We start from the raw sequence: 115,343 nt of genomic DNA on the forward strand, positions 1-115,343 counted from the left end.
CGCTAACTTTTGGGAGCAAGCTCCCGCAAGTTCGCTCGACTTGCATGTATTAGGCACGCCGCCAGCGTTCGTCCTGAGCCAGGATCAAACTCTCCAATAAATTGTGAGTTGATTAGCTCATTGAAGATAAGATAAACTTAGTAGTAAAACTAGTTCATTCTATCTTACTATAATAATAGATTTACGTTGACGTTTCTGTTTTGTTTAGTTTTCAAAGAACTACTTTTGACACAACTCTTATATCTTATCATCTCTTTAACTTGAAGTCAAACACTTTCTATTAATTTTTTTAAATTAATTTCGAAAGCATTTTTCACCAATTGAAATGAATTCCCCTAGAAGAAAAACCATTTATCTATCGGGACTTCCTATATTACTATTCTTATATAACGAAGTCAATAGCTTTTTAAAAATATTTTTCACATCTAATCTTCATCGCTATCAGTAATCTCTAGCGGGAATTAAAATATTACTATCTTTAAATAGAATAGTCAACACTTTTTAGAAGTTTTTTTGAGTTGTTATATAACTAGCTTTAATAGTTACTATTATACTTGTAAAATAGGACTTGTCCGTGCGCAAAATATTTCCCAGAGGAAGAAATAAAAAATGGGGACGATAAATATAATAAATAACCACTAGATTTCCTCATTATTTCTCTAGGACATAAGAAAGGCGGAATCATTTATGAATGCCTATGTACTATTAATCCTTGCAATTGTTAGTGAAGTGTTTGGCAGCTCGTTGCTTAAAGCTACAAACGGATTTAAGAGATTCCTTCCTTCTCTTGGCGTGATCATTGGATATGGGACTGCCTTTTATACCTTATCTTTAACGTTAAAAGCATTGCCATTAGGAATGGTATATGCAATTTGGGCCGGATTAGGGACAGCTCTTACTGCATGTGTAGGTTTGTTTTTGTATAAAGAAAGCTTTCATCTCAAAAAGTTTGTCGGATTGGTTCTTATTATAGGTGGAATTGTGCTTTTGAATTTCGCAAATGGCGTAGCTCTTTAATTATAAGGAGGAAGAAAAATGAAAAGTTATACGGCGTTAGCCTTCTCCATTATTAGTGAAGTGTTTGCAACCGTCATGCTCAAAATGTCAGTAGGATTTACTGTCTTGTTCCCCGCCATTGGTGTTATTGTTGGCTATGCGCTCTCCTTCTATTGTTTATCTTTATGCCTAAAGTCCATGCCATTGAGTTTAGCGTATGCGATTTGGTCGGGAGTCGGTACAGCTTTAACAGCGTTCATTGGTGTACTGATCTGGGGGGAGCTGTTCAACACTATGACATTATTTGGAGTTATTCTAATTATTGGCGGTGTCGTTCTCCTAAATTCATCCCATCATGAGAAAGCTGAGACAAGGGGACAGGACCCAATCCCAAATGACTAGCAAAGACACCCCTCCATCGTGTTCCGTTAACCCGACGATGGGGGCAAAGTAATGGATTGCATATGGCTCGATTGCAGTGCTTGCAAGGTTTCCTTTCCGAAAAACTCATTCATTTTTTGATCAATTTCATTTAGCATGGCATCATTTTCCCGCAGTGCCTCGCGAATATGATCAACAATCTCCAATGCATTCCTCCCGCTAATTTGTTTAGCGACCCGTTCCAGCAAAACTTTCGTATCATCGGAAAATCTCCGTGCAAAACTATGACATCTGACCATGTTATTTTGAAGAAAACTTGAATATTCAGGTGTAAAAGCACGGCGGATACAGCCTCTCATCCCTGCATAACCGTAAGAAACTTCTGAAGCTGCACGATAAAGCAAAATCATTCCATCCGCGCGGCTTGATTCTGGATGCAGTCTTAATTCCGTCATATACGAAACTAATCGTCTTACGACTACTGAGCCTCGCTCTGTTGCTTCCCACCAGGCTAATAGATGCTGTTGCTCCTCTTCACTCATTTGAACAGAAGTATTTTGAGACATTAACCTTCTCTCCTTTGCTCAGCGTGTTAAAGACGCGGAACGGCCTGAACATTTTGGACACGCTTCAGAATTTCGCTCCATTCCGCTCCGAAAAGAGCTTTACCTAACCTAATTGCCTCATTAATTCTTTCAGCTATTTGGTCGTTTAATATCCGGCTTTGCTCAATTAAATAGTAAGTATCTGATGACACTTGCTCTGCTACTAGTTCAAAATTAGGTCTTATCTGTTTTTCGCTTATTCGCAATGTGTCCAGATCAAGAACAATCATTTCTTTATCGAGTAAGATTGTTCCGCCGCTACGAATCCGTTCAATTGTTCCTCTTACCGCATCAAAACCGTAGCCAATGTCAGCCACTGTCGCATGGTACGGATTAAGCCCTGGTGCGTTCCGTAATGAAGGAATTGAACGAAAACCCGTCGTTATCGAGCAAACGACTTCCTTAGCAGCCATTCCTTTCTCTAGGGCAACATCGATCGCGTCAAGGTATCCGTTCCAATGACTGTTCCCCATTATCAAAAAACCCCTCCCTTTTGCATATGAAAAAGCCTTCAAACTAAAATATTCAATCCTACTCTGTCCTTATGATTAATTTTACAGCAACAGAAGAAAACCGTTTCAAGATTAAGCAGACGGATTGGTTTATCTTTTTTCATTAAAAGTCTAAAAATAAAGCTGCCTCCTTTCGCTTGGAGACAGCCTTATCTATTATAAACAGTGCATCATTCCTTCAGCTTCATCCCATTTTACCGAGAAGCCTTGTCCTTTTGCACAAAATATAGAAGTGGAACTAAAGTCAGGGTCAGCATTTTTATCATATCCAATACGTTCTATCACTTCTAGCTCGTTATGACAGCGATGATAGCCTGCAAAGGTTAAGCTGATACGGCCTTTTCCTTGTGTGAAGGAGGCAAGCACCGTACTGTAATCCATAAAGGTCGCGACAGGAACAATTCCCGTTAAGATCGCCTTTTCTCCCTCCGTAACCAGGGGGTCAAAGCTGCCATAGGCTGTTTGGATGTCCGACAAGACCCTTCCCATCTGATCCATTTCCACTTTAATCTTGAATTGATAATAGGGCTCAAGCAGAATGTTGCTGGCCTTTTCCAGTCCTTGCCTTAAGGCACGGTAAGTGGCTTCCCGAAAATCGCCGCCATGAGTGTGCTGATTGTGAGCCCTTCCAGTTAATAGCGTAAACTTTATATCTGTTAGCGGTGATCCAGTCAGCAAGCCGTGAAGCTCTCGTTCATAAACATGCTGGCCAACTAAATTTTGATATCCAATTGATAAATCATCTGTATGGCACTTGCTTTCAAAGGAAATTCCACTATTTCTCTTTCCAGGCTCTAGCTTAACATGAACTTCTGCATAATGACGAAGCGGCTCGAAGTGACCATACCCTATTACCTCTGTTTCTATGGTTTCCTTATAGAGAATCTCCGGCTTTTCAAAAGAAATCTTTAAACGAAACCGGTCCCGAACGACTTTCTCTAACACTTCCAGCTGAATCGCCCCCATCACATGAAGGTGGATTTCCTGCAAACGCGCTTCCCATGTGACATTCAGTGAGGGATCCTCCGCTTCAAGCATGCGAAAATACCGTAAAGCCTCTTTCACATTCACTTCAGGCTCAAACACCACTTTCGATCGGAGAGTTGGAATCATTTCATATACCGCTTTTTCCTTTAAGGCACCGACCCCATCACCGACTAAAGGCTTAGTAAGTCCGGTAACAGCAAAAAGCTCGCCAGCACAAACCTGATTCATTTGATCATATTGGCTTCCATTATAACGACGAATTTGTGTTACTTTTTCTGCTAATCCATCCCCATAGGAGATTTCATCCCGTACATTTAATGTGCCGCTAAGCGCCTTTATAAAAGTGACTCTCGTGCCACTTTCTTCATATCGGACTTTATAGACGCGACCAGCAAAAGGTTCACTAATTGGGAAATTAGTAACTGATAATAATTCAAGTTTTTCAAGAAAACTCTTCACTCCTACATCCTGAAGGGCCGAGCCACTTGCGGAAGGGAAAATTCCGGCTGACTGTATCATCCTTTGCATTTTTTGCAGCCAGAGTTGGGAATCATAGCCCTTTTCCATATAATAATCTAATAATTCTTCATCCCGCTCTGCAATGAATTCAATTAATTCATTCTTCATTATTCCATCTGTCAAGGACGCTGAAATATCGCAAACATCAGCCGATAAACTAGTGCGAATCTCATCTAAAACCCGGTCGACATTTGCACCAGTTCTATCAATTTTATTTATAAAGAAAAATGTTGGAATGCTATGCTTTTTTAACAGATTCCAAATTGTTTCTGTATGCCCTTCTACTCCCTCTACTGCACTGACGACAATAATGGCAACGTCCATCACTTGAATCGCCCGTTCCATTTCGGGAGAAAAATCAACATGCCCTGGAGTATCGATGAGATAGTAGGTCGAATCTCCAAATCCAAAGATTCCCTGATCAGCAAAAACAGTAATACCACGCTGCCTTTCAATCTCATGGCTGTCTAGAAAGGCGTTCTGATGATCAACCCGTCCTCGATTTTTAATACTTTTCGTATGGAAAAGCAACTGCTCCGAAAAAGTCGTTTTCCCCGCGTCTACATGTGCTAATATTCCAATCGTTTTATTCATTTCTATATTAACGCCCCTATTCTATCCTCGCTCTGTTCCAATTAATTATCATTATAACAAGTAGAAGGGATGTGGGAATAGTGACCATGAACAAGAAGGACAGGCCGATTGGTTTTATCTTTTTCAAAAGAGTTGGGCGGGGACCATGTCCCCTTTTTGCCTACTCACACACAATTATTTCGCGAGTAAATGCCCCTTTCACAACGACAGCCCGGTCCATAATAACAAATCCCGTATGAATGAGAATGTCATCGATTGGTTCAACGGTTACCACTACCACTTTTTTTGCAAACCTGCGCGCACTTTGGAGCATTTCTGACTTCTCTTCTAGCGTGATGACGGAACATAAATTATAGGGTAGATCAATAATGGCCACATCATATTTATTGGTGATGTCACGAATATCTGCTAATTTTACTTCTCCAGAAAACCCGAAATGGGCGATATTCTCTCTAGCTCCGCGAAGAACAAGCGGGTTCCTGTCGCTCCCCACTATATCAATCCCCATTGATAAAGCTTCCACAAGTACGGTTCCAATTCCACAGCAAGGGTCAATCGCCTTGATCCCATTTGGATTAGGGATGGCGATATTTACAACGGCTCTTGCCACGCGTGTATTAAGCGCGGTGGAATAACTATGCGGTTTCTGTTGATGCCGAAACCAAACGGGCTCACTTTCAACATAATCACCGAATATCCATTTTCCGTTTACCGCCATGACGCCAAACAATCGCTGTGGGTGATGAAGATCAGCTGTACCATTCATATGCAGTCCAATTTCCTTCTCGATCGCACGCCGTTTTTCAAATCCTGCCTTTTCAGTCTTTGAGGGACCGCCATTTTTGACATAGATGACTTTAAACGTTTCACCTGTTACATGTAAGGTTGCCACTTGCTTAAGAAGATCTTGAAAGCTATCCTCTTGAAAAATCACAGAAATTCTTTCCTTTATGAAGGGACTACGGCTTGGATCCATTTTTACATGGCTTTTCACAAGGCCCATTTGAGGATCACTCCCCAATAATGTCCGCAATTCCAAATCGCATAAGGAGCGTTCCTCCTCATAACAAGCGTAAGTATATAGATAGGTCGATTGTTTATTGTGTAAATTATCCAAAGATACCATCCTTTAATTGGTCAACGTTAGCATTACCTAAATGCTATCATAATAGAAACTAAAAGACCTTATCTAGTTATACTCCGTTTTACCGCAGCAAGTCTAAATAAGGTTTGTAAGCGTAGAAATAAATATAAAGGTTTATCCGGCTTATATATTTTCAATCAAATTTTAGGCGGGGGATTCCATTTGATTCTGTCCAACCAGCCGATTATATATCTGATCTATCTCCTCGCCGGTTAAATCGCCCTGTTTTAGCAGCTCCTCCGCAATGGCGTGGACAAAGCCAGCATTCTCCAGTACTAGCTTCTTTACTTTGTTCATTTCATCCTTAAGCAGCTCATTGATTTTAGAGCGGAGAGACTTAAGTGCTTCAATTTGATTTCCTACCGCGAGAAAACTGAAGAGATCATCGCCCATGCCTACTGCACCCAGGTAAGCGCCAGCTAACAGTGTAGCGTGCTTGAGGTCAGAAGTGACACCGTTTAATTTCTTGCCAAGGAATTCTTCTTCGACTGCCCGGGCTGCCAGACAGACTTGGATCTCAGCCAAAATCTCGCTATCACTTCGGTTATATCGTTCATGCCTTGGCTTGGTAGCTGCGAGACCGAGCGCTCCTCCCCGACGAATAATGGTTACCTTCCAAACCCGTTCATGCGGCTTTAGCAAGTACTGGGCAACCGCATGGCCTGCTTCATGATAAGCGACATTCCTCTTCTCGTCATCACTCATGGACCGGAGCGGCTGCTTGAGGCCCCACTCATACGTCTCCATGGCAGCACGGAAATCCTCGTAATTGGAAACCGGAGCGCCCCGCTGATGAGCAATGACAACCGTCTCGTTAACAATGTGTTTTATCTGAGCGGGACTATAACCGATCGTGTCGAGAGCAGCACGTTCAGGAGTGAGCCCTGCGTCACGCTTGATCCGCTTGAGGTAGTATTGGAAAACATCCACCCGACCATCATAGTCTGGGGAATCGACCCAGAGCTTCCTGTCAAAACGTCCGGGCCTGAGAAGTGCTTTATCGAGTACGTCAGGCAGGTTAGTCGCTCCGATTGTAAGCACTGGCAGCCGCTCCGCTTTCTTCTTCCTTAAGCCAAGTGAACGAAGCAACTTAGCAAACCAGTTATTGTCAATGTTCGGCGGGTCCATCTGTAAGAGCAGCTCGTTAAGAAGACCGGCGCCGCCCATCCCCATCATTCCTCCCATCATTCCTCCACCTCCCTGCCTGCTCATACCGATGGCGTCGATTTCGTCAATGAAGATGATGCAGGCACCATACACCCTTGCAAGCTTCCGGGCCTTCTTGTAGAGACCCATCACTTTTAAATTGCCGACGCCGAAGAACATGTTTTGAAAGCTAGGAGCAGACGCATACGCAAAAGGTACCTGTGCTTCATTGGCAATGACTTGAGCGAGATAGGACTTGCCGGTACCAGGAGGGCCACAGAGCAACAACCCCCGGACGGCCTCTCCCCCCATTTCCTTAAACTCTTTTACGCCCTTGAGCAGGGTGACAATCCGCTTGGCATTTTCAACTATCTCGGGGTTACCGCGATAATCATCCCAGGAAGATCCCGTTTCGCCAGGCAAAATCCAATACGTGCGTCCCCGCGCTAAAAACCAAAAAAGAGCAACGAACTGAACGATCATGAAACTCATCGCGAACAGCATCTGCATGGCAAAACTGAGAATCCTCAAAGCGATCCCCCAAGCTGTCGGTCCTCCTGCCCATAACAACATCCCGAGTGCAACGAGGACTGCCAACCAAAGAAGGAGTTTACGCCATTTAATCCACCGATATGCCCTCATGGACTCACTTCCTTTACAGTATTTTGCTATATTAAAAATTGTAAGATACGAAGTACTTAATACTTTAAGTAGAATTCTAAATGGCTACGTTTCCGAAGAGTTAAGACGAGGATTGATCTAATTAAAGTCCGAGGGTCAAAAAAAAGCATCTTTTAAGTATCAAAATGCTTTCCCTGAACATATAAATATTGTGATGTGTTAATGTTCCACCTTTGGTTAAACTCGACAGTTGAACACACCCTAGAAACACCATTAAATGATAATCTTTCACATTTTCATTTCGGTATTTTCCAATTTAGAACTGTACCATTTATTATCTAATCCACTTTTATTTAATAAAATTCCATCAAAAAAAGCCTAGGCCTTCCATTTATTCTTGATCTGTAATAAATAGTTAAATATGACACCAAGAGCACCAATATAGAAAAAGATTAAGAGGATCCATCCTGTAGGATCAATTGGCATAATGTTCATGAGAAATATCAGCGGGAACACATAATATAGAATGTCTTTTAGATATTCTAATATTATTTTGGGGGAGAACGATTTTGTTGCCAATGACCGGAAAAAACCAATAAGGAAATCAATTATCATAAGACCCAGAACAGCCCAAATCGCGTAAAGCATCCAACCTGCCATTTCATTCACCTCCCTTAAAAAAGTACTGTATTTTATGCAACAGGTAACCATTTTGCTTGTTCTTTTTAAGAGAGGAAAAATTATTTTTGTGATAAAGTGAAAAGCAAAAAAGAATAGGACATCCCTTCGATATCCTATTCCCGTAATTTTTCTAAAGATTCATTCCTGATCATTTTTATATTTAGGCATATAGATCATCGTCTTAAATAAATCTCCATCAATTTGGATAGTGAATTTACCCTTTTGTATATCTGTTAAACTTTCGGCAATAGATAGCCCCAATCCGCTGCCTTGGCTAGATCGGGATTCATCACCCCTTTTAAACCGCTCCATTAATTCGTTTGCGGAGATATTGAGCTCATAGGCTGAAATATTTTTAAAGGTGAGGAGGATTTCGTTGCCTACATCCTCAATATCGATATAGACTCTCGATCCTTTGAGCGCATATTTAAATATATTGGATAATACGTTTTCAATGGATCTCCATAGTAATTTTCCGTCTGCATGAATATAAACCTTTTCCGTAGGGTAATTGAACCTAAATTCTAAACCTTGCTCTTCAATTTTATCACTAACTTCCCCTAGACCCTGGTTGATTAACGATCCAATATCAATTCGCTCCAACTGAACCGGAATATTTCCGCTTGAGGCCTTAGCTGCTTCAAATAAATCATCAGTCAGTATTTTTAACCGCTGCGATTTTTGATCCAATACTTCGACATATTCCGCTACCTTCGCTGGGTCCTTTTCCGTTTTAAGTAAATCCACATAGGTAATAATAGAAGTTAGAGGTGTTCTTATATCATGGGAGACATTCGTGATTAGTTCTGTTTTTAACCGTTCACTTTTTAGTTCGTTATCAACCGCCTTTTTCAAACCATCGGTGATGCCGTTTATGTTTGCGGCTAGTTTACTAAACTCTCCTTTTCCGCCCACATCAATGCTATGATGAATATCCCCATCCATTATTCTCTCTACCCCTTCCTTTATGGCATTAAATGACTTGATTCTTCTTAAGGAAAACCAAGCGGCGAGACCTAAAGTGATAGGGAACATGAAAAATGTTAAAGCAATCAATATTGGATAGCCAATAACGATTAGAACCGTCTTTACCGCAATATTTCCGTTCTCATATATATCCCTTACAAACTTAAACAGCATCAAGAAGAATTTATAGATTAACGTATGCTTGAAAAACGTTCTACTTTTGATATGCCTTACTAGAGATAGAATCAGCGTGAACCCTGCTGCTGAAATCGGAATCGTGATCGGTATGACTGCTTTGTCCATATTTGTAAAACCCACAGAGTCCATCATGGCAACCCATATCACCGTAAGTCCCGAGAATAGGAAAATGTTAATATCAACATATAATTTATCTACTGCATGCAAGTGTACCTCTTGGTCCTTAAATGACTTTCTTCCGGTCACGATGATTAAGTATAAAAATAAAAGAATGAACCCTGTGAAAAATCCTATTAATTGATAATAGCCTTTTGTGGCACTCGCTTTATTTTCCTGCCATTCTTTTTCTTTGTTATTTAAAAATTTCTCTGTAAAAGCAACAAACACAGCCTGATCTTTCGGATCCAATTCTTCTGTATTTCCCCAATAGAAGTAATTATCTTTATCTATTTCTTTTGGGTAAATTTCTCTTGAATAGCCCTCAAATACCATGTAAGCGGGATACGTTTTAAACTGCCCCTTTTCCGTCTGCGTGCTGTTCTTATATACATTGACCCCATCAGTGGCATAATATAAAGGATCTTTCACCTCTTTTATCCTTTGCAATAATGAATGAAATTCTCTTAAGTCATCCTTAACCAGCCGATCTTTTGCCTGAGAAATCCTATCTCCATACTCTTCTTTAAACTTTTCATAGTTTTCCGCTTCACCTAAATTCGGATTATAACTCTTCGAATTTTCAGAGTAACTTAAGTATAAATCCTCTTCTTCGCTTCTTAATTCATCCTCACTGACCGTTCCTCCATTTAAAATATGTTCCTCGCTCTTATATTCCTTGATCAGTCTAGAGAGTCCGCTAACGAGCGCATCATTTTCCCAAAGAAATGACTGGCTATGAAGATAATTGTCTTCAAAAACGATTTCAAAATTATTATGGATATCTAACTTGACAGCTGCTTGGATGGCACCCGTAAAACATGTAATCATCATGAGAAAAACAATAATTTTTGTTGTGATTCCGTGACTATATTTTTTCAACTTTATATCCAACTCCCCACACCACCTTTAAATATCTGGGCTCTTTCGGATTGATTTCGATTTTTTCTCTAATTTTTCTAATATGGACGCTGACCGTATTTTCCGGACTGAAGGCTGTTTCATTCCATACTTTTTCATAAATTTCTTCGATGGAGAATACTCTGCCAGGGTTTGCGGTCAGAAGCTTTAATATTTTGTATTGAACCGGTGTTAGGTGAACTCCTTCTCCATCGACCGTTATCGTTTTGCTTTCATCGTCAATGACAAGGCCACCCGTTTTAAAAATGTGTTTCTTTTCTTCAAGCCCGCCTAGTGTTGTGTACCTTCTTAGCTGTGATTTCACTCTTGCGATCAGCTCTAAAGGATTAAAAGGTTTCGTTATGTAGTCATCTGCCCCAATATTTAATCCTAATATTTTGTCATAATCCTCCGATTTGGCGGAAAGCATGATCAATGGAATTTTATTATTTTCTCGAATCTTCATGGTCGCTTTCATTCCATCCATCTTAGGCATCATAATATCCATGATAATCAGGTGAATCTCCTGATCGTCGATGATTTCGATTGCCTCTATTCCGTTATAAGCTTTGAATATTTGATAGCCTTCATTTTCTAAGTAAATCCCAATCGCATCCACAATCGCCTGATCATCATCACATACTAATATGTTCATAAACATTCACTCCTGTATATGGCCGATCTCCCCTTTATTTTTGCTTCTAAGGAAATGATAGCCAATAAATCTTAACAAACTCTTTATGTAAATCTTAAGATTTTCTTATGATTAATAATAGAGAGACAAAATGAAATAAATCAGTAAATATTATGTTGGGACATTTCACACCGGAGCAAGTCCCACTTTTTGCCCTAATTTACAATCCTGTAGCAATTTCTAACAATCTCTTAATATGACAGTAACAAAAACTTTAAGTTCCCCGATTATGATGGCATTGTACAAATCATTCTTAATGGGGGTTGGAATCAAGTGAAAAAACATCTAGCATTCACACTAGCAGCTACACTACTATTTCCATCAGCTGCGGCAATTCAAGCTGCTCCGAAACAAGCTGAGGCACAAGCATATTCCTTTAATGGAATGGATGCGCCGAGAACCATTGAGGAAATGTCCAAAGCCTATACAAATGCGACAATTGACGTGAAATATAGTGATGGAACAACGAAGTCATTTCCGCTTCGATACGAAAAGCTTTTTAAATCGACAGATACTTTTGGTAAAAACGGTAAACAGATTCCGGCTGGAACGCCAATTGATGCAAAAGGCAACCCAATTATGGATCACAGTGTTCCAAATGATCCTGTTCCATTTATTTCAGACGCGCCAGATTCAAATAGTCTGCTAGAACCTCTTAATGGCACAAGCGGCAACCTTCATTTAGTTTCTCATTATGAGTATCACACCGTAGACCATTCTGGTTCAAGCGCTTATGGAAGAGTGCCCGCATCGATGTCTCTATCTACATTACAGCAGGATAAAAAAACGGGTAAACTCACTGTCGCTGGCGTGGAGAAAATTGATTTTTCTGAAACAAAGGGGCTTTGGATCCCATGCAATGGGTCACTTTCTCCATGGAACACTCACCTTGGATCTGAAGAGTACGAGCCAGATGCGCGAATCTTTGAAGAGGAACAAGGAACAGATAAAGACTCTACTAACGTGAAAGCATTCGCGAACTATTACTTTGGAGAAGAAGGGGCCAAGATGGCTAATCCATATTGGTATGGATTCGTTCCTGAAGTAATCGTTCATCCAAACGGCAAAGCAAAAGCTGTGAAACATTACAGCACTGGACGCTTCTCGAAAGAGTTAATGAAAATGATGCCAGACAGTAAAACGGCCTATTTTGGAGATGACGGTTCCTATACTATGATGTTTATGTATATCGCTGACAAAGCAAAGGATCTTTCAAGCGGAACTTTATATGCAGCTAAATTCAACCAAACTGGAACAGAAAATGGCGGATCCGGCGATCTTTCTTGGATCAAGCTAGGTCATGCGACAGATCAAGAAATAGAACAGTATATTGCTAGCGACATTACTTTTAGCGACATTTTCGAAACTTCATCAGAACCGAAAGCAGGGTTTACGGCTATCAAAACATATGCCAATAAACAAAAGGTTGAATACTTGAAAGTGAAGCCTGGCATGGAAAAAGCCGCAGCCTTTCTAGAAACTCGCCGCTATGCAGCAACATTGGGCGCAACAAGCGAATTTAATAAAATGGAAGGTCTTGCACTGAATACGGCAGATAAAAAGGCTTATATGGCCATTTCCGATCAAAGTAAAGGGATGGAAGTCAACCCCGATGACCCACAGGATGATATCCGCCTGCCAAAAATTAAATCTGGTGTAACGTATGAACTGGATTTGCAAGCTGGACAAACAGATCGCAATGGCCAAAAGATTAACAGCAGCTATGTAGCCGCTTCTATGAAGGGAATCGTTGTTGGCGAGGACATGGACAAAGCCGACGAATATGGGAATACCGCTCATCCTGAGAAAGTGGCAAACCCTGACAATCTATCTTATTCAGATGCGATGAAGACACTCTTTATTGGTGAAGACAGCGGCATGCATACGAACAATTACGTTTGGGCCTATGATACTGAAACGAAAAAGCTGTCCCGTATTCTTTCAGTACCAGCTGGAGCAGAAGCAACAGGGTTAATGGCAGCTGATAATCGCAACGGATTCTCTTATATAATGAGTAACTACCAGCACCCTGGAGATGAACTGGAAGGGAAAAGTATTACAGCTGTAGATAAAGCAAAATTAATAGAAACAATTGACCGAGAGATTGGTGTGAACAAATCGGGGGATGTAGGTTATATTTCAGGCCTTCCTTCCTTGGAAAACATATCAAAGCCTGCGAAAAAGTAAGTTTGTCATAAATATCAGTTAAGGGGATATCAGATAAGTCCCTAAAGTAAAGGAAGTGGAGGAAAACGACTCGTTTTTCTCCACTTCCTTTTGTATTTTTTTCAATTTTCCTCTGAAAGTAGCCGGCGGATGCCTGCTAGGGAGTATATTTAAATTATAGTTAAACAGACGTAGCTCCTTGACCACCATCTATTCTGTAATAAGATCCGCTAATAAATGATGCTTTTTCAGAAGATAAAAATACCATTAAATCTGCAATTTCTTCTGCAGTTGCATATCGATTCATAGGAACTGATGCCTCAAATGCTTTCCTAGCTTCTTCTGCCTGATCACCCATTGCATTCTTTTCGATTCTTCTCATCATTTCTGTATTTACACCTGATGGAGCAACAGCATTCACACGAACCCCGTATTCAGCCATTTCGAGTGCTGCTGATTTATTTAAACCAATTACCGCATGTTTAGATGCAACATATGCGCTCATTCCTGGAGCTCCTAATAGACCACCATTTGAAGCTGTATTCACAACTGCCCCGCTCTTTTGCTCTTTCATAATTTGCAGGACATATTTTAACCCAAAGAAGGCGCCCATCACATTTACTCCAAATACATTATTGAAGTTTTCCTCTGTTTGTTCGGTTATATTTTTAAATTCGCCATTAATACCAGCATTATTGATAAAAACATCAATCTGTCCATAATGTTCTTGCGTCTTTTGAACATACTCTTTCACTTCATTTTCAACTGAAACATTTGCGGTAAGTAATAATATATCTTTGGCATCCACAGTCGCAGCCGCTTTTTCTAGTGACTCCCTCTTCAAATCTACTAAAGCTAACTTTGCCCCTTCTTTTGCAAATGCTTTTGCGGCAGCAATACCAATACCGCCAGCAGCACCAGTTATTAATACGACTTTGTTTTCAAACAGCATAATGATACCCTCCTTAGTATAAATCAGTAGATGAACCGTATCCGCACTACTTAATATTTATAAGATTGTCCGCCATCGATTGGAATAACAACTGCGTTAATGAAATTGGCTTGATCAGATAGCAGGAATGCCACCAAATAACCCACTTCCTCTGGTTTACCAAAACGTTTCATTGGGTTTGGCTCAACAAACTGTTTCCCTACTTCTTCCCAGTTGACTGGATCTATTTGTTTTAATGAACCTTCGACCATTGGTGTCATAATTGCTCCTGGTGCAATGGCTTTAATGCTGATTCCGTATTGACCGTATTCAATTCCGGAGTTTCTTGTTAATCCAACCACACCATGTTTGCTAGCTGCATATCCGGATTGGTTTCCTACCCCACGAATACCACCAACAGAAGCAGTATTAACAATAGAGCCAAAACCTTGTTCTCTCATGACTTTCAATACTTGTTTCAAGCCATAAAACACACCATTTAAGTTAACATTCACTACTTTTTGGAACTCATCAATGCCAAAATCCTCTGTTAGGTTTTGTTTTCCTTCGATCCCTGCATTGTTAAAAAAACCATCGATTTTCCCAAATCTCTCAACTGTTTCATTTACATAGTTTTCAACGGCTTTTTCATCTGCGACATTCGCAGTGATAAGCAACACTTCTGCTGTTGGTGCAACTTCTAACACTTTCCCTTTTGTTTCTTCTAATGAAGCAGCGTTTAAATCAACGAGTGAAAGTTTTGATCCTTCTTTTGCTACCTGTAAAGCTGAAGCTTGACCTAAACCAGATCCTGCACCTGTAATTAATACCACTTTCCCATCAAAACGATTGCTCATGAAAACTTCCCCCTTTTTTATCGTTACGATAAATAATTTATATCCCCTTGAATTATCTCAATTTAAAATATCTCTAATTAAGTGTATATAGCAGTGTAAAGCCATCTTTTCCTGCTTAGTTCCAGATAGTACGAGTAATTCCCCAAAGCTAGAATCACAAAGACTCGTTGCCTAATTCAAAATTGAAGCAAAAATCCGTCCCCATGATAAATTATTGAGCTGTATATCCACCATCAACGATTAAACTATTACCAGTCATGAATGAAGAATCATCAGAAGCCATGAATAAAACGGCTTTTGCCATTTCTTCTGCTTGCCCAAGGCGTTTCATCGGTGTCGCTGCTGATAAAACTTGCTTGCTTTCTTCCGGTATAATTGGTGTATCAATAAAACCTGGGCATAATGCGTTAACGCGAATATTTTGTTCTGCGTATTCGAGGGCAAGTGAACGAGTTAAGTTAATCACGCCACCTTTTGCTGCATTATAGGCTGCTGAACCAGGTGATCCAACCCAACCGTACATAGATGCCGTATTAACAATCGTACCGCCGCCTGTTTTTAACATTTCACGGATGGATTCACGCGCTACTAAGAAAACACCATCTAAGTCAACATTTACAGTATTACGCCATTCTGAATACTCTAATTCATGTGAAGGATGAACACGGCCGATTCCCGCATTGTTGAATACAACATCCGCTTTACCAAACGCTTCTACAGTTTGTTTGAAGATATTAGCGACTTCCTCTTCACTCGTAATATTTGCTTTAATAAAAAGAGCTTTAGCGTTAAGCGCTTTCAATTCTGCTTCAAAAGCTTTCCCTTTTTCTTCATTTAAATCAACAAGAACCACTTTGGCCCCTTCTGAAACGAATAAACGTGCTGTTGCTGCACCAATCCCAGATGCTCCCCCGGTAATTATAGCTACTTTGTCTTGTAGTTTTCCCATGCTAGATCCCTCCCAGTAAAATTCCCCTATCACATTCTAGTGGAAAGTGCTAGATAGATTTCATATCTGTACTATTTTATCCACAATTTAATTGTACTACTTTGTTTACATGAAACAATCATTAAGATATCATTAATTGTTTACTAATTAGACACTTATGATAAATCTGTCTATTTTGAAGGAGGATTTTTCATGAATATTAATCAAAATTCGACATCAAGAAGACAAAATCGGACAAAAGAACATTTAAAACAAGCCTTGATTGAACTCATTAAAGAGAAGGGGTACCATTCCGCTACTGTAAAAGATATCGTTGATTATGCCGCTTATAATCGCAGTACCTTTTATATCCATTATCAAGACAAAATTGAATTAGCTGAAGATTTACTTGTTTCCATGTTTTTAGGGTTAGAAGCTTCAGTAGGCAAACCATATGTTCCCGGCCGCAAAGTTTATACTTCGACTCTGGATGCACCATCCTTTAATATCGTTTCTTATATTTATAACAACCGGAATTTTTTTGAACTGATTAATTATCATGACACGTTACCGGGATTATACACACGCTTCCCTCAAACAATCTTAAAAATTTATCAGGAACAATTTATTTTCGAAACCATCAACAAGATCCCAGTCAATATGGATTATTTTAAACGTTATACAGCCTATGGCTTTTACGGACTCCTTCATCATTGGATCCAAAATGGCTTCAAAGAAACCAAAGAGGAATTTATTCAAGAAGTGATTGATCTAACGAAAACACATATTTACTCACTTGAGTTTATTGGAAATAACTAATAGGTGTCTGCCATCTTTTAAAACAGGGGCGATCCGTACGTAATAATATTGTGCACATTTTAAGAAACAAAAAATAAAGGGGCCCAGAAATTCAGTTAATCTGACTTTTTGGACAGCCCTTTTTCTGTATTTTTCTATATAAAAACATCAAGAAATTCTAATTAACCGGTATCTTCATTTTCATATTATATGATTTCATATAATGCATGCCCTCTATTAGAAGATATTTTGGCTCTATCTTTGTATCAAATAGCAATGTGCGTTCCTTTATAACTTTACCGTCTTCTTGATGTGTATAGGTTTGATTGACAATTGTTCTTAAAGGAGTCATTTCCTTTTGTGTTTGGATGGATACACCGTCAAGCATGACATCATCATCGGTAGCAATCGTTATTTCTACTCCTTGAGAAGTTACTGACACTTTTTTAATCCATAATTCCTTCCCGCTTAACGGAATCGGACGGTTACTTGCGGATGCTAGGGAGATCTTTTCTTCTAGCTTTTGATAGCCAACAAATTTTTTCATGACTAATTCAAGTGAATCGAGCTGCTTTGGCAATGCATCATAGCGAATATCAAACTTGACCCCATTTAGGGAAGATGAACTGCCTCCGCCCATTAATTCGACCGGCTTTCCATTCGCAATTAGTTCAATTCCATCTAATGCAGAGTTGACTCGATCAAAGTTTTCGACATTTAGCCTCCCTTTTATGATTGTCATTGTTGGTGAGGCTGTAATGGAATGAAATCTAATGGTGCCCTTGTCGACTTTAAATGTCTTTTTGAGCGGCTTTTTCAGCTCGGTTGCCATTGCTTTGTTCGGATTATATGGAAAAGAAAGATTGCCTTCAATCATCTGGTCATTTTGTACAGGCTGCCAAAAGTATAAAGTTAATTTTTTTGCAAATGGATTAACTGGTTCGAAAGACATCGTACCTTTAATCTCCGTTTGCTCATCATTGATGATGTACATACCACCTTCAACATTCGAATTTGTTAAAAAGCCAGTAATTCTTGATAGTCTAAAATGATCACTTGTACTTTCCATAATCCCTTTTGGATTAGATAATGTGTAATACATAACCAATTGATTAGAATCCGAAATAATTCCGTTAATGATAAGTTCCGTTCCATCTTCAAGCCTTGTCTTCTTATCGACGGGTTGCCCCATGCCTTTTTCATTGAGTTCTTTTATAGTACCAGTAGTTATTTCGTCAAAACCGAGCAATTTCTTGCCATAAAAAGCAAAAGCATTGTATTGGGTCCCCATCATAATGATCAATAATAAGGCGATTGCCGCTGCCAAAAAGCTAAATACAGGCCGTTTCGTTTTTTGGGGGGCATGATTTAAAGCATTTCTTAATCTCATTTCTAATTCATCCGGTGCTTGGATGGAATCTATATGCTTTTTCTCCTCGGCTAATCGTTGCTTGATGTTATTCACCAAAATCACCCCTATAATGATCTCTTAGCTTTTTCAATCCTTGGAAAATCCTTGATTTTACCGTTCCAATCGAAACAGATGTCATATCAGCAATGGTCTGGTAATCGAGATCATGAAAATATTTCAATTGAATCGCTTCTTTTTGCTGCTCGTTTATATGGCTAAACATTTCTTGAATATCCATCTGTTGATCACTTTTTAAATAAGGATCCTTCATTTGTGCATGACGAGGCGATTCCTCAGGCCAATCATCTATGAACACTAGCTTCCTTTGCTTTCGAAGCATGGATTTACAACTATTCGCCAAAATGGTCTTACTCCAGCTGTAAAAAGCCTCTTCCTTCTTAAGCTGATCAATTTTTTCATATAGCCTAACAATCATGTCCTCCATGGCGTCCATCGCATCATGCGAATTCCCCATGTAAGTGAGAGCTAGCCGATAATACTCATCCTTCTGCGCCATAATTAATTGTAGCAGCGCCTCTTTGCTCCCCTTTTTCGCCTTTTTCACTAATCGAACAACATTCATGCCTTCACCTCACTCACTTATAAGAGTCATGATGGGGGGATTAAGTTCATTTTTTAGAAAAGAATTTTTTTAAATAAAAAAAGTGCTATTCTTGCAATAGCACCTTGGGCAAATAATAAATATTTTAATTATACACTGCTTCATAGACTCTCATTTTTACCACACAATCCTAATCCACTCATTTCACTCTTTCAATATCTATTGCTTGTCTAATGGATAGAAAAGTAGATTAACCGGTAAGTCACTTCCCGATGCTGGGATAAAATAAATTAAGACTTCTTCCGCTATATTTTTCGTTCGATAAAGGACTACACCTTCATTAGAAGATGAAAGAACCCCTTGGTCAGGAAGACGAATTACATTCTCATTTACAGCAATTGAGCCGGCATACGAACCGCCTCGGCCATTAAATACAATAGTTGTATTAGGGGCGACCTTTTTCAAATGAATTTTATAAAGCATCCCCCGGTTTCCGTAGTTGATCTCCTCTAGCCCCGTCATTTTATCCACACCTTGGATATAAGGATCAACTTCTCCATCACCAATTAAGAGGCGTTGCTTCTTCGCTCCAAGTTCTTCGCTTACGCTAATTTCACGGTTTCCAGTCGAAAATGTGCCCCGTGTGTGCTTGCCATCTCGTAAAATATCTTGTAAAGACGGATATACTTTATCTAGTAGACTCGATTCTTTAAGCGCAATAATTTCAAGACTCACTTCAGATGAAGCAAAAATGTCGGCGTACATGGTGATTACATCTTTTGGTCTTAAAACTTTGTCGCTCAATTCAGGAATTAGAACTTTTTTACTCCCAGCTGGAATACGAACTGATGGCATGTCTATGCCGCGATGGAAATTCGATAAATATTGTCCTACAGACTCTTTCCCCGTAAATGCTGTATATGGATTGGGACCTCCCAAACCAATATTTCTCAAGGTAACATAACTATCCGTATCCCCTTTATTTTCAGCTATGACATACATTTTGGCACCTTCTGAAAGGCTGTTTTGTTGATGAACTAAAATTCGTGCATCACCGTTAATCTTGTCCTTATAATAAATACCTTCTTGTGTAATCTGCTCGGGGCTGTTATTGCGAATTAATGTAAACTGTTTATCGTCAACGATGGGATTAACACTGTCAAAGTTTAAAACTTCTCTCCCATTGATCATCATGATGTTTCCGATACTAGGTTCGATATTAAAAATGACCTCTATCTTGTTTTCTGCAAGTTTAGGTGTAACAGTTGCTCCGAAATGTTCAGCGATCGTCCTTAAAGGAAGCATTGTTGTTTGCTTATCTAGAAACGGCATACCGATAGGGAAAGTTTTTTCTTTGTTATCAAATGAATATACTTTAGAATTTACTTTTAACCGAAGACTCTTTCCATCTTTTGTTAAGGTAACATTCTTTGTTTTCGAATCATACACAGTTGTTGCCCCGATTACATCACCTAATGCACGTAAGGGAACATACGTGACACCATGCTTAATTTGGATTGGCGCTTGGGCATAGGTAACCTTGTTGTCGCTATAAATTTGTCGGGTGTTAACCAATAATGTAATTTTTTTCGTTGTTTCTGCATGACTTATAATCGGATTATGTACGAGCAATGGAGTAGAAAATAGTAAAGATAGCATCAATATGTGAAATAACCGTCTTCGTTTCATTGGTATATAACTCCCCCTACTTCTAAGTTACATAGAATTATAGTGTAAAATTGTGTAAAACGAAAACACTTTGTAATTATATTGCATTTTTTACAATTACATATTTTCTAATGACTTGCAATTTTTAGATGAGAAGCGGAAAAAAGCCGTCCAGTTAGTCATGAAAAATGGCTTACCGGACAGCTCTAGCTTATTTTTTGCATTAAGTTTTTATATCTGACACTAAAAATTCAAAGAGATGGTTTAACCGTGTCTCCTGTCATGATTATCCCTTTTTCCACCCAGGATTCAATTTGTTCCTCAGTATAGCCCAAGTCACTAAGAATCTCTTCGGTATTTGCCCCGCAATTAGGACCTGCCCACTTTACCTCACCAGGTGTTTCACTAAGTTTCGGAACGATGCCGGGCATGACAATATCACCTATTCGTTCATCAGGTATAGTAAGGAACATATCTCGTTCTTGATAATGAGGATCGGCCAAAATATCCTCGATATTGTAGATAGGACCGGCTGGGATGGAACCAGCATTTAATTGATCCATCACTTCCGACAAATTAAATTGTTGTGTCCATATCCCGATTTCTTTATCTAAACGGTCTGCTTCTTTTACACGTCCTTTATTGTCCTGGAGTAGCGGATCTTGCGCCAAGTCCTCCCGCCCCATTACTTTTATCAAGCGGTTAAATAGCGAATCACTATTCGCACCGATGGCAACCCATTTTCCGTCTTTAGTTGGATAAACATTTGAAGGGGCTGTGGAAACATGCTGGTTACCTGTTCGCTCTCTAATTTTGCTCATATGAACGTACTCGGGAACCATCCCTTCTAGGAAACTAAATACGGATTCATATAGGGCAACATCCACAACCTGACCTGTCTTTCCATTTTTAGCATCCCGATAATATAAGGAAAATAGGGTTCCAATGACCGCATAGAGAGCTGCTATCGTGTCCCCGATTGGAAGACCTACCCTTACTGGCGGGCGATCAGGAAAACCTGTCACATAACGTATCCCTCCCATAGACTCTGCGATATTTCCAAAACCGGGCAAATTCCGATAAGGACCTGTTTGACCAAACCCTGAAATACTTGTGATAACCAGCTTCGGATTAATCGCTTTCATCTCTTCATGTGATAATCGCCATTTTGCAAGTGTACCTGGTTTAAAGTTTTCTAGGACGACATCCGCATCTGCGATTAACTCTCTAACAATATCTTGGCCTTCTATCGTACGCAAATTAACAGAGATGGATCGTTTATTCCTCGTTTGTACCATACTCCAATAAGAGTCTTGACCTGGAGCATGGAGTCCCCATTGCCGAAGTTGGTCCCCTTCAAGAGATTCCACTTTAATGACTTCAGCCCCAAACTCACCTAAAAGTCTTGAAGCAAATGGCCCAGCTACAAATGCACCTAATTCAATGACTCTAATTCCTTCCAATGGCTTTTTCAAAATAATTCCCTCCTATTTATTAATAACAAAGCAGTTTAGACTACCTTTTCCACTTTGTTTTCATTTATTACTTTTTAAGGATGCAAATTTCGTGCCAATAAGGAAACTTACGTCAAAGAACGAAAACCATTCACTATTAATATGTATTCGGCCTGTTAACTATAACCATTCTTTTCTATTTAACTTACAATCTATCCGGTTCTTGTTGCATGCAACATTAAGCAACTTTTATGCAACAAAAAACTCCTACAATTAGCAGGAGTGAGTCAGCTATCAGAATTAATTTTTTTCAATTTCCTCCATAGGGTAGAACGGTGGATTCCTAATCGATTGGCTGCCCGTCCGATATTTCCCTTTTCCTCTTCTAATATACGATTAATTCTCTCTTCCTCATTCTCTCCTTGCTCTATCATCAACGAAGCATTATCCGAGCTATATGTGACTTCAGTAGAAATCCATACATCTGGACTGAAAATATCTAACGGTTCACCTGCATCTAATAATACAAATGCCCTTTCCATAAGATTGCGGAGCTCTCGAACATTTCCGGGCCATGAATAGTTTTGCAGCTTACGAGTTTCTTCATCTGTAAAACGGTAATCATCTGCTTTCTTCCACTCTTTTAAAAAAGCTTCAATAAGATAAGGAATATCTTCAGCTCTTTTCCGTAAGGGCGGGATTCTTAAGACTAATACAGCCAGACGAAAATAAAGATCCTCCCTAAATAAGCCCTCATGCATTTGCTGAACTAAATCACGGTTGGTTGCTGCAAGAATTCTTACATCAACTGGTATCACTTTATTGCCGCCTACACGCATAACCTCACGTTCCTGTAAGACACGGAGCAATCTAGCTTGAAGAAGTATAGGCAATTCCCCGATTTCGTCTAAAAATATCGTCCCACGGTGAGCAAGCTCAAAAAGTCCGGGCTTCCCACCTTTTCTGGCGCCTGTAAATGCACCATCCTCATATCCGAATAATTCACTTTCTAACAGGGTTTCAGGTAAAGCGGCACAATTCAAAGCGACAAATGGACCATGCTTCCTACTACTCACCATATGAATCCCTTGTGCAAGCATCTCTTTACCAGTACCTGACTCACCTTGTAAAAGCAAAGTCGAATCAACAGCGGCATACTTTTTGGCAAGCTCAATAAGTCTTTGCATTACCTTTGATTTGGCAACGATGTTTTCAAGTGTCCATTTCGCTTTTAATCCTTGTTTATTTACTTGACGGCGGATTTTTTCTTCATATTGCTGTAACTCCGTAATATCTTGTACACTTGAAATCGCACCAATCAGATTGCCTTCATAGTAAATTGGGGACCGGTTGATGACCGCAGTTCTCTGCCCAACTTTACGCAGTTGATCATGCTGAACACTTTGCTCGGTTAGTACACGCGTGATCCCTGGCTGCTTTGGGTTAACATCCGTCACCATCTTTCCAAACGCCTCTTCAATTGGAACACCAAGGAAGTCCGCGGCAGCCTGATTGTAAATAATGATACGCCCTTCATTATCAATCCCGCATATACCCGAATGAGACAACTCAACTATTTTCCGATAAAATTGAATTTGTTTTTCTAGTTTTTCATCCATTATGATCCCTCTGAAATTAGAACCCAGTTATCTGAATAATACCAATATTAAGTATAGACTACTTTGCAGCTTACAGACAATAGTCCTCTCTTCGTAGTAGTTTGGATTTATTGAAAATAAAAAGCCCATCACAATAAAAATTGAGACAGGCTAGTTATTTACCTTGAATTTGTTTTTTTCCAACGAAGCAATCGCGACTCTAAGAGCATAAGGATACCATTTAAACTTATTGAAACAATCATTAAGATGACAAGAGCCGCAAATGTGCCAGCTGTATCGAAATTTCCAGCTGAATATTGAATTAAAAATCCGACTCCTTTATTGGACGCAGTAATCTCTCCAACTACCGCACCAATTAATGCATAAGGGACAGATAATTTTAAACCGACGAAAACCCAAGTGAGCGCAGAAGGAATGATCACCTTTGTCACAATCTGCTTTTCAGTAGCTCCCATTAAACGAATATTATCCAATAGATCTTCATCTACATCCTTGACACCGGCAAACGTATTAAAAAACACAAGAAAAAAGACAATCATCGCTGCAAAAAGAATTTTCATTTCTATTCCAATGCCAAACCACAATATAAATAAAGGGGCAAGGGCCACCTTTGGCAAACTATAAATGGCAGTAATGAAAGGATCCATGACTTTAGCCGCAAAAGACCAACGCCCCAAAATAAATCCTACGAAACAGCCTGCTAAAGCACCTATGAAAAATCCGATAAATGTTTCTTGTAACGTGATCCCAAGATGGAAAAATAAATCACCCGAAGTTGCCCACTTGTGTAAAGTACGAACAATATCACTTGGGGAACTGATCCAAAATTTATCAATTAATCTCCCTGCTGCTGACTCCCAAAGAATTAAAAAGCATAGGAGAAAAGCTATTCGAATGCCCTGTATTTTTACCTTTTGATTAAAATTAGGGGACGTTCGAAGGGGCTCCTCTGCATTTAATAAAGCTTGCACATTCTCCTTGCTAGTTGATGCATTTGATTGAGAAGTCATACTGCATTCACCTCTTCAACAAACTCTTCTCTTAAGGACTGCCAAAGATTCGCATGCACTTTCCTAAATTCGTCCGTCATACGCAGATTATAGACATCACGTTTTTTCGGCAATTTTACTTCCTCGACTTTTTTAATTGTTCCTGGACGCTTGCTGAATACAGCAACACGCTCACCTAATAAAACAGCTTCATCTAAATCATGAGTAACAAATATGATGGTTTTACCTGTTTCCTGCCAAATTTGGAGCAGCTTATCTTGGAGAATTAAACGCAGCTGTGCATCTAACGCGCCAAAAGGTTCATCTAGTAAAAGGGTTTCAGGATTATAGACGAGCATTTTGGCTAAACTGACTCGCCGTCTCATTCCGCCTGATAATTCTTGCGGATAATGGTTTTCAAATCCTTTTAATCCGACCATCTCAATAAATGAGGCGCTTTCTCTTTCACGCTCCTTTTTCCCAATCCCTCTTATTTCTAGTCCGATTTCAACATTTCCTCTGACTGTTCGCCAAGGTAAAAGATTATCCTTCTGCGTCATATAGCCCACACTTGTATTAATCCCATTTACAAGTTGTTTTTTATACTTTACTTCGCCAAAGCTTGGCTTCATCAATCCTGCACACATATTGAGAACGGTTGATTTCCCGCATCCGCTAGGACCAATAACAGTTAGGAATTCCCCTTGATTGATTTTTAGATTTATATCCTTTGCAGCAAGAACGCGTTTTCCATCCCGTTCAAAGTACTTCGAAACATTCGTAAACTCGATCATTTTGTGCCTCCTTGAACTTATTTCGCTTTATCTGCAAACTCATTGTCTATGACTTTATCAAAAGGAAGATCAATTCCTCCGAACTTAATATTTTTATTAAAACTTTCTTCTGTAATGACAGGGGATTTCGCAAATGCAGGATAATTATTTTCAAATGCAATATCGAATACTTCGGGATCGATGCCCTGAACATATTTCTTCAAAATTTCTCTCGTTTCTTCTCTTTCTGTTTCAATAAATTTACCTGCCTTCGCCATCGCATTAGCTACTTTTTGATAGAGCTCTTTATTCTTTTTCAAGTCATCTTCTTTTGCTACAAGGGTTAAATAAGCCAACCCCGCGTATTCTTCAACTTCTCCCTTACTGAAATTGAAAAGAATTATTCCATTAAGAGTTGTCGCCATATCAGTTGTCGGGGAAGCATAAACAAACGCATCAATTTCATTTTTTTGGAAAGCTGCAAGCTGGGCGTCTCCTTGTCCGAGAGGAATTAGTTCCGAATCCCGGTCAGGATTGATTCCTTCTGATTCTAACAACATGCGAATGATATGGTCTGAACCGCTCCCTGGTGAACTAATTCCAACTTTTAATCCCTTTAATGCCTTAATTTTATCTGCCATCGACGAATTTTCATTAATTCCATTTTTGGAGGCTATATCTTTATTCATCACAATATTTGTTCCCACCTGATTGAATAACGTACCAAATACTTTCACATTCTGACCGCTATCAATCGCTTTCATAATATCGACTAGGGCAACAGTTCCAATTTGTGCTCCGCCACCAATCACAGCTGACAGTGCCTTTGACCCCCCGCTGACTGAAACCTCCTCTACTTCCAATCCCTCTTCCTCAAAGAAGCCTTGCTCCTTAGCTACATAAATAGGTGTAAGCAGAAAGCCAGTATTTCCCTCAGCAATGATCACTTTTTCCTTCCCGTTTTTCCCCAAGGATGTTTTCGTCTCCTCACTACTACATGCTGTTGCAAGTATGACAGACAATAATAAAACTAAAGAAAAAAGTAATCTTTTCACCAACCCTAACCTCCTCCAATTTTCAAAGCATAATTTGATAAGCATATTCAATCGAGACACCTAACGGTAGTTTAACTAATTTAAATATTCTGCATTTTAATTTCAGAGCCTTCTATTAAAACTTTTTTAGCATAAGTTAAATTTATGGACATTTGCACATATTTATCTCGCAGGCTGCCATTCGTTTGAGTGGAGATCAGAGCTTTTTCCCGCCTTCATTATCTGTCCCGGAAGAGTTTTTTCTAGCTTTCCTTCCAGCTCCTTGGCTAAAGTAATTAATTTATCGATATTCATTTCGGTTTCATATCCCATCAATTCCAGCATATGCACAATATCTTCTGTACAAATATTCCCCGAAGCTCCTGGGGCAAACGGGCAACCTCCAATGCCAGCAAGTGAACTATCAAATCGTGTGACTCCCGCCTCCAAGCCAGCCATTACATTGGCCGCTCCCATTCCTCTCGTATTATGCAGGTGCAGGTGAAGTGTTAAATTAGGGAATTGTTTAAGGACCTGCTGACACGTTTCTTTTACCTGTAAAGGGTGAGCCATCCCTGTTGTATCCGCTAATATAATTGAGTTTATTCCCCAATCCGTTAACCGCTCGATTAAAGGAATCACCCGCTCCGGTTTATAAATCCCTTCGAATGGGCAGCCGAAGCTCGTAGCGATGCCTACATTGATCGGTATTTTTTCTTCTTCTGCTCTTCTGATTAAAAACCGGATATTATCCAAACTTTCCGATACGGACCGGCGACTATTTTTACGATTATGTGTCTCGCTTACTGAAAAAGTAAAATTGATTTCATCCGTACCTGCAGCAATTGCTCTTTCTACCCCTTTCTCATTTAACGCCAGTGTACAAAAGGTCACATCATTCGGGCGATCAGACAATCCACACATGACAGCTTCCGCATCCTTCATCTGTGGGACATATATTGGATGAACAAATGAAGTCACTTCAAGTCGCTTTACACCTGCCTCTATTAATCTTCTAATAAGTGAAATTTTATATTCTGTCTCAATAAAACCAGGTTCAATTTGAAAACCATCCCTTGTCACTACTTCTGTCATCGTAACTTGCTTCCTCATCAAGTTGCACCCTCCTTAAAAATAAAAATTGTACCCAATCCTATAAATTTATCCTTGCAATATTTGTGCCAAATCAAATTCCCGATTAAATGGCCCTTTTTAAGCCTAGCCTGAGGTTTCTTCCAAATTTAATGTTTGATTTCGTTGCAAATCCGTTTTCAAAATGTCTTGTGCAACCAAATTGCAACAAACTTAAGACATGCGAATTTAAGCTCGTCCAATCTCCAAAATATATATTGAATATTCTCTAGTAGGGAGATGATAAAACAAGAAAGCGTAGTGTGGAAGGTAGTTTTCATTACTGGGCAGGAGAGGTTCGAAGCAGTTTTTTTGCAAAAACAGGACTAATCTATATATCTTTTTACAATTTTTACTTTAATTAATTTTCTATTCAAAAATCCCCCTTCTCTGTCATGTATTACACTGCCTTGGCGAAATAAATTAAACGGCCACAAATGCGGCCGTTTAGTCTCGTTGTTTAGTGTTCTTACACCATATTCATTTTGTATTCATCATATACGTTCAATGCCGCCTGTAAGCTTTCGCCTTTATTCACATGAAAGCCTTTGCGGATAAGAGTTGCTTCTAATGCGGAAAGAACATGAAGGATATTTTTCTTGCGTGAGCTATATCCCATTGTCCCGATCCGCCAAATCTTACCTTGAAGAGGGCCAAAGGAACTGGCAATTTCTACTTCAAAATCTTCTAGCATCATGGAACGTACCTCTTCACCATCAATACCCGCCGGAATCTCAATAGCAGTCACGACAGGCAGCTTGTTCTTTTCATCACCAAATAACTCCAAGCCCATCGCTTTAATTCCTGCCACTAATGCATTTTCATTTAATTTATGGCGGGCGAAGCGGTTTTCAAGTCCTTCTTCAAGAATAATACGAAGTCCTTCTCTTAAAGCATATTGCATACTCGTCGCTTCCGTATGATGATTTAGGCGGACTGGACTCCAATAATCTTGGAGCTGTGCTAAATCAAAATAATTGCTGGTAATTCGATTATGAGAGGGCTCACTCTGGAATTTTCTTAAGCCCAATTCAATACTTTTTCTTTTATTGATCACTTCTTCAATTCGATCGTTATAAGTAATCGGAGCCAATCCGGATGGAACAGATAAGCATTTTTGCGTGCCTCCAATAACAGCATCAAGCTTAAGCTCATCTACTTTGATGTCGACTCCGCCCAATGAGGCGACAGCATCGACAACTAACAGCACATCTGCATTACGGCAAGCTTCCCCAATTTCCTTTAACGGCTGCATGCAAGCAGTTGATGTTTCGGCATGAACAATGGCAACTATTTTTGGTGAAACCTCATGAATCTTATTAATGACTTCTTCCGGATCAAACACCTCTCCCCAAGGAACCTCCATTGTCGTCACCTCTGCCCCGTAGCGCTGGCAGATTTCAGTTAACAGATAGCCAAACCGGCCGTATATCGGAACAAGCACTTTATCTCCGGGTTCAATGATGCTGCAAAGAACCGCTTCGATCCCCGCTCGGGAAGTCCCGTCAATTGGAAATGCCCATTGATTATCTGTTTGAAATAAATCCCGAAGCATGTCCATCGTTTCATTCATAATATTCGTAAAGGCAGGATCAAATTGTCCTAAGATCGGAGTAGCCATCGCCCTCAATACTCTTGGATCAACTTCAACCGGCCCAGGTGTCATTATAGTTCTGAGTGGAATGTTTAAGTCAGTGTACTTGGTCATAGTATCAACTCCTGCTGTGAATATTTTTGAATAATAATGAATAATTATAAATTCGATTTTAACAGGGTAAAGCCTTCGAATCAACAGACAATTCAAAAAGTTCGCTAGTAATATAGTTCCAATTTACAGAAAGTTACTCTTTTCTTCATATAATTAAATTACCTTGAAATTTGTCCGTCATGAGGAATATGAACACTCCAGGGAACACTTTTCCCAAGTTCACCATCCAAAACGCTTCTCATGAACTCCCTATTGACCTTATCGGGCACCCCTTTTTTCCATTATCCCCGCTTAGAAACAGTATTTTAAAAATTTAAGTATTATTATTTGACAAAAGGCAAACTCTATATGATAATAAGTGTTGTATTAGAATTATTATAATTAACGAATGATAATTAATATCGATACAAAGTTATTTTTCGTTAATTAAAGTTTTGGCTTTATGTCAAAACTAATAGTTGTTGTTTATCATTTACTAACCATACTAGGAGGAAAATTTATTATGTCTCTAATCGGAAAAGAAATTCTACCATTTAAAGCACAAGCTTACGATGCTGGTAACGGCGAGTTTATCGAGGTTACTGAACAAAGCATGAAAGGACAATGGAGTGTTGTTTGCTTCTATCCTGCAGATTTTACATTCGTGTGCCCGACTGAGCTTGAGGACCTTCAAAACCAATATGCTGAACTTCAAGGTCTTGGAGTTGAAGTGTTCTCAGTTTCAACAGATACACACTTTACACATAAAGCATGGCATGACCATTCAGAAGCGATTGGCAAAATCAAATATGTAATGATTGGTGATCCTTCTCACCAAATTTCTCGCAACTTTGATGTATTAATTGAAGAAGATGGTGTTGCAGATCGCGGAACGTTCATCATCGATCCAGATGGTGTTGTTCAAGCAGTTGAAATTAACGCAGGCGGCATCGGCCGTGATGCAAGCATCCTTGTTAGCAAAATTAAAGCTGCACAATATGTTCGCAACAACCCAGGTGAAGTTTGCCCAGCAAAATGGCAAGAAGGTGCATCAACACTTAAGCCAAGCCTTGATCTTGTAGGCAAAATTTAAGGAGTGCAATCAAATGATACTTGATGCAGACATAAAAGCACAATTAGCCCAATATCTTCAAATGTTGGAGGGCGATGTGCTGCTCAAAGTTAGCGCAGGTTCCGATGAAGTTTCTCGCGACATGCTAGCTCTAGTCGATGAATTAGCTACAATGTCACCTAGAATTAAAGTAGAGAACGCGGAATTACAGAGAACACCGAGCTTTAGTGTGAATCGTATTGGCGAAGACACTGGGGTCATTTTTGCTGGTGTCCCTCTTGGACATGAATTTACTTCATTAGTGTTAGCTTTGTTGCAGGTGAGTGGGAGAGCTCCGAAAGTCGATCAGAAAGTCATTGATCAAGTGAAAAGCATTAAGGGCGAGTATCACTTTGAATCTTACGTCAGCTTAAGCTGCCACAACTGTCCAGATGTTGTACAAGCACTGAATGTGATGAGTGTCCTAAACCCTAATATTTCACACACGATGATTGATGGGGCGGCGTTTAAGGAAGAAGTAGAAAGCAAGAACATTATGGCTGTACCGACGGTTTTCCTTAATGGAGAAGAGTTCGGCGGCGGCCGTATGTCACTTGAGGAAATCCTTGCGAAAATGGGCAGTGCTCCAGACGCATCGGAATTTGCTAATAAAGAGCCATTCGATGTACTTGTTGTTGGAGGCGGCCCTGCGGGGGCGAGTGCGGCCATCTATACCGCACGTAAAGGCATTCGTACAGGTATTATTGCTGAGCGCTTCGGCGGACAGATTATGGACACAATGAGCATCGAGAATTTTATTAGCGTCAAGTCCACTGAAGGTCCGAAGCTTGCCGCAAGCCTTGAAGAGCATGTGAAAGATTATGACATTGATGTGATGAACTTACAGCGTGCCAAACGTTTAGAAAAGAAAGACCTCATTGAAATTGAGCTGGAAAACGGCGCTGTTCTAAAAAGTAAAGCAGTTATCCTTTCAACAGGTGCGCGCTGGCGTAATGTCGGTGTTCCTGGCGAGGCTGAATTTAAGAATAAAGGTGTGGCGTACTGCCCTCACTGCGATGGTCCATTATTTGCAGGGAAAAAAGTAGCCGTTATTGGCGGCGGTAACTCCGGCATCGAGGCTGCCATCGACCTTGCAGGAATTGTTGAACACGTAACCGTTCTTGAATTTAATCCAGAGCTAAAAGCGGATTCAGTACTCCAAGATCGTCTTTACAGTTTGCCGAATGTCACAGTCCTTATGAATGTTCAAACGAAAGAAATTACTGGTACCGATAAGGTAAACGGAATTACTTACGTTGAGCGTGACACTGAGGAAGAGAAGCATATTGAACTGGCAGGAGTATTTGTTCAGATTGGTCTTGTGCCAAATACGGATTGGTTAGGTGAAACCGTTGAACGCACAAGAATGGGTGAAATCGTTGTCGACAATCGTGGCGCAACGAACATCCCAGGCCTGTTTGCGGCTGGAGACTGCACAAACACACCATATAAGCAGATCATTATTTCCATGGGATCAGGCGCAAATGCAGCCTTAGGGGCATTTGATTATCTGATTCGAAATTAATCATTTTTTGAAAGTCACTTTGCTACTTACTTGTAGTAAAGTGGCTTTTTTATTTTGTTCCCCTTTTATGTGCTAATACTCATTTCTTAAAATATATATGATACTAGACTTTTCACCCAAAAATTGTATTTGCCGTATAGTCTATTTTAAAAAATGACTGGGGAGAGGGTTTTGGCGAAATCAAAAGTGCTGGAAGGGAAATATTTCATATTAGCATTATTATTTGCTGGCTGGTCTTTGGGGAATTTAGATCGTTTTGTCATGAACTATGCGGTTATTTCCATTTCGAAGGATTTACAGCTTAGTGCTACTTCCACAGGATTTTTGCTAAGCAGTTTTTTCGCAGGGTATGCGCTCATGCAAATTCCTGGAGGCTGGTTAGCCGATCGGTATGGTTCAAGAAAAGTCTTGATAACCGCGATTATTATGTGGTCCATCTTTACCGCCTTAACAGGGGCAGCTTGGTCATTTGCTTCCATATTAATCATTCGTTTTTTCTTTGGGGTCGGAGAAGGGGGCTATGTGCCAGCTGGATCCAAGCTGATTGCCCAAACCTTTCCGCTTTCGGAACGAGGAAGAGCCATGTCCATTGTGCTTTCATCAGGAGCCTTTTTAGGGATTATTACCCCCATTTTTGCAACGACGATGATGGCGACCATTGGATGGAGAATGATGTTTTGGATCATAGGCGGAATCGGCGTTCTGTTAGCAGCACTATTTTGGCTTTACATAAAGGATCCTAAAGAAGCAGTTGAAGATGTCAGAGAAGAAGGCAATAGCCAACAGCCAACATCCTTACTTCAACTTTTAAAATACCCTTTCGTTTGGAGCTTATTTATTGCTTCATTGAGTGTAAATGCAATTAACTGGGGACTTTTATCGTGGATGCCGACCTACCTAGTAAATGTTCGCGGATTAGAGCTGTTTGAATTAGGCTGGATTGCAGCCATTCCAGGATTGTCAGCTATTATTGGCACATTCGGAGCCGGCTATTTATTAGATAAATTACCAAAGGGAAAAGATTATTTTTACGGGATCATTAGTGCGGCTTTTGTCGGCATTTTGCTTTATTTGATGTTTAATGCAGGCAGTGTTACTGAATTCATGACGTATCAAACGATTATCATGATTTTCGGTGCCTTTATCATCATTTTCCTGCCAACGAATGTCCTAAAGACTGTACCCTCACAAATTGTCGGTTCCGCCATGGGATTTGTTAGCTTCGGCGGACAGCTTGCAGGCTTCATCACCCCCATTGCCATTGGATTTATCGTTGAATTGTCCGACGGCTCATTTGATGCTGCCTTTTGGCTCTTAATTGGATTTGCTATTGTTTGTATGTTGTCTTTTATTACTTTGGCGGGGATAAAGCGGACTGTTTAAAGATAAAGTCAAGCATTACCCAATTGTAGACGAAACGGTTTGTTTGTATAGTTTAGCCAGGGAATTATTGTTAAAGGAAAAATCATTGGAGAAAGCAGGGAGAAAAATGCTAACTGGATTAGTAGTATTGGTAGCTCTACTTGCTCTAGGATTTATATATGAACTAGTATCACGGCATAAAGATGTGAGGCGCCCCCCTTTAGGGGAAATGATTGATGTTGGCGGCTATCGTGTCCACCTCACGGATGCCGGCCAAGGCGGGCCCACGGTCGTCATCATTCATGGCGCCGGTGATTGCTCTTATTCATGGATGCATATTAGCAAAGAATTATCTAAGTTTACTAGAGTTATTACATATGACCGTGCAGGTTTGGGCTCAAGTGATCCCGGCCTCGCGCCAACTCCCGAACATACCCTCAACGAGCTTAACAACCTGCTAGGTATAAGTGGAGTCCCTGGGCCGTATGTACTTGTGGGTCATTCCTTAGGAGGACTGATTGCTCGAATCTATGCTTTAAAATATCCTAATCAAGTAGCTGGGCTAGTGTTTCTTGATTCGACACATGAGTTTCTCAAAGATGATGCTAAGTTCAAGCAGAGCTTTGTCTTTTTCAGTTTTATGCTGAAGGTTCTAAGACTCCTTTCTTTATTCGGTTTTTCGCGATTCCTTGGTAACGTTTTAGGGATTATTCCGATGTTTAGTAGCGAACACTCCTATTACAAAAAGCAGCTTGATGCCGAAGAATACATGCAATGGAAAGGGATGCTTTACAATACTGTTGCCGGTAAGACAGCTGAAGCGGAATTCAAAGGCGCCTGGGCACATCTTGAGACGGCTGCGAATCAATTAAATAGCAGTCTGGAAAAACCACAGTTTGGTGACCTTCCGATTGCAGTTGTAAATAACCCGGGATTTGGTATCCAATGGACCAATATGCAAAAAGAACTGGCTTCTAGGTCAACGAATCATATCCATAAGACGAGTGATCGTAAGGGCCACAGTCTGCAAATGCCGCGACCCGAATATGTTTTTGCAGCCGTCCATTTTGTCGTTGAACAAGCACAGGATCGCAATGGCCGAACTCTCGCTGAATCTTATCAGAAAGATAACTTGAATTAGGTTCATTCGTTCCCATTTAAAAATCCCTTTTCTAGGGGTTACTTTTATATTAATGATGTGACAAAAATAAGGGAAACCTAATCTATAGGTCACCTCATCATGTTAAGCTAGTGCTAATACAAAGTTAGCCGGCTTTTACTTTGGATAATTATCGCAGCGCACTATATACAAACTGAATAGATTTTGCTACATACCCTCTTTTATTAAAATCCCCGACAATGTAAACATCCTAGATGCCCCTAAACATTATGTTTCTTGGTGAATAGACCATTCTCGCTTTCATTAATCCGTATCCGTAAGCAGAAAGTAGAAAAAAGATATTGTTGTCTTCGTGTCTGTTGCAGCGGAAAGTATGTAAATTAATAAATAACGGTCGCCATGAAATATACATGACGACCGTTTTGTACCAATTCCTCTTATAAACTATATTCACTTCAAAAAGAATTAACTATAAGCCAATTCTTTTTCCTTTAGCCCAAGCGCCTCTGCTGTTGAAGTATGAATTTCACGCAGAAGCTCTGGGTTTTCCATTAGTGATTCGCCATAAGAAGGAATCATTTTTTTAATTTTCCATTCCCACTCTTCGATATGTTGCGGGAAGCATTTTTTGATGACCTCAAGCATAACGTGAACAGCAGTTGAAGCACCCGGAGACGCACCTAGTAATGCGGCAATTGAGCCATCAGCGGCACTAATCACTTCGGTACCAAATTGAAGCGTTCCTTTTCCACCTTCAACGGTATCTTTGATAACTTGTACACGTTGTCCAGCTACTACTAAATCCCAATCCTCACTCTTAGCGTTCGGGATAAACTCTCGTAACTCTTCCATGCGCTGTTCTTTCGATAACATGACTTGCTGAATCAAGTATTTTGTCAATGACATCTCTTTTGCGCCTGCTGCCAACATCGTTAAAACATTATTCGGTTTTACGGAAGTGATTAAATCCATATTTGAACCTGTTTTTAAAAACTTCGGTGAGAAGCCAGCAAATGGCCCAAATAGCAATGATTTTTGATTGTCGATGTAACGTGTGTCAAGATGCGGTACAGACATTGGCGGAGCACCCACCTTGGCTTTTCCATAGACTTTTGCATGGTGTTGCTTAACCACTTCTGGATTATTACATGACAAGAAAATTCCACTTACTGGGAATCCGCCAATATGTTTGCTTTCAGGAATGCCTGTTTTTTGCAGTAAATGCAGGCTGCCGCCCCCGCCTCCAATAAAGACGAATTTGGCCGTATGGCGTTCGATGTTACCAGTTTCCTTGTTCCAAATTTTTAATTCCCATAAGCCATCTTCTGTCCGTTTAATATCTTCCACTTGATGTTTGTATTTTATTTCAACGTCTTGATTTTTTAAATGGTCAAACAACATGCGCGTTAAAGCACCGAAGTTGACGTCCGTTCCAGAATCGATTTTTGTCGCTGCGATCGGTTCATTCGATGTACGGCCTTCCATAATAAGCGGAATCCATTCCTTTAGCTTTTTAGGCTCATTGGAAAATTCCATCCCTTGGAATAGAGGATTTTCTGAAAGCGCTTCAAAACGTTTCTTTAAAAACGTGACATTTTCTTCCCCTTGTACCATACTCATATGAGGCAACGGCATGATAAAATCTTGCGGATTGCTGATCAGATTGCGGTTTATTAGGTAAGACCAAAACTGCATTGACACTTGGAATTGCTCATTAATTTTTATCGCCTTACTAATATCTATAGATCCGTCCGTTTTTTCGGATGTATAGTTAAGCTCGCACAGTGCTGCATGCCCCGTTCCCGCATTATTCCATTCGTTAGAGCTTTCCTCTCCCGCATTTTCGAGCTTTTCAAACATTTTAATTTTCCATTCCGGCACTAATTCTTTCAAGATTGTTCCCAAAGTCGCACTCATGATACCGGCACCAATTAAGATAACATCTGTTTTAGTTTCCTTGTTGCTCATGTTTACCATCCCTTATACTTTAAATTTGCAGAAAGGATGTGGGAGCTCCTGCTTAGGTGTCACACCAAGCGAAGGCGCGACCTAGGAACACACCTTTTCTGTATCAATAATAAACGTATCACAGTGTATCACATTTCCAATGAGTATATCACATTTAATAATAGTATAACACAATTAATTATAGATTCATATATCTCTATTATATGATAATTATAAGTTATTTAAAAGGTGGTATAAAAGTGGTAATTCCGTCCGTAGGCACAATAAAGGGAACCTGCTGCCTCTATCAGTGGAACTGTTGTAAATTACTTAGTTGAATTAACTAAAATAGCACCCCTTGGTTTACTGCACAATCAAACTCTGAAATAACACATATCTTAGAGCAACACACAAAAGGAGATGATAATATGGTACAAGTTCTTGATTATCAAGCAACTGAGCCTCTAAGCATGTTTAATCCAGCGAAAGGTTTTATCATTCCACAGGCTCCATTTAGAGTTATTTTGGCCTCGATTCGATTAAACATCCCGGCCAATGCTTCAAGAAATAATAAAGTTGAGCTAGTTTCAACCGTGGGTGTGGAAGGAATTACAAATATTTCCCAAGTAGTATTTAGAATCTTTCGCAATGGGAGAGAAATCTTTAATACTCAAACTGGAGTAGAATCAGCTGGTTCAGAAATAAATTACAACTTTACATTCCAAGCCATTGATTTCAATGTAAATGCTGGCGCCAACTTCTATCAGCTTACCGTTGAGAATATTACACCTAACACTCAGGCAAACGTTGTTGGACCGATTTCATTTAGTGGACTAGCAATAAAAAATACCAAATAATAGCTCTTCCTATGCTTAGATCCACATTTGAATCAAAATAAACAAGGAGAGTACCCATTAGGGCACTCTCCTCCTTCATGATATTACACAATTACAATAAAACCAATTCTAAAAAAAGTACAAAAAATGGCCCGAAGGAAATTGTCCTCCAGGCCATTTTTATTTAAACTTTTTAGATTGATAACTTAAAAGAATAATTAATAAGAAATAAATAAAACCAAAGGTAACAAGCGAAGTTGTTACAGAAAAGCCATATCGAGTGTTAAGAAGATAGACAGTGTACGTGCCAAATAGCATCATCGTATTATTGACAAAGTTTTGAACGGCGATTGTTTTACCAACCCCAAGCGTTCCACTACCTTCTTCTTGAAGCGTAGCGTTCAATGGAATAATGAATAAACCAGCGAATATTCCTAGACCGAGCAATAGTATACAGACGAAAATTTGCGCAACTACATGGTGACCGTAAATAAGCGGGAAAATAATCGCTAGCCCGGCTACAACAAAACCATATATATTTGCTCGATAAAACTTCTCAATCGATGTATATTTTTTCGCTAATAATGAGCCAATGACAATCCCGATTGCAGTCATACCAATAATTAAAGATAGAGGAAAACCGCTTTTAATCCCAAGGTGCAGCGGGATCCAAAGAAACAAGGCATTTTTTATAACAACAGAGATCATCCAGAAGGCACCACCCCCGACAAGGGTAAAACTTAGCCGAGGATTTTGAAAAGCAAATTTTACATCTTGAAAAAATTGCAATGCTTCCTTTTGATAATTTAATTGCTTGTTCCCCTCTTTGGCAGGAATTTTTAATGCCAATAAAACAGATAAAATATAGATGCCTAAACAAAAGAATTTTCCAAATCCGGAATAAGAAGATAAAATCCCGCCAACAACCGTCCCTAAAATAATGGCCAAAATCGTGAAACCTTCTAACTTTCCATTCGCATCTAGTAGTTCTTTATTCCCTTTTGTTAATTCTTTTAAAATACCATATTTCGCAGGGCCATAGATTGCCGCTCCAAGACCGATGACCCCATAGCTTAATGCGGAATTGAACCCCAAAATTAACAATAAGATCCCAATGACCTTCACCGTATTTCCTGTAAAAAGTACCTTCGATTTCGCATTTCGATCAGCAAACGTACCTACAAATGGGGCAAATAATACATAGGAAAACAAGAAAAATGTTTCTACTAGAAAAATATAAGGATTATGATCATCGTTCGTTCCAAGCGATTCCTTCAACATAAAAGCAATAATAATGATAATGACACTATCAGCAAAAGCCGATAAAAACTGTGTAATGTTCAACGAATTTATTGGTTTTTGAATGAGCACTTTTTCACCCCCTTTTAAATATATGTAAGAAACTCGTTCTCTAATATATTTTGTTTGCAACTCTATTCAAAATATAACAAATTATTCAAGGATTAAAAGCCTTTTACTATAAGTTTTTATTAACTAACAACATCTTTGCAGACAAAGATGACCAATCTCCTATTTATGATATTATAGTATAGTTAGTTTTGAGCACCGAGGGAGGTTTAATAAATGAAATTAAATAAAGGGATTTTATTTGTATTACTAGGTGCTGGATGTTTTGGTTTTACACCGATATTTGCTAAATTAGGGTTCGGCTACGGCTACTCACTTGGCCAAATTAATATCGTTCAAATGATCATTTCATCATTTTTATTATGGTCTTTCACTCTAATGAAACGCTCTAGTTTTAAAGGGCTTACGAAAAAGAACATTCCTCAAATTATGATCACCGGCTGTTTTATCGGATTAACAAGTATTTTTTATTACGGTGCGATGCAATATTTACCTGCCTCTTTGGCCATCATTTTAATGTTTCAATTCGTTTGGATCGGAATTATGTTAGAGTGGATTTTTAGCAAAATAAAACCAGCCCCTGTAACTGTTTTGTCCATCATTTTCATTTTGATTGGAGTCTTTTTTGCTTCAAATATATTAATTGGCAATATACAGGGCTTGCCTTTTAAAGGTTTCCTTTTTGGGATTTTATCCGCATTCACTTATGCCGGATTTATTTTTTTCAGTGGAAAGGTCGCTGTAAATGTCGATCCATGGACGCGGACCTCTTTGATGGCAACTGGATCAACCATTTTAGTACTAATCGTATTTATGCGTGACATTCCATCTGTCCTGCCATTAGAGGCAAACTTATTAACGTCTGCCATTGGTGTTTCATTATTCGGAGCCGTCCTTCCCCCACTATTTTTCGCTGTAGGTTCCCCTTTAATTTCAGGCGGAGTGGCCAATATATTAACATCCATTGAATTACCGATCGCCATCCTATCAGCAAGCATTATTTTGTCAGAAGCGGTCACGCCGCTACAGTGGTTAGGTACTGCGATTATACTAGCAGCGATTGCGTTGAATGAACTTGGAGGTAGTCTTTTAAGGGTTAGGAGTCAGATTAAGGGGTAATTTTTATGGATGCTTTCGTAATAATTTTTGCTTAAAACTTGTTAAATAATTCTTCAATATAATGGATTAAAAAACCTAGCGCTAGGATTGGACAATTGCGCTAGGTTTCTTTTATATATGGGACTAAACAGGTATTAGAAGGATTTAGAAACGTTCAAAATTGCTTTTCGGTTTTCGCATTGTTCAGCCTCCGGAACGATAGAAAGCGTATCCTAGAAGTTAGTCAATCTCATTTGTTACATTAAAACATGCCATTCTCGTTAGGGGAATTCTCTGGTATAGGTTGACCTATATCCCATAATTCAACAATTTGATTATCCTGGAATCGAAAGATATGGACCACGGCTCCTCCAAGGTCCTCAGGATTCTGTCTCACATGGGAGTGAACCGTAACCATCTCTCCCTCTTCGATCGCATGTTTAACCTCAAGGGTCTTGTTAGGATTCTGGACTGCACTCTCTTTCATCGCGAGCATGAGCGAATCTGCATCGCCACGGAAATAGGGATTGTGATGGCAAAAGCCCGGGCCTATGTATTTTTGGTATGCTTCTTCTACTTTTCCCGATGCTACAAGTTGCAGGAACGACACCGCTTGGTCTTTATGGGAGAGATTTGCCTTCATCCGTTGCTCCATTTTCACAAACATCCTTTCATATAAGTAGTTTACTGTTTTAGAATTAATACCATGCTATGGAAGATATGGATCTTTGTCAATATTTAGGTATAAGGGATGGTTTTTTCGGAATTCTGAAAAAAATAAATAAGAGCGCTTGACTTACTATTCAGATAAGGTTACTATCAGAATATTAATTTTAATAGAAATTCTCTTATTAAGAGAGGCAGAGGGACTGGCCCTACGAAGCCCGGCAACCATTCATATTTCTTTTAAATATGAACAGGTGCTAAATCCTGCAAAATACTTTGTATTTTGATAGATAAGAGAGGTAATACTTATTCAAGTATATCTATGCCTCTCTTTAGGAGAGGCTTTTTTTATTGCTATGAAAATTGAGAGGAGGATGCTTTATGAAGGTAATTCTGTTCTCTATAAGATCAAGGCTGCCATTCATAAGGTAGAAAAAATAAGTTCAATAGCTAATGAATGTTAAACAACAATAAAAATATCATCAAGAAAAGAGGAAATTCACATGAAAAAATGGTTATTAGCTAGTGCAGCTGTATTACTTATTTCGATCCTTTCAGCTTGCGGAAGGAATGATTCAAGTGTGTCTAAGACAGAAGAAGAAAAAGGTTTACTTAGTGATGGTAAATTAGTAGTTGGAGTCACAGCAGGACCACATGAGAAAATAACAGAAAAAGTAAAGGAACTCGCAGCAAAAGAAGGATTAGACATTGAGATAAAAGTATTCACAGACTATGTCATGCCTAACGTTGCTTTAGATGAAAAAGAGATTGACATGAACAGTTTCCAAACAGAGCCTTTCTTTGATGCTATGAAGAAGGACCGAAATCTAGACCTTATAAAAGTGGGAGAAACCGTTACTTTTCCAATGGGCATTTACTCATTAACGGTTAAAGATATTAAAGATCTGAAAGATGGCGCTAAAATTGGTTTACCAAGCGACCCAACAAATAGTGGACGTGCTCTTCTATTGTTCGAAAAAGCTGGATTACTTAAATTAAAAGAAGGTAATGGTCTTAATTCAACAGTGAGAGATATTGTTGAAAACAGCCATAATTACAAATTCATAGAGCTCGATTCAGCACAAATTGCTCGCCAGCTGGAAGAGCTTGACGCAGCAGCCATTAACACAAACTTTGCCATGGAAGCAGGATTCACGCCTTCAAAGGATGCTATTTTTATAGAATCAAAGGATTCACCTTTTGTTAATCTTGTGGCTGTCAGAACGGAAAATAAAGATGATGAAGTCATTCAGAAATTTTTAGATTTATACCATTCAGTAGAAGTTAAGAGCTATATTGAAGAAATATTCGAAGGTTCGATTATCCCGTCTTGGTAATAAACTAACACCTAAAAGTGGAGCGATTTATTAGAAGTCGCTCCACTTCATGCTGATTTAGCTTAAATTAGGAGTTCAAAAAGGAGGACAAAAAGAGCCGAGAAGTTCAAGGAAGCGTAGCTTCGAGCACCGGAACGTATGCTTTTAATACGTGAGGAGCGGAGAAGCAAGCTGACGCCGAAATTCGACAGCTATTTTTCCCGGACTTTTTGAACATCCTCTTAACGAAAGGAGCTTACTGCAAATGATTGAACTCGTAGGAATCTCGAAAAGCTTTACAGGAAAAAAAGGGTCGATTCACGCATTAAAAAATGTTTCCATTTCGGTAAAAAAAGGAGAAATATATGGCGTAATTGGCTATAGCGGTGCCGGTAAAAGCACGCTCATACGTTGTGTAAACTTATTAGAAAAGCCTGATTCGGGATCGGTCATTGTTAATAATGTGGATTTGACAAAGTTATCGCCCGGAAAACTTCGTGTAGCTCGAGGAAAAATCGGAATGATCTTCCAGGGTTTTAATTTATTAAAAACAGCTACAGTATATGAAAACATTGCCCTCCCACTAAAATTAACAGGTTTAAGTAAACAGGAAGTGGAAGAGAAAGTAACGAGATATTTGAAGATCGTAGGACTTGAGAACAAGCATCACTCCTACCCTTCTGAGCTATCGGGAGGACAAAAGCAAAGAGTGGCGATTGCGCGTGCGCTCGCTCATGAACCAGAGATCTTGCTAAGCGACGAGGCTACAAGTGCTTTGGATCCCGATACAACCGAAGCGATTCTTGAATTATTATTAAAAATAAATCGCGAACTGGGCATTACGATTTTACTCATTACCCATGAAATGAATGTCATTCAAAAAATTTGTGACCGTGTAGCCGTCATGGAAAACGGTGAAGTGATTGAAGAAGGAAAAACTAAAGATATTTTCACATCTCCAAAGCATGCTACGACGAAGCGATTTGTTAATAGTCTATTTTCACATAATCTTCCTGATGAAATCCTTTCAACCTTAAAAGAAACAGGGCATGTTGTGTCCCTATCCTTCTTTGGAAAAGCATCAGGAGAACCTGCTCTTGCCTTAGTAAGCAAGAAGTTTGATGTTTATCCAAACATCCTATCGGGCAGTATTACCCAATTAAAAGACGAATCATTTGGTCAGCTTTTGATTCATTTAAAAGGGGATTTCACGGAAATTCAAAAAGCTGTATCATTCTTAAAACAACAACAGGTGCTGGTAGAAGGAGTGGATATCGATGAAGGAAAAAATCAACGAGTTTCTTGAGCTTTGGGGCAGTGACCTTTGGGAATCTACACTCCAAACATTTCAAATGGTTGGGATTTCTCTAGCTTTTTCTATATTAATCGGATTACCGCTAGGGATTTTGCTTGTCCTAACTCGTCCGGGAAAAGCTTTAGGCAATAAATATATTTATCAAATATTAAATGTCATTATTAATATTGTTCGTTCCGTTCCATTCATTATTTTATTGTTCTTTATACTCCCTTTTACAAAGTTGATAGTCGGCACATCAATCGGTGTGAAAGGCGTGATTGTTCCATTAGTTGTGTACACAGCTCCTTATATTGCAAGATTAATGGAAACGGCTTTATTAGAAGTGGATCGTGGTGTCATCGAAGCATATGAAGCAATGGGAATTAAAACAAGACATATCATTTGGCATGTTCTGGTGAGAGAGTCCCGTTCATCCATTGTTCTCGGATTAACCATTGCTACCATCGGATTAATTGGCGCAACCGCTATGGCTGGATTAGTTGGCGGAGGAGGGCTTGGCGACCTCGCCTATCGTTATGGACATCTTCGCTATGAAGTGGATGTCATGTATATTACGGTGATCCTTTTAATTATCCTTGTCCAAGGGCTTCAATCAGCCGGAAACCGTCTGGCAGCTCGATTAAAAAAGGATTAAACATAGCGCTAGTCTTGTATAGAGATAACGCTACGGAGGCATGAGGCTGAGGCTTCATAGAACGCATTTTGATTGAACATCATCGAAAACGTGCACCATGAACGGTTCATAGAACGCATTTTGATTGAGCACCATCGAAAACGTGCACCATGAACGGTTCATAGAGTGCATTTTGATTAAACATCATCAAAAACGTGCACCATGAATGGTTCATAGAGCGCATTTTACTTGAACATCACCGAAAACGTGCAACATAAACGGTTCATAGAGCGCATTTTGATTGAACATCATCGAAAACGTGCACCATGAATGGTTCATAGAGCGCATTTTGATTGAACATCATCGAAAACGTGCAACATGAACGGTTCATAGAACGCATTTTGATTGAGCACCACCGAAAACGTGCACCATGAATGGTTCATAGAGCGCATTTTGATTGAACACCTTCGAAAACGTGCACCATGAATGGTTCATAGAACGCATTTTCCTTGAGCACCATCGAAAACGGGCACCATGAACGGTTCATAGAATGCATTTTGATTGAGCACCATCGAAAACGTGCAGCATGAACGGTTCATAGAGTGCGTTTTGATTGAGCACCATCGAAAACGTGCACCATGAATGGTTCATAGATCACGTTTTGCTTAACCACCACCGAAAACGTGCACCATGAACGGTTCATAGAACGCATTTTGATTGAGCATCATCGAAAACGTGCACCATGAATGGTTCATAGAGCGCATTTTCCTTGAGCACCATCGAAAACGTGCACCATGAATGGTTCATAGAGCGCATTTTCCTTGAGCACCATCGAAAACGTGCACCATGAACGGTTCATAGAGCGCATTTTGCTTGCAGCTATCCTCAATACGCAACCAATCCTCAAACTGTTGAACAGATATGGAAGTTAAGCAACGCGCTCATCGAAAAATACCCGCAAAATTAGGTAACTATCATTTACGCAAAAAACTAAAAGACTAGCAACAGCTGATGTGTCGCTAGTCTATATCTAATTGTATTTAGTTCATCGGATGTTTTTCGAGCTGATGTTTTTGGATAAAATCTTTTAAAATATCGCTTAAATTTGGACTGCCGATTTCATTTAAATCATAGTGTACACGTGTACATGGCTTATTGATCGAAATGACGCGTGATAAATCGATTGGTGTCCCAATAATCACTGCATCACAGTCAGCCTTATTAATCGTTTCTTCAAGATCTTTCAGTTGCTGTTCGCCGTATCCCATCGCAGGCAAGACGTTTTCAACATGCTTATACTTGTTAAACGTCTCAGCGAGCGTACCTACCGCAAATGGTCGTGGGTCAACGATTTCCTTTACACCCAAACGTTCAGCTGCAACTGTACCTGCGCCAAGTTTCATCTCTCCATGTGTCAAAGTCGGACCATCTTCAACAACTAACACACGCTTTCCAACAATACTTTCCGGTTGATCAACTGTAATCGTTGATTCCGCTTTAATAATCGTGCTATTTGGATTGGCGAATTTAATATTATTTTCTACGATTTGAACAGCTTCCTCTGCAGCACTATCCACTTTGTTAATGATAGCCACATCTGTCGTTCGTAAGCATACTTCGCCAGGATAGTATTTCAGCTCATGACCTGGGCGATGCGGGTCTAGGACAGTTACAGCTAAATCAGGCTCGAAGAAAGAGAAATCATTATTTCCCCCGTCCCATAAAATTACGTCACAGCCATCTGGATCATTTTCAGCCGCTGCCAAAATATCAGCATAATCCACGCCAGCATAGACAATATTTCCACGTGCCACATGTGGTTCATATTCTTCCATTTCTTCGATTGTACAATTATGCGCCTTTAAATCCTCAACTGTCGCAAAGCGCTGAACACGCTGTGCATTTAAATCGCCGTAAGGCATTGGATGTCTCACTGCAATGACTTTCAAATCGTGCTCAAGCAACGTTTCGATAATTTTACGCGATGTTTGGCTTTTTCCTGTTCCCGTTCTTACAGCGCAAACAGAGATGACAGGCTTATTGCTTTTTAACATCGTGCCTTTTGGACCTAACAATGTAAAGTTCGCACCAGCTGCATTGACGATTGCACCCACACCCATCACATCTTCATAACTAACATCACTATAGGCAAAAACACATTCATCCACTTGCAAGTCTTTAATCAGCTCTGGTAATTGATCTTGCGAATAAATAGGAATCCCTTCTGGATATAGTTCGCCCGCTAATTCACTTGGATATTTACGTCCATCGATATCTGGAATTTGTGTTGCTGTAAAAGCAACAACATTATATGCTTCATTATCGCGATAATACGTATTAAAATTGTGGAAATCCCTTCCTGCCGCACCGATAATAATAATATTTTTTTTACTCATAGCACTCTCTCCCTGTTATGACAATAGTTATTATAATTATAACCTGGAATGTATATTAATACAATAAAGTTTTTGAAAATCATAGATAATTAGAAAAAATCATAAAAAAAATCAGTGCCTACGCCCTGATTAATTTTTATACGTCTGTTAAATTTTTGTCAGTACAATCCCGATTAATGCGGAAATAACCCCGATGACCTGATACATTTTAAGCCTTTCTTTATATAGCCAACAGCTACTGAGAACGACAACTAGACAACTTAAACTAACGATTGGGAATACAATACTGGCTACTCCAGTGTTAAGTGCAAAAAAATAGCAGCTATAACCGACGACACTAATACATCCAACCATGGCACCCAATTTAAACTCTGTACGCTGCCATTTTTCCTTCATAATAAAGCTATTAATTAGTAAATAAGCCGCACCGCCACCATACATACAAACAAGCGTATTGATGGAATCAATATGTAAATGCGAAGACGTCTTCATAAGTACCCCGAGTACACCGAACGATCCAACTGATAATAAAACACGATACATCCACGGCTTATAATCCATTTTAACGCCACTCCCCGGTACATATTGGATGACCATTGCAGAAGCAAGCATGACAATAATACCCATCCACTGAATGAGTGTAATGTGCTCTTGAAAAATAAGCGCTGCACTTAGTATGGGAATCACCGTATTTGTACTAATAAGCGGCGATGTTAAACTCGCTGGTCCTTTCTCAAATGCCTTAGACATTTGAATATTCCCATTTGCATTCAATATTCCTATACCCGCACCTAGTACGATGGTTAATCCATTAAATGCGGCAAACCCTACGACGGTTCCATAGCCAAACATTAAGAAAAACGCAATCAGATAAAAGAAAAACTGCATATGCACCTTTGATAGTCCTTTGCCTGACGTGATCTTAATAATCATATTATTGATTCCAAAGCAAAACATCGTCAGAACGGCTGCTACAATCCACATTAAAGATCCTTCTCTCCCGTTGATAGAATCATTTTAATATAGATTTCTAGCAATTCAAATAGTTTTTATCATTCTGATGCTGTTTTTTTCTGCTGAGTAAATTAGAGCTTCTAGAATGTGGTGTCTTCCTAAAATAGATTACATGATTCCATTTAATTGAATTCTTCGAAACTACACCATCTAAGCAACTAAATCGGCCCAAAATGAACTTGTCATTTTGAACCGGATTATATAATCTTCAGCTATTTCTCCACAGGCAAATCGAATGTAACAGTTTTCTCTTTAAATAGTTTGGAAAAAAGCGGAACAAAGGGCCCGATGAACATCACCGCTTACTTTAGTCCATTTGACTTATTTTTCTAAGATTATCGATTCGCATATTCTAAAACGATAAGAGATGGAGTATATTTATACGTTAAATCCATTTACAAAGTTGGTGATTGTTTCCCTTTCATCTTCTGTCAGTTCCCTTTTTACGTGTTTTTCATATTCCTCAATGATTCTTTGTTGATCGCCGCTACAAATATCTGTATATTTCGCAATCGTTCTAAGCTTAGCAACTTCCTGCTTAAATTCCTCTTTTGAAATCGGCTTTTGATGCGAAGGGATATATGTATCTGCATCAAATGCTTCTAATTCATCTAATAGCTGCAGTGTTGTGTTGATTGTATAGTTTTCTTTTTTGGAAAAAATATCAGGATAAATGCAGTCCCCTAGGAAAAGAATCTTATCTTCTTGGATATACACGATACTTGAGTCAGGAGCATGATCCCCGCCAACGTGTTGTACGATACAGGTTACCCCGCCAAGATCAATTTCCACTCGTTTTTCAATCGTTACATCCGGCAAGACAATCTTGATATCCCGATGGTCCGTAAATTCATTCTTAATCGCTTTCGCACAAAATTCAATTTCCGTTCCTTCTTTTACCCGTGCATCTATTGCCTCATCTGACCATGAAAGCGGAATGAGCTTCTCCATTTCCTTTTTCGTTTCTTTGGAAGCAATAGAAACAGTATGAGGCAACGCTGGAAGACCAAAGATATGATCCCAATGCCAATGTGTCAGAACAACAATATCAGGATTTGGGACCTCTCTTTTTGAAAGTTCTTTCAGAAAATAATTAGTATGGGCTTCTGAGTTGCCCGCATCAATCATTAATGTCTTGTTGTTGCCAACTACCATCCCAAGAATGGGCCGGTCAGTCTCCGATATTGGGGTGATATACCAAAAACTTTTACCAATTTTATTAATTGAGTGCATAAAAGACTCCACCTTTCTTTTATCATATTTTAAGTCGAATAATAGTTATTTACTCTTTAGTGGGGATTATTTAAAAAACGCTAATAATTATAGTACTATTAAGCGCGTTTGATAAGGGAAATAAATAAAAAAAATGCCCACACACAATGTGAAGAGCATAAACTCATCATGATCCTGGTCTAACTAAATGTGATTGGTGCCGTTATCAACATGATTTGTTCAAATCATTCAACGGTAGAATGAATAAAACATTGCTTATGGGAACCCCAATTGACAGTAGATATATTTCTTAATCTAATGGGATGGTTGTTTTTTATTTTTCATCGCATCGTAAACAATGAAAATCACAAGAATTGCTGCTAAAACGATTGAAGAACCAATCGTACCTAAGTTAAAGCCACCTTTTTCATACGGTTTTGTTAGTAGGTCTCCAAAGGTTGCTCCAAAAGGACGAGTTAAGACAAACGCAACCCAGAATAAAAATACACGAGAAACTTTCGTAAAATAAAAGGCAAGAACGATAATCGCTAATAAACTTCCTATTAATACGGCCCCACCTATATAGCCAAGACCTGAAGTATCAGCCAAAAAATCACCTAGCGCTGTACCCAAAGTATTAGAGAATAAGATGGCAATCCAATAAAGTATTTCGACTTTACGTGTTTTAATATTATTGATATTTAACGATTTCTCACTAAAATACCAATAAGCAAATATTGCCAGGAGTATGACAACTAATATCAGGGATCCTTTCATATAACCTAAGGCTAAAGTACGATCCATAAAATCGGAAATTGCTGTACCAGCAATACTTGTTGAAAGAATAACACTCCAATAAAGAACGGGGATATACTTTGTTACCGATAGTTGCCCTATAAGTGTAATCAAAAAAATGACCAAAAATATGATGGCACTCATTGCATACCCAAATCCCAATGTCATTGACAATAAGTCACCTGCTGTTTCACCTAGTGTCGTAGCAGAAATCTTCATTATCCAAAAGATAATAGTGACCTTAGCAATTTTACTCATTGTCGATTCCTGATTCATTCGTAATTCTTCGCTCATAGATGGTTCCTCACTGATCAGTAATAATTTCTAAAAAATTCTTCTCCCCTTAATATGTTCAATTGTTCAAATGACTATTCTCATGCCTAATATGAGGTCTATTTCGCTTTGATATACTCAAATCGAGTGATGAATTACAGGGTTTTACAAGAGGATTATAAAATGAGGAGTGAATAGGGCAATAAGGTAGCCCAGGTGAAGAAACAACGGTGACGATCCGCTTTCCATCTAAGAATTAGTAAAACATAGACAAAATGAGATTTCTAGCTCCATATTGAATCAAAAATGTCTTCCGTCCATCTACTTGATTTTTTGTAAAAGCGGGAAAGGCTTCCCGCTCCTGACCTTTAATAGAAGAAAATTTCGACGCGCATTTTTAATTTTTTATGTTCACTTTTTTATCAACAAACTATAGTTTCAAAAATATTGCCTACTCTTTAGGCGCGTCAAGTGCTTGGTAGGCTAACTGATACTTTCCGCCATCAGCAACTTCAGAATGGTACAAAGCTTTAAGGGCAAAGTTTTTCTCCAGTTCGTGTTTTTCCATTAATTCTTTTAAGCCCTTTTGTAATTCTTTATTGTTTTTGATCAGCTGTTTCATTTGTGATTTCATGTACCTCATAGATATTTAGCTCCTTCCAGGTCCTTTTCTATCCACCAAGTATAGCATTAATCATTGCGTCTAAATAAATAAACATCCATACATTGCAGCACCTAGTAATGATAAAAACATTCCCACATCTTCTACTGTTGACGAGATCTCTTTTGCTTTGAGTTAAAAGGGTTTATTAAAAAATACTTTGTCTACATTGAAACGATTTCCGCGAAAATAAAAAGCACTTGTAAATGAGGCAGCACTTAAGTTATTCTAAGCATACAATTATCACTTAAGGCTGTGATTAGAATGCGTATTAATAAATTTATTAGTGAATCCGGAAAAACATCTAGACGCGGTGCAGACAAATTAATTAGTGAAGGAAGAGTCACTATTAATGGAAAAGTAGCAAAGATAGGTAGCCAAGTTGAACCTGGAGATGATGTTCGAGTTAGCGGAGATCCTATCCGAATGGCGAGAAATTATGTCTATATCGCCTTAAATAAACCCGTTGGCATCACCAGTACAACTGAAAAAAATGTAAAGGGGAATATTGTCGATTTAGTCAATCACCCATTACGAATTTATAATATTGGGCGACTGGATAAAGATTCCGAAGGATTAATCCTTCTTACGAACGATGGCGATATTGTAAACGAAATTTTGCGTGCTGAAAATAAGCATGAAAAAGAATACATTGTTTCAGTAGATAAACCGATCACGCCTGATTTCTTAACGAAAATGGCATCGGGAGTAAAAATCTTAGGAACAACAACACTGCCATGTGAAGTGAGGCAGCTATCAAAGTTTGATTTTCAAATCATTTTAAAACAGGGTTTGAATCGTCAAATTCGCCGTATGTGTGCAGAGTTAGGCTATGAAGTTTACAGACTGCAAAGAGTCCGAATCATGAACATTCATTTAGGCACCCTTCCCCCCGGACAATGGAGAGACCTGTCAAAGAAGGAACGCACTCAATTGTTTAGAGAACTAGACTATGAACCAAAGGAATGGTAAAGAAACAGAGGTTCGTCAAAAAGTAACTTACATTCCTACAGTTTCTACTGCTAACGAAGAAATCAAAAAGCAATAAGTGCAGTCTATCTAGACTGCACTTATTGCTTTTTATTAATAGAGTTTACCTAAAAAATACTTTATCCACATTGTACTTTGCCTTGAGCTCATTAATAATATATGTTTCATAAATTTCTCTATCGACTGGGTTTTCAATTGTACAAACTTCAATCTTAGTTACTTCATCTCGATGCATTTTGATTGGAGATACGGTATCCTCAAAATGCTTTTTAATTCTTGGTCTTAACTTCCTTGCTTTACCGACGAACAATAACTCTCCATTGCCGTTATAAAACATAAAAATCCCTCCCTTATCTCTAGGGATTAGATGGAAATCAGTAAATCCATAAATATTACTTAGCTTCGGATTATCTTGTTTTGTAATGGTAACATTTGGTGTCGGAATTGTTATCTTTATCACGTAAGCTCACTTCCTCTTTTTAAAAGACTGTTGTAAATACTATCATAAATCGAAATGTAATGCTATTTCTGTTACTATAATTGAAAAATTGTTACATAGGGGTATCCAATAAGTCAATTTTTCGACTATTGGATGCCCTATTTATGTTCAAGAAGGATGCTAACACTTAAAGACTACTTTATTTGCCCATTTCCCTGAATGATATATTTAGTTGATGTTAGAGCCTTTAACCCCATTGGTCCACGAGCATGGAGCTTTTGTGTACTGATTCCTATTTCAGCACCAAAGCCAAATTCAAATCCATCAGTAAATCGAGTAGAGGCGTTGTGATAGACGGCTGCAGCATCAATTTCAATGAAAAATTGCTCTACATTCTCTATTGTAGAAGAAATAATCGCCTCCGAATGTTTTGTTCCGTACCGATTAATATGAGTAATGGCATCCTCAACGTTATCAACCACTTTTAACGCCAATTCTAGCTCTAAATACTCGGTTCCCCAATCTTCCTCGCTCGCAGGAATGACATCCACTCCCACTTGCTGCAACGTTTCATCCCCATGGATACGCACTTCTTTCTCACGTAAAGCGGTACATAAATCGATTAAATGCTTGGATGCCCATTTCCGATGAACTAGAATGGTTTCACATGCATTACATACAGATGGACGTTGTGTCTTGGCATTCATGGCGATATCAATCGCCATTTTCAGATCAGCTGTTTCGTCAATATATACGTGACAGTTCCCTGCACCCGTTTCCAATACAGGAACGGTCGCGTTTTGGACAACCGATTGAATCAGCTTTGCCCCACCACGTGGGATTAATACATCGAGATATTGATTCAATTTGAACATTTCAGATGCAGTTTTCCGGCTTGTATCTTCAATTAATTGCACAGACTCAATAGGTAGTCCACTCAATTCAAGAGCATGTTGAATAACCTTTACAATGGCCTTATTGGAATGGATCGCTGTTGAACTCCCTCGAAGCAATACCGCATTCCCTGTTTTTAAACAAAGACTTGATGCATCCACCGTCACATTAGGCCTAGCCTCATAAATCATGCCAATGACTCCAAGCGGGACGCGGATTTGTGAGATCATAAGTCCGTTCGGACGGTCCCATTCCTCTAACAATTCCCCAATTGGGTCTTCCAGTTTTGTTAACTGAATGAGAGCAGCTGCCATATCCCGTAGACGCGGTTCATTTAATTGTAAGCGATCAAGTAAAGCAGCGGTCATTCCATTTTCTTTTCCAGCTATTATATCTTTTTCGTTTTCAGCTAAAATAAATGCTTGTTCTATGATTAGCTGTTCTGCCATATTTTCAAGGGCTTTATTTTTTTGTTCCGTCGTCGTTTTTGCTAATAAGGAAGCAGCTATTTTGGCCTTTTGAGCTTTTTGGATTAACTCACTACTCTGGTCTTCTTGAAAGTTTTCTCTCATCCTACATTCCCCTTTCCTTTTGACTTACCCAATTATCCCTGTGAATGACTACTCTGTGATGACTATTAGCTATGATCATAGCTTCTGCACTCGATAATCCTTTAATTTCTAATAATTGCTCGGAAGAAAAATTCACTTTCCCTCTTCCGATAATATCTCCCTTTATATTGACTACCTCAACGACATCGTCGACACTAAAGTGGCCATAAATGTTTGTCACTCCCGCAGGAAGAAGACTTTTCCCTTGCCTTAAAATAGCACCTACAGCCCCCTGATCAACTTCGATTTTCCCACGAGGAATGGAATGTAATGCTAACCACTGCTTCGACGATTTCACACTAGCTTGAGAGAGGCTGCCGATATAAGTTCCATCCCCTTTTCCAGCAAGTATATCAACCAATTTTTCATTACCAGAACCAGATCCAATAAATACTTTCACACCTAAATCAAGTGCCGTCCGTGCTGCCTCTACCTTTGATTTCATCCCACCAGTACCTACCTTCGTACCCGCTCCAGAAGCGCCACTTAATAATTCATCATTAATCTCATGAAGAAAGTTATACTTTTTCGCATTTGGATTTGTTCGTGGATTTTGATCATAGATTCCATTGATATCCGTTAAAATCATTAAAAAATCGGCATGAACGAGGCCACTCACTAGCGCCGATAACATGTCATTATCTCCGAACGTTAACTCTTCTACTGACACAGAATCATTTTCATTTATAATCGGCAGGACATTGCGTTGTAAAAGCTCAGATAATGTGGCATATGCATTGTGATATTGATCTTTATTAAAGAAGTTTTGCCTTGTTAACAACAGTTGTGCTGCTACAATGCCATGTCTTTTTTTGAATTCTTCCGTATACCCTCTTATTAATAATCCTTGTCCAACAGCTGCAGCTGCCTGCTTGCCAGCAATCGTTGTAGGACGAGAGGTATAGCCAAGACCCGCAAAGCCAGCTGCAACCGCTCCGGATGAAATGAGAATGACTTCATGCCCCAATTTCTTTAATCGTGCAAGGGCATCCACATGCTCACACAGCTTCTCACTACTAAGTCCGCCATTTATATTCGTCAAGGAACTACTTCCTATTTTGACAACAATTCTTTTCTTCTTCACTTTGCATTCACCACCCTATTTTGATAAGAAAAGCGCAAGCGCCTTGGTCAGCCCCGACAAGCATAAGACAAGTCCTTGCAAAAGGTGCAGTTTCCTTTTGAAAGGACTTGGCTTATGACCTCGAGGTCGGCAAAAAGCGCGACGTCCTGTCGCATTGCCGACACTAGTACATCCTGTACGTCGGGGCTAGGCGCTGGAGCTAGACAATAAAAAAAGCCCTTCCATCCCCATAAAAAGGACGGAAGAGCTTTGTCTCCGTGGTACCACCTTCATTGATATTAGATTCATTCTAATATCCACTCAAAATTCCTTTAACGCAGGAAAAATCGGTTAGGTTTTGCCTAACAGTTCAAGGGATAGGTTCAATAGCAGAGCAGGTTTGTAAAATCTTTCAGCCGCTGAATTTTACTCTCTTTTACCTGATAACTACTTACTAGTTCCTGTCATTACTTTTTTATATAAACGTAATTACTTAATAATTTGCCTTTAATAAATATTAGAAATATTATGGACGGGATTTTGGTTTGTGTCAATACTTTTAAATTTTATCCATTAACAGATATGTTTTATTCCCAGTTAGTCTAATTCATAATAACTGCAAACAACTTGTCCGACAGCTTTCGCAGCTACGAGGAGTGCATCTTCATCGATATACATTTTAACGAAAATGGGGGAAGTAGAATTAATATCTACTTCCCCGTCATGTATTTACCATTCCATATGGCTTTGTTCCTCTAATCCATTAAAGCATGGCACCACTATAGAAAGAACTAGATAGCTGGTTGAAGTCATGATCCTCCAGTTCTTCTAAAGTAATATTGGCGTGCGCACCTTCATGAACCATCAGATTGCTGTTCTCGCCCAAATGCACTAAAATAACCGGCTTATCTGTCGCATAAGCATACCCAAGCTCCCAAGCTGTTCCACTATCTGAATAGTTGCCATGATAAATTCCTACAACAATTTCCGCCCACTTTATATGTTTAATATCATTCGTAAATGTTTCAATTGACCATTGACGGGAACCAACTTCAGCATCCGCTGAGTGTCTCATCGGAGAGAAGACTTGCAACCCTTTCTCCTCCAGAATCGCCTCGACCTGTTTCACATGATTAATCTCTTTCTCATTAAAAAATGGACTCGCTAAATATACTCTTTTCATGTTCTTTTGACTCTCCTTGATGATCTCCAAATTTTTTTGCATGTATATTATACAAAATAAGAGAGGTGCCCTTATCCTTGATCCTTTTAACTTTAGGTATGGATAAAGGATGTTAAAGAGACTCTATCATAAATAGCCTCTTCATTAAAAGCTGGATTAGGAAAGCCATCAGAAAAGGTGCCTCAATATATTAACGTATAAAATATTGGAAGACGGGCTCTTTTTTAAGTCGTCCCTGCCGAAGAAGCAGCTGCTTGGTCAGCCTTTACACAATCAATGGCGACAACGAGTGCAATAATGATGGCTTCCATCTCTTCATTCAATATTTGGACCTTGTAGCTATCGCCCCAAGTAAACCACTCCTTGCTCACTTTACCGACGACTTCGCCATGCTGTAATACCTGGAAATCCATATCCAACCAATTACCATGTACTTCAATGCCTGCCGCATCGATCGTATAGCGTGCTTTAAAGAAAGAAAACTCCTTCTTAATCGTTAGCACCTCTCGACCATTCACCTCAACAAAAAACTTCGGTAAAAAGCTGAACACCTTTTTCGTAATGAGCGCAACTTCATCCCTTGTTGTATTCATAATGGAGAAAGTCTTTGGAATCTGCATAAAACTGCCCTCCACATAATAAACATCCTTCTCCTGCTGATCCTTTACTGTAAACTTGCCACTTAGACTGAATACCTTCTGCTTTATATAAAGTAGCTTCATACTACGCCTCCTTCGATATAGCATATTTCTTTCATAAACCCTTTCCCTTAATCTACAATTAATTTTAAACTTTTATTTTTTACGCTGCTTTTTTCCTCATTTGTTTACTTTTTATATCCGAAATCAAGAAGATGCTACTTAAAATAACAAAAAGACCAGCAACCATTCCGATAGTAATTTGTTCATTAAGAAAAACAACACCCCATATCATACCGAACAGCGGAATCATGAACGTCACACTTAATGTTTTAGTGGGGCCTACACTTGTAATTAAGTAAAAATACAAGAGATACCCAACGGCGGTACATAAAAGCGCTACTCCCATGACGGACAATGCGACGATAGGTGTAATAACTGATGTTGATTTTGGCAAATTGAATAGGGTAAATGGAATAAGAAGTAAAGTTGCTCCCATTTGTTGTCCGAAAGCGACTGACAAAGGTGGTGCGCCATCAAAAGCCTTTTTAGCATAAACACCAGCAAATCCATAAGATACAGTTGAAAATATAGAGAGGACAATAGCAATAATCACTTCTGACGTAAATGGTATAGGACTCCATCCAACCAAGATGCTAACTCCAATGATGCCAACGAAAATGCCAACCCACTTTTGCGTGCTTAACTTTTCTTTCATCCACCCCCAAACAACAAGGGCAGTGAAAAGCGGTGTCAAAGAATTAATTATTGCCAACATCGAAGCGTTTAAGTAAAGAGATGCTATAGCAATCAGTGTAAAGGGAAGCGCAGCATTTAGCGCACCGATAATCAAATATTGTTTCCAAAGTTGCCACCATCCAGTTGATTGCCTGATCACAAAAATATAAATCAATAATGCAACTGCTGCTATAGTTACACGCCCTTGGACGGTTAGAAACGGACCGATTGCAGGAGAAGCAATTCGAATAAATAAAAATGACGCTCCCCATAAAGCAGCTAACCCAAACAATGCTGCTGTATCTTTCGCTTTCATCAATCTTCTCTCCTTTAAGAGTTCGTTTTGTCGAAACTCCCTAAAATCTAAGGGTTACAAATTCGGTTGTTCCCGATTGTAACCCTTCTACTTTTGAAAAAATGTCTTAGAATGTCACAAGCTCTCGATGAGCTTTTTCCTGCAATATAAATGATTTTTCCAGAAATCTATTTTAGTGTTTTTGAAAATCAAAAAACCTCAATCATTTTTCATAAAGTTCTGCTTCTCCAAGTAATTCAGCACTGTCTGTGAAAACTCGATGTGAGATTCTTGCGTATATTTGGCAATGGTATAGACTTGAGCTAGATTCTTTAATCCCAATCGTTCTGTCATTTCCTTAAGCTTAGGAATGTCCATGTAGCGTTTCCATCCCTTTTCATTTCTTTCTTTGTAGATTTCTAGAATTTCCTCATCTGAATAATCATGATACTGATCATAGTGAACAATTCCTTGCCTTGGCAATCGATCACGCGGGGCAGGGTTTTCAGCAGGATATCCTAATGAATAACCCACAACTGGTACGACATTTGGTGGCAAGTTTAGCAGTTCACCAATTTGATCACAATTTGCAAGCGTTGAGCCCATATAACAAATGCCCAGCCCAGCATTCTCCGCTGCTAAAGCACAGTTCTGTGCTACCAAAGTAGCATCAATAGCCCCAATCATAAAGCTCATGAAATTATCAAAATGTACAGGTGCATCATTGAGCGAAAGCCATTTTCTCATTCTATTAAAATCAGCACAAAAAGTTAATAGTATAGGTGCATCAACAACCATCGATTGTTCCATATGCGGGGTGTAAAGTTTTCGCTTAAGCTCTTTGTCTCTTGTGACGATAATCGAATAAGTTTGCATATTTCCACTTGAAGAGGCACGAATGCCTGCATCTAATATTTGCTCTAGCAGTTCTTGACTTACTTCCCTATCTTCATATTCTCGTATGGATCTGTGCCCGAATATAACATCATTGAATTCCAAAGCAATCACTCCTTATCAATCGCATATGTAAGAGTTTGAACAATTTTTTGCATAAAAAAAGTTTAATCTATTCATTTGGTTAATACCTTATGATTGACGTCCTTTTTCCTACTCTTGATATAGAGAAATGAATAGACTCTGACTGCTATTATAACATGAGTTCTAAATTGTCTGATAAATGTTAAATAAAGATGTTTACTTTATACACTTTTAAACAGTTCTTAACCTCTTTAACTCCGCCCTTACTTTTAAAAAATAAATCCATATTATAAGCAAGAAACCTATATTCCCTTTTTTAAGGAGGCATATTATGTTTTTAAAGAAATTTGTAGATCCTTTACCCATTCCTCCTGTCTTAAAGGCAAAAAGAAAGCGTCATGGGATCCCATACTATGAGGTAACGATGAAGCAAGTCAAGCAAAAATTACATCGGGATTTGCCACCGACTACTGTTTGGGGTTACAACGGTATGTATCCTGGCCCGACATTCGAAACACAGAGAAATCATCCTATTGAAGTCAAGTGGAAAAATAAATTGCCTTTTGAACACCTGTTGCCTGTTGATCGAACCGTTCATGGTGCAGAACCAGATAAACCTTCTGTAAGGACAGTTGTCCATTTGCATGAAGGGCGGACTAATCCGGAAAGTGACGGATATCCAGACGCATGGTTTACACAGAATTTTGAAAATGTCGGACCAAAATTTGCACATGAAGTCTACTCTTATCCAAATTGCCAACGGCCTGCAACACTGTGGTATCATGATCACGCCGTTGGGATCACTCGTTTGAATGTTTATGCAGGGCTGGCAGGGTTTTACCTCCTCAGAGACAAAGATGAGGAAGATTTGAACCTACCAAAGGGAAAATTTGAAATTCCGCTGGTCATCCAAGATCGTTCGTTTTATCCTAATGGTGAACTCTTCTATCCAACCCAGCCAGGCCATGAGCCACCTCTAAAACTACAGTCCCCTCAACCATTAGATCCTAATTTACCAAACCCATCAGTTGTCCCGGAATTTTTCGGCAATACCATCTTAGTCAATGGAAAAGTGTGGCCCTATCTGGAGGTCGAACCACGAAAATATCGGTTCCGCATCCTTAATGGCTCCAATTCTCGTTTTTACCGTATACGTCTAAGTTCCAGTTTAGACTTTGTCCAAATTGGAACAGATGGAGGACTTTTGGAAAAGCCGATTATAGTATCCCAAATCATCCTTGCCCCGGCTGAACGTGTAGATGTCATTATCGATTTTTCTAACCATAAAGGTCAAAGTATCATCTTAACGAATGACGCAGAAACCCCATTTCCTAACGGCCAAAAGCCTTCCGTTGACCTCGGACAGATCATGCAATTCCGTGTCAAACAAAAACAATCTAAACATGACAAAAGTAAAGTTCCTACAAAACTAAGTTGTTTGGAAAAACTTGACCCGAAAGATGCTGTAATCGTACGAAAACACACCTTAGTTGAAGCCACCGATGGTTTTGGGCGCCAAAAACTATTATTAAATAACATGATGTGGGACCAACCGCATCTTACAGAAACCCCATTAAATGGATCCATAGAGATTTGGGAGCTTTACAATACTACTCCAGACACACACCCTATTCACTTGCACCTTGTTAATTTTCAAATTTTGAATCGTGCGGCGTTTACTGGTAATCCAAATGGTCATAATCTTTCATTCGGTCCACCACAACCACCAGATTCAAGTGAAATGGGGTGGAAAGATACGGTTCGTGCCAATCCTGGGGAGGTTACCCGGATCATTGCGCGTTTTGGACCATTTACAGGTATTTACCCATGGCACTGCCACATCCTAGAGCACGAAGATCATGAGATGATGAGAATGTATGAAGTTCTTGAAAATCAGAATTTTAACCCGTGTGAACCCTTTGCTGGTGAGTGTCATAATGATTCATTCTCTCAGTGTTTTAACTCGGGTAAACACTCCAAACATAAGTAGTTAAATTCTAGAACAAAAAGCTGACACCTTTATTTCCTTTAGGTGTCAGCTTTTTAATTTCATCATAGTTTACAGTCTAATTGCTGTTACATATCCCCCTCATTCATTGTTTTAAATGTTCATTTAAAATACTTTCTTCCAAAATGCCAGATGGATCGCCATATACTTTCGTAATATGCTTTTCTCCCCAAGTGCAAAGCGAATTTAAGATGCCTTCTAAACTCCTGCCATATTCACTAAGCTCATACTCTACTTTTGGAGGAACTTGATTATAAACAATTCGATTAATGACTCCATCTTCCTCTAATTCGCGTAATTGTTGGGTCAACATCTTCTGTGTAATATTTGGCATGAGACGCTTTAATTCACTTGTTCGTTTCTTCCCGCGTGTCAAATGACAGAGAATGACACATTTCCACTTTCCCCCTATCACTTCCAGCGTCGCTTCAACTGAAATATTGTATTTCTTATCCTTCATCCTTTGTTCCTCCTCATCTATAGGAACCTAAAAGTATCTATAGTACTTTTAAGTACGTACTTCTCCATTTATTTGATATGTATCATAATATCATCTATCGGTTGAGTTTGAATGTAATTATTTTTTAGTTTACTAAAAACAAGATCGATCATACATTTCCAAATGATTAAGGAGGAGAAAAATGTCTTTAGATAAAAAACAAAGTACATTCGCACTGCTAGCCCTCGCTATAAGTGCATTTGCCATAGGAACAACAGAATTTATCAGTGTAGGTCTATTACCATTAATAGCGAATGATTTACAAATACCTGTTACGGCAGCAGGCTTAACTGTTTCTTTATATGCCTTAGGAGTAACATTTGGGGCACCGATTCTAACGTCCATTACTTCTAATATGTCACGAAAATCATTACTACTTTGGATTATGGTTACTTTTATTATAGGCAATAGTATTGCTGCTAGTGCGACAAGCATTGGTGTGTTACTTGTTGCTCGTGTCATTTCTGCCTTTTCGCATGGAGTGTTTATGTCCATTGGCTCTACCATCGCTGCAGATTTAGTACCAGAAAATCGAAGAGCTAGTGCCATATCCATGATGTTTTCTGGACTGACGGTAGCCACTGTAACAGGTGTACCATTGGGAACATTTATTGGACAACAATTTGGTTGGAGAATGGCCTTTATCATTATTATCGGCGTCGGAGTGGTCGCCCTTATCGCGAATAGTATGCTTATTCCCGCTCATTTGCGCAAAGGTACTCGCACAACAATTCGTGAACAGCTCCAATTAGTAACAAATGGTCGCTTATTACTATTATTCACCATAACGGCTTTTGGTTATGGAGGAACATTTGTGGTCTTTACTTATCTATCTCCCATCTTACAGGAAATAACGGGATATAAAGAAGGAGCAATTGCCATTATCCTTCTTCTCTATGGGATTGCCATCGCAATCGGCAACATCGCGGGCGGAAAGCTATCGAATCACAACCCGATTAAAGCCTTATTTTACATGCTTATTGCACAAGCAGTCATACTATTTATTCTCATGCTTACAGCACCTTTTAAAATAGCAGGCTTGATTACGATTTTCTTAATGGGGATTCTTGCTTTTATGAATGTACCGGGATTACAAGTGTATGTGGTCATGCTAGCAGAACGCTTTGTACCAACTGGAGTAGATGTGGCGTCGGCCATCAATATTGCTGCATTTAACGCTGGAATTGCAATTGGCTCCTACTTAGGCGGGATTATCACAGACTCTATTGGACTGATTCACACCTCTTGGGTAGGAGCACTTATGGTACTAATAGCTGCCATCCTTACAGGTTGGAGTGCATCGCTTGAAAGAAAAGACCAAAAAGGGGATAAATTTAAGGAAGTAGTTTCCTAAGTAATAAATAAAAAATTGGAGGTTTATTTATAATGATTAAAAACTTACAAGATACAACTACTTTGCATAATGGTGTAAAAATGCCTTGGTTTGGAATTGGAGTGTTTAAAGTAGAGGAAGGGCCTGAACTGGTTAATGCCGTTAAATTTGCAATTAAACATGGGTACCGTAGTATTGATACAGCAGCCATTTATGAGAATGAAGAAGGCGTTTGTCAAGCTATCCAGGAAGGGATAAAAGAAGCAGGAATCTTTAGAGAAGAACTATTTATCACATCGAAAGTTTGGAATTCTGACTTAGGTTACGAATCAACTATAGCAGCTTATGAAACAAGTCTAAAGAAACTTGATCTTGAGTATTTAGATCTCTATCTTATTCACTGGCCTGTAGAAGGTAAATATAAGGAAGCTTGGCGTGCATTAGAGACTCTTTATAAAGAAGGAAGAGTAAAGGCTATTGGAGTAAGCAACTTCCAAGTTCACCATCTTGAAGACTTAATGAAAGATGCCGAAATTAAACCGATGATCAATCAAGTAGAATACCACCCACGTTTAACTCAGGAAGAAATTCAAGCCTTTTGTCAACAACAAGGGATTCAGTTAGAAGCCTGGTCCCCTTTAATGCAAGGCCAACTATTAGATAATCTAGTCTTACAAGAAATTGCAAATAAGTATAACAAGACTATTGCCCAAGTTATTTTACGATGGGATTTACAAAATGGCGTTGTAACCATTCCAAAATCCACGAAGGAACATCGAATTATTGAGAACTCAACTGTATTCGACTTCGAACTAACGAAAGAAGAGATGCAGCGAATTAACGAGCTAAATCAAAATCATCGAGTCGGACCAGATCCTGACAACTTTGATTTTTAAATTAATTCTTTAGTGTCAAAGTGAACGTCTAATGCACTCCGTTCACTTTGACTTAAAAAACCTCATTTAGTTATGGTACGGTTTCCCCGTATTGTAACTAAATGAGGTTTTCAGTTTGATATCTACTAATGTGACTAACATAAAAAGTCCAGTTATGTCTTATTACCCCTAGTTGCTGCCAACACTAACTTTTCACTTCTGTTTAGCTTCATGTACTTTCAGTAGCTTACCTTTTATTGTTGTGTTCTTCATCCTTTTCAACACAATCGGACCTTTATCATTTAATATTTCAACATAAGAAACAGTATCTAATATTGTAATGATACCAATATCCTCCACTGATACTCCGTCAATTTTTGCAATCGTTCCAACAAAATCTACTGCTCTAAGCTTCTTTTTCTTACCACCATTAAAGTACAACTTCATGATTTTCTTGTTTAATTTTTCACTTTTTGCTTGTTTAATCGTTGGCTCAACATTCATTTTTGCTTCAAAGACAGGTTTCTTATCTGAAACTTCTTCTTTTGAAGGAGCGGCCATTTTCGGAATCTCAAAACCAATGTATTCTTCAATTTCACTTAAAAACCGATCTTCAAATGGTGTAACAAAAGTGATGGCTTTCCCCTTTTGACCCGCCCGTCCTGTTCTTCCCGTACGATGGACATAGCTTTCTTTCTCTAATGGAAGATCATAGTTGATGACATGTGTAATATTATCAATATCAATCCCTCTAGCGGCTACATCCGTAGCAATCAAATAGCGAAATTCTCCTCTTCTAAAGTCATTCATCACGTCAAGCCGATCCTCTTGTATCATACCGCCGTGGATTTTATCACAGCTATAACCTAAATCCACTAACTGATCACACACAGTATCTACTCGATCTTTTGTTCGACAGAAGATTATGCAACTATCTGGATTTTCAACAATCGTTACATCTTTAAGCATAGAAAATTTGTCGTCTTCTGCTACTTCAAAAAGAGAATGATCAATTTTATCAGTCGTGAGTCCAGTCGCCTTAATTTCAATATCGATAGGTGTTTTCATATAGTTAAGTGATAGGCTTTTAACAGCTTCTGGTAAAGTAGCTGAAAATAACATTGTCACTCGTTTTCGAGGTAACTTCTTGATGATGGCTTCTACTTGTTCAATAAACCCCATGTTTAACATCTCGTCAGCTTCATCAATAACAAGATAGTGAATCTGTTCTAAGGCCAGAGTCCCTCTTTCAATATGGTCTAACACACGGCCCGGAGTACCGACTACTACATGTGTTTTTTGCTTTAATTCTGTTTTTTGGATGGCAAAAGGTTGTTTTCCAAAAATAGCTGTTGCTTTTATCCGTTTAAATCTGCCTATGTTTATGAAATCCTCTTTCACTTGCACAGCAAGTTCTCTCGTTGGTGTCAAAATTAACGCTTGAGGTTTATTTTCCTTCCAATCAATTAATTCACAAATTGGAATCCCGTATGAAGCAGTCTTCCCACTTCCTGTTTGTGATTTCACGACAAGATCCATTTTCTCTAACACAAGAGGAATAACCTTACTTTGAACAGCTGTTGGATTTACATATTCTAAACTATCCAACGCGTTTACTATTTCATTACTTAATTTATAATCTTTAAAACTTTCTTTGCACATAACTAAGCCTCTTTTATTTTGAATTATTTATCTTATTATTACCGTAAAAATCATTACCTTATACAAACTACCATTATACGCGAACTTCGCCTTGCAGATGAATTAGTGTGTGAAATAATAAAAAAATGACCTGCCTTTTGGGCAAGTCAAGTGCTTGGTATTCCAGCTGATGCTTTCAGCTTTAAGTGTGGTAAATTGCGCCATTTGAAATATGATTTTATCAGAGCTAAATTGTATTACTTTCAAATTAATAGGATTTGTTTTCCGATGTTCGTTCATTTAAATCCCTTCTTTATATATTCCGCCTTTAGGCCCTATTGTATTATTCTTTGATGGAAAGCGAATAGTAACCGTAGTACCTTCACCTTTCGAACTTTGGATATCTATTGTTCCTTTATATTTTGCTGCAATATTGTAGCAAATCATCATACCTAATCCCGTCCCTTTACTTTTTAAAGAGTAAAAAGGAGTACCTAAAGACCCTACTTCTGCTTCTGACATTCCTTGTCCATAATCGATTACTTTAATCTCAACAAAATCATTCTTCATATTAGCCGTTATCTCAACCGAATCACCTATTTCGGAGGCCTCAATTGCGTTTTTAATTATATTTATTAATAATTGTTTAAATTCTATGGGATTTGCGACGATAATACAATCTTCTATTACATTTAATTCAATATTATTCTCATGTAAAAGTCCATATGAATGAAGTAAATCTGTTACAGTCTGAAGAACATTCTTTACATTCACTGATTCCGTTTCTTGATCATTATTTGGCTTTGCAACAGATAATAATTGAGAAATCACGTGCTCAGCAGCATTCAATTCACCAATCATCAAAGTATAGTGTCTCTTTATATCATCACTAACTGAAGGATCATTTTCGTTTAGCTGCAAAAATCCTTTAACAACTGTCAAAGGATTTCTGATTTCATGAGCAACAGCGGCTGCTAGTTGGCCAGATATCTTCAAACGCTCTGTCTGTTTTATTTGTTCATAATATAATTGCTGTTTTTTAACTCGTCCATACGATAAATAAAATACACAATAGATAATCACTTGACTACCTATAAAGTTTATAACATTTCCTGTTAAATCTTGTTTTATAAAGTAGAATTGATTGCCTTGATCAATTAATATAATATAACTAAAAGTAAACATTATTGAAATACTGTTTAATAGTAAAGAAAAGTAAAAGAGCTTTGCATCAAAAAACACGATAGAGATTATTGGAATCAAACATAGAAAGATAAAGTCGGACCCAGTCTCTGGATACAAAAAGAAAAGCGTATAAAAGTAAACGGACGCTACTATTATGATTATTATTCTAAAAACATGGGTTACATATCTAGGATAAAGTAATAAACAGACAGATAGAATAACCACAAGTGTAACATGTAAGATAAAGCCGCCCCCATGCTCACCCATACGTGGATTACCAATAATTAACCCCATTATCATAATGGTTATTAAGATTAACATTGTAATATAGTATACTTTTTTATTTATTTGAGTAAAAAAGTCCTTCATATATACCTCTTTTTTGATAGTTTATTAGAAATTCCTTATTTTACTTTAATAATATGGTTTAAATTTCCCATGTATATATTATCATACTACTTTAGAAAACAATTACATCTTAATTTGAAAATGGAGAAATAGTTGAGCTAGGTTGGATAAAGCAATATCTTTAGTTGTAAGGGAGGAGGGGGGGGTAAGCGTTAAGGCAAAAAGCAGATCCCTAACGTTTCCTAAAATAATATTTTCTCTGAAAAATGCATCATAGCGAATGCCTGAATCTTTTTTATTTTATCTTCTCCTAATGTTTATTGGACCCATTTTAACAAGTAATCTACCTCCATTTCGTCCTCATTTTTACTCTTATGGTCTGCCTTTGAGATGAAAAAAAGAGAAGCAATATGCTTCTCTTCTAAAGTCATTTTTACTATTTCTAACACCAACATAGCTTATCATTTTATGGTCTTAATAAAATTTTCCCCGTGCTTTTGCGGCTTTCTAGAAAATGATGCGCTTTTCGGCCATCTTGTAGTGCAAATACCGTAGGCTCAGATACCGTTATTTTCCCCTCTTCTATCCAGCGGAACAACTCGGCTGAACGAGCTGCCCGTTCCTCACGGGAAGTAAGGACATTCCAAAGATCCCCACCAGTCAAAGTCTTTGACGTATCCATCAACATCCTTGGGTCAACTGGAGCAGGGTCTCCCCCTGCCATTCCAAAAAATACGACCGTTCCCCCAATGCGAGTTGCTGCAAAACTATCTTCGAGCGTGGAGCCTACTGAGTCATAGACAACATCCACACCTTTTCCGTCTGTTTCCTCTAAAACTTTTCGCTTCCAATCATCCGAGTACAAGAAAACCTGATTCACTCCAGCTTTCTTAACTGCGGACGCCTTCTCCATAGAGGAGGTTAAACCAATAACCCTTCCACCGAGGAGCTTTGCAATTTGGACGAGCAGCTGTCCAACGCCCCCTGCTGCCGCATGAACTAGAATTACATCATTCTCCTTAACCGCATAACTATCTTTTGTTAAATAGTGGGCAGTCAAGCCTTGCAGTAAAACAGAAGCCGCCTTTTCAAATGAAATGGTCTCTGGAAGAGGAATTGCCTTTTCCATCGGAACAGCCACTTGTTCCGCGTTAGCATGTGGGACATCGGCAAATGCAACAGGGTCGCCAACGCTGATTCCTTGGACATTAGCTCCCGTCTTTTCAACGACTCCCGCCCCTTCATAACCTAAAATAAACGGGGAATTGCCAGTAAGATGATAGTTCCCTTTTCTTCTATAAATATCTGCAAAATTCAATCCAATTGCTTTCATCCTTACTAATATTTCATCAGGCCCGATAACCGGATCCGAAATTTCAAGATATTCTAGTACTTCCGGTCCTCCGAATGTATTAAATACAAGTGCTTTCAAATGAACGACCTCCTCTTATATATTTTTCGATACATTTTAATTTATTTAAATTACGATTGGAAATGCAATCAATTTCTCTCCTTTTGGAGGATAGGGTGATTGATAAAACTCACTTACTTATGGTACGGTTCCCCGTGACTCATCTAAATGAGGTTTTTTTCATAAAATCTCTATCTTCTGACCAAAGTTAACCTTAATCTCTAAGTATTCAATAAAAAATGAACAATTATACTGAAATACCAAAACTCAATTTTGGGCCTCTTATTTAAGTGTCTTCGAAAACCGGGTTATATTTGGAATTAGATCTAATAAGTTCTAATCCCACTGGCTAATTCCTAATTTATATTGTCTACATTAAAGTTCGAGACGCACAAGCACTTATTTCATTCTTCAAGAACAATCGCCTCTTTAAACATCTTGCTTTGTAGATACGATAATTTTTTCGCCATCACTTCAGGAGAATCTTTGAAATCCTGCTGAATCCAATACATAAAGAAGCCGAGGCTTCCATATGTTAAGAAATAGTTTAATGCAGGAATTTCAATTTCAGTTGCCTCACCTAGTCTTAGCTCTGTGCTAGATACTTGTACTAGACTTTCACAAAATTGATTTTGCGATCCTGGGACAACTTCTCCTTTTAAAATGAGGGAAAAAACAAATTGATTTTGATATATAAATTCAAAAAGAGGGCGATGTCGGTGCTCATCATCTGACGAAAAGCGCTCTAAATTTTGATAGCCTTTACGAAAGTAAGTAATTAAATCATTTAAATAATCATCAAATATCGCAGCTAATAAAGCGTGTAAATCCCTATAATGCGAATAAAAGGTGACGCGGTTACATTGAGCATATTGAGCTACCTCCGTAATGGAGAGATCATTTAACTCCTTTTCTTTCAATAATTCCAATAACGCATGCTTTAATTTTTTTTGCGTCCTCTTGGTGCGGCGGTCTTCGTTTTTTGTCATAGGTAATGGTTATCCCCCCTATTATTTATTAAAAAATAGACATATTAATTATGACATCAATCTTTTTATTGGACAACTCTCGTATTTTCTGTTAATTTACAAATGTAGTTTATTTTTATTATATAACCATAGTATTTATAGGAGGAATATAACATGGCTCGTTTAGACGGAAAAATTGCAATTATCACTGGTGCTGCTCAAGGGATGGGTGCATCACATGCACGGAAATTTATCGAAGAGGGCGCGAAAGTCGTTTTAACAGACTTAAATGATGAAAAAGGAAATGCCCTTGCAGCAGAACTTGGCGAAAACGCTTTGTTCGTCAAACACAATGTCACAAGCGCTGATGATTGGGCAATGGTCGTAACTGAAACAGAAAAAGCCTTTGGTCCGGTAAATGTTTTAGTCAACAACGCTGGGATTACTATGGCAAAATCAATATTAGAGGTAACGGAAGAAGAATACCGTCGCATCGTCGACATTAACCAAGTTTCCGTATTTTTAGGAATGAAGTCCGTTATCCCGTCCATGCAAAAAGCCAACGGCGGTTCCATCGTCAATATTTCATCAATCAATGGAATTGTTGCCGGTGCTATCGGTTATACAGATACAAAATTCGCGGTTCGTGGTATGACAAAAGCAGCTGCAATCGAAGGTGCTCATTACGGAATTCGTGTAAACTCTGTTCACCCGGGAGTTATTGCAACCCCAATGGTTGTTCAAGAAGATACAAAAGCGGCAGTAGAAGAATTCTCTAAACATATTCCTTTAAAACGTGTTGCACAATCAGAAGAAGTTTCAAGCTTAGTGGTTTACTTAGCCTCTGATGAGTCAAGCTATTCAACAGGAGCTGAATTCATCGTTGATGGCGGCTTAACAGCCATGTAATGCAAGATAATTTAAAGAACTCCCTACCGTTTCAAACTGGAAGGGAGTTCTTTATTTAGCTTCTGACGAATCCAAATTTGTTACTGGAATTGAATTAATCATCGACGGCGGCTCAATAATGCTTCACTAATATTGTAGGAAAACTTTTCTGGCAAAAAAGGATTTTTAACACAAAGATACTGTAATCAAAAAGCGAGGGGAATTGGATACATCCAATTCCCTTTTCGGATTTTTTATAATGTTTATGCTGCTTCACCTAGATTTGAAACCTCATTTAGATATATTTTTTAATTATGAATAGAATCTGGCTTGGGATTTACGGATGATTTAATGAAGTGATGATAGTTTCCGCATGAGTTATCGTTCTACCTTTTTTGAATGTGAAATTGTTCAAAGCCATGATCGAAATTGTTCAATTTATTTGTCGATCCCTTATGGTGAACTGAACATAAGTAAATGAAGGTCTGATTTCTTATGTCCCCTTTTAAAGAATAATGTAGTGATGTAAATTAACTAAGCTAATCTTCTTTATTTATTGAAGGTTTGTATATTTTTCTTTCCCCAATCGTACATCATTATTAGTATGGGTATTAGACTTTTTCCTAGTTCTGTTAATGAATATTCTACTCTTGGAGGAACCTCGGGAAATACTTCCCTACGAACAATACCATCTTCCTCTAGTTCTCTAATTTGGGTCGTTAGCACCTTATGTGAAATTTTTGGAAACAATCTCTTAATTTCGCTAAATCTTAATGTTGCATTCATCCCTAAATAGTAAATAATTGTGATTTTCCACTTGCCGCTAATAAGTGACATGGTCAATTCCTTTTCACAATTGAATTCACCCATTTCAATTTTCCTTCTTACCACTCTTCGTAAATCATCCATCACAGGCTCCCCCTTCTCTATAGTTCTTAATAGTAACCTTTTAGTAACTATCTTACAATAAAGTGCGTTCTTACGGAAAAAGGTATCACATATTACAATACTCTTATACTAATATAAGAGTTAAAAGCTTAATTGACTTTGTAGGTTTTTAGATCTGACCTGGTAATCAAAAGGAGGTTCATTTAATATGAACAAAATCAATTTAGAAATTGCAAAAGAAATTATCGCTGGTGCGGAAGAAGAGGCAAAAGGAATTGGAGTCTCCATGGTCATTTCGGTAGTAGATGAGGGTGGCAATCTGATTGCAGTACACCGAATGGATGATGCATGGTTAGCTAGCATTGATATTGCCCAAAATAAGGCTTGGACATCTGTTGCCTTAAAAATGCCAACATCCAATTTAGCTGATGCAACAGTGCCTGCTGCTGAACTTTATGGCTTAAATACAACAAACAATGGACGTCTAGTTGTATTTGGCGGAGGAATTCCTCTTGTCCAAGACGGAAAAGTTATAGGGGCGGTAGGAGTAAGCGGCAGCACAGTTCCACATGATGTGCAAGTTGCAGAGGCAGCTGTAAAGGTATTTAATAATAAATATTCTCTCTAATTACCATCAATTAAGTAGAGATTTCTATTTCCTTTACAAACTACATGCAATTTGAAATAGGAGAGTCAGTCCTAAAGGAACTGATTCTCCTTCATTTAGTTCATACTCTTAGGTCTACTTTTTACATATTAATTAATGTTCCATTAATTATATTAATAGAACCTCATTTACTTATGGTACGGTTCACCGTAATCACTCTAAATGAGGTTTCTAATCCATATAGGACACAGTGACAGGTCGAGACCACTTGTCCTTTCACTTTATCTGAATTTATTGCGGTCATAGTAGATGCATTTGATCGAATCAAGTAGAATTTGCTCTGTGGCTGTAATTTTTACTTTTTCCATGAATTCAGGTCGAATGAGATGTATTAGTGGCTGATTAACCTCATAAAAGTGTTGTATAGCTTCAATTACCTTCTGATCCCATTCCTCTGAATAATACAGAAGATCATCAGGGTAAACTTCCTCTTTCTTTGTTCCATATTTTGGAATACTTTTAAATGATTCATCAATATTTAATGTTCCATAATCATCCGTTAATTGCTCCCCTGAATAAATGTCCCGGACTGCCACTTCAAATTCATAGGCTGTTCCCAAACAATTAGCATGAAAACTGTGGTTCACATATCTACCTAGATCCCAACAAAGAATATATTTACCTTCTTGATTACGATAGGAGTATTTCTTAAGATGCTCGGCTCTTACTTGCTGATAAATGTTTCTCTGCAAACTGTATGTATACGGTAACACCTCCCCTTATTACACACCGAGAAAGAATCAGATTTCTCAGTAATGCAGATTCTTTAGCAGCTCTACAACTGCTTGCCTCTTACTATAAAATAGCAATATTACCACTTTATGTCATATAGATTAAAAAAATAACAATTATCTCGAATTTTGCAATAAATGAAAACGTTCTGTTTTCTAATTGCCCCTTCCAACGTAATTTTGAATTGTGCTTTTAGAGATCCCATCTGCATTTCTATCTGTCTTTCTTCTTTACTAAATACCTGTATAACACTGTCAATTTCCTTTACAAATAAGACAGGAATGAAAAGAATATTTCTTTAATTAAGAAAAGTTAACAGTTCATTTAGGAGAGAATGAATATTTGGATAATTGTTAGTTATTTCAAATAGGCATATTTATATTGGCTTAGATTTGAGGAAAGAGGCTTAAAAATCCTTTAATTAATTCTCAGCATCAATACTTTTTTAATCATCCAATCGCAGCCAATATCTTTAGATTCTTTTGTTCTTTTGAAATGATTTTGAGTTAATTAGTTGCGTTCAAAATGTTTATTGATAAATAGGCTAATAGCGGTAATATGAATAAATTAGTATTTATACCCAAATCAATAATTTTCAGAAAACATAATATGTACAAGGTGAAGTCATAAAGGGGGATTTCATCAATGCGGAGATTGAGCAGGTTATAAAAGAAGGGAAACTAAAATGTTGAATAAAAGGAATTACTTTTACCAATAAGGGAGTGAGTATTTGTGCGTGAATTAACCCTTGAGAAGATCTCAAAAGCCATGGGGTGCAAAATTTTAAGTTGGCAGACCAATCAAACGATTAAAGGGTTTACAAATAATCATAAAAACCCTTCTCCTTTTAGTCTAGTTTTCTTATTTCGTCACAATTTGGAAGAGGATAAACTGATTCAAAGGTTAATTAAGGGGCAAGCCACAGGGATTGTCATTAGCAGAAAACACAATTTCCAAATCGATAAATTCGCCCAAGCAGGAATTGGCGTTCTTGAGGCAGGAAAGGTAAAACAAGCATATCGCAATATGGCCAAGCTATACCGGACGCAATTGTCTATTCCGATTACGCAGGTTATTGGAAGTTCAGGCAAAACAACTACGAAGGAATTAATCGGCAGCATTCTTAAACAAAAATATTCCACTTTAGTAGGTGCAGCCAATTTCAATGCTCCTGAAGGGGTCGTGTATAACCTATCTAAAATAGAAGAAAAACATGAAGCGGCTGTTCTAGAAGTTGGAATGAAGTCGTTAGGTATCATTAGAATATCCAGCCGAATGATTAAACCTCAAATTGGAGTGGTTACATGCATTCACCGGGCTCATTTAACTAGACTTGGTACAATTGAAAATATTATTAAAGCTAAGGCAGAAATGATTGAGCATTTATCTCCAAAAGGTACCCTTGTCATAAATGGAGATGATCCTAACTGCGTGGAATATCTAAAAAAAATAAAGTATCCTGGGAAAATTATTACTTTTGGTTTTTCTGAAGGAAATACCATTCGAGCAAAAAATGTCCATTATAAAAATTTCCAAAGCTTCTTTACTGTAAAAGGAAAAGGCTTTGAGTTTGACTGTATGATGAATACCTTTGGAAGCTATAATATCACGAATGCATTAGCAGCTATTGCGGTTGGTATAGAGCTTCAAGTACCGCATAAGAAGATTCAACAAGGGATTACTGAATTTTCTCCTGTAAAGGGCCGGTTGCAGGTCCTTTCTCGCCCAAATAATATTACAATCATCCATGATAATTTCAATGCGAATCCAGATTCAACTAGCCTGTTATTAAGCCAAATCCCAAACTTGCCTAAGAGACCCATTATACTGGTTCTAGGAGACATGGAGAACCCTCGAACAAAAGAAGCATACGCCAAAAATGTGCATTATCAAATAGGTGAAAAAATCGGCGGCTTATCAATTGATAAATTGGTAGCGATAGGAAAATGGGCCGGAGAATATTGTCAAGGGGCTAAGGCGATGGGTATTTCCCCGAATAAACTCTATTACTATAAACATGTTGATGAAGCTAAAAAGGAATTGCCCCAGCTTGTTCCACCTAATTCGATCGTTATCCTTAAAGCCTCTGTTGCTTATATTGACTTAAAACCGCTCATTCATTTTATTTAGAAGGACTTAAGGACAAGGGGAGGGGTGAGGTTCTTTATCCCACTGGCAAGCAGACTCTTTTCACTTTAAGAAAAGATTAGAAATAATAGGGACAACATTATTTATTATGTTTGCCAGTCACTTGTAATACGGTTCAGCGTGATACATCTAAATGCGGTATTATCTATTATTTAATTTTATTGTATGTGCCTTCTAATAAATCTGTCGTCACCGAAATAACGACTTTGATATAGCAAAAACATTCAAAGTATTGAATCGTTACTCTTTTATCAAACACTAAATAGCTATCGAAAAATAGCTCCTTCATTATAAGGATAGATATGTGCCATTCTGTATAAACTATTTTCGCCTCCTCTTTTCAATTAATTTTAAAAAACATCTTAATTTTTCGACAAAATTTTTGGTAATTCGACAAAACCGATTGACCTTTAAGAAATAAAGATATAGAATTTTTACATATTTTCAAAAAGAATGAGGGTTCAGTATGAAAAATGTATTATTCAGAAGAAAAAATCTCGGGGAGTTACTTAAGAAAAAGGGAGATATCCAGCTCCAGCAATCGTTAGGAGCATTTGATTTAATAATGCTTGGAGTTGGCGCCATTGTAGGAACAGGTATATTTATTCTTCCTGGAACAGTGGCTGCTAATCATTCTGGGCCAGCTATTATTTTTTCATTTATTATCGCTGCTATTGTCTGTGCGTTGGCAGGTATGTGTTATTCAGAATTTTCTTCATCCGTACCAGTAACAGGCAGTGCCTACTCGTATGCATATATTGTATTTGGAGAATTAATTGCTTGGTTAGTTGGTTGGGCTTTAGTGCTAGAATATGGTTTGGCAGTTGCTACAGTCTCAACTGGTTGGTCTTCCTATTTATCTGCTTTGTTAGAAGGATTTCATATCACTATTCCAAAGGCAATCTCAGGTCCATTTGTTCCCGCAGACGAAACTTATGTAAATATCCCAGCTATTGCTATAGTATTAGCCACTGCTTTCTTGTTAACGCGCGGGATTAATGAATCTGCAAAACTGAGGAACAGGAAAAAATGGCCAGATTCCTTAAAAAAATTGATTATAAAATCCAACTTCTACAAGGAAAAGTCGACTTGCTGAAAGAACAGAAAAAAGGATACATTCAGAGGATATTTAGTCAGAAGTTAAGATTTAAAAATGATTGTGGAGATTCTTTTCCTAATTGGGAAGAAAAATATTTGAATGAACTAAGTGATGTAAGAGATGGTACGCATGATTCTCCAAAATACTATCCTTCAGAATATCCCTTAATTACGTCTAAAAACTTAAATTCTAATGGCACTTTGAATAATAATGATCTAAATTACATTAATAAAGAAGATTTTGAAAAGGTCAATAAACGGTCACTGGTTGAAGATAATGATATTTTATTTGCATGGTTGGTACAATCGGAAACCCAGTCAAGGTTTCCCATCCTATTTTTGCTATAAAAAATGTTGCTCTTATAAAAGATAATGCCGATAAATTTAATAACTTTTTAATTCACTTCTTAAATAGCTCTCATATACAAAAACAATTTAAACTTTTATTAGCCGGTGGTACACAAGAGTTTATAGGGTTAAATGATATTAGACATTTAAAAGTATTAGTTCCTTGTAAAGATGAGCAGGTACAAATTGCTCAATTTTTGTCTCTACTGGATAAAAAAATTCCTTTACAAGCAGCAAAAAAATGCCTTCGTACAACAAATGTCCATCTAACTAAAGTAGCACCTTTCCTACTACAGGATTGGTGCTGTTACTTTTTTCAATAAAAACCTCATTTACTTATGGTACGGTTCCCCCCTATTAATCCTAAACCCCCGATACACCTGCTCCACCAACACCAATCTCATCAACTGATGTGGAAACGTCATCCTCGAGAAACTCAATTTCTCATCCGCTCTCTTTAACACTTCCTCACTCAATCCAAGCGATCCACCAATGACAAATGCCACTTTACTTTTTCCATATGTAGCGAGCTTGTCCAACGTATCCGCCAGCTCCTCCGAAGACTTCATTTTCCCTTCAATGGCGAGGGCAATCACATAAGCATCCGGGTTAATTTTGGCCAAAATCCGCTCGCCTTCTTTTTGCTTAACTTGCCGCATCTCAGTCTCGCTTAACTCTTCTGGAGCTTTTTCATCCGAAACTTCGATGATCTCGACTTTAGCGTAGGCTGTTAATCGTTTTAAATATTCATCAATTCCTTGCTTTAAATATTTTTCTTTTAGTTTTCCAACTGTGACAATTGAGATATTCACAAGCCATCCTCACTTTACAAACAAGATATCCACAGAAGTTATCCACATATCCACATTTTCTATCCACATCTTGTGTGAGATCATTCGTTCGCCACAAGATATACTGCCTGATTCCGACAATATTCACAGGTTGTTGATAACTTTTCCTCCTCTGAAATTTTCGATAATAATGGGAAGGTTTCATGCTCGTCAACGATCGTATCTATTGCTATATCAATGTGTTCCTCACAACTATAGATGATTTGTTTATTTGCTTCCATTTCAAAAATCCACCTTACTTCTTAATTTGATTTGTGGATAATCGTTCATCCACTCTATATAAAAACTTATCCACATTACATCTTAACAAAACAAAAATAAAAGTAAAACCTCACATATAGCTTTCCACTAACAAAGCAAAAAAAGTTATTCACAGACTAAAGTATTCATTCAAGTCAAAAAAACAGGAAAGCCATATCCGACTTTCCTGCTCTAACCCTATTCATCTTTAAAAAGTTTCTCCACTCAGCTTTACAGTTGTTTCTTGAAGCTTTCCATCTCGATAAAATTTCACTCTCATTTGGTCGCCAATTTTCTTTTTATTATAAAGATGCTTCCTTAGGTCAACGACGTCATTGATTCTTTCTCCATCCATTTCAACAATAACATCCAGCTCTTGCAGTCCTGCTTGGGCTGCTGGTGAGTTCGGAACCACTTGTCTTAACGCAACCCCATAGTTCACATCTCCTGGCAGCTTCAATGCTTCCTGCTGATAATAGGAAGGAATTTCATTGACTGATTTTAAATCGACACCCAAATATGGTCTTTTAACATCACCGAATTTTTCAAGATCATTAATAATCGGCAATGCAGAGTTGATTGGGATGGCTAAGCCAATTCCTTCAACCGCTTGCTGGGCAATTTTCATCGAGTTGATTCCAATAACCTGCCCTTTAATATTCACTAAAGCTCCGCCGCTGTTACCCGGGTTAATCGCAGCATCTGTCTGCAATACTTCTGCATTCCAGTCAATGACGCCATCTTTATTAATGTCCACTGGGATTGTCCGTTCTAAGCCAGAAATAATCCCCTCTGTAACGGATCCTGAAAAAGTTGGGCCAAGTGGGTTTCCAATGGCAATCACGGGTTCACCTGTTTTCAATGCATCTGAGTTGCCAAATTCAGCAACTGTTTTTACGTCCTTTGCGTCAATTTCAAGTACAGCCAAGTCTGTCCAAATGTCGCTGCCTCGAAGCTCTGCCGGAATTTTCGTTCCATCTGATAAAGTAACCTCTAGCTTGCTGGCATCTTCTACGACATGATGATTTGTCACAACAAAGGCTTTATTCCCAGCCTTTTTATAAATGACGCCTGATCCTGTACCAGCAGGCTCCTCAACGCCTCCATTTCCGCCTCTCCCCCAGAAGCTAGTTGTCTGGATATTGGTCACCCCTACCACTGCGCCACTCGCTTTATCCACTGCTTTTGTTACATCAGAAACTACATTCAGTGTGACATTCTGAGTAGGCATATTGGCGTTATGATTGATTGCACTTTCTTCTACTTGTTCGTTTGGCCAAAATCCAGCAATCTTCGGGAAGGCAATCATCACAAGAACGGCACCTATAATTGCCCCGGCAAGGCCTGCTAAGAAATAGCCGCCCCTATTTCCCTTTTGCCGCTTATATCGATTGTCATAATCTTGATCATAATAACCCACACTGGACCATTCCTTTCTTACTTTTGTGAAAAAAATTTAATTGTTGTCGGATTCGTTGAGTAAACCCTGGTGGATGGCGCAAAGAAATATAGCCGAGGATATTTTACATACTAGATTGTAGGAAATACCCATGATCTTTCTTATTTAAACAATTAGATGAAGTAAAACATAAATACTATCTTCTATTCTTCCACCTTATGTCTGATTATACTCCCACCAATTGAAGAATCTATTGATAAGCTGGCCACGAAAACAATCTTACTACTTTGTTCATAATTTTGAAAAACTCCATTAAAAAAAGGAATGAAGTCTGCCAAAAAGCGCCTTTCATTCCTTTTAAAAATCAAATAGCCGTCAATACAGTCGGTGTCTTTGGATCTGTATCGTAGAGCTCAAACTGCTCGCCGACAATTATGCCTCTGCTTTCGAGCGTTTGTGAAACCGACATTCTGGCAAGCTCCTTCATATTATTATCCTGACTTAAATGAGCTAAATAAATGCGCTTTGTCCGGTCTCCCGCTACCTCACTCATCGCAATGGCCGCATCCTCATTCGACACATGCCCAACATCACTCAATATCCGTCTTTTAATGCTCCATGGGTAACGCCCCATCCGCAGCATTTGCACATCATGATTGCTTTCGAACACATAAGCATCCGCATTGGAGATGAGCCCCTTCATCCGGTCGCTGACATAGCCGGTATCGGTAATTAAGACAAGCTTCTTCTCGTTCTGATGAAAGACATAGAACATCGGGTCAGCTGCATCATGTGATACACCAAATGATTCAATTTCCAGTGATCCAAAGGACTTTACCGTCTCCATCGAAAAAGTAAACTTCTGCTCAACAGGAACTTGTCCAATGAGACTATCCATCGCACTCCACGTTTTTTCATTTGCATAAACAGGCAATTTGTATTTCCGTGCAAGCACCCCGACACCTTTAATATGATCACTATGCTCATGTGTGACTAAGATGCCGGAGAGATTCCCCATATCCCGGTCAATCTTTTGGAATAACGCCTCCATTTGCTTCCCGCTTAAGCCTGCATCCACGAGGAAGGAATGGTCCTCTGTCTCAACAAAGATGGCATTCCCCGTACTTCCACTTGCGAGAACGCTAAATTGCATTTTCTCTCACTCCACTATAGTTTTCTCTTCAGTTGGTAACTCGATAATTTGCCCCTCAAAGGCATGAACATATAAATCTTCCTTATCATTAATAACGAAACGCCATGCAGGGATCAGCACCTGTGCCGTACTTGCTTCTCCTACAAAGTTAAAATACCCAAGCTCCACCTTTGTAATTTTGCTCTTTGGCTTCAAGGAGCCCTTTTCATAAAGGGTTTCAAGCGCCTTTAACGGCTGAATAATCTTTTCCTCTTCTGATAATTCTTCAATATTCGTGAGCATCGTTTGCACATAGGAAACAATATTATTCTCATCATTAAGGTAAATCGTTAATTCAGCGCTACTATTTTGATAGAAAGTCTTATCCTTGAATTGCTGGTAATACGTTATAATATTGTCTTCCTTTTTCCAATAACGATATTGATCCCCATATAGAACATTATTTTTAACGAATGAATTAATCTCTGCCTTGTCATATTTCTCACTGAGCTCATAAGGCTTATCTAAAACAGAATTAAGCACGGTACTAGAGTTAACCTGCACCTTTTGCCCTTTCAGCTTCGTTTTCTCAACTGATTCAGTCACTTCATTACTAAAGTCTATCGGCTCTGCACTTAAGTACATATCTTTAATAAAGTTTTTTGGAAGCTCCACATATTCAATCTCGTCTGCCTTGAGTCGCTTCTCAAGGGGAACTTCCGTACTATACTCATACTGACTAGCATCATTCAGCTTAAAAAACTCATACATTAAATAAATATCCAACACAAGAAACGTCAAAATGAAAATTGTTTTGATTCTATTCCAATCCATGATTAGCCTCGCCTCTCGTTTCATCCTTGGTTAATTGATACCAAGAACCGTTATATCGATAAAACCAGGAAGGCTCTAAATACACTAACTTTGTATCCTTTTCCATCGCATAGCCAAGCGCCATATCCTGCAGTCCAGCCATGTCCAGCCCTTTCGATTCAAGAAGCTGAATCGCCTCTTGACCTGAAGGCAGGGTCGTTTCCGTTGGATCCATCCGGAGTCCTTTTAAGAAGTTGCTCCTTATATATTTATAAATTTCACTTTGGCCCCATATTTCGTTAATTTCAGAAATGCCGCTGCCTATACTAAAAATCGGATACCCTTTATCATCATAAAGACGGAATAATACTTGATGTGTCATTTCATCCATTTCAACAAAGCGGTAACTATCCGTCCAGCCACCGTGTTCATTCACAAAATCAATGCTTCTTTTCAAAAGACCTTTCGATGATAGCAGGCTTTCACTACTTCTAGCCGGATTCACATAGGAAAGGGTGTTGCGGTCATAATTCACGCGCAATGAGCTTGAACCATTTGTGTATTCCTCACCTGATGGCTGATAATTCTTCCGCACGACGCTAGGGACTTTAAATAATGCGTTCTTATATTTTTCCGAATCTAATCGCGTGAATAGATATTGAAACTGCAGCATTTTCGTTTCATCCTGAGGCAAATATAATACTCGGCCGCTTGTTGTTTTATACGGGAAATACTTTATATAACGAAGATTGTACTCTGCATTATTAAAAAAGCCATTCGTAAAGTTTTGCACGTAAGATGCCGATACTTGGCTCCGGTAAGCCTGATCCCTCTCAGATGAAACAAAATAAACAAATGCCTGGTCTTTCTGAATCCCTTCGGTGTCGATGACAATTTGATCAAAATAAAAATTAGGGATCTTTTTCTCCTTCATTTCGATAATCGTCCGGTAAAAATCAATCGGTATCGAATCCGGAAACTGAATCGTGGCATTTCCCGGATTATTAGCGAAAGTAGAATAGTTTTTTATATCATCCGAAACATTAACAAACTCGGCAAAATTCCATCGGCTTATTTCCGAAATCACTTTATTAATTTCATCTATATCTGTTGTTCCTAATTGTTTATCCTTTGAATAGTGGTAAATAATCCGGTCTGGCTTAACGATTTCTTCCGCATCTTTTTTCTTACTGATCGCTACTTCTTGAACGGTTTTTGCTTTTTCCATCGTTTCTAAATTAGGCTGATAGGTCCAGATGCTCCACGTTAAAAGCACGCTGAAGCATACTAAAATGACTAATATGAGTGATTTAATATTTTCATATGTCATGCCCAATCATCCTCTTCCGTTCGATCGTATGGCAGGCTGAAAGAAATCGTCGTGCCCTTCCCTTCTTGACTCGTTGCCCAAATTTCTCCTCCGTGGGCTTCCACCATTTCCTTGGCGATAGCAAGGCCGAGACCTGTGCCTCCAAGTTTTCGCGTTCTTGCTTTATCCACTCGATAAAACCGTTCAAAAATCTTATTAATATTCTCTTTCGGTATGCCGACCCCTTCGTCAGACACACTAATATTAACAAAGTCATTCTGTTCCTCTAGCCTGAAGGTGACTTTCCCGCCTTCTGGGGAGTATTTAAGTGCATTCGAAATAATATTATCAATAACTTGAGTAAGCTTGTCCCCATCGATTTCGACAAAAGCGGAATGATCGGGCAGCTTTCTTTCGAACGTCACGTTTTGCTCCTTCGATAGCTCAAAACGGTCAATAATGCGGTTAAAGAAGGAAACGACGTTGATCCATTCCTTCGTCAAATTGTAATCCTTGCTGTCCATTTTTGAAAGCTGTAGCAAATCATTTACAAGGCGAATCATCCGCTCTGTTTCCGTCTGAGTCACATCTAAAAATTTCGGAGCAATTTCTTTATCCTGCCAGGCCCCTTCTGCTAAAGCTTCCACATAGCTTCTCATCGTCGTCAATGGCGTCCTTAGCTCATGCGACACATTCGCGACAAACTCGCGGCGTTCCATATCAATTTTCTCTTGCTCCGTAATATCGTGAAGAACCGCAATTAGTCCATTCACAAATCCTGTCTCCTTTTGAATAACGGAGACATTCGCCCGCAAGATTAGTGTCCTAGAGGGCTTAGAGTAATCTAAAATGACTGAATCCCGTTCGGAAAGTAACTCTTCAAACGTATAATCATCCTCAAGACCAAGAAGTGAAACAATCGAAGTCGCTAAAACTGTTTCACGTGAAACATTCAGCATTTCGGCAGCCGGCTCGTTGATGAGAATGACTCTGCCCTTTCGATCGGTCGCAATCACTCCATCTGTCATATACGATAGAACAGAAGAAAGCTTGCGGCGTTCCCCCTCTGTTGTCGCTTGCGCTTCCTGCAGCCTCTTCGTTAAATTATTGAACGTCATCGCTAACTGGCCAATTTCATCGTTGCCGTATATTTTAACTTTGCGGGAGAAGTTCCCCTTCGCCATCGCAAGAGCCTGTCTCTTCATTTCTGACATCGGGCGGGTGATCGTTTGGGCAAGCAGGACGCCTAAAATCGCGGTAATCCCTAGAGCTATAGCGGTGCCTGAAATAAAGATTTGATTAATTTGTCTCATTTGGTCAAACACATTTTCAATTTTTCCAACGAGATAAATCGCGCCGATGACTTCCCCGTTATGTTTAATGGGTGTCACTAACACCCAGATTCGATTGCCCGTATGGTTGTCAATGAGCTCTTCACTTGCTTGTTTGGCAGTGGCAATGGTCATTCTTACTAATGTATCTATCGATCTCCGCCCTACTACTCCCTGATTATCAGTTTCAGAGGTGCCAAGAATTTTCAATGTATCCCCTTCAATAACCTGGACTTCAGTAATGTCCTCTGAATTATAGTCCCTTAATAAGCGAAACACATCTTCCTCTAAAGACGGCCCATCTTCATCCGGCAACCGTTCCTTCGTCATCTGCTCCTCTAAATAATAAGCAAGCAAACTTACACGATCCTGAATGGTTGATTTGAAATTATCTTTCAGCGTAAATTCCAATTGTCTAACGAAATAAACCCCGATAATTTGCATCGCAATTAAGATGAGCAATACATAAATGATGACAAACTTAAGATGTATTGAACGAAAAAAACCAACCTTTTTCATTGATTGTCTTTACTCCTGTTCAGGATTCCGCAAATAATACCCAACTCCCCTTCGAGTGACGATCCAAGTAGGATGGCTTGGGTTATCTTCAATTTTCTCACGCAGTCTTCGAACCGTTACATCGACTGTGCGCACATCTCCGTAATAATCATAGCCCCAAACGGTCTGAAGAAGATGCTCCCTGGTCATGACTTGTCCAATATGCTTTGCCAAATAGTGAAGGAGCTCAAATTCACGGTGAGTGAGTTCAATCGTTTCACCGCGTTTGGACACAATATAAGCATCTGGGTGAATGATTAACGTACCGACTGTAATTTCATTCGTCTCCTCTTCTTCAGTCGCGTTGGCTGCCATTTGTTGATGGCGGCGTAAGTTAGCTTTAATTCGCGCAATCAGCTCTCTCGTACTGAAAGGCTTCGTCACATAATCATCCGCTCCAAGCTCAAGACCAATGACTTTATCAATTTCTGAATCCTTAGCTGTAAGCATAATAATCGGCATATCATATTTCTTTCTTACTTCACGGCAAACTTCAATCCCGTCTCTTAGCGGGAGCATAATATCAAGCAGAATCAGATCTGGTTTAATTTCCTCGACCTTTTCAAGCGCATCATTTCCATCATACGAGCAAAAGACTTCAAAGCCTTCCTTTTTCAAATTAAATTGCAATATATCAGCAATCGGTTTCTCATCGTCTACTACAAGAATTTTTCTCTCCATTTATATCTCCTTCTTATTGCGTATTTATCTCAACGTTTTTAAGCTCTATTCATTTTTGTTTATATGTGTTCAATTTTACTTTAACATGTTGTAAATGTGAATTCATCTATTAAGGACGGGTCATACGAAAGGTTTTCAAGGAAAGGCTGGATAGAACATGGTAAATTTCCTTAATCTAGTGAAGCAGATTTTAAAAGAATAAAAGTCTCTAGTAAGAGTACTAGAGACTTGAAAAATTAACGAATATAGTCTAATGGATTTTGGAGGTTGCCATTTTTATAAAGTTCAAAGTGTAAATGAACACCCGTTGAATCTCCAGTAGACCCCATGACACCAATTTTCGATCCCTTAGAAACGACTTGCCCCGCGCTCACACTGATCGATGAAAGGTGGGCATAAATCGTACGATAGCCATTTTGATGGTCAATCACAATTTTATTTCCGAAGCTTTTTTCATAGCCTGCTGAAACGATTACACCATTATCTGCAGCTTTAATTGTCCGGTCGCTTGGTCTCGCAATATCAATTCCTTTATGCATTCTTCCCCAGCGATAGCCGACATGACTGGAAATATAGCCCCCAACTGTTGGCCAGATAAAGCTTCCCTCTCCACGGGAAGGGATGACCTTCGTTCCTTTGACAACAATATGTTTAACCGGCTGTTCAAGAATTTCTTCTTTTGTCACTTCCTTTGAAATGACTTGGCCGTTTTGGACAGAAATTCGGTAAGTGGTAGCACGTTTCCCGTCTTTCCCTTCCTGCTTCACTTTTGTATCGCCTTTAAACATAGTAGCGTCTTCCACTACTTCTTTTTCAAAAGGAATGACTTCCTTCGCGAAATATTCCCTTTCAATAATTACGTGAACAAATGGCTTTAAAATTGTTACGTTCAATTCCTGGCCAATTTGGAGAAGTGAGTCTTCTGTTAATCCAGGATTAATTGCCATCAGCTCGCTCGTTTTAAGGTTGTGAGTATGAGCGATTCCACCAAGCACATCGCCCTCTTTTACTTGATACTTTGCTTCTTCTAATGTGCCTTTTTCGAGAAGCTTGACAGCATCTTCAACCGATAAAATTTGGTTCGGTTCAATTTTTTCCGCTGCAACGTTCACTTCATTCGATAGTTTAACGTCTAAAATGCGTGTTTCTTTATCTTGTAATGACGGCAAAGTGCTTTGATCAGCAGCTTTTCGAGCCTCAACAGCCTGTAACTCTTCTTCTGACACATATTTGAGCTTAAGCTTTTTAATCACTTCTTTTGCTTCTTCTGCATTTTGCACATACACAGCAGGCTTGCCATCTATGATCAAAGCAGATGCATCAGCTTGTAACTGAATTTCTCCCGACACTTTTTCCGCAACTTCAGAATCATTGACTTCAGAGCTTTCTCGGAAAACTTGCTCTGGAACATAGGTAAGGTCAGAGTTAAATGAGAGCTTTAAGTCTTTACTCGCAGCTTGCACCTCTTGCAATTTTGTTGCGACGACGCCTTCAATTTTCTCTTTATTAGAGACTGTTCCGATATACTGCTTGTCTAAGTAAACATGATGGACAGTAGTAAGGTTCTCTGTGTTGGCATGTACTGAAATACCAGCGGCAAAAGTAATCGCAGCAACTGTAAAAGCAGTGATCGCCGCTTTTTTTATGGCGTTTTTCAATTTTTTATATGTATTTTTTTTAACGGTCGTATTTGTATTTGTCGAATCTTGCATTGTTATATCCTCCTAGACTACGGCAACAAAAACACTTCCAATTAGTGCTATTTAACTATAATTATAGTGAGCCTAATTTTTTCAACTCCTATACTTTACCATAAAATCCATCTAATAGACTACTTGACTTCATAATGTAACATAATTGTATAATGATTGACAATTTACTACCAATCAAATTGAAGGAAAAACGAGTATTTTGTCGAAGAAGCAAGGAAAAATAGGTAGTGAATACTAGATTTAACAGGACTTAATGTTATTTTGGCGGGATTTAAATATTGAGGTAGGATATTACAGAGATGTGACAAAAAAAAAAACAGAGCATGATGAGGATCATACTCTGCTGTGATGGCTCAGGACGGAATCGAACCGCCGACACAAGGATTTTCAGTCCTTTGCTCTACCGACTGAGCTACTGAGCCGTATTAATTTTTGGTTCACTAAATATGTATAATGGCATCCAGCAAGGAGGCTGTGCTTGACAGCCGCTTACCAGATACCATTCGCCATGACCCGTACGGGATTCGAACCCGTGTTACCGCCGTGAAAGGGCGGTGTCTTAACCGCTTGACCAACGGGCCTAAAAATGGTGAGCCATGAAGGACTCGAACCTTCGACCCTCTGATTAAAAGTCAGATGCTCTACCAACTGAGCTAATGGCTCGTTATTTGTTTCTTAACGACGTTTATTATAATATCATAATACTGAAGCAATTTGCAACAACTTTTTTTAAAAAATTTTTAACTATAACTTCTCTTCGTAATTGATAACAAATAGGCATTCGTCCTATACCTCTTTAAATATGGACACATACACTATAATTGTAACAATTTGAGGAGGGATATAAAAAATGGAGAGACAAATGATTGGGTTTCCTGGAGCTGGCATAGGAGGATACCCAGGGGTTGGTGCGTACCCAGTTTATCCTGGTTACGGTTATGGCGCATATCCTGGATATGGTTTGGGTCATTATCCTTACCACGGTTACCATGGTTATCATGGTTATCACTATGATGGCCATTACGGACATCATGGGTACGGATATAGTGGTTATCCGCATGGCCATTATGGATATGGCTGTCACCAATAAACTTTTATTCAAAAAATTTCATGACTTTGCAATCTCAACTTAGTATGTAAATATCTTTAGCTTCATTTCAAAATAGAGCAATTAGAACTTTCCTAATTGCTCTTACTATTTCCCTACAATTATTAGATTCATAGTTTACCCATTCTAAGCACCAGGCGGAACGGATGAATCATCAAATCGTCTCTCTATGTTTACGAATTTATTATACTCTTTGACAAATGCTAGCTGAACGGTGCCAGTAGGACCATTACGCTGTTTAGCGATGATGATCTCAATGATATTTTTATTCTCTGATTCCTTGTCATAATAATCATCACGGTAAAGGAATGCGACGATATCCGCATCCTGCTCGATACTCCCTGATTCACGGATATCAGACATCATTGGTCTTTTATCTTGACGCTGCTCCACTCCACGGGAAAGCTGAGATAGAGCAATAACAGGCACTTGTAATTCACGGGCTAACCCTTTCAATGACCGGGAAATTTCCGAAACTTCTTGCTGGCGGTTTTCCCCAGAGCGTCCGCTACCGAGAATGAGCTGCAAGTAATCAATTAAGATCATCCCAAGGCCATGCTCCTGCTTCAGACGGCGGCATTTGGAACGAATATCTGTAATCCGCACACCAGGTGTATCATCGATAAATATCCCTGCATTCGACAAGCTTCCCATCGCCATCGTCAGCTTGCCCCAGTCTTCATCCGTCAAGGAACCTGTACGCAGTCTTTGTGCGTCAATATTTCCCTCTGCACAGAGCATACGCATGGCGAGCTGCTCGGCACCCATCTCAAGGCTAAAAATCGCTATATTTTCCCCTGTTTTCGTTGCTACATTTTGCGCAACATTTAAGGCAAATGCCGTTTTCCCAACGGAAGGACGTGCCCCAACGATAATCAAATCGTTGCGCTGAAATCCAGCCGTCATTTTATCAAGCTCGGCAAAACCAGTCTCAAGCCCTGTAATGTCGCCCTTTCGGTTATGCATAACTTCAATATTATCGTACGTGCGAACAAGAACATCCTTAATATTATGAAAGGCACCTGCATTTTTCCTTTGTGCCACTTCAAGAATATTCTTTTCCGCTTCCCCTAATAGAACCTCTACCTCGTCCTCGCGAGCATACCCATCCTGAGCAATTCCAGTAGCTGTACGAATGAGCCTGCGAAGCAATGATTTTTCCTCAACAATCTTCGCGTAGTATTCTATATTAGCGGCAGTTGGCACAGACCCGGCAAGCTCACTTAAATAGCTGACTCCGCCTGTATCCTCAAGAAGCTTAGCTGCTCCAAGCTCTGCCGTCACGGTAATTAGATCGACCGCATTTCCTTGATCGTTCAGCTTTAACATCACATTGAAAATCTTTTGATGAGCTGCACGGTAAAAGTCCTCAGGAATCAAAATTTCGGAAGCTAAGGTGAGGGCAGATGGCTCAAGAAAAATAGCACCTAAAACCGCCTGCTCCGCTTCAATATTTTGCGGCGGAAGACGATCAGCAATTACATCACTCATCTATTCAAACCCCCTATGATTCTGTGTACAAAAAATAGATTGTCGGTCGCTAGCCGCTGGAGCTAGACGAGTTAATTGACCGACATTTTCAAACCTGGTTGAAATATATTATTGACCAGAGGAATATGTGTATGGAATCTATTAAAAGTAATTGAATGCATTAAAAATAGTTTTAAACTTAGAAAAAATGTGACCAGCAGGAACCGATCACATTTTTTTCAACTCTTCTATTTTATCATGTTTATGGGGAAATGGAACTTCCAAATTTAGTTTGCTTCTTTTACATGGACATTAATGGTTGATGTCACTTCAGCGTGGAGCTTCACAGGAACCTTCGTGTAGCCTAATGAACGGATTGCATCAGGAAGCTCAATTTTGCGTTTATCAATTTTAATCTTATGCGTTTTTTGCAGTTCTTCCGCAATTTGCTTGCTCGTAATTGAACCGAATAAACGGCCACCTTCACCAGCTTTTGTTGTGAACTCTAGTGTCAGTTTGTCCATTGTTTCTTTCAGCTTTTTTGCTTCAGCCAGCTCTTCTGCCGCAATCTTTTCTTCTTTTTTCTGTTGCGCATTTAATGTGCTGACATTCGTTTGGTTCGCTTCAACCGCTAACCCTTGCTTAATCAGGAAGTTTTGTGCGTATCCGTCAGCCACGTTTTTAACTTCCCCTTTTTTTCCCTTACCTTTAACATCCTTTAAAAAAATGACTTTCATTCTGCATTTCTCCCTTCTAAATATTCATCAATGGCCGCATGCAAACGTTCTTCAACCTCATCCAAAGATTGATCTGTCAGCTGAGTTGCTGCATTCGTTAAATGCCCGCCGCCTTCAAGGCTTTCCATAATGACCTGTACATTGATATCTCCGAGCGATCTTGCACTAATTCCAACCGTGTTTTCAGATCGCTTCGAAATAACAAAGGAAGCAAGGACGCCATTCATCGTCAACAATGTATCGGCCGTCTGCGCGATTAACACTTGATGAATCTCCTCATCAGGCTGCCCCTTTGCAATGGCAACCCCTTCTCGATAAAAATACACATTTTCAATTAATTTTGCACGTTTAATGAACGTATGAACATCTTCCTTCAAGAATTTCTGGACGAGAACAGTGTCAGCCCCTTGTGAACGTAGATAAGAGGCTGCATCAAAAGTGCGAGAGCCCGTTCTTAAGCTGAAGCTTTTCGTGTCCACAGTAATTCCGGCTAATAAGGCAGTCGCCTCAAGCATTTCAATTTTTCCGTATTTCGGCTGATATTCAAGCAGTTCTGTGACAAGCTCAGCAGTCGAGGAGGCGTATGGCTCCATATAAACAAGTAGCGGATTATGAATAAACTCTTCTGCACGACGGTGGTGATCAATCACGACAACATGGGCTATTTTATTTATCAGCTTTTCCTCAATAACCATGGAAGGTTTATGTGTATCGACAATGACTAATAGCGTATCCTCTGTAGCCATTTCCAACGCCTGTGCCGGAGTAATAAACCTTGAAAACAGCGCCTCATTTTTCTGGATTTCCGTCATCATCCTTTGAATGCTTGTATCAATATCTTGCGGATTAATGACAATGTATCCTTCTCGCTGATTCATCTGGGCAATTTTGCGAATTCCAATCGAAGCTCCAATGGCGTCCATATCCGGATTTTTATGCCCCATGATAATGACCTGATCACTTTCGGAAATCAATTCTTTTAGTGCATGGGCAATAACACGAGCACGGACTCTAGTCCGCTTTTCGACTGGGTTTGTTTTTCCGCCGAAAAACTTAACTTTTCCGTTCGTTTGCTTAATAACTACTTGATCACCGCCCCGTCCAAGGGCTAAATCAAGACTCGATTGCGCGAGAACGCCAAGCTCTGGCAAGGACGAGAGACCCGTTCCTACACCAATACTTAACGTTAATGGCAAGTTTCTCTTCGCTGTAATTTCTCGAATATCATCTAAAATGGAGAATTTCCCTTTTTCTAAATATCGAAGAATGTGTTCATTAAAAACGGCAATAAATCTGTCTGATGAAACCCTCTTAAAAAAGATTCCATTATCGGTCGCCCATTTATTCAAAATAGAGGTGACAATATTGTTCAGACTGCTCCGCGCTTGGTCATCCATCCCTTGTGTTAATTCATCATAATTATCTAAAAAGATAATCGAAATGACGGTGCGTTCTTCCTGATACAATTTTTCAATCTCAGTCTGTTCGGTCACATCAAAAAAGTAAAGCAGGCGCTCTTCATGCTTCAAAATAACACGGAATTTCCGTTCATGAAGCGTAATTACTTCCGTTTCGACATCCTGCTTGATTAATGGGATGAGCGATTCCGCTACATCATAAAGCGATCTTCCTACTAACGTATCTTCATCAAAGCAAGAGGCTAAAAAGGGATTCGTCCATTCAATGTAAAAATCATCATTAATGAGCATAATCCCAATGGGCATCTCCATTAATGCCTCTTCACCGACTTTTTTTACCCGGTAGGATAAAGTAGAGATGTAATCTTCTGTTTCCTTTCTCTTTAGAGAATTAATTTTAAACAGATAATAAAAAGGGAAAACAGCAAGAAGAATCCCTATCAGGCTAATTATCCAGTGAAAATACGCCAAAATTCCAAGAAGCACCACTGTCAAGCCCATCAACCAATAGATTGGATAGCGAATGGAGCGCTTTTCTAAATAAGATGGCATGTTTTCAGCTCCTAAACAGCAGTGTTTAGATAATGTTCATCAATGGATTGAATTCTCCTATTTGAACATCTAGTTAATCTTTCTTTTCAAGTCTCTTTCTTAAATCAAATCCTAAATCAATTATACCTAATATCCTCACAATAGAAAGGAAAATTGGCATGAAGAATGTCAGAACCGTTGCAATAATCGGGACAGACTTCGACATCCCCTTCTTATGAGTAAAATAGAAAATAAATGAAATTCCTTGGAAAACCATAAGCATTTGAAGAATAAAACTGATATTAACTAAAGCCGTAAACCAGTAGCTTCCTTCTTCAGGGTTTATCGCAAATGAAGCAAGCATCGTTAATAAATAATACCAAAGAATACTTTTCGGCAGGACAATCTCTCTGAATGGCTTCCAGCTGGCCATTTTTACTCCAAATCGCTTTACAATTGGCAATGAGACCAATTCAATGAGAATGACGCCAAAAAGCGCGATTAACACAAATAAGCTCGGTGTTAAAGTCTCGAATAATTGTATAGAGGCTTCTAATTGCTCGACCACTTTTCCACTGGAATCCTGTCCTAACGCCTCGATCAATCCGCGTGACTGATTAAGAGACTCTTTCATCACGTTCATAGCTTCTTGAATAAAATTAAAATTAAAAAAGGCGATGGCAGCCGCATATTGAATTAAAACGGCCGCAAGGAATACAAGAGTGGCAGCGATAAAAGTACTTGTTCGGCCTTTCTCCTCTTTAATTAATAGTCCCATAACAATTCCGGTCAGTCCATATGTAAGTGTCAGGGGGATCGCGAGGAGTGTCCCAACAATTAATGAAATCAACACAGCAGCAATGAAAAACACAACTGCGTTCATCCGTGAATTCTTCGCCCCAAAAAGAATAAACGGAATCGCTAAAAATAAATTACTGACAACGCCAAGAACAGGGACATACATCGTAATCAAAATTAATACAGCAAAAGCAGCTAATAAAACGGCCCCTTCTGTCAGCTTATGTACATTTCTCATTTTTACACCTCTTTTAGTGAAACACCATAAAGTCTATTTTATCTAGTATTATAGCCTTGTTCAACTAAGAAGAGCATTCTTGTCCAAATGCGATTGAGGTTCTTGATTATATAGAGAGATTATCTTCTATTTTCTAGTGATCATTTTGGATGGTTAGATTGAAAAATGAGTGCCATGAGTGTTCATGGGGCCTGTTTTGAAGGGTGACCTCGAAAAACCCGTGCTAAGACCGTCTTTACTAATTTTACGGCTGAGAGAGAAAGGTATTAGTTAACCGTTCATTATCGCAGGTAACTAAGTTGAATATGAAAAGCTGCCGAAGTTGGCAGCCTCTGTTAATTAATTGGTAGGTAAATTTGTACCTCTTCCTCTTCATCCTCCATCGGGTGATATGTCTCCACAATATAAGAATCCAAGTTTCTTGTATAACCTTGCTCAATTTCCCATTCCAATAAACCTAAATGAAGGTTGCCGAGATTAGATATTTTCCCTCTAGTTGTGACAAAATGTTGAGTTACTTCAAGATAATCCATTCCTAAAGGAACTTCATTTAAAGTATCATTTACAATTAAACCTGCATAATAATCCCCTTCAAGATGGTTACTATCCCTTTTAGGTTCAAATAGAGCAATTTCGATACCTGAATGATTGGGTATTTCGTTAGAGCGATTTAATAATTGCTTTGCAAGTGCAGGGACTTCCGTACCATAATTAACAAAGGCTCCGCTGCCTTTTATACCTACCACTTTAAAGTCTTTCGTCACCCTTATAAATTCCATCTTGTCTCCTCCATTTACCTAAAAATTTTTCTCTTACCTATTAATTTCTCTTTAAGTATATTGAAAACCTTTTTTTGATTTTTAAACACCAAACCTGCTTACGTTAGTAAAAATGCGTCTCCACTTATAGTAAAAAACGACTGTTCTTTGATCAATAGCCTTTATCCGTTGTAAACTTTACTCAATAGAGTTTTTAAAATAAATTAGATTGTCTGTCCATTCTCCGAATTCGAATATAAACCCTTTTCTTGTACATTCATACTCCATTCCAACGCTCTCTGCTAAATTAATCGAAGCTGAATTATCAATGTTAATATGAGCTTCAATACGATGGAAATTCAAGTATTTGAAAGCTATTTTAAGTGCTTCATTTACTGCTTCTTTGCCGTAGCCTTTTCTCCAATACTGATTATGGATGGTGTAGCCTATTCTTCCCCACTGGAAATCATCTCTTGCTAAAGTCGAAAAATCAACCATCCCTAAATGTTTGCCATCTTCCTTTCTAAATACACCAAATACGTAAAAGACAATACCTGCATTTTAATATGATTTAGTTTGGATGCCATAAAACATCAACCATTAAGTTAAATATAATAATGTTATTTATAAAAATTAATGAATCATAGTTAGACTTTTATTTATATTTGTCTTTTATACCTCAAAGAAGAATAGCCATCTGCATCTTCTTCGCATTGGAACTTGAAACCTTTGGCTTCATAAAAAGGGATTCCTCATATATTTCATAAAGGCTACCACAGCCAATCAAAAGGTGTGCTTTAAATTAATTCAACAAAAATAGTAATACCCCTTTAAATATTAGGGGAACATCAATTTATATGCGTTTTCTAGTTTGCCTGTCAGGGGAATTAATAAAGAATAATTAGTGGGGAAAATAAGGAATAAATGTAATATGAGATGAATGTTAATGATTAAACAATACTTAATCTTGTTAGGCTTTAACTTATTTTTTTTACTCCAATGCAATCTGTTAGTGCAGAAGCTGTTCCAAAGGCAGACGATTCATATGTCACAATAGAAGACATTGTATCAGACCTTATATTTCTAGCTATTGATAAAGCAGTTATTAAAAAGTATGGGGGCGAACCTTTATTTCGCTGGGAGTGGAATTAGAATTATAGGTATAAATTTCAATGACAATCATTAAGGAAAAGGTCGCATTAATATGCAAAAAAAGCAGCCTGGAGAACTAATCCCCAAACTGCTTTTATATAACTATTATTCACCTGAAACGTATGGCAGTAATGCCATTTGGCGTGAACGCTTAATCGCAACAGTTAATTTACGTTGGTATTTAGCGTTAGTACCAGTTACACGACGAGGTAAGATTTTACCGCGCTCAGAAATGAACTTTTTAAGAAGATCTACATCTTTGTAATCGATGTGAGTGATGCCGTTTGCTGTAAAGAAGCAAACTTTACGACGCTTTGCACGTCCGCCTCTACGTCCTCCCATAGCCATGGTCATTTCCCTCCTTTAGTGTTTTATTATAAACGTTAAAAAATCAAGTTAGAATGGCAGATCATCATCAGAAATGTCGATTTGACCACCGTCATTTGCAAATGGATCGTTATCTACCCTTGTATAACCTTGATTATTTCTGTTGTTTTGAGGTTGATTCTGATTGTTGTTATTTCCAAATGGGAAATCCTGATCTCTAGGAGCGCCATAATTTGCACCTTCGCCTCTGGAGCTATTCCGAGGCTCAAGGAATTGAACACTTTCAGCCAAAACCTCTGTTACATATACACGCTTTCCATCCTGACCATCAAAGCTGCGCGTTTGAATCCTTCCATCTACACCGGCAAGACTGCCCTTTTTCAAGAAGTTCGCCACATTTTCAGCAGGTTTTCTCCAAACAACACAGTTAATGAAATCCGCTTCCCGCTCACCTTGTTGATTCGTAAACGCTCGGTTTACAGCAAGTGTGAATGAAGCAACCGCTACACCATTTGGGGTGTATCGTAAATCAGGATCCTTTGTCAAACGTCCAACAAGAACAACGCGGTTCATCATCAGAATCAACTCCTTTCTTCCAGAATGTTTCACATGAAACATTTGGAGGTTACAAAAATTTATATATTACTTCTCATCTTTAACAACGATATAACGGATGATGTCTTCGCTGATTTTCGCTAAACGAGTGAACTCGTCAACAGCTGGAGCTTCAGCGTTAACATGGATTAATTGGTAGTAGCCATCGCGGAAATCATTGATTTCGTAAGCTAAACGGCGCTTACCCCAATCCTTTGATTCAGTTAATTCCGCACCATTTTCAGTTAAGATTGAGTTAAAACGCTCAACTAAAGCTTTTTTAGCCTCATCTTCAATATTTGGGCGGATGATGTACATAATTTCGTACTTTCTCATCACTTTTACACCTCCTTTTGGTCTAAGCGGCCCCATAAAAGGGCAAGGAGCAATTGTTCATTACTCACAAGATGAAAGTATAGCACAAAGTATCGATTTTTGCAATAAATGCTTCGAAAAGAATCCCGAAGTAAAAAAGCTCCGCAGAATGAAATCTGCAGAGTTCTCTTTGGCCTTGAGGCCGATTTATACGTTAAAACGGAAGTGGATTACATCTCCGTCTTTGACAATATATTCTTTTCCTTCTAAACGAACCTTCCCTGCTTCACGGGCAGCTACCATGTTGCCACCTTCCAATAGGTCATCATAAGATACAGTTTCCGCACGGATAAAGCCTTTTTCAAAATCAGAATGAATGATTCCAGCACATTCTGGCGCTTTCATTCCTTTTTTGAAAGTCCAAGCACGAACTTCCTGAACTCCAGCTGTGAAATAAGTAGCTAAGCCTAGTAAATGATAAGCAGAACGAATTAATTGATCAAGGCCAGATTCTTCAATTCCGAGCTCTTGAAGGAACATTTCCTTCTCTTCCCCTTCAAGCTCAGCAATTTCTGATTCAATTTTTGCACAAACAACAATAACTTCAGCGTTATCATTATTGGCAAATTCCTTCACTTGCTGCACATATTCGTTTGAAGTTGGATCTGCTACATCATCTTCGCCAACGTTAGCAACATAAAGGACAGGTTTAATCGTTAGGAGATGAAGTCCTTTAGCAACCTTCATTTGCTCTTCTGTAAATTCTACTGTACGCGCAGGCTTGTCCGACTCAAAAGCTTCCTTCAATTTTTCAAGAATTTCAAGCTCGAACATTGATTCTTTATCTTTTTGGCGCGCCATTTTTCCAACGCGTGCAATGCGCTTTTCAACAGATTCAAGATCCGCCAAAATCAATTCAAGATTAATGGTTTCAATATCTGAAATCGGATCTACTTTTCCTGCAACATGGGTAATATTATCATCTGCAAAACAGCGAACTACTTGACAGATGGCATCTACTTCGCGGATATGGGAAAGGAACTTATTCCCTAGCCCTTCACCTTTGCTTGCCCCTTTTACAATTCCAGCAATGTCCGTAAATTCAAATGTTGTTGGAACGGTTTTCTTAGGTTGAACAAGCTCTGTTAATTTATTTAAACGGTCATCTGGGACTTCTACAATCCCAACATTCGGATCAATCGTACAAAACGGGTAGTTCGCAGACTCTGCTCCAGCCTGGGTAATCGCATTAAATAACGTCGATTTCCCCACATTCGGCAACCCTACAATACCAGCTGTTAAAGCCATCCAAGTCACTCCTCAATATTGAATAAAAATCTATCGAAATTAACGTCCATTCATTACATGAAGTCCTTCACAATTATAGAGAGTTATAACAAAATGCGCAAGCGCCTTGGTCGCCCCAGACAAGCACAAGCCAAGCCTCCCGGAAAGGTGCTCTTTTCCTTTCTGGAGGCTTGGCTTTGTTACCTCGAGGTCGACAAGAACGCGAAGTCCTGTACGCCGGGGGGTAGGGCGCTGGAGCTAGATAATAAAGAAAGGCGCAAGGACACTCCTGTTATTACTCCTCATGCTTCACAAGGATTTTCTTCATTTTCCGAGCAAATTCCCGTCTCGGAATTAATACACTATGGGCACAGCCTTCACATTTAATTCGGATGTCAGCTCCCATACGGATAATTTTCCAGCGATTCGTTCCACATGGGTGCTGTTTTTTCATTTCCACAATATCATTTAGATTAAATTCTTTCACTTCCATCATTAAACACCCCATTCACTTTTTTCCTTCTTGAGCTCCGCATCATTTCGGGAATACATAACCAATCGAGGAAACGGCACATCAATTCCATTCACCTCTAAACATTGCTTAATTTCCTTTCTTAACTGCCTTGCAATATAAAAATGCCTCATCGGCAATGTTTCTGAGATGACCCGAATAGTTAGATTGGAAACATCTAATGTTTGCACACCAAGAATTTCCGGCTCTTTGACCATATCCTCATACTTGTCGGGCAGCGTAATTAAAAGCTCCCTGAGAACCCTCTCAGCTTTATTTATATCACTTTCATACGCAATATTCACATCGACAAACGCGATGCTATTATTTAAAGAAAAGTTGGTTACTTGATTAATACTGCCATTTGGTAATATATGCACTTCACCAGTCCAGCTTTTAATTTTCGTTGTTCTTAGGCCAATCTCCTCCACAGTCCCCATGAACTGGTCAATCTGTATATAATCGCCTACCGAAAATTGATCCTCAAAAATAATAAAAAAACCAGTAATGATATCTCGAACAAGATTTTGCGCGCCAAACCCAACAGCTAAGCCAATAATTCCCGCTCCTGCTAATAAAGCTTTCACATCAATCGTCATCGCTTCCAAAATCATCATTAATGCAAAAAAGAATGCCACATATGTAAGAATATTGGCTAAAAGCTTCATTAACGTAGCTTCACGGCGTTCTGAAATCCGAATCAGCGTGCTTTGATTTCTTAATTTAAAAATCTTATGAATTATGACCTTTCCTACTTTTATAAAAATACTTGTAAAAATAATAATAAAAATGATTTTAAGAGCTGCTTCCCCAATAACCATCCACGTTTCTTCATTTGAATAATCTTCAAGCTTTTTTTGAATAAATGTCTTAATTTGATTCATTATTTCACTCTTTTCGTAAAAGACATTCATGATTTCCCATCCACAAACATTGAAATAGATTACTGCTATCTAAATAAAGGTATAAGTATATTAATTTTAGCAATATATCCCCTCGATTTGAACCCCTTAGGTGAGCGATTTAACATGAACGAATCATTATGTATAGATTAGTAAATTTTTCCGTATACTGTTAATACTAAGAAAAGCGGAAGCAAAGTATGGACTGGATTTCCCCAACGGCTTAGTACAAAAGGAGTGGAAGAAATGAACTTTAAACCTCAGCTGTTTGAGAAAAAAGATTATGCCACAAGGATTATGCATGATGACTCCAACGCAGCCCATCAGTTGGCCATGCAAATTAATCAATTATTGCCCGCGAGTATGAGTAACCGGCCAATTGTGTTTGTCTGCATCGGAACCGACCGTTCAACAGGGGACTCATTAGGCCCACTCGTTGGAACACTCCTTGAGGAAAAAAAGCTATCCTCCTTTTATGTGTACGGGACATTAGAGAATCCTATTCATGCCGTTAATATGACGGAAAAACTAGTGGAAATCCAAAAAAAGCATTCTAATCCTTTTATTATTGGTATCGATGCTTGTTTAGGACGTTTAAAAAGTGTAGGCGTGGTTCAAGTTGGCGAAGGACCTGTGAAGCCTGGTGCTGGTGTAAATAAAGAGCTTCCAGAGGTTGGCCACATGCATATTACGGGGATTGTTAATGTAAGCGGGTTTATGGAGTTTTTTGTCCTCCAAAATACTAGACTCCATCTCGTGATGAGTATGGCAAAGACGATTGCGGACGGAATTTATCATGCAAGCTTGGCCTATCAGCCAAAACGAATGTTTTCAAGATTGGAACTTGATGCTGAAAAGGCATAAGGAACGACCTCATAAGCACCATTGATATTTTGATAGCAACGAAGGAGAGGACACCATTTCCCCTCCTTTTTTATTTAAAAATATAATTGATAAAAGTAAATAATTGTAACGATTACTCCGACTACAGCAATACCAGGCAGCAAATTGGCTACACGAATTTTTATCAAGCCAGTCAAATTTAGGCCGATTGCAAAAATCATGATGCCTCCAGTCGCCGTCATTTCTTTAATAAAGTTCTCCATCAGGATCGACGGCACAAATTGATCAATCTGAGTGGCGAATAAAGCAATGAGCCCTTGATAAATCACGACAGGAATGGCCGAAAAAACCACGCCGATTCCAAGTGTCGTTGTTAATATTAATGCGGTAAACCCGTCGATAATGGACTTCGTATAAAGCACATCATGATCGCCTCTTATTCCACTATCTAGTGCGCCAATAATCGCCATGGCGCCAATTACAAAAATAAGTGTTGCGGTTACAAAGCCTTGAGAAATACTCCCTTGCCCGTTCGAACCAATTTTCTTTTCGAGCCAATCTCCAAGGGCATTCAGCTTATTCTCCAAAGCAAAGTATTCACCAAGAACGGCTCCAAATACAAGGCTAATAATGACGATAAGGAAATTCTCCCCTTTAAATGCCATTTGCAGACCTAGCACCATAACTGCCAAACCAATGGCATGCATCACCGTTCCTTTCATATTTTCAGGAATCCGATGCAGCAATTTCCCCAATAATGTACCAACTATAATCAATAACCCGTTTACGACAGTACCAAGTAGAAACACTTTTTCACCTACTAGATCAAATTCGCCTTGGCGTATTTGCGATAAATTCCTTTGAAAATCTGTAGCATCCGCCGAAGGCTTAACTTTATTCAGCACGACTTCAAATTATCTCTGAATTTGCTAGTCTTTATTCATCACCCTCCATCTATAAAGGTGAAAGACTATTGCTGAATAAAGTAGAATTTCGATATTCGAATGATTAATACACTACCACGAAGAAGGGTTATATTACAATCATTTTTTCAAAATTTCGCCTTCTCACTAAAAAATATTGAATTCTAGGAATGGCAAAAAAATAAACCATCCGAATCGATGGCTTAAGAAGAATATTTATTTGTTTCTAACAGCTCTAAAATCCGATCCAAGTCTTCTTTAGAGAAAAACTCAATTTCTATTTTACCTTTATTATTAGACTGTTTAATATTCACCGTAGTTCCAAATCTCTCGCGTAAAAACGATTCCTGTTCTTTAATGAACACATCTTTTTTCGGTACTGGCTCTTTTGTTTCACGTGAAACATTATTGAGCTGTTGAATCAACTGTTCTAATTGACGGACATTTAAGCCTTCCTTAATCGTTTTTTCAACTAAAGCCATGATTTTGTCTTTATTTCTAAGGCCTAGCAATGCACGGCCATGACCCATAGAAATTTTTTCTTCTGAAATCAGTGCCTGTATTTTTGGAGGCAGAGTAAGCAGTCGAATATGGTTTGCAATATGCGGACGGCTTTTGCCGAGGCGCTTTGCCAGTTCTTCTTGCGTGATTTTCAGCTTTTCAATGAGCAGCTGATAGGCAGCTCCCTCTTCAATAGGCGTTAAATCCTCGCGCTGTAAGTTCTCCAATACAGCAAGCTCCATCATTTGCTGTTCGTTCAATTCTCGGACGACGACCGGAACCGTTTCTAGTTTCGCCGCCTTAGCTGCGCGATATCTTCTTTCTCCAACCACAATTTCATATCCTCTTAAACTTTTTCTTGCAATGATCGGCTGTAAAATGCCATGCTCGAGAATCGATTGAGTTAATTCTTCAATTGCTTCTTTGGCAAATATTTTACGTGGTTGATAAGGATTGGGACGCAGCTCTTTTAACTTGATCTCCCTAACAGATTCCTCTTTGGTTTCCATGTTCGAAAAAAAAGCATTAAGCCCTTTCCCTAAACCTTTAGCCATTCGAAACCACTTCCTTTGCTAAATCTATATACACCTCAGCACCACGGGATTTCGGATCATAAGTAATAATCGGCTCGCCGTGACTTGGAGCTTCACTTAGCCGAATATTCCGCGGAATAATTGTTTTGTATACTTTATCTTGAAAATACTTTTTGACCTCTTCAATCACTTGGATGCCTAAATTTGTTCGAGCATCAAGCATCGTCAACAGGACGCCTTCAATTTTTAACTCATTGTTCAAATGCTTTTGAACGAGGCGGACCGTGTTCAAAAGCTGGCTTAGCCCCTCAAGAGCGTAATATTCGCATTGAACAGGAATAATTACTGCATCAGATGCTGTTAATGAGTTTAACGTTAATAACCCGAGTGATGGCGGGCAATCAATGATAATATAATCGAAGTTCTCTTTAACCTCTTCTAATGCCCGTTTTAGACGGACCTCTCTTGAAATCGTCGGCACTAACTCAATTTCTGCACCAGCAAGCTGAATCGTTGCAGGAATTGCATACAAATTCTCAACAGAAGTTGGCCGAATGACCTTTGATGCTTCCACATCATCGACTAACATATCATATATGCATTGATCCACATCTGCCTTCTCGATTCCAACCCCGCTCGTTGCATTCCCTTGCGGATCTATATCAACTATCAGAACTTTTTTTCCTATGTATGCCAAACATGCGCCAAGATTTACAGAAGTAGTGGTCTTCCCTACTCCGCCTTTCTGGTTCGCAATTGCAATCACTTTGCCCACGATATCACCTGCTTTCATCTATAAAAATTATCATTTATTTTTAATTTTTGTTCATTCAATTGTGTACTGACTGCCAATTAGAAAAGCGCAGGCGACTTGATCACCCCCGACAAGCACAAGACGAGCCTCACGGAAAGGTGCCTTTTACCTTTCTGGGAGGATTGACTTGTGACCTCGAGGTCGACAAAAACGCGACGTCCTGTCGCAATGTCGACACTAGTACGTCCTGTACGTCGGGGGGGAGGCGCTCCTCCTAAAAGCTAACGCTTCTACTCGTGCGATGATTATGCTGCCGAAGCCTTCCTTGTGGAGCTAGACAGTTCTCAAATTCGAGAATACTTTTACTATCTTAAATTTCTAAAAAAGGCAATCACGTATTCTATTTTACCATGAAAAAGACAAGAGAAATAATATAATTGTAAAATGTAGTCAACTAATTTGAAGTAGGATTGATGAGGAAACATATACAACGAGGATTTAGTTTTACACGGAAAATATTTGTATTTTTGCGATCTTAATCCAATTTTGTAAATGTCGTCAACTTCATTTCACTGCACTGGTGATTACTTCGTGCATCAAGGACAAGTTCTGCCGAATCCGACGACAATTTAATTTTTTCATAAAAAAATAAGAAATTAAACATAGCGGGCTGTTTAATTTCTCATATGATTATATGATATTATTTTTTCTTTGGAATTTTAATTGTGATTTGATAGAAATCGTCGAATTCTTCTTCTTGGGAATCTAAATTAATTCCGCTGTCAGAGACCATTGATAAGGATTGGCGGATTGTATTTACAGCAATACGCATATCCTTGCTGAATGCTTTTCTTTTTGGCTTCGGCTTTGCATGGGTTTGCTCCAAAAGCCGAACGACTCGGTCCTCTGTTTGCTTCACATTGAGATTCTTTTCAATAATTTCTTCTAGCAATTTGACTTGCTTTTCAGGATCCTTAAGCGGGATCAATGACCTCGCATGGCGCTCGGTAATGGCCTTACATAATAAGGCATCCTGAACTTCTTGAGGCAGCTTTAATAGCCGAAGCTTATTTGCCACGGTGGATTGTCCTTTTCCTAAACGCTGAGCCAATGCTTCTTGTGTTAGGTTATGTAGCTCTAACAATTTCCCATATGCAACCGCTTCTTCAATTGGGGATAGTTCTTCTCTTTGCAGGTTTTCAATTAATGCAACAGATGCTGTTTCCGTGTCATTTAAATTTTTGATAATGGCGGGAACTTCTTCCCAGCCAAGTTTCTTCATCGCTCGCCATCTACGCTCACCGGCAATGATTTCAAACTGCCCATTTTCAAATTCCCGAACAACAATTGGCTGAATGATGCCATGAGTATGGATGGTTCTCGACAGTTCCTCAATTCTGTCATCATCAAATACCGTTCTTGGCTGAAACCGGTTAGGAACAATATGATCAATGGGGATTTTTCTTATTTCTTCGTGCTCCCCCACCTTCTCAACTTCTATTTCTTCTTGTTTTTCTATTTCAACTCGTTCTCCCTTTTCGCCTAGGCCAAAAAAGCGTGAAAAAGAATGCTTCATCACCCTACACCACCTTTACGAAACTCCCTATTACATATTCTCTATCAAATTGACAAGTCCTGCCGAAAACAGGATTTCCTATGTATTTCAAATCAAATACGCCTCGACGTATTTGCGCCCAAATTTACCTGAGCTTGTTAGATAAATTCATCTAAAAAATCGAGGGACACGAAGCCAAACTCCTTGTCCCTAATTATGCCATAATTTCTTCAACTTGTAATCCTTATTCAATTGGAGTCTTGTTTGGAGTACCAGGTTTTCTTGGGTACTTTTTCGGAGTAGCCTTTTCTTTGTTAATAATTAATACGTTCCGCTCACTTTCCTCTTCCGGAAGTGTGAATGAAAAACTTTGCTGGAGTTTTCCGCCTAGGATAGAAAAAGCCTTCTTCCCTACGTCTAATTCTTCCTTTGCACTTGCACCCTTCATAGCAACAAATGTGCCGCCAACTTTAACGAGCGGCATACAAAGCTCGCTTAAAACTGAAAGCCTAGCAACAGCACGAGCAGTAACGACATCATATGATTCACGATGCTCTTTTTTCTGCCCAAATGTTTCTGCACGATCATGGATTAACTGAACATGCTCCAAGCCTAGTTCCTTCGTTAAATGCTCCAAAAATCCAATTCGCTTATTTAATGAATCAACAATGGTTACGTTAAGCTCCGGGAAGGCAATTTTAATCGGCAAGCTCGGAAAACCCGCTCCCGCTCCAACATCACATACATGTAAAGGACGGTTAAAATCAAAGTAAAAAGCAGCCGAAATGGAATCATAAAAATGCTTTAAATACACCTCTGGCTTATCTGTGATTGCCGTTAGGTTCATTTTCTCATTCCACTCTACTAATAAAGAATAGTATTTTTCATATTGCGCTAACTGCTGAGGCGAAAGAGAAATTCCTTTCGCCGCCAGCGCTTCAATAAATTGTTCAGTATTCATGTGCTATTCCTTTCCCAAGAAAAAATTATTCGTTTGTCACCTTAGCAATACGGCCCTGCTCAATATAAATGAGCAAAATCGAAATATCAGCAGGATTGACACCGGAAGTTCTAGAGGCTTGTGCAATCGATAACGGCATAACTTCTTTCAGATTATGTCTAGCCTCCATTGCAAGACCTGTAATAGCGTCATAATCAATATTCTCAGGAATCTTTTTGTCTTCCATTTTCTTTAACCGCTCTACTTGCTGCAGCGACTTGTCGATATAGCCTTCATATTTAATTTGGATTTCCACTTGTTCCTCTACTTCAGGATTAAGCCTCTCTTCGCCAGGAGCAAGCTGCCAAATATGCTCGTAAGCCATTTCCGGTCTTTTTAATAGGTCTGAAGCGCGGATTCCGTCCTTTAATTCGCTTCCGCCAAGACTCTTAATTACCTCTTGAACATCTTTAGAAGGCTTAAGGATAATACTTTTTAACCGCTCAATTTCATTTTCAATCGCTTGTTTTTTCGCCGTGAATTTTTGATATCTTTCTTCGCTAATCAAGCCAACAGAATAGCCAAGCTCTGTTAAGCGTAAATCCGCATTATCATGGCGTAACAGCAGGCGATATTCCGCGCGGGAAGTAAGCAAGCGGTATGGCTCTTGTGTTCCCTTCGTAATCAAGTCATCAATCATGACTCCGATATAGGCGTCCGAACGGCTTAAAATAACCTCTTCTTTTCCAAACACGTTCATTGCAGCGTTAATGCCGGCCATAAGCCCTTGTGCACCTGCTTCTTCATAGCCGGAAGTTCCATTAATTTGCCCTGCTGTATATAAATTTTTCACTCTTTTCGTCTCTAATGTCGGCCAAAGCTGTGTCGGTCTAACTGAATCATATTCAATCGCATAGCCCGCGCGCATCATCTTCGCATTTTCTAGTCCAGGCACACTGCGGATCAAATCATGCTGCACTTCCTCCGGCAAGCTTGTCGATAACCCTTGAACATAGACTTCTTGCGTATTTCTGCCTTCAGGCTCAAGGAAAATTTGATGACGTGGCTTATCATTAAAGCGCACGATTTTATCCTCGATGGATGGGCAGTAACGCGGGCCTTTTCCTTTAATCATTCCTGAATACATCGGCGAACGGTGAAGATTGGCTTCGATGATTTCATGGGTTCTTTCACTCGTATATGTGAGCCAGCATGGCAGCTGATCCGTAATAAATTTCGTTGTTTCATAAGAGAAAGCGAGCGGCGCATCATCGCCAGGCTGAATTTCTGTTTTACTATAATCAATCGTATTGCTGTTCACGCGAGGAGGTGTCCCCGTCTTAAAGCGTTCAAGCTCAAACCCTAGCTCTTCTAAATTCTCAGACAGCTTAATAGATGGCTGCTGATTATTCGGACCGCTTGAATATTTCAGCTCGCCTAAAATAATTTCGCCTCTTAAAAAAGTCCCTGTCGTAATAATGACAGTTTTTGAATGATAGACGGCACCTGTTTGAGTAATGACCCCTTTACAAACTCCATCTTCTATAATTAACTGCTCAACCATTCCTTGAATCAAAGTGAGATTCTCTTGGTTTTCAAGCGCTTTTTTCATTTCATGCTGATACATAAACTTATCGGCCTGTGCCCTTAAGGCCCGAACAGCCGGGCCTTTTCCTGTATTCAGCATTCGCATTTGGATGTAGGTTTTATCAAGGTTTTTCGCCATCTCCCCACCCAAAGCATCAATTTCTCTCACAACAGTGCCTTTTGCCGGGCCGCCGATTGAAGGATTACATGGCATAAAGGCAACCATATCTAAATTTATCGTTATGACGAGTGTCTTTGCGCCAATGCGGGCGGACGCAAGGCCAGCTTCACAGCCCGCATGACCAGCCCCGACCACTATGACGTCATATGTTCCAGCTTCATATGGCATGATGCTGCCTCCTTTTGTATTTTTTTCGTGTTTTAGCTTATTTTACGCAAAAGATTGAATCTATAAGATTAAGGTTGAAAGTAAATTCTTCATGAAGCGCGTTTTCATCACTTACACTATTTCCCCAAACAAAATTGCGAAAACAACTGATCAATCAAGCTTTCATGAACACTGTCGCCAATAACTTCTCCGAGCAGCTCCCAAGTTCTCGTAAAATCAATTTGGACGATATCAATTGGTGTGCCCATTTCCACCGCCATTAACGCATCTTCCATCGCGCTTAATGCCTGATTCAGCAAGGCAATATGACGAGAATTCGAAACATATGTCATATCCCTAGCCTCAATAGAGCCTTCGAAAAAGAGCGCAGCAATCGCTTCCTCCAGCTCATCCACGCCTTGATCTTCTAACAAGGATGTAGTGACAAGCTTATGATTTTGCGAAAGCTCCCGAACCCGCTCCATATTAATACGCTGAGGCAGGTCTGTTTTATTGACAATGACGATAACATCCATGCCTTCAACCGCTTTAAATAAATTTTCGTCCTCACTAGATAAATCATCCGAATAATTAAGAACAAGCAAAATAAGGTCCGCTTCTTTTAAAACTTGCCGGGACCTTTCAACGCCGATTCGTTCGACTATATCCTCTGTTTCCCTTATTCCAGCCGTATCCAATAATCGCAATGGTACACCGCGAACATTCACATATTCCTCAATCACATCACGGGTTGTGCCCGGAATGTCTGTAACGATCGCTTTATTCTCCTGCACGAGGCTATTTAATAGCGACGATTTCCCTACATTTGGACGTCCAACGATTACAGTTGATAAGCCCTCACGCAGTATTTTCCCTTGATGAGATGTGCGAAGCAGCTTTTCGATTTCCTCTTTTACATAAGAGCCTTTCTCTAATAAAAGCTGATGAGTCATCTCTTCAACATCATCATATTCAGGATAATCAATATTCACCTCAACATGGGCAAGCGTCTCTAAAATCTCCTGACGCAGCTTCCGAATGAGTTTCGAAAGCCTTCCTTCCATTTGTCCGAGTGCTACATTCATCGCCCGATCAGTTTTGGCCCGAATTAAATCCATGACGGCCTCCGCCTGAGATAAATCAATCCGTCCATTTAAGAAGGCTCTTTTCGTAAACTCTCCTGGCTCTGCAAGTCTGGCCCCATTGCTTAAAACAAGCTGCAGCACGCGGTTAACCGACGCTATTCCCCCGTGGCAGTTGATTTCAACAACATTCTCTTTCGTAAAAGTTTTCGGAGCCTTCATAACGGAAACCATCACCTCTTCGGCAATCTCATTCGTCTTCAGATCCATCATATGGCCGTAATGAATTGTATGAGAGGCTGTCTCCTTCAGTCTCTTCCCTCCGACACCTCTAAACAGTTTATCTGCAATCGAAATGGCCTGGTCGCCACTTAAACGAACAATAGCTATAGCCCCTTCACCCATCGGCGTCGATATTGCAGCAATTGTATCAAATTCCATTAACTCCACCTCTTTTCACTTACATCTTATCTATTTAAAAATTGTTTCATGTGATTTCTACAAAATAATAGAATATCATATGCCTTTTTATTAGAAAACAAGTTTGCCCTTACTTTCCGCACCAATTAAACTTGTCCACAACTATAATTTTTTTATGATTTTAGTTTTTATCCACAACTACAAAAATTAATTATACTATATTTTAGCTTATCCACATGTGAATAACAATAAAAGCTAGAAATCAAGTGATTGAATCACCCTCAAATCATAAAAATGCTTTTTCGGCAAAAAAATAACCCAATCAACTGATTGGGTTATTGCTTATTTCACTGGTGAAATGACTAGATGACGATGCGGGTCGTTTCCGCTAGAATACGTTTTGATCCGCTTATTTTCTGCTAGTGCAGTATGAATTACTTTGCGCTCATAAGAAGGCATCGGTTCTAAAGTAATTGCTTGACCTGTTTTAATTGCCTTTTGCGCGAGCCGCCCAGCTAGTTGAATAAGTGTATCATTTCGTCTTTTTCGGTAATCCTCTGCATCGAGAATAACATTCATGTATTGATCTGAATAGCGGTTGATCACTAATTGTGTTAAATATTGCAAAGAATTTAAAGTCTGGCCTCTTTTTCCAATAAGTAAGGCGATCTTTTCTCCTGTTAAAATGAATTGGATGTTTCTGCCTTCACCTTCTACTTCAATATCAATAGCAGCGCCCATCTTTTCACTAACTTCTAACAGAAACTTCTTTCCTTCCTCAATTGGATCGAGTTTCATCACAGCTTTTACAATTGCAGGTCGTGAACCAAAGATGCCGAAAAATCCTTTTTTGCCTTCATCAACGATTGTAATTTCTGTACGTTCTTCTGTTGTCTGCAACTGAGCTAGAGCCGACTTTACTGCTTCCTCGACGGTAGTCCCTGTAGCAGTGACTTGTTTCACTTTTTAGCTCCTCCTGCTTTACCGGCTGCTGCCTGTTTCAGCTCCGGCCCTTTAATGAAATACGTCTGAACAATCATGAAGATATTTCCGACTACCCAATACAGTGAAAGAGCAGCTGGGAAGTTAATCGCAAAAACGACAATCATAATCGGCATAAGCCAAAGCATCATCGCCATTTGCGGATTTTGATTAGCTGTGCCTGCCATCATCATTTTTTGCTGAATAAATGTAGTGACACCAGCAACTAACGGCAATAAGTATATTGGATCTGGTGCACCTAATTCAAACCATAAAAATGAATGCAATTTAATCTCTTGAGTACGAGAAATGGCATGGTAGAAGCCAATTAAAACTGGCATCTGGATCAGTAAAGGGAAACATCCAGCTAATGGATTTACCCCGTGCTGCTGAAATAATGCCATTGTTTCCTGCTGTAGCTTTTGTTGAGTTTTCTGATCCTTTGAGCTGTACTTTTCTTTCAACTTTTGCATTTCCGGCTGTAATGCCTGCATTGCCTTTGAACTTTTTGTTTGCTTTATCATTAAAGGAAGCATGAACAAGCGAACAATAATCGTTACAATAATAATAGATAATCCAAAGCTGCCACCCGCAAATTCAGCAACTTTTATAATTAAAAGTGAAAGCGGATAAACTATGTATTGGTTCCAAAACCCTTCACTTTCCGCAGTAATCGGCTTACTAATATCCGTACAGCCTGATAAGAGCGCCATTAAGAAAATTAAACCGACTACAAGTAGTATTCTTTTCTTCAAACGATTTTTCCTCCTTACTGCTCCTGAAAAATTTATATACGCTAGTTGATTTCCACATGTTTCTTCCTCTTACGAAGCAAATCCATTCAGAAGATTATGGAAAAAACAATACTTCATTTATTTTAACACTTTTAATAGAGCATGTCTTTAATGAAAAGCATTGAAGCCCCTCACTGTTTTTCATTATAGCCAGCCTTGTGTTTACTCAAAACTCTCGAGAGCTTCAACACATGAATTAAACTGCTTTTGATCTCATGAAATCCCATCTCAGCGACAGGTTTTCTCGCAATAATAATATAATCAAATTTCTGATTTAATTCATTTTCAAGCTCATGGAAGGCCTGGCGCACATAGCGCTTAATCTGATTCCTCGTGACAGCGTTACCAATTTTCTTGCTTACAGAAAGACCGATTCGAAAATGCTCCTGATCCGGCTTTCTTAATGAATAAACAACAAATTGGCGATTCGCAAATGAATTGCCATTTTTAAAGGCCTCTTGAAAATCTTTATTCTTTTTTACGCGAAATTCTTTTTTCATCGTCCTAACCCTCTCTAAAAAGCGTAAGACTTTGTAGAAATTTTAATAGTCTATGGAAAAAAAGACCACTGACGTTTCAGTGGCCTAAGCAGATAATACTTTTCTTCCTTTACGGCGGCGACGAGCTAGAACATTACGTCCGTTTGGCGTGCTCATGCGGCTGCGGAATCCATGAACTTTACTTCTTTTACGTTTCTTTGGTTGGAAAGTTCTTTTCATTATATGACACCTCCCTGAGGAATAGCTGTTAAAGACAGTCTTACTAATTATAAAGATGTAACTAGAATGTTGTCAACTGGAAAAGCAGAAACGCTTTGCGCTGCGGCTAGACAGCTATAATGCGAAAGCGCCTCGAGCGGATAGAGCCCGAAGATCATCCAATTATAAAAAACTACATTCATTTTCACATTAACCAAAAGTTCTACCTAGAAATTTTACTCTCTTTTTCGCTCATTGTCACTTAAAAATTTGTTTCTTAAGAAAGTAATTTTCTCCAATTATATTTTTCATCATGCTATTTTAGCTCGCTTCCACTTCAAAGCATACGATGTACAAGTGCAAGCCATAACATTGAGTCATGCGACCTTAACCTTCGAATTTTCGACTTGTGGATAATTTTTCGACACATTTTTTATTATCCACAACACATATTGACAGCTTTTTCACAGAATCACCTCTTGTGGACAAATAAAATCCACATGCCCTTAAGCTTGTGGATAAATTATTAAAAACCATTGCACCTATTAGGAATATCTGTTATCATATTTGTGTTTTCACACTTAATAAATCATTGTGCATAACTGTATTATCCACAGATTGTGGATAACATGTGGATGAGTTATTCTATATGGTTGTAAAACCTTGTCCACAACTAGTGGATATTGTCGAAATCCTTCTTCTCTTCCTTATAATATGTTTTTCCACATACATGAGACTGTATATTTATTAATATATAGGTTGTACTGGTGGTATAACCTATATTTTTTTGGCGCCTATCATTCTTAAACACTTATAAAATGTGATTGTTTACCTACGACGATATCACTATTTCTTTTTATAGTAACTGGCAAAGGAGGGCTATCTATTGGAGAACATTTCGGATCTTTGGAATAATGCATTAGCCGAAATTGAAAAGAAAATAAGCAAACCAAGCTATGAAACATGGCTGAAGTCGACGAAAGCTCATTCTCTTCAAGGGGACTCTTTAGTGATCACTGCACCAAATGAGTTTGCTCGAGATTGGCTAGAAGAACGCTATTCCCAACTGATCTCTGGTATTCTCTATGACATCACTGGAGAAGAATTAGGAGTAAAATTTATTATTCCTCAAAATCAATATGATGACGGGCAGAACATCCAAAATGCGCCGAAAAAAGCAGAAAAAGAGGATGAACACACAGAATTGCCTGTCAATATGCTGAATCCGAAATATACATTTGACACCTTTGTTATTGGGTCTGGCAACCGCTTTGCCCATGCCGCTTCATTAGCTGTTGCAGAAGCTCCAGCCAAAGCATATAACCCATTATTTATATATGGGGGAGTTGGGCTAGGAAAAACTCACCTTATGCATGCTATTGGCCATTATGTGTTAGATCATAATCCATCGGCTAAGGTCGTCTATTTATCATCAGAAAAGTTTACGAACGAGTTCATTAACTCGATTCGTGATAATAAAGCTGTCGATTTTCGAAATAAATATCGAAAAGTCGATGTGCTTTTAATAGATGATATTCAGTTTCTAGCGGGAAAAGAATCAACTCAAGAGGAATTTTTCCATACATTTAATACATTACATGAGGAAAGTAAGCAAATTATTATTTCAAGTGACCGGCCGCCGAAGGAAATCCCTACACTCGAAGACCGTCTGCGATCCAGGTTTGAGTGGGGTCTTATTACCGACATTACGCCGCCTGATTTGGAAACAAGAATTGCTATTCTTAGAAAAAAGGCAAAAGCGGAAGGACTCGATATTCCGAATGAAGTCATGCTTTATATTGCTAATCAGATTGATTCCAATATCCGTGAACTAGAGGGCGCTCTTATTCGCGTTGTTGCGTACTCATCCTTAATTAATAAAGACATTAATGCTGATTTAGCAGCCGAAGCGCTTAAAAACATCATTCCGAGCTCAAAGCCAAAAGTCATTACGATTCTTGATATTCAACGCGTTGTCGGAGAACACTATAATGTGAAGCTAGAAGATTTTAAAGCGAAAAAGCGGACAAAATCTGTTGCTTTCCCTCGACAAATTGCTATGTATTTATCAAGAGAGCTCACTGATTTCTCTTTGCCTAAAATTGGTGAGGAATTTGGCGGCAGAGACCATACGACGGTCATTCATGCCCATGAAAAAATTTCAAAACTTATCCAAACAGATACTCAATTTCAAAAGCAGATTAAAGAGATTCATGAAATCCTGAAAATATAGTGTGCATAACATAGATAAGCTTATACACAGTCTGTCCACATGTGGATAGGCTGTGTTTCCATTAAAAAATAGAGTTATCCACATGTTAACAAGCCCTACTAGTACTTCTATTATTTTTTTAAAGAAAATATATAACTAAAATATAAAAAATTTATTTAGACGGAGGATTAAGAAATGAGATTTATAATCCAACGGGATCGTTTAGTTCAAAGTGTTCAAGATGTCATGAAGGCTGTAACGAGCCGAACGACTATTCCGATTTTGACAGGAATTAAAGTTGTTGCTACTTCAGAAGGGGTAACATTAACAGGAAGTGATTCTGATATTTCCATTGAATCATTTATTCCTAAAGAAGAAGATGGAAATGAAATAGCTGAAATTAAGCAAACAGGCGCAATCGTACTGCAAGCGAAGTTTTTCAGTGAAATTGTTAAGAAGCTTCCGACTGACTCAGTCGAAATCCATGTGGAAAACCAATTACAAACTGTCATTCGTTCCGGAAAGTCCGAATTTAAACTTAATGGCTTAGATGCGGAAGAATATCCGCTCTTACCGCAAATATCAGAAGAAAATGTATTTAAAGTTCCAACAGATCTTTTAAAAGCAATGATTCGCCAAACTGTTTTCTCAGTGTCCACCTCAGAAACACGCCCCATCTTGACAGGTGTCAACTGGAAGGTGGAAAACGGGGAGTTAACCTGTATTGCAACAGATAGTCATCGTTTAGCTTTAAGAAAAGCAAGAATCGAAACAGAGAATGCCGAAAATTATAATGTTGTCATTCCAGGGAAGAGCTTAAATGAGTTAAGTAAAATTTTGGATGATAATAATGATCTCGTGGAAATCGTTATTACAGAAAATCAAGTTTTATTTAAAGCCAAGCATGTGCTGTTTTTCTCAAGATTGCTAGAAGGGAATTATCCTGACACATCAAGATTAATTCCGACAGAAAGTAAAACCGATATTGTTGTCAACACGAAGGAATTCCTTCAAGCGATTGATCGTGCTTCCTTGCTTGCTAGAGAGGGAAGAAACAATGTCGTTAAATTTACGACGATTGAAGGAGGAATTATCGAAATTTCCTCCAACACACCAGAAATCGGACATGTTGTCGAAGAGCTGCAAAGCAAATCTGTCGAAGGCGAAGAGTTAAAGATATCCTTCAGTGCTAAATTTATGATGGATGCACTGAAAACATTAGAGGGCTCAGAGATTACAATTAGCTTCACAGGCGCAATGAGACCGTTTGTTATTCGTCCAATTAACGATGACTCCATCCTTCAGCTCATTTTGCCTGTAAGAACGTATTAAACGATAAGAAGAAAGGCTGCCAGCAATTGCTGGTAGCTTTTCTTTGTGTAATAGCGAATTTTTTAGTAAAATAGAACTTTAGAGCTTATTTGTGAATACGCATTATATTTGCAATGGAATTTTGCAGATTTCCCTTTTTTGCTTTCAGAAGTCAAATAATTGAGGAAGTGAAAAGATGACAAAAATAAATATTGATACGGAATACATTACGTTAGGCCAATTTCTTAAAGTGTCAGATGTCATTCAATCTGGCGGTATGGCTAAATGGTTTTTAGGCGAATATGAAGTTTTCATAAATGGGGAGCAAGATCAAAGAAGAGGCAGAAAGCTCCGAGCAGGAGATGAAATTCAAATCCCCGGATTCGGATCGTTTGTTATCGTTTAATTAAAATGTGTGTTCAAAAAGGAGGATAAAAAGAGCCGAGAAGTTCAAGGAAGCGCAGCCTTCGAGCACCGGAACGTATGCTTTTAATACGTGAGGAGCAGAGAAGCAAGCTGACGCCGAAATTCGACAGCTATTTTTCCCGGACTTTTTGAACATCCTCTTAAAAGGATGGCGCGTCCATGTATATAGAGCAATTGGGTTTAAAAAATTATCGGAACTATGACAATTTAGAGGTCCAGTTCGAGAATAAGGTCAATGTCATTTTAGGCGAAAATGCGCAGGGGAAAACAAATGTCATGGAATCTATCTATGTTTTGGCCATGGCAAAGTCGCATCGTACGTCAAATGATAAAGATCTTATCCGCTGGGATCAAGAGTATGCTAAAATAGAGGGTAGGGTCCAAAAAAGTCGCGGATCTCTGCCTATGGAACTAATTATTTCTAAAAAGGGAAAAAAGGCAAAGTGCAATCATATTGAGCAGCAAAAATTAAGTCAATATGTTGGGAATATGAATGTAGTCATGTTTGCCCCTGAGGATCTCCATCTTGTGAAAGGGAGTCCGCAAGTGAGACGCCGTTTTATCGATATGGAAATCGGGCAAGTCTCTCCCTTGTATTTACATGATATAAGCCAGTATCAAAAAATATTGCAGCAAAGGAATCACTATTTAAAACAACTGCAAATAAAAAAACAAACCGATCATACGATGCTGGACATCTTAACCGAGCAGTTTATTCAAACAGCGGTAAAAATCATTTCAAAACGCTTCGAATTTCTACAGCTGCTTGAAAATTGGGCCAAGCCCATTCATGAAGGCATATCAAGAGGGCTTGAATCTTTAAAAATAGAGTACAAACCGTCGGCAGATGTATCAGATGAGCAAGATTTGTCGAAAATGATGACAGTATACGAAGAAAAATTTAGTAAAATTAAAAATAGAGAGATTGAACGGGGAGTGACGATGTTCGGTCCTCATCGTGACGATCTTCTTTTCTACGTAAACGGGCGTGATGTACAAACCTTTGGCTCTCAAGGCCAGCAGCGTACAACCGCTTTATCTGTTAAACTTGCCGAAATTGAGCTTATTCATTCGGAAATTGGCGAATATCCACTTCTTCTCCTTGATGATGTTCTTTCTGAACTTGATGATTATCGGCAATCTCATTTACTGAATACGATTCAAGGTAAGGTACAAACCTTTGTCACAACGACAAGTGTTGATGGCATTGATCATCAAACCTTAAAAGAGGCGGCTGCTTTCAAAGTAGAAGCCGGAAGTATGAAAAAGATTCAATGAGGTGAGCATTTGTACATTCATGTCGGAGAAGATATTTTAGTTCGGTCCAAAGACATCATTGCCATTCTTGATAAGCGAAGCGTTCACTCTTCTAAAGCGATAGTAGAGTTTTTAGAGCGCCGGAATCAATCAATCATTAACCTCGCAAAAGGGTCTTATAAATCAGTGGTCATCACCACGAAGAAAATCTATTTCTCTCCACTGGCATCCAGTACGTTAAAAAAACGTTCAACCCAATCGGCTATTTAAATATTAAAAAAAGATAATAGTTTGGCGGAAAAATAAAGCAAGCCAAGCTTTTTTATAGATGATGGATATTTTTACGTAATGCAAACGAAAGTGTAGGTGATCGATGTGTCAATGGAGCAAAAGGCTGTGCAGGAAGAGTCTTATGATGCCAATCAGATACAAGTTTTAGAAGGTCTTGAAGCGGTTCGTAAGCGTCCAGGAATGTATATTGGCTCTACAAGTGCTAAGGGTTTGCACCATCTCGTATGGGAAATTGTAGACAACAGTATCGATGAAGCATTAGCCGGATATTGTTCAGAGATTAATGTGTGCATCGAGAAAGATAATAGTATAACAGTCATCGATAACGGGCGCGGAATTCCTGTTGGTATTCAGGAAAAAATGGGGCGTCCGGCCGTTGAAGTCATTATGACTGTTCTTCACGCCGGAGGGAAATTTGGCGGCGGCGGATATAAAGTTTCTGGCGGATTGCATGGGGTAGGCGCTTCAGTTGTAAATGCACTTTCCACTGAATTAGAAGTATTTGTCCATCGGGATGGACATGTTCACTATATTAAATTTGAGCGTGGAGTGACAACTGAGGATTTAAAAATTATTGGGGAAACAGACCATACTGGCTCCACCATTCATTTCAAGCCGGATCCCGAGATTTTTACAGAAACGACGGTTTATGACTTTGAGACATTGGCAAACCGAATTCGGGAATTAGCGTTCTTAAATCGTGGCTTAAAAATTACGATTGAAGATAAACGCGAAGACGGTAAAAAGCTTGAATACATGTATGAAGGCGGAATTAAGTCATATGTGGAGCATTTAAACCGTTCAAAGGAAGTCCTTCATGAGGAACCGATTTATATTGAGGGCGAGCGTGACGGAATTAATGTGGAAGTATCCATTCAATACAATGATGGCTATACAAGCAATATTTATTCCTTTGCGAACAACATCAATACGTATGAGGGCGGTACCCACGAAGTCGGCTTTAAAACAGCTTTAACGAGGGTTATTAACGACTACGCGCGAAGAAGTGGTATTTTTAAAGAAAATGATACCAATCTTTCCGGTGAAGATGTTCGTGAAGGAATAACTGCGATTATTTCCATTAAACATCCAGATCCTCAATTTGAAGGGCAAACGAAAACAAAGCTCGG

Annotated in this window: 104 protein-coding genes, 3 tRNA genes, 1 rRNA gene, 2 pseudogenes, 1 riboswitch and 1 other annotated feature (1 of these 112 running past the window's edge); of the genes and pseudogenes, 31 read left to right on the plus strand and 79 right to left on the minus strand. The window is 38.9% G+C overall.

Translation table 11 applies throughout. The features are described 5' to 3' along the window. A 16S ribosomal RNA gene (locus F7731_RS19175) occupies positions 1 to 100 on the minus strand; the annotation flags it as partial. 587 nt (positions 101 to 687) lie between these two features. Here F7731_RS19175 and F7731_RS19180 point away from each other — a divergent pair. Further along, complete coding sequence (locus F7731_RS19180; RefSeq protein WP_151536409.1) at positions 688 to 1,017, plus strand: DMT family transporter; 330 nt, start codon at positions 688 to 690, stop codon at positions 1,015 to 1,017. Between the two features lie 18 nt (positions 1,018 to 1,035). Continuing rightward, positions 1,036 to 1,398, plus strand: a complete 363-nt coding sequence (locus F7731_RS19185; protein ID WP_151536410.1) for a DMT family transporter — start codon at positions 1,036 to 1,038, stop codon at positions 1,396 to 1,398. 26 nt (positions 1,399 to 1,424) lie between these two features. Here F7731_RS19185 and F7731_RS19190 read toward each other — a convergent pair whose 3' ends face one another. The 8 genes from F7731_RS19190 to F7731_RS19225 form a co-directional block, all read right to left on the minus strand. Beyond that, positions 1,425 to 1,943, minus strand: coding sequence for a hypothetical protein (locus F7731_RS19190; RefSeq protein WP_151536411.1), 519 nt, complete (start codon positions 1,941 to 1,943; stop codon positions 1,425 to 1,427). A 26-nt stretch (positions 1,944 to 1,969) separates the two neighbouring features. Next, a complete protein-coding gene (locus F7731_RS19195) occupies positions 1,970 to 2,455 on the minus strand; it encodes a hypothetical protein (RefSeq protein WP_151536412.1) in 486 nt (161 codons plus the stop codon). Positions 2,456 to 2,650: 195 nt separating this feature from the next. After that, complete coding sequence (locus F7731_RS19200; protein ID WP_151536413.1) at positions 2,651 to 4,594, minus strand: GTP-binding protein; 1,944 nt, start codon at positions 4,592 to 4,594, stop codon at positions 2,651 to 2,653. 160 nt (positions 4,595 to 4,754) lie between these two features. Beyond that, complete coding sequence (locus tag F7731_RS19205) at positions 4,755 to 5,720, minus strand: TRM11 family SAM-dependent methyltransferase (protein WP_151536414.1); 966 nt, start codon at positions 5,718 to 5,720, stop codon at positions 4,755 to 4,757. Between the two features lie 162 nt (positions 5,721 to 5,882). Then, positions 5,883 to 7,415: an AAA family ATPase gene (locus tag F7731_RS19210; protein ID WP_246197326.1), complete on the minus strand. Its 1,533-nt coding sequence runs from the start codon at positions 7,413 to 7,415 to the stop codon at positions 5,883 to 5,885. A gap of 468 nt (positions 7,416 to 7,883) precedes the next feature. Then, positions 7,884 to 8,165 carry a hypothetical protein gene (locus F7731_RS19215; RefSeq protein ID WP_151536416.1) on the minus strand — a complete coding sequence of 94 codons (282 nt, stop codon included), beginning with the start codon at positions 8,163 to 8,165 and terminating at the stop codon, positions 7,884 to 7,886. A gap of 159 nt (positions 8,166 to 8,324) precedes the next feature. Next, on the minus strand, positions 8,325 to 10,400 hold the full coding sequence (locus tag F7731_RS19220; protein ID WP_151536417.1) for a HAMP domain-containing sensor histidine kinase: 2,076 nt from the start codon (positions 10,398 to 10,400) through the stop codon (positions 8,325 to 8,327). Then, positions 10,375 to 11,061 (minus strand): response regulator transcription factor, encoded by a 687-nt coding sequence (locus tag F7731_RS19225; protein WP_151536418.1) that lies wholly within the window; start codon positions 11,059 to 11,061, stop codon positions 10,375 to 10,377. Before F7731_RS19225 ends, F7731_RS19220 begins: the two co-directional genes overlap by 26 nt. Before the next feature lie 312 nt (positions 11,062 to 11,373). Here F7731_RS19225 and F7731_RS19230 point away from each other — a divergent pair, with 312 nt between their 5' ends. After that, positions 11,374 to 13,287, plus strand: a complete 1,914-nt coding sequence (locus F7731_RS19230) for a PhoX family protein (protein ID WP_151536419.1) — start codon at positions 11,374 to 11,376, stop codon at positions 13,285 to 13,287. Between the two features lie 160 nt (positions 13,288 to 13,447). On the opposite strand, the gene F7731_RS19235 is transcribed toward F7731_RS19230, so the two are convergent. The 3 genes from F7731_RS19235 to F7731_RS19245 form a co-directional block, all read right to left on the minus strand. Beyond that, on the minus strand, positions 13,448 to 14,218 hold the full coding sequence (locus F7731_RS19235) for an SDR family NAD(P)-dependent oxidoreductase (RefSeq protein ID WP_170289751.1): 771 nt from the start codon (positions 14,216 to 14,218) through the stop codon (positions 13,448 to 13,450). A 50-nt stretch (positions 14,219 to 14,268) separates the two neighbouring features. Continuing rightward, positions 14,269 to 15,054 (minus strand): SDR family oxidoreductase, encoded by a 786-nt coding sequence (locus F7731_RS19240; protein WP_151536420.1) that lies wholly within the window; start codon positions 15,052 to 15,054, stop codon positions 14,269 to 14,271. 211 nt (positions 15,055 to 15,265) lie between these two features. Beyond that, positions 15,266 to 16,003: an SDR family NAD(P)-dependent oxidoreductase gene (locus F7731_RS19245; protein ID WP_151536421.1), complete on the minus strand. Its 738-nt coding sequence runs from the start codon at positions 16,001 to 16,003 to the stop codon at positions 15,266 to 15,268. 192 nt (positions 16,004 to 16,195) lie between these two features. On the opposite strand from F7731_RS19245, the gene F7731_RS19250 reads away from it, so the two are divergent. Beyond that, on the plus strand, positions 16,196 to 16,801 hold the full coding sequence (locus F7731_RS19250) for a TetR/AcrR family transcriptional regulator (RefSeq protein WP_151536422.1): 606 nt from the start codon (positions 16,196 to 16,198) through the stop codon (positions 16,799 to 16,801). 157 nt (positions 16,802 to 16,958) lie between these two features. Here the strand turns inward: F7731_RS19250 and F7731_RS19255 are convergent, their stop codons facing one another. From F7731_RS19255 to F7731_RS19300, 10 genes are all read right to left on the minus strand, one after another. Then, positions 16,959 to 18,245: a DUF4179 domain-containing protein gene (locus tag F7731_RS19255; protein ID WP_151536423.1), complete on the minus strand. Its 1,287-nt coding sequence runs from the start codon at positions 18,243 to 18,245 to the stop codon at positions 16,959 to 16,961. Then, on the minus strand, positions 18,238 to 18,774 hold the full coding sequence (locus tag F7731_RS19260; protein ID WP_151536424.1) for a sigma-70 family RNA polymerase sigma factor: 537 nt from the start codon (positions 18,772 to 18,774) through the stop codon (positions 18,238 to 18,240). The genes F7731_RS19255 and F7731_RS19260 overlap by 8 nt, the downstream gene beginning before the upstream one ends. A gap of 198 nt (positions 18,775 to 18,972) precedes the next feature. Next, the gene (locus tag F7731_RS19265) at positions 18,973 to 20,442 is read right to left on the minus strand and encodes a copper amine oxidase N-terminal domain-containing protein (RefSeq protein ID WP_151536425.1); all 1,470 of its coding nucleotides are present in this window, start codon (positions 20,440 to 20,442) and stop codon (positions 18,973 to 18,975) included. A 230-nt stretch (positions 20,443 to 20,672) separates the two neighbouring features. After that, entirely contained in the window at positions 20,673 to 21,896 is a 1,224-nt protein-coding gene (locus F7731_RS19270; RefSeq protein ID WP_343032870.1) for a CaiB/BaiF CoA transferase family protein, read from the minus strand. 266 nt (positions 21,897 to 22,162) lie between these two features. Beyond that, positions 22,163 to 23,494, minus strand: a complete 1,332-nt coding sequence (locus tag F7731_RS19275) for a sigma-54 interaction domain-containing protein (protein ID WP_151536427.1) — start codon at positions 23,492 to 23,494, stop codon at positions 22,163 to 22,165. A 158-nt stretch (positions 23,495 to 23,652) separates the two neighbouring features. Next, positions 23,653 to 24,504 carry an ABC transporter permease gene (locus F7731_RS19280; protein ID WP_151536428.1) on the minus strand — a complete coding sequence of 284 codons (852 nt, stop codon included), beginning with the start codon at positions 24,502 to 24,504 and terminating at the stop codon, positions 23,653 to 23,655. Next, complete coding sequence (locus F7731_RS19285; protein WP_151536429.1) at positions 24,501 to 25,277, minus strand: ABC transporter ATP-binding protein; 777 nt, start codon at positions 25,275 to 25,277, stop codon at positions 24,501 to 24,503. Before F7731_RS19285 ends, F7731_RS19280 begins: the two co-directional genes overlap by 4 nt. 17 nt (positions 25,278 to 25,294) lie before the next feature. Continuing rightward, entirely contained in the window at positions 25,295 to 26,311 is a 1,017-nt protein-coding gene (locus F7731_RS19290) for an ABC transporter substrate-binding protein (protein WP_170289752.1), read from the minus strand. A 162-nt stretch (positions 26,312 to 26,473) separates the two neighbouring features. Then, complete coding sequence (locus F7731_RS19295) at positions 26,474 to 27,403, minus strand: hydroxymethylglutaryl-CoA lyase (RefSeq protein ID WP_151536431.1); 930 nt, start codon at positions 27,401 to 27,403, stop codon at positions 26,474 to 26,476. Positions 27,404 to 27,890: 487 nt separating this feature from the next. Continuing rightward, a complete protein-coding gene (locus tag F7731_RS19300; protein ID WP_151536432.1) occupies positions 27,891 to 29,129 on the minus strand; it encodes a pyridoxal-phosphate-dependent aminotransferase family protein in 1,239 nt (412 codons plus the stop codon). A gap of 502 nt (positions 29,130 to 29,631) precedes the next feature. Between F7731_RS19300 and ahpC the strand changes: the two genes are divergently transcribed. The 4 genes from ahpC to F7731_RS19320 all read left to right on the plus strand — a co-directional run bounded on the left by ahpC (position 29,632) and on the right by F7731_RS19320 (position 34,247). Next, positions 29,632 to 30,201: an alkyl hydroperoxide reductase subunit C gene (gene ahpC, locus F7731_RS19305; RefSeq protein ID WP_151536433.1), complete on the plus strand. Its 570-nt coding sequence runs from the start codon at positions 29,632 to 29,634 to the stop codon at positions 30,199 to 30,201. A gap of 13 nt (positions 30,202 to 30,214) precedes the next feature. Beyond that, positions 30,215 to 31,744, plus strand: a complete 1,530-nt coding sequence (gene ahpF / locus F7731_RS19310) for an alkyl hydroperoxide reductase subunit F (protein ID WP_151536434.1) — start codon at positions 30,215 to 30,217, stop codon at positions 31,742 to 31,744. A gap of 153 nt (positions 31,745 to 31,897) precedes the next feature. Next, positions 31,898 to 33,127, plus strand: coding sequence for an MFS transporter (locus F7731_RS19315; protein WP_151536435.1), 1,230 nt, complete (start codon positions 31,898 to 31,900; stop codon positions 33,125 to 33,127). A gap of 106 nt (positions 33,128 to 33,233) precedes the next feature. Then, complete coding sequence (locus tag F7731_RS19320; protein WP_151536436.1) at positions 33,234 to 34,247, plus strand: alpha/beta fold hydrolase; 1,014 nt, start codon at positions 33,234 to 33,236, stop codon at positions 34,245 to 34,247. Between the two features lie 444 nt (positions 34,248 to 34,691). On the opposite strand, the gene F7731_RS19325 is transcribed toward F7731_RS19320, so the two are convergent. Next, complete coding sequence (locus F7731_RS19325; protein ID WP_151536437.1) at positions 34,692 to 36,194, minus strand: malate:quinone oxidoreductase; 1,503 nt, start codon at positions 36,192 to 36,194, stop codon at positions 34,692 to 34,694. 407 nt (positions 36,195 to 36,601) lie between these two features. Here F7731_RS19325 and F7731_RS19330 point away from each other — a divergent pair, with 407 nt between their 5' ends. Further along, a complete protein-coding gene (locus tag F7731_RS19330) occupies positions 36,602 to 37,030 on the plus strand; it encodes an exosporium protein C (protein WP_151536438.1) in 429 nt (142 codons plus the stop codon). Between the two features lie 159 nt (positions 37,031 to 37,189). On the opposite strand, the gene lplT is transcribed toward F7731_RS19330, so the two are convergent. Continuing rightward, positions 37,190 to 38,380: a lysophospholipid transporter LplT gene (lplT, locus tag F7731_RS19335; protein WP_170289753.1), complete on the minus strand. Its 1,191-nt coding sequence runs from the start codon at positions 38,378 to 38,380 to the stop codon at positions 37,190 to 37,192. Positions 38,381 to 38,593: 213 nt separating this feature from the next. Here lplT and F7731_RS19340 point away from each other — a divergent pair, with 213 nt between their 5' ends. Continuing rightward, entirely contained in the window at positions 38,594 to 39,496 is a 903-nt protein-coding gene (locus F7731_RS19340; protein ID WP_151536440.1) for an EamA family transporter, read from the plus strand. Positions 39,497 to 39,737: 241 nt separating this feature from the next. On the opposite strand, the gene F7731_RS19345 is transcribed toward F7731_RS19340, so the two are convergent. Continuing rightward, entirely contained in the window at positions 39,738 to 40,130 is a 393-nt protein-coding gene (locus tag F7731_RS19345) for a nuclear transport factor 2 family protein (protein WP_425482026.1), read from the minus strand. A 190-nt stretch (positions 40,131 to 40,320) separates the two neighbouring features. After that, positions 40,321 to 40,438, plus strand: a riboswitch (SAM riboswitch). A 206-nt stretch (positions 40,439 to 40,644) separates the two neighbouring features. On the opposite strand from F7731_RS19345, the gene F7731_RS19350 reads away from it, so the two are divergent. From F7731_RS19350 to F7731_RS19360, 3 genes are all read left to right on the plus strand, one after another. Continuing rightward, the gene (locus tag F7731_RS19350) at positions 40,645 to 41,478 is read left to right on the plus strand and encodes a MetQ/NlpA family ABC transporter substrate-binding protein (protein WP_151536441.1); all 834 of its coding nucleotides are present in this window, start codon (positions 40,645 to 40,647) and stop codon (positions 41,476 to 41,478) included. 244 nt (positions 41,479 to 41,722) lie between these two features. Next, entirely contained in the window at positions 41,723 to 42,763 is a 1,041-nt protein-coding gene (locus F7731_RS19355; RefSeq protein WP_151536442.1) for a methionine ABC transporter ATP-binding protein, read from the plus strand. After that, the gene (locus F7731_RS19360) at positions 42,735 to 43,409 is read left to right on the plus strand and encodes a methionine ABC transporter permease (RefSeq protein WP_151536443.1); all 675 of its coding nucleotides are present in this window, start codon (positions 42,735 to 42,737) and stop codon (positions 43,407 to 43,409) included. Before F7731_RS19355 ends, F7731_RS19360 begins: the two co-directional genes overlap by 29 nt. Positions 43,410 to 44,428: 1,019 nt before the next feature. Here the strand turns inward: F7731_RS19360 and F7731_RS19365 are convergent. From F7731_RS19365 to F7731_RS19385, 5 genes are all read right to left on the minus strand, one after another. Then, entirely contained in the window at positions 44,429 to 45,784 is a 1,356-nt protein-coding gene (locus F7731_RS19365) for a cyclic 2,3-diphosphoglycerate synthase (RefSeq protein WP_151536444.1), read from the minus strand. A 147-nt stretch (positions 45,785 to 45,931) separates the two neighbouring features. Then, the gene (locus F7731_RS19370; protein ID WP_151536445.1) at positions 45,932 to 46,768 is read right to left on the minus strand and encodes a DMT family transporter; all 837 of its coding nucleotides are present in this window, start codon (positions 46,766 to 46,768) and stop codon (positions 45,932 to 45,934) included. A gap of 408 nt (positions 46,769 to 47,176) precedes the next feature. Beyond that, complete coding sequence (locus tag F7731_RS19375; RefSeq protein WP_151536446.1) at positions 47,177 to 48,031, minus strand: MBL fold metallo-hydrolase; 855 nt, start codon at positions 48,029 to 48,031, stop codon at positions 47,177 to 47,179. A gap of 294 nt (positions 48,032 to 48,325) precedes the next feature. Beyond that, a complete protein-coding gene (locus tag F7731_RS19380; protein WP_246197329.1) occupies positions 48,326 to 49,099 on the minus strand; it encodes a COG4705 family protein in 774 nt (257 codons plus the stop codon). 430 nt (positions 49,100 to 49,529) lie between these two features. Then, positions 49,530 to 49,721 (minus strand): hypothetical protein, encoded by a 192-nt coding sequence (locus F7731_RS19385; RefSeq protein WP_151536447.1) that lies wholly within the window; start codon positions 49,719 to 49,721, stop codon positions 49,530 to 49,532. A 282-nt stretch (positions 49,722 to 50,003) separates the two neighbouring features. Between F7731_RS19385 and rluF the strand changes: the two genes are divergently transcribed. Continuing rightward, positions 50,004 to 50,711 (plus strand): 23S rRNA pseudouridine(2604) synthase RluF, encoded by a 708-nt coding sequence (rluF, locus tag F7731_RS19390; protein ID WP_151536448.1) that lies wholly within the window; start codon positions 50,004 to 50,006, stop codon positions 50,709 to 50,711. Positions 50,712 to 50,832: 121 nt separating this feature from the next. Here the strand turns inward: rluF and F7731_RS19395 are convergent, their stop codons facing one another. From F7731_RS19395 to F7731_RS19425, 7 genes are all read right to left on the minus strand, one after another. After that, positions 50,833 to 51,189 carry a nucleotide excision repair endonuclease gene (locus F7731_RS19395; protein WP_151536449.1) on the minus strand — a complete coding sequence of 119 codons (357 nt, stop codon included), beginning with the start codon at positions 51,187 to 51,189 and terminating at the stop codon, positions 50,833 to 50,835. A gap of 173 nt (positions 51,190 to 51,362) precedes the next feature. Next, entirely contained in the window at positions 51,363 to 52,634 is a 1,272-nt protein-coding gene (locus F7731_RS19400) for a glutamate-5-semialdehyde dehydrogenase (RefSeq protein ID WP_151536450.1), read from the minus strand. 1 nt (position 52,635) lies between these two features. After that, entirely contained in the window at positions 52,636 to 53,757 is a 1,122-nt protein-coding gene (proB, locus tag F7731_RS19405) for a glutamate 5-kinase (RefSeq protein WP_151536451.1), read from the minus strand. Positions 53,758 to 53,988: 231 nt separating this feature from the next. Next, positions 53,989 to 54,213: a binding site (T-box leader), on the minus strand. A gap of 286 nt (positions 54,214 to 54,499) precedes the next feature. After that, positions 54,500 to 54,919, minus strand: coding sequence for a nucleoside 2-deoxyribosyltransferase (locus F7731_RS19410; RefSeq protein ID WP_151536452.1), 420 nt, complete (start codon positions 54,917 to 54,919; stop codon positions 54,500 to 54,502). 224 nt (positions 54,920 to 55,143) lie between these two features. Continuing rightward, on the minus strand, positions 55,144 to 55,641 hold the full coding sequence (locus F7731_RS19415) for an LURP-one-related/scramblase family protein (protein WP_151536453.1): 498 nt from the start codon (positions 55,639 to 55,641) through the stop codon (positions 55,144 to 55,146). Between the two features lie 79 nt (positions 55,642 to 55,720). Further along, on the minus strand, positions 55,721 to 56,611 hold the full coding sequence (locus F7731_RS19420) for a DMT family transporter (protein ID WP_151536454.1): 891 nt from the start codon (positions 56,609 to 56,611) through the stop codon (positions 55,721 to 55,723). A 198-nt stretch (positions 56,612 to 56,809) separates the two neighbouring features. Beyond that, entirely contained in the window at positions 56,810 to 57,589 is a 780-nt protein-coding gene (locus F7731_RS19425; RefSeq protein WP_151536455.1) for a nitroreductase family protein, read from the minus strand. Positions 57,590 to 57,899: 310 nt separating this feature from the next. Here F7731_RS19425 and F7731_RS19430 point away from each other — a divergent pair, with 310 nt between their 5' ends. Next, a complete protein-coding gene (locus F7731_RS19430; RefSeq protein WP_151536456.1) occupies positions 57,900 to 59,558 on the plus strand; it encodes a multicopper oxidase family protein in 1,659 nt (552 codons plus the stop codon). Positions 59,559 to 59,661: 103 nt separating this feature from the next. On the opposite strand, the gene F7731_RS19435 is transcribed toward F7731_RS19430, so the two are convergent. Next, positions 59,662 to 60,036, minus strand: coding sequence for a winged helix-turn-helix transcriptional regulator (locus F7731_RS19435; RefSeq protein ID WP_151536457.1), 375 nt, complete (start codon positions 60,034 to 60,036; stop codon positions 59,662 to 59,664). A gap of 181 nt (positions 60,037 to 60,217) precedes the next feature. Between F7731_RS19435 and F7731_RS19440 the strand changes: the two genes are divergently transcribed. Next, a complete protein-coding gene (locus F7731_RS19440) occupies positions 60,218 to 61,429 on the plus strand; it encodes an MFS transporter (protein ID WP_151536458.1) in 1,212 nt (403 codons plus the stop codon). 32 nt (positions 61,430 to 61,461) lie between these two features. After that, complete coding sequence (locus F7731_RS19445) at positions 61,462 to 62,304, plus strand: aldo/keto reductase (RefSeq protein WP_151536459.1); 843 nt, start codon at positions 61,462 to 61,464, stop codon at positions 62,302 to 62,304. 192 nt (positions 62,305 to 62,496) lie between these two features. On the opposite strand, the gene F7731_RS19450 is transcribed toward F7731_RS19445, so the two are convergent. From F7731_RS19450 to F7731_RS19465, 4 genes are all read right to left on the minus strand, one after another. Continuing rightward, on the minus strand, positions 62,497 to 63,945 hold the full coding sequence (locus tag F7731_RS19450) for a DEAD/DEAH box helicase (protein ID WP_151536460.1): 1,449 nt from the start codon (positions 63,943 to 63,945) through the stop codon (positions 62,497 to 62,499). Positions 63,946 to 64,224: 279 nt separating this feature from the next. After that, complete coding sequence (locus F7731_RS19455; RefSeq protein ID WP_151536461.1) at positions 64,225 to 65,478, minus strand: sensor histidine kinase; 1,254 nt, start codon at positions 65,476 to 65,478, stop codon at positions 64,225 to 64,227. Between the two features lie 445 nt (positions 65,479 to 65,923). Continuing rightward, complete coding sequence (locus tag F7731_RS19460; protein ID WP_151536462.1) at positions 65,924 to 66,889, minus strand: quinone oxidoreductase family protein; 966 nt, start codon at positions 66,887 to 66,889, stop codon at positions 65,924 to 65,926. A 383-nt stretch (positions 66,890 to 67,272) separates the two neighbouring features. Then, positions 67,273 to 67,857 carry a TetR/AcrR family transcriptional regulator gene (locus F7731_RS19465; RefSeq protein ID WP_151536463.1) on the minus strand — a complete coding sequence of 195 codons (585 nt, stop codon included), beginning with the start codon at positions 67,855 to 67,857 and terminating at the stop codon, positions 67,273 to 67,275. A 153-nt stretch (positions 67,858 to 68,010) separates the two neighbouring features. On the opposite strand from F7731_RS19465, the gene F7731_RS19470 reads away from it, so the two are divergent. Then, positions 68,011 to 68,745, plus strand: a complete 735-nt coding sequence (locus F7731_RS19470; RefSeq protein ID WP_151536464.1) for a glucose 1-dehydrogenase — start codon at positions 68,011 to 68,013, stop codon at positions 68,743 to 68,745. Positions 68,746 to 69,273: 528 nt separating this feature from the next. On the opposite strand, the gene F7731_RS19480 is transcribed toward F7731_RS19470, so the two are convergent. Then, entirely contained in the window at positions 69,274 to 69,633 is a 360-nt protein-coding gene (locus F7731_RS19480; RefSeq protein ID WP_151536465.1) for a winged helix-turn-helix transcriptional regulator, read from the minus strand. A 187-nt stretch (positions 69,634 to 69,820) separates the two neighbouring features. Here F7731_RS19480 and F7731_RS19485 point away from each other — a divergent pair, with 187 nt between their 5' ends. Then, a complete protein-coding gene (locus F7731_RS19485; protein ID WP_151536466.1) occupies positions 69,821 to 70,240 on the plus strand; it encodes a GlcG/HbpS family heme-binding protein in 420 nt (139 codons plus the stop codon). Between the two features lie 260 nt (positions 70,241 to 70,500). On the opposite strand, the gene F7731_RS19490 is transcribed toward F7731_RS19485, so the two are convergent. Continuing rightward, complete coding sequence (locus F7731_RS19490; RefSeq protein ID WP_151536467.1) at positions 70,501 to 70,992, minus strand: SET domain-containing protein-lysine N-methyltransferase; 492 nt, start codon at positions 70,990 to 70,992, stop codon at positions 70,501 to 70,503. Positions 70,993 to 71,743: 751 nt separating this feature from the next. Between F7731_RS19490 and F7731_RS19495 the strand changes: the two genes are divergently transcribed. The 4 genes and pseudogenes from F7731_RS19495 (at position 71,744) to F7731_RS19510 (ending at position 74,928) form a co-directional block, all read left to right on the plus strand. Beyond that, positions 71,744 to 73,141, plus strand: coding sequence for a UDP-N-acetylmuramoyl-tripeptide--D-alanyl-D-alanine ligase (locus F7731_RS19495; RefSeq protein ID WP_151536468.1), 1,398 nt, complete (start codon positions 71,744 to 71,746; stop codon positions 73,139 to 73,141). 484 nt (positions 73,142 to 73,625) lie between these two features. Then, positions 73,626 to 74,174 (plus strand): annotated as a pseudogene (locus tag F7731_RS19500) (amino acid permease); the annotation flags it as partial. A gap of 74 nt (positions 74,175 to 74,248) precedes the next feature. Next, on the plus strand, positions 74,249 to 74,605 hold the full coding sequence (locus F7731_RS19505; RefSeq protein ID WP_151536469.1) for a restriction endonuclease subunit S domain-containing protein: 357 nt from the start codon (positions 74,249 to 74,251) through the stop codon (positions 74,603 to 74,605). After that, positions 74,551 to 74,928 (plus strand): restriction endonuclease subunit S, encoded by a 378-nt coding sequence (locus tag F7731_RS19510; RefSeq protein ID WP_151536470.1) that lies wholly within the window; start codon positions 74,551 to 74,553, stop codon positions 74,926 to 74,928. The genes F7731_RS19505 and F7731_RS19510 overlap by 55 nt, the downstream gene beginning before the upstream one ends. 9 nt (positions 74,929 to 74,937) lie before the next feature. Here the strand turns inward: F7731_RS19510 and rlmH are convergent, their stop codons facing one another. The 12 genes from rlmH to F7731_RS19570 form a co-directional block, all read right to left on the minus strand. Next, positions 74,938 to 75,417, minus strand: coding sequence for a 23S rRNA (pseudouridine(1915)-N(3))-methyltransferase RlmH (rlmH, locus tag F7731_RS19515; protein WP_151536471.1), 480 nt, complete (start codon positions 75,415 to 75,417; stop codon positions 74,938 to 74,940). An 80-nt stretch (positions 75,418 to 75,497) separates the two neighbouring features. Next, complete coding sequence (locus F7731_RS19520; protein ID WP_425482028.1) at positions 75,498 to 75,677, minus strand: CxxH/CxxC protein; 180 nt, start codon at positions 75,675 to 75,677, stop codon at positions 75,498 to 75,500. 227 nt (positions 75,678 to 75,904) lie between these two features. Next, a complete protein-coding gene (locus F7731_RS19525; RefSeq protein WP_151536472.1) occupies positions 75,905 to 77,116 on the minus strand; it encodes a S1C family serine protease in 1,212 nt (403 codons plus the stop codon). A 343-nt stretch (positions 77,117 to 77,459) separates the two neighbouring features. Beyond that, entirely contained in the window at positions 77,460 to 78,248 is a 789-nt protein-coding gene (locus F7731_RS19530) for an MBL fold metallo-hydrolase (protein ID WP_151536473.1), read from the minus strand. A gap of 6 nt (positions 78,249 to 78,254) precedes the next feature. Continuing rightward, positions 78,255 to 79,061 carry a two-component system regulatory protein YycI gene (locus F7731_RS19535; protein WP_151536474.1) on the minus strand — a complete coding sequence of 269 codons (807 nt, stop codon included), beginning with the start codon at positions 79,059 to 79,061 and terminating at the stop codon, positions 78,255 to 78,257. Beyond that, positions 79,048 to 80,370 carry a YycH family regulatory protein gene (locus F7731_RS19540; RefSeq protein ID WP_151536475.1) on the minus strand — a complete coding sequence of 441 codons (1,323 nt, stop codon included), beginning with the start codon at positions 80,368 to 80,370 and terminating at the stop codon, positions 79,048 to 79,050. Before F7731_RS19540 ends, F7731_RS19535 begins: the two co-directional genes overlap by 14 nt. Next, positions 80,367 to 82,199 (minus strand): cell wall metabolism sensor histidine kinase WalK, encoded by a 1,833-nt coding sequence (gene walK, locus F7731_RS19545; protein WP_151536476.1) that lies wholly within the window; start codon positions 82,197 to 82,199, stop codon positions 80,367 to 80,369. The genes F7731_RS19540 and walK overlap by 4 nt, the downstream gene beginning before the upstream one ends. A 9-nt stretch (positions 82,200 to 82,208) precedes the next feature. Beyond that, positions 82,209 to 82,919 carry a response regulator YycF gene (yycF, locus tag F7731_RS19550; RefSeq protein WP_151536477.1) on the minus strand — a complete coding sequence of 237 codons (711 nt, stop codon included), beginning with the start codon at positions 82,917 to 82,919 and terminating at the stop codon, positions 82,209 to 82,211. 236 nt (positions 82,920 to 83,155) lie between these two features. Further along, on the minus strand, positions 83,156 to 84,631 hold the full coding sequence (locus F7731_RS19555) for a M23 family metallopeptidase (RefSeq protein WP_151536478.1): 1,476 nt from the start codon (positions 84,629 to 84,631) through the stop codon (positions 83,156 to 83,158). Between the two features lie 349 nt (positions 84,632 to 84,980). Then, positions 84,981 to 85,053: transfer RNA gene (locus tag F7731_RS19560), tRNA-Phe, on the minus strand. Between the two features lie 87 nt (positions 85,054 to 85,140). Next, positions 85,141 to 85,212: transfer RNA gene (locus F7731_RS19565), tRNA-Glu, on the minus strand. 6 nt (positions 85,213 to 85,218) lie between these two features. Then, positions 85,219 to 85,294, minus strand: a tRNA-Lys gene (locus tag F7731_RS19570). 187 nt (positions 85,295 to 85,481) lie between these two features. Between F7731_RS19570 and F7731_RS19575 the strand changes: the two genes are divergently transcribed. Beyond that, positions 85,482 to 85,721 (plus strand): hypothetical protein, encoded by a 240-nt coding sequence (locus tag F7731_RS19575; RefSeq protein WP_151536479.1) that lies wholly within the window; start codon positions 85,482 to 85,484, stop codon positions 85,719 to 85,721. A 144-nt stretch (positions 85,722 to 85,865) separates the two neighbouring features. Here the strand turns inward: F7731_RS19575 and dnaB are convergent, their stop codons facing one another. The 12 genes and pseudogenes from dnaB to F7731_RS19640 all read right to left on the minus strand — a co-directional run bounded on the left by dnaB (position 85,866) and on the right by F7731_RS19640 (position 96,759). Continuing rightward, positions 85,866 to 87,230 (minus strand): replicative DNA helicase, encoded by a 1,365-nt coding sequence (gene dnaB, locus F7731_RS19580; protein WP_151536480.1) that lies wholly within the window; start codon positions 87,228 to 87,230, stop codon positions 85,866 to 85,868. A gap of 266 nt (positions 87,231 to 87,496) precedes the next feature. After that, positions 87,497 to 87,946, minus strand: coding sequence for a 50S ribosomal protein L9 (rplI, locus tag F7731_RS19585; RefSeq protein ID WP_151536481.1), 450 nt, complete (start codon positions 87,944 to 87,946; stop codon positions 87,497 to 87,499). Next, positions 87,943 to 89,916, minus strand: a complete 1,974-nt coding sequence (locus tag F7731_RS19590) for a DHH family phosphoesterase (protein ID WP_151536482.1) — start codon at positions 89,914 to 89,916, stop codon at positions 87,943 to 87,945. Before F7731_RS19590 ends, rplI begins: the two co-directional genes overlap by 4 nt. A 73-nt stretch (positions 89,917 to 89,989) precedes the next feature. Beyond that, positions 89,990 to 90,931 carry a YybS family protein gene (locus F7731_RS19595; protein WP_151536483.1) on the minus strand — a complete coding sequence of 314 codons (942 nt, stop codon included), beginning with the start codon at positions 90,929 to 90,931 and terminating at the stop codon, positions 89,990 to 89,992. 335 nt (positions 90,932 to 91,266) lie between these two features. Beyond that, positions 91,267 to 91,710 carry a GyrI-like domain-containing protein gene (locus F7731_RS19600; protein WP_151536484.1) on the minus strand — a complete coding sequence of 148 codons (444 nt, stop codon included), beginning with the start codon at positions 91,708 to 91,710 and terminating at the stop codon, positions 91,267 to 91,269. 177 nt (positions 91,711 to 91,887) lie between these two features. Then, a pseudogene (locus F7731_RS19605) lies at positions 91,888 to 92,232 on the minus strand (GNAT family N-acetyltransferase); the annotation flags it as partial. 714 nt (positions 92,233 to 92,946) lie between these two features. Continuing rightward, a complete protein-coding gene (gene rpsR / locus F7731_RS19615) occupies positions 92,947 to 93,183 on the minus strand; it encodes a 30S ribosomal protein S18 (protein ID WP_212031222.1) in 237 nt (78 codons plus the stop codon). A gap of 54 nt (positions 93,184 to 93,237) precedes the next feature. Continuing rightward, a complete protein-coding gene (gene ssb, locus F7731_RS19620) occupies positions 93,238 to 93,744 on the minus strand; it encodes a single-stranded DNA-binding protein (protein ID WP_151536487.1) in 507 nt (168 codons plus the stop codon). A gap of 66 nt (positions 93,745 to 93,810) precedes the next feature. Continuing rightward, complete coding sequence (gene rpsF, locus F7731_RS19625) at positions 93,811 to 94,098, minus strand: 30S ribosomal protein S6 (RefSeq protein ID WP_151536488.1); 288 nt, start codon at positions 94,096 to 94,098, stop codon at positions 93,811 to 93,813. A 186-nt stretch (positions 94,099 to 94,284) separates the two neighbouring features. Beyond that, positions 94,285 to 95,385 carry a redox-regulated ATPase YchF gene (gene ychF, locus F7731_RS19630; protein ID WP_151536489.1) on the minus strand — a complete coding sequence of 367 codons (1,101 nt, stop codon included), beginning with the start codon at positions 95,383 to 95,385 and terminating at the stop codon, positions 94,285 to 94,287. Between the two features lie 274 nt (positions 95,386 to 95,659). Beyond that, entirely contained in the window at positions 95,660 to 95,857 is a 198-nt protein-coding gene (locus tag F7731_RS19635; RefSeq protein WP_151536514.1) for a DUF951 domain-containing protein, read from the minus strand. 2 nt (positions 95,858 to 95,859) lie between these two features. Then, a complete protein-coding gene (locus tag F7731_RS19640) occupies positions 95,860 to 96,759 on the minus strand; it encodes a mechanosensitive ion channel family protein (protein WP_151536490.1) in 900 nt (299 codons plus the stop codon). Between the two features lie 264 nt (positions 96,760 to 97,023). Between F7731_RS19640 and yyaC the strand changes: the two genes are divergently transcribed. Continuing rightward, positions 97,024 to 97,641 carry a spore protease YyaC gene (yyaC, locus tag F7731_RS19645; protein ID WP_151536491.1) on the plus strand — a complete coding sequence of 206 codons (618 nt, stop codon included), beginning with the start codon at positions 97,024 to 97,026 and terminating at the stop codon, positions 97,639 to 97,641. Between the two features lie 74 nt (positions 97,642 to 97,715). Here yyaC and F7731_RS19650 read toward each other — a convergent pair whose 3' ends face one another. From F7731_RS19650 to rpmH, 11 genes are all read right to left on the minus strand, one after another. Continuing rightward, positions 97,716 to 98,429 (minus strand): DUF554 domain-containing protein, encoded by a 714-nt coding sequence (locus F7731_RS19650; protein ID WP_151536515.1) that lies wholly within the window; start codon positions 98,427 to 98,429, stop codon positions 97,716 to 97,718. 317 nt (positions 98,430 to 98,746) lie between these two features. Then, positions 98,747 to 99,598, minus strand: coding sequence for a ParB/RepB/Spo0J family partition protein (locus F7731_RS19655; RefSeq protein WP_151536492.1), 852 nt, complete (start codon positions 99,596 to 99,598; stop codon positions 98,747 to 98,749). Further along, the gene (locus F7731_RS19660; RefSeq protein WP_151536493.1) at positions 99,591 to 100,352 is read right to left on the minus strand and encodes a ParA family protein; all 762 of its coding nucleotides are present in this window, start codon (positions 100,350 to 100,352) and stop codon (positions 99,591 to 99,593) included. Before F7731_RS19660 ends, F7731_RS19655 begins: the two co-directional genes overlap by 8 nt. Positions 100,353 to 101,031: 679 nt before the next feature. Continuing rightward, on the minus strand, positions 101,032 to 101,907 hold the full coding sequence (gene noc / locus F7731_RS19665; RefSeq protein ID WP_151536494.1) for a nucleoid occlusion protein: 876 nt from the start codon (positions 101,905 to 101,907) through the stop codon (positions 101,032 to 101,034). A 223-nt stretch (positions 101,908 to 102,130) separates the two neighbouring features. Beyond that, the gene (gene rsmG / locus F7731_RS19670) at positions 102,131 to 102,847 is read right to left on the minus strand and encodes a 16S rRNA (guanine(527)-N(7))-methyltransferase RsmG (RefSeq protein ID WP_151536495.1); all 717 of its coding nucleotides are present in this window, start codon (positions 102,845 to 102,847) and stop codon (positions 102,131 to 102,133) included. A 25-nt stretch (positions 102,848 to 102,872) separates the two neighbouring features. Next, positions 102,873 to 104,762 carry a tRNA uridine-5-carboxymethylaminomethyl(34) synthesis enzyme MnmG gene (gene mnmG, locus F7731_RS19675; protein ID WP_151536496.1) on the minus strand — a complete coding sequence of 630 codons (1,890 nt, stop codon included), beginning with the start codon at positions 104,760 to 104,762 and terminating at the stop codon, positions 102,873 to 102,875. A 116-nt stretch (positions 104,763 to 104,878) separates the two neighbouring features. Next, positions 104,879 to 106,264 (minus strand): tRNA uridine-5-carboxymethylaminomethyl(34) synthesis GTPase MnmE, encoded by a 1,386-nt coding sequence (mnmE, locus tag F7731_RS19680; RefSeq protein WP_151536497.1) that lies wholly within the window; start codon positions 106,262 to 106,264, stop codon positions 104,879 to 104,881. Positions 106,265 to 106,585: 321 nt separating this feature from the next. After that, complete coding sequence (gene jag, locus F7731_RS19685; protein ID WP_151536498.1) at positions 106,586 to 107,206, minus strand: RNA-binding cell elongation regulator Jag/EloR; 621 nt, start codon at positions 107,204 to 107,206, stop codon at positions 106,586 to 106,588. Continuing rightward, the gene (spoIIIJ, locus tag F7731_RS19690) at positions 107,203 to 107,979 is read right to left on the minus strand and encodes a YidC family membrane integrase SpoIIIJ (protein WP_151536499.1); all 777 of its coding nucleotides are present in this window, start codon (positions 107,977 to 107,979) and stop codon (positions 107,203 to 107,205) included. Before spoIIIJ ends, jag begins: the two co-directional genes overlap by 4 nt. A gap of 170 nt (positions 107,980 to 108,149) precedes the next feature. Continuing rightward, positions 108,150 to 108,518 carry a ribonuclease P protein component gene (gene rnpA / locus F7731_RS19695; protein WP_151536500.1) on the minus strand — a complete coding sequence of 123 codons (369 nt, stop codon included), beginning with the start codon at positions 108,516 to 108,518 and terminating at the stop codon, positions 108,150 to 108,152. 84 nt (positions 108,519 to 108,602) lie between these two features. Beyond that, positions 108,603 to 108,737, minus strand: coding sequence for a 50S ribosomal protein L34 (gene rpmH / locus F7731_RS19700; RefSeq protein WP_151536501.1), 135 nt, complete (start codon positions 108,735 to 108,737; stop codon positions 108,603 to 108,605). Between the two features lie 865 nt (positions 108,738 to 109,602). Between rpmH and dnaA the strand changes: the two genes are divergently transcribed. From dnaA to gyrB, 6 genes are all read left to right on the plus strand, one after another. After that, positions 109,603 to 110,949, plus strand: coding sequence for a chromosomal replication initiator protein DnaA (gene dnaA, locus F7731_RS19705; RefSeq protein WP_151536502.1), 1,347 nt, complete (start codon positions 109,603 to 109,605; stop codon positions 110,947 to 110,949). Between the two features lie 174 nt (positions 110,950 to 111,123). Next, on the plus strand, positions 111,124 to 112,260 hold the full coding sequence (gene dnaN / locus F7731_RS19710) for a DNA polymerase III subunit beta (RefSeq protein ID WP_151536503.1): 1,137 nt from the start codon (positions 111,124 to 111,126) through the stop codon (positions 112,258 to 112,260). 175 nt (positions 112,261 to 112,435) lie between these two features. Continuing rightward, positions 112,436 to 112,645 (plus strand): S4 domain-containing protein YaaA, encoded by a 210-nt coding sequence (gene yaaA / locus F7731_RS19715; protein WP_151536504.1) that lies wholly within the window; start codon positions 112,436 to 112,438, stop codon positions 112,643 to 112,645. Between the two features lie 179 nt (positions 112,646 to 112,824). Further along, a complete protein-coding gene (recF, locus tag F7731_RS19720; protein ID WP_151536505.1) occupies positions 112,825 to 113,943 on the plus strand; it encodes a DNA replication/repair protein RecF in 1,119 nt (372 codons plus the stop codon). Between the two features lie 9 nt (positions 113,944 to 113,952). After that, positions 113,953 to 114,192: an extracellular matrix regulator RemB gene (gene remB / locus F7731_RS19725; RefSeq protein WP_151536506.1), complete on the plus strand. Its 240-nt coding sequence runs from the start codon at positions 113,953 to 113,955 to the stop codon at positions 114,190 to 114,192. Between the two features lie 111 nt (positions 114,193 to 114,303). Continuing rightward, a protein-coding gene (gyrB, locus tag F7731_RS19730; protein WP_151536507.1) for a DNA topoisomerase (ATP-hydrolyzing) subunit B crosses the window boundary here: on the plus strand, positions 114,304 to 115,343 show its 5' portion. The gene runs 883 nt beyond the window's last position; 1,040 of the gene's 1,923 nt are visible here — the first part of the coding sequence; its start codon is at positions 114,304 to 114,306; its stop codon lies off the right edge, out of view.

It is taken from the genome of Cytobacillus depressus, assembly GCF_008923245.1.
Lineage (GTDB): Bacteria > Bacillota > Bacilli > Bacillales > Cytobacillaceae > Cytobacillus > Cytobacillus depressus.

What these genes read in the sequence shown, in the direction of transcription:
- F7731_RS19180 (WP_151536409.1), top strand. Translation starts at nt 688, where the DNA reads ATGAATGCCTATGTACTATTAATCCTTGCAATTGTTAGTGAAGTGTTT.
- F7731_RS19185 (WP_151536410.1), top strand. Translation starts at nt 1,036, where the DNA reads ATGAAAAGTTATACGGCGTTAGCCTTCTCCATTATTAGTGAAGTGTTT.
- F7731_RS19190 (WP_151536411.1), bottom strand. Translation starts at nt 1,943, where the DNA reads ATGTCTCAAAATACTTCTGTTCAAATGAGTGAAGAGGAGCAACAGCAT.
- F7731_RS19195 (WP_151536412.1), bottom strand. Translation starts at nt 2,455, where the DNA reads ATGGGGAACAGTCATTGGAACGGATACCTTGACGCGATCGATGTTGCC.
- F7731_RS19200 (WP_151536413.1), bottom strand. Translation starts at nt 4,594, where the DNA reads ATGAATAAAACGATTGGAATATTAGCACATGTAGACGCGGGGAAAACG.
- F7731_RS19205 (WP_151536414.1), bottom strand. Translation starts at nt 5,720, where the DNA reads ATGGTATCTTTGGATAATTTACACAATAAACAATCGACCTATCTATAT.
- F7731_RS19215 (WP_151536416.1), bottom strand. Translation starts at nt 8,165, where the DNA reads ATGGCAGGTTGGATGCTTTACGCGATTTGGGCTGTTCTGGGTCTTATG.
- F7731_RS19225 (WP_151536418.1), bottom strand. Translation starts at nt 11,061, where the DNA reads ATGAACATATTAGTATGTGATGATGATCAGGCGATTGTGGATGCGATT.
- F7731_RS19235 (WP_170289751.1), bottom strand. Translation starts at nt 14,218, where the DNA reads ATGCTGTTTGAAAACAAAGTCGTATTAATAACTGGTGCTGCTGGCGGT.
- F7731_RS19240 (WP_151536420.1), bottom strand. Translation starts at nt 15,054, where the DNA reads ATGAGCAATCGTTTTGATGGGAAAGTGGTATTAATTACAGGTGCAGGA.
- F7731_RS19245 (WP_151536421.1), bottom strand. Translation starts at nt 16,003, where the DNA reads ATGGGAAAACTACAAGACAAAGTAGCTATAATTACCGGGGGAGCATCT.
- F7731_RS19250 (WP_151536422.1), top strand. Translation starts at nt 16,196, where the DNA reads ATGAATATTAATCAAAATTCGACATCAAGAAGACAAAATCGGACAAAA.
- F7731_RS19260 (WP_151536424.1), bottom strand. Translation starts at nt 18,774, where the DNA reads ATGAATGTTGTTCGATTAGTGAAAAAGGCGAAAAAGGGGAGCAAAGAG.
- F7731_RS19265 (WP_151536425.1), bottom strand. Translation starts at nt 20,442, where the DNA reads ATGAAACGAAGACGGTTATTTCACATATTGATGCTATCTTTACTATTT.
- F7731_RS19275 (WP_151536427.1), bottom strand. Translation starts at nt 23,494, where the DNA reads ATGGATGAAAAACTAGAAAAACAAATTCAATTTTATCGGAAAATAGTT.
- F7731_RS19280 (WP_151536428.1), bottom strand. Translation starts at nt 24,504, where the DNA reads ATGACTTCTCAATCAAATGCATCAACTAGCAAGGAGAATGTGCAAGCT.
- F7731_RS19285 (WP_151536429.1), bottom strand. Translation starts at nt 25,277, where the DNA reads ATGATCGAGTTTACGAATGTTTCGAAGTACTTTGAACGGGATGGAAAA.
- F7731_RS19295 (WP_151536431.1), bottom strand. Translation starts at nt 27,403, where the DNA reads ATGAGGAAGCAAGTTACGATGACAGAAGTAGTGACAAGGGATGGTTTT.
- F7731_RS19300 (WP_151536432.1), bottom strand. Translation starts at nt 29,129, where the DNA reads ATGACCAAGTACACTGACTTAAACATTCCACTCAGAACTATAATGACA.
- ahpC (WP_151536433.1), top strand. Translation starts at nt 29,632, where the DNA reads ATGTCTCTAATCGGAAAAGAAATTCTACCATTTAAAGCACAAGCTTAC.
- ahpF (WP_151536434.1), top strand. Translation starts at nt 30,215, where the DNA reads ATGATACTTGATGCAGACATAAAAGCACAATTAGCCCAATATCTTCAA.
- F7731_RS19315 (WP_151536435.1), top strand. Translation starts at nt 31,898, where the DNA reads ATGACTGGGGAGAGGGTTTTGGCGAAATCAAAAGTGCTGGAAGGGAAA.
- F7731_RS19320 (WP_151536436.1), top strand. Translation starts at nt 33,234, where the DNA reads ATGCTAACTGGATTAGTAGTATTGGTAGCTCTACTTGCTCTAGGATTT.
- F7731_RS19325 (WP_151536437.1), bottom strand. Translation starts at nt 36,194, where the DNA reads ATGAGCAACAAGGAAACTAAAACAGATGTTATCTTAATTGGTGCCGGT.
- F7731_RS19330 (WP_151536438.1), top strand. Translation starts at nt 36,602, where the DNA reads ATGGTACAAGTTCTTGATTATCAAGCAACTGAGCCTCTAAGCATGTTT.
- F7731_RS19340 (WP_151536440.1), top strand. Translation starts at nt 38,594, where the DNA reads ATGAAATTAAATAAAGGGATTTTATTTGTATTACTAGGTGCTGGATGT.
- F7731_RS19345 (WP_425482026.1), bottom strand. Translation starts at nt 40,130, where the DNA reads ATGGAGCAACGGATGAAGGCAAATCTCTCCCATAAAGACCAAGCGGTG.
- F7731_RS19350 (WP_151536441.1), top strand. Translation starts at nt 40,645, where the DNA reads ATGAAAAAATGGTTATTAGCTAGTGCAGCTGTATTACTTATTTCGATC.
- F7731_RS19355 (WP_151536442.1), top strand. Translation starts at nt 41,723, where the DNA reads ATGATTGAACTCGTAGGAATCTCGAAAAGCTTTACAGGAAAAAAAGGG.
- F7731_RS19360 (WP_151536443.1), top strand. Translation starts at nt 42,735, where the DNA reads ATGAAGGAAAAAATCAACGAGTTTCTTGAGCTTTGGGGCAGTGACCTT.
- F7731_RS19365 (WP_151536444.1), bottom strand. Translation starts at nt 45,784, where the DNA reads ATGAGTAAAAAAAATATTATTATTATCGGTGCGGCAGGAAGGGATTTC.
- F7731_RS19370 (WP_151536445.1), bottom strand. Translation starts at nt 46,768, where the DNA reads ATGTGGATTGTAGCAGCCGTTCTGACGATGTTTTGCTTTGGAATCAAT.
- F7731_RS19375 (WP_151536446.1), bottom strand. Translation starts at nt 48,031, where the DNA reads ATGCACTCAATTAATAAAATTGGTAAAAGTTTTTGGTATATCACCCCA.
- F7731_RS19380 (WP_246197329.1), bottom strand. Translation starts at nt 49,099, where the DNA reads ATGAGCGAAGAATTACGAATGAATCAGGAATCGACAATGAGTAAAATT.
- F7731_RS19385 (WP_151536447.1), bottom strand. Translation starts at nt 49,721, where the DNA reads ATGAGGTACATGAAATCACAAATGAAACAGCTGATCAAAAACAATAAA.
- rluF (WP_151536448.1), top strand. Translation starts at nt 50,004, where the DNA reads ATGCGTATTAATAAATTTATTAGTGAATCCGGAAAAACATCTAGACGC.
- F7731_RS19400 (WP_151536450.1), bottom strand. Translation starts at nt 52,634, where the DNA reads ATGAGAGAAAACTTTCAAGAAGACCAGAGTAGTGAGTTAATCCAAAAA.
- F7731_RS19410 (WP_151536452.1), bottom strand. Translation starts at nt 54,919, where the DNA reads ATGAAAAGAGTATATTTAGCGAGTCCATTTTTTAATGAGAAAGAGATT.
- F7731_RS19415 (WP_151536453.1), bottom strand. Translation starts at nt 55,641, where the DNA reads ATGAAGCTACTTTATATAAAGCAGAAGGTATTCAGTCTAAGTGGCAAG.
- F7731_RS19420 (WP_151536454.1), bottom strand. Translation starts at nt 56,611, where the DNA reads ATGAAAGCGAAAGATACAGCAGCATTGTTTGGGTTAGCTGCTTTATGG.
- F7731_RS19430 (WP_151536456.1), top strand. Translation starts at nt 57,900, where the DNA reads ATGTTTTTAAAGAAATTTGTAGATCCTTTACCCATTCCTCCTGTCTTA.
- F7731_RS19435 (WP_151536457.1), bottom strand. Translation starts at nt 60,036, where the DNA reads ATGAAGGATAAGAAATACAATATTTCAGTTGAAGCGACGCTGGAAGTG.
- F7731_RS19440 (WP_151536458.1), top strand. Translation starts at nt 60,218, where the DNA reads ATGTCTTTAGATAAAAAACAAAGTACATTCGCACTGCTAGCCCTCGCT.
- F7731_RS19445 (WP_151536459.1), top strand. Translation starts at nt 61,462, where the DNA reads ATGATTAAAAACTTACAAGATACAACTACTTTGCATAATGGTGTAAAA.
- F7731_RS19450 (WP_151536460.1), bottom strand. Translation starts at nt 63,945, where the DNA reads ATGTGCAAAGAAAGTTTTAAAGATTATAAATTAAGTAATGAAATAGTA.
- F7731_RS19455 (WP_151536461.1), bottom strand. Translation starts at nt 65,478, where the DNA reads ATGAAGGACTTTTTTACTCAAATAAATAAAAAAGTATACTATATTACA.
- F7731_RS19465 (WP_151536463.1), bottom strand. Translation starts at nt 67,857, where the DNA reads ATGACAAAAAACGAAGACCGCCGCACCAAGAGGACGCAAAAAAAATTA.
- F7731_RS19470 (WP_151536464.1), top strand. Translation starts at nt 68,011, where the DNA reads ATGGCTCGTTTAGACGGAAAAATTGCAATTATCACTGGTGCTGCTCAA.
- F7731_RS19480 (WP_151536465.1), bottom strand. Translation starts at nt 69,633, where the DNA reads ATGGATGATTTACGAAGAGTGGTAAGAAGGAAAATTGAAATGGGTGAA.
- F7731_RS19485 (WP_151536466.1), top strand. Translation starts at nt 69,821, where the DNA reads ATGAACAAAATCAATTTAGAAATTGCAAAAGAAATTATCGCTGGTGCG.
- F7731_RS19510 (WP_151536470.1), top strand. Translation starts at nt 74,551, where the DNA reads ATGGTTGGTACAATCGGAAACCCAGTCAAGGTTTCCCATCCTATTTTT.
- F7731_RS19520 (WP_425482028.1), bottom strand. Translation starts at nt 75,677, where the DNA reads ATGGAAGCAAATAAACAAATCATCTATAGTTGTGAGGAACACATTGAT.
- F7731_RS19530 (WP_151536473.1), bottom strand. Translation starts at nt 78,248, where the DNA reads ATGCAATTTAGCGTTCTCGCAAGTGGAAGTACGGGGAATGCCATCTTT.
- F7731_RS19535 (WP_151536474.1), bottom strand. Translation starts at nt 79,061, where the DNA reads ATGGATTGGAATAGAATCAAAACAATTTTCATTTTGACGTTTCTTGTG.
- F7731_RS19540 (WP_151536475.1), bottom strand. Translation starts at nt 80,370, where the DNA reads ATGACATATGAAAATATTAAATCACTCATATTAGTCATTTTAGTATGC.
- walK (WP_151536476.1), bottom strand. Translation starts at nt 82,199, where the DNA reads ATGAAAAAGGTTGGTTTTTTTCGTTCAATACATCTTAAGTTTGTCATC.
- yycF (WP_151536477.1), bottom strand. Translation starts at nt 82,919, where the DNA reads ATGGAGAGAAAAATTCTTGTAGTAGACGATGAGAAACCGATTGCTGAT.
- F7731_RS19555 (WP_151536478.1), bottom strand. Translation starts at nt 84,631, where the DNA reads ATGCAAGATTCGACAAATACAAATACGACCGTTAAAAAAAATACATAT.
- F7731_RS19575 (WP_151536479.1), top strand. Translation starts at nt 85,482, where the DNA reads ATGGAGAGACAAATGATTGGGTTTCCTGGAGCTGGCATAGGAGGATAC.
- dnaB (WP_151536480.1), bottom strand. Translation starts at nt 87,230, where the DNA reads ATGAGTGATGTAATTGCTGATCGTCTTCCGCCGCAAAATATTGAAGCG.
- rplI (WP_151536481.1), bottom strand. Translation starts at nt 87,946, where the DNA reads ATGAAAGTCATTTTTTTAAAGGATGTTAAAGGTAAGGGAAAAAAAGGG.
- F7731_RS19590 (WP_151536482.1), bottom strand. Translation starts at nt 89,916, where the DNA reads ATGCCATCTTATTTAGAAAAGCGCTCCATTCGCTATCCAATCTATTGG.
- F7731_RS19595 (WP_151536483.1), bottom strand. Translation starts at nt 90,931, where the DNA reads ATGAGAAATGTACATAAGCTGACAGAAGGGGCCGTTTTATTAGCTGCT.
- F7731_RS19600 (WP_151536484.1), bottom strand. Translation starts at nt 91,710, where the DNA reads ATGGAATTTATAAGGGTGACGAAAGACTTTAAAGTGGTAGGTATAAAA.
- rpsR (WP_212031222.1), bottom strand. Translation starts at nt 93,183, where the DNA reads ATGGGAGGACGTAGAGGCGGACGTGCAAAGCGTCGTAAAGTTTGCTTC.
- ssb (WP_151536487.1), bottom strand. Translation starts at nt 93,744, where the DNA reads ATGATGAACCGCGTTGTTCTTGTTGGACGTTTGACAAAGGATCCTGAT.
- rpsF (WP_151536488.1), bottom strand. Translation starts at nt 94,098, where the DNA reads ATGAGAAAGTACGAAATTATGTACATCATCCGCCCAAATATTGAAGAT.
- ychF (WP_151536489.1), bottom strand. Translation starts at nt 95,385, where the DNA reads ATGGCTTTAACAGCTGGTATTGTAGGGTTGCCGAATGTGGGGAAATCG.
- F7731_RS19635 (WP_151536514.1), bottom strand. Translation starts at nt 95,857, where the DNA reads ATGGAAGTGAAAGAATTTAATCTAAATGATATTGTGGAAATGAAAAAA.
- F7731_RS19640 (WP_151536490.1), bottom strand. Translation starts at nt 96,759, where the DNA reads ATGAATCAAATTAAGACATTTATTCAAAAAAAGCTTGAAGATTATTCA.
- yyaC (WP_151536491.1), top strand. Translation starts at nt 97,024, where the DNA reads ATGAACTTTAAACCTCAGCTGTTTGAGAAAAAAGATTATGCCACAAGG.
- F7731_RS19655 (WP_151536492.1), bottom strand. Translation starts at nt 99,598, where the DNA reads ATGGCTAAAGGTTTAGGGAAAGGGCTTAATGCTTTTTTTTCGAACATG.
- noc (WP_151536494.1), bottom strand. Translation starts at nt 101,907, where the DNA reads ATGAAGCATTCTTTTTCACGCTTTTTTGGCCTAGGCGAAAAGGGAGAA.
- rsmG (WP_151536495.1), bottom strand. Translation starts at nt 102,847, where the DNA reads ATGAATACTGAACAATTTATTGAAGCGCTGGCGGCGAAAGGAATTTCT.
- mnmG (WP_151536496.1), bottom strand. Translation starts at nt 104,762, where the DNA reads ATGCCATATGAAGCTGGAACATATGACGTCATAGTGGTCGGGGCTGGT.
- mnmE (WP_151536497.1), bottom strand. Translation starts at nt 106,264, where the DNA reads ATGGAATTTGATACAATTGCTGCAATATCGACGCCGATGGGTGAAGGG.
- rnpA (WP_151536500.1), bottom strand. Translation starts at nt 108,518, where the DNA reads ATGAAAAAAGAATTTCGCGTAAAAAAGAATAAAGATTTTCAAGAGGCC.
- rpmH (WP_151536501.1), bottom strand. Translation starts at nt 108,737, where the DNA reads ATGAAAAGAACTTTCCAACCAAAGAAACGTAAAAGAAGTAAAGTTCAT.
- dnaN (WP_151536503.1), top strand. Translation starts at nt 111,124, where the DNA reads ATGAGATTTATAATCCAACGGGATCGTTTAGTTCAAAGTGTTCAAGAT.
- yaaA (WP_151536504.1), top strand. Translation starts at nt 112,436, where the DNA reads ATGACAAAAATAAATATTGATACGGAATACATTACGTTAGGCCAATTT.
- recF (WP_151536505.1), top strand. Translation starts at nt 112,825, where the DNA reads ATGTATATAGAGCAATTGGGTTTAAAAAATTATCGGAACTATGACAAT.